Genomic DNA, 115343 nt, shown 5'->3' with positions numbered 1-115343 from the left:
GCGCCTGTGCTGGCATTGGAATAAGGATCGGTGGAGGGGTTGTAATAAATTACATTCGTGCTGGCAGCGATTAGATTCAGGTGGAGAGCGAGATCCTTTTCATACACGCCGTTACAACGTGTCAGTGTTGCATTAATAGCTGCCAGCACCAGGGCTACCTGTGAAGAACTGGTGGCGCCAAAGTAATTGGAGTATTCAGCGGTGACAGATTGTGCTAACCGTAAAGTTTTCAGGTCACCGGTAGAGCGGGCATTGGGCAACTGATTACCAATGGCGGTGGCCAGCTTTTCCTCCGGGGTAGAGCATTTCCAGGGCAAAGCGGCTTTGGCTTGTTTCCTGAAAACAGTGTAGACGGTGTGGTCGGCAGAATAAGGCTCGATAAATTCTGTTTCTTTTTCAGTACGGAATACAACGGTTTGAATTCCCTGGGGAGAGATACTCAATTTAAGGGTGGCATATTTATCGGTGATGCCCTTTCCTGAGAATGCCCTGATCTCCGGGAATTTTGCCTGTAAGGCGGGTTCGAAGTTGGATGCTTCGGTGATTTCAAATTGTTCCATTTGCCCGTCGGCATTGGGCAGGCTGATAATAGTTGAATGTTTACCTGTGTTAGCGACGGTACGGAATGCCTCTGTTTGAAATGGGGTGATGTCCAGGTCGAACAGTTTGTAGTCTGTCGGAAATGCGAGGCGGGACACAGATTTGTCTGTAATAATTCTGGCGCTGGTGGCGTGAGGGCGCCAGTAATTTTGGGCAAATGATAGGGTGCTGCATAGCAATGCAGTGACAAAGAGTAAAACTTGTCTCATGCGTAGGGTTTTTAGGTCAATAAATGCTCTCCTATGAATGTAGATCAAGTTACTGCAGTGGTAGGTACAGTGAGGCTATTTCAGTTTGCCTTTTTGGAGGGCGTCTTTATAGAAGTCTTCTACTTTGGTACGGGCCCAGGGTGTTTTGCGGAGGAATTTGAGGCTGGATTGGATGGAAGGGTTGCTGATGAAGCAGTTGATGCGGATCTGGTAGCCGAGTTCGTCCCAGCCGAAGGAGTCGACAAGATGAGTGAGGATTTTTTCGAGTGTGATGCCGTGAAGCGGATCTTTTGATTGCATGGTTTGTTGTTTATCCGGCAAATATACAGCTCTTAAATTTTTATATCTTTGCGTCTTACCTAAGATTCTACTGCTATGGCAAACCCATATGTCTCCCTGTTACAAACCGCCTGGCACTACGCGCGAAAGGAAAAGAAAAAATATGTACTGGTTTATGCCATGTTCACCATCTCCGCTATTATCTACGCCTTATACCCCATGCTCCTCGGCTGGTTTATAAATAAAATCCAGCAGGATACCCGGCAGGTCCTGCATTACGCTTTCCTATACGCTGCCTGCTATTTCGGGCTCAAAGTATTGGAATGGTGCTTTCACGGTCCCGCGCGTATACTGGAACGTGAACTTGCTTTTAACCTCAGTCGCAACTTCCTGCATGAACGCTACCACCAGGTCCTCCACCTCCCGGTAAAATGGCACCAGGACCATCACAGCGGCGCCACCATCAACCGCATCCGTAAAGCGTATGAAGCATTAAAAACCTTTTTTGACCATGGCTTTATGTACCTGCGGGCAGTCGGTAAACTCATTTTTTCTGTCATCGCCATTGTCTATTTCTCTCCGCTGTTCGGTTCCATCGGCGTCGCGCTCGGTATCATTACCATATGGGTCATCTTTAAATTCGATAAGCCTTTTATCCGCACCCTGGACGAAGTTAATGAAAAGGAACACGTGGTCTCGTCCACGCTTTTCGACAGTCTCTCCAACATTATGACAGTAATTACCTTACGGCTTGAAAAGAGCATGGAAACCGGCTTATTAGGTAAAGTCCACCACATACTACCTCCTTTTAAGAAGAATATCCGCATCAACGAATGGAAGTGGTTCGTCGCAGATATCCTGATCACCGTTATTTATTGTGTAGTAGCCGTGGGCTATGTAATACAGTACTGGGAACCCGGCAAAATATTTTATGTAGCAGGACTCGTCACCTTACTGGGATATGTGAACCAGTTCACCAGCGTATTCTATGATTTTGCCTGGCAGTATACTGATATCACGCAATACAACACTTCTGTACAAACTGCTGCCAATATCGACGAGGCATTTAAACAACACCATCGTCCGGACGCTCCTACAGATCTGCCGGCTACCTGGCAGTCAATCTCATTAAAGAACCTGAACTTTTCCCACAGAGAGCAATATGATGCCGAACACGGACCGCAAAGTTTACATCAGTTAAATATCACCATTCCCCGTGGTAAGCGCATTGCATTGATTGGAGAAAGTGGTAGTGGCAAGAGTACACTTTTGTCACTATTGAGAGGACTGTATGATCCTCACCCCGGTATGGAACTCACCGTAGATGGAGAGACGTATGACCTGGATACGCTCAATGAAACTGTGACCCTCTTTCCGCAGGAGCCCGAAATTTTCGAGAATACCATCGCTTACAACGTCACCCTCGGATTACCTTTCAGCGAAGCCGATATCATCGCGGTATGCGAAAGTGCGCATTTTACAGACGTGATCCGGCAACTGCCGTTAGGCCTGGAATCAGACATTCGTGAAAAAGGCGTAAACCTTTCCGGTGGGCAAAAGCAACGCCTCGCACTGGCAAGAGGTATCCTGGCCGCAAGAGAAAGTGAAGTGGTACTACTCGATGAACCGACCAGCAGCGTAGATCCGAAAACGGAGGCAATGATCTATCACAAATTGTTTGAAACATTTTCCGATAAGGCGGTGATATCGTCTATCCATCGCCTCCACCTGCTGCCACAATTCGATTACGTGTACGTGCTTCATCAGGGAAGAATAGTAGATGAAGGTAGTTTTGAACAGCTGCTTCATCACAGTCCGGTTTTCCAGGAACTATGGAAACACCAGAAAGACACAATGGGTAAACATTTTCAATGATCCTGCATGAAACGTACATTTTTCTTATTGCTGTTGCTTGTAACCTATCATCCTGTATTGTATGCACAATTATCCGTTGGGATGGAATATGCTATTCCTGTTGGTAATTTCAGGAATAACAGCAATCCTTATGGTAACTCACTGGTCAGGTATCGCTATGGCATCGGGGGGGCGGTCAAATACCTGTATAATATTAACCGGACATTTGGATTGACAGCCCAGGGAGGATTAACCCGGTACCATGCAATCGGCGATAAAGCGTGGAGCTTTATGGCTGTCCCAATCAAGGTAGGCGCAAACCTTCGGTTTCATCTACTCTTTGTGGAACCCCAGGTCGGCCTTACTTATTTTGCAGATAACGCAACCTATTACCAAAATGGTTCCACCACCTATGGCCTGAATGTCGGCGCTTACTTAACCAACCGTATTCAATTGTCTGCTAACTATGAAAAATGGAATAAAGGAGGTTTTAAGGCTGCTCATTTCGGTGTCCGGCTCGCTTATACATTTGGTCCGGTCGATAGCATTGTACGAAGTGTGGCATACGATAAAACCGGCGACAACTGGAAAAAACATAAGACCTTCCGGGCATTAGGCTGGACATCCCTGGGCGTGGGAGTGCCACTGACATTAGTAGGACTCGCGAGTGCAATTGCGAGTGCTTACAATGGAAATAATAATCCTCCGATTTATCAATGGATGTTAGGATCCGGAGCCGTCTTGACTACTTCAGGTATCCCATTATTTATCTTATCTCATAAGTATAAAAAGAAAGCCGCCTTATTTGTTAGCTACAACGGATGACTGCATGCGCCATTCGCAGCTATATCCACGCTTCTGACCAGTATTTTAATATCGTCAGGTTTAACTGGCATTTTTTATGTGCTGTTACTGTTCGTAATGGGGGCAACCTATTATGCAGGCTTTCATTCGGCTGGGTACCTTCCGCCTTTGTGGTAACCGACAGTAATTAGTGTTAAATAAAAGAAGGAGTCACCCCGTGAGGGGCGACTCCTTCTTTTTGCCGGTGCGACTATATATCCAATAGTACATCAAAAGGTCACCAAAAGGTCACTTGAATATCGATTTGATATACAAGCGACCTTTTAATGATGTATTAGTACTCATTTAGTGTAATAATAGTATCGAAAAACCGCTAACATCAGTATATTGTTATTGTATCCCAAAAATGTTTATTATGGCACTTGTACACGACAACATGCTCCTGCAACTCGTCCGTGGCACCCTGGGTCGCCAGTTCACTATCTATGAACGGAATGGACAGATCATCATGGCCAAAAAACGAGGTAAATCAAAGAAGAAACCAACAAAGAAACAGCTCGAAGCCAGGTATAAAATGCAAATCGCATCCGCACTGGCAGTCGCTCTTTTAGAAGACCCCGAGCTTAAAGCTTATTACAAGTCCAAAGCAGGACCGGGGCAGAACGCTTATAACATGGCCGTAAAAGATGCTTATCACTCACCCGAAATTCAGCAAATCAGGCTCGAAGAAGAATCGGTAATAGTTACCGCAGCTAATGAATTCAGGGTTGCAGAAGTAGAAGTACGCGTACTTGACGCAGCAGGTAAAATGCAGGAAAGAGGACCAGCCGTTTTAGCAAGAAATGGCGTGGATTGGTATTATAAGGTAAACAGTCTGCCTGCTGGTGGAAAGATCATAGTGTTGGCAGTGGATCTGCCCGGGAATGGAACGGAGAAGGTCGTGAAACTGGAATAAACAATACAGCCAAACTCCCGCGATCATCAAAACTGTTTAAACCCTGAATCGACAACAGTTTTTCAACCTTACATGAATATGCATCTGCGTATCTATATAGATACGCATGCAATCGTTTTGTGAAAATTCTACAAAGCCTCCCTTCTAAATATTTTCAGATCCTTCGTAAACAATCCCCGGTAACCCGTTGTTGTAAATCCTGGTAATAGTGAATGAACGTCTCGTTTAAATCCCAACACCACATAAAACACCAGAAAATAGGTTCCACAACAAACATCCTTTGAACAACCAGACACTCCAAAACACCATGATATGACAACACAACAAATGGCGCAGGCTAAGCGCCAGACCAGTGAAGACGTGATCGAACATGCGTTCGGTCAGACTACCCGATGGACTCGCGACTATGTTTTCGATATCCTGAAAGACCTGGGTATCCATTACATTTTCGGCGTACCTGGTACCAACGAAATCCCTATCATCGATGGTACTTCCTACCCCGAAAATGAAGTCCGCTACATTGAATGCCTTCATGAAAACATTGCCATTGGTGCCGCCATGGGATCTGCCCGGATGACCGGTAAACCCGGTGTACTCGTCGTGCATGTTACACCCGGTATTGCACACAGTATCGGCAATCTGTTCAATGCCTGCCGTTCCCAGGTGCCACTGGTGATCTTATGCTGCCAGCAACAAAATGAATTGGTGACCCAGGAACCACTCCTGGCATCTAACCTTGTAGATCTTGCTAAACAGTATACCAAGTGGGCGCATGAAGTACGTACTCCTCAGGAAATTCCAATGGTTTTACAACGTGCTTTTAAAGAAGCAATGGCACCACCTAATGGCCCTGTATTCGTATCCATTCCGTGGGATTTTACGATGGTCGCCATTGAAGATGAAGATAAAATTAAAGGCGTGACCAGGATCTCCCCACATTTTACAGGAGATGATGCGTCTATCAGGCAAGCTGCTGATATGCTTGCGGCTGCTAAAAATCCTGTGATCGTAGCTGGTGATGCTGTTGGATACGCAGATGCCTGGCCTGAATTACAGGAACTGGCTGAACTGATCGGCGCACCTGTGGTGTTACAATGCTTTAGTAGTCTCGCTAATTATCCTAACAATGACTACCACTGGCAGGGAGAATTACCCGGTAGTCAGGCCGGTGTGCAGGGGGTGTTCAAAGATCATGACGTGGCTTTCCTGGTTGGATTTGGTGCACAGGCACAACTGGCCGTTTATAAATATGCGGATGGTCCGCTCTTTCCTCCTGAACTGAAACAGATATATCTTACTAATAATACCTGGGATATTGCGAAGAATTATTATGGCGAAGCCGCCATCTTTGGTGATATTAAAGCAACACTACCTATCCTGAACGGTTATATTAAACCTAATCCTCCTGCAGGCGCTGCCGAAAGAAATGAACATATGCGGTTGTTGTCCGTAAAGAGAACCGCTGACTGGGATGCTTATCTCCTGGAGGCCATGCAGCAGGAAGAGATATGGTCTGTTGTCATTGCGAAAGCATTGAAAGAAGAGATTGAATCAAGAAAACTGAACAACAACTTTGTATATGTACATGAAGCTGTATCCGATGGCGCTCCTTTTCAATACTACCTGCCATTCGGTACCGATGGTGCTAAACCTGTGAGCTACTACTGTGTAGCCGGCGGTTCGCTGGGCTGGTCTATGCCTGCTTCGCTGGGCATTAAACTGGAGAATGCCTCTACACAGGGTACCGGTACAAAATTGGTGATCAACGCTGTCGGGGATGGTTCTTCGCTATTCTATCCACAGACTTACTGGACAGCTGCACATGAACAACTACCTATCCTGTATATCATTACGAACAACCAGGAGTATCATACATTGCAACTCGGGCTGCAGCAGGTAATCGGTGCTTATGGCAATGCACCTGGTTATGGCTGGAAGCCTAAAACAGATGATCCCCCATACCTGCGTCTTGAACGACCCAAGCTCGACTTTGTTTCACTGGCGAAAGCTTTTGGCGGTGAGCACGGAGAAGTGGTAACATCACCGGCAGCGGTGAAAGATGCGATCAAACGGGGGATTGAACACGTATTGACGCAGACCACCTCTTATTTACTCGATATGAGAATCGCAGGTAATACCCCAACAGCCCCCTCCACATCAGATTCTATTACTGCACACTACAGCCAGCAACCGGTATTGGATTACTTCCACCAGGAGACAGTAAAGGCTAACCTGTTGGCTGCAGACAATGGATTTTTACCTTCCAATATCCCCTCCATATTCTAAAATATTGTCATTATGAAAAACACACAAATCGATATCGCCATCGTTGGTGGCGGTGTTTCCGGGGTATATAGCGCCTGGAAATTAAAGCAGAGTTTCCCTGATCAGCACATCGTTGTATTTGAAGGCAGCGATCATATAGGCGGACGTTTACTCTCCGTGAAACCACCCGAAATTCCCAACATGACGGCTGAACTGGGCGGTATGCGCATACTGGAAAATACCCAGAAACTAATTGTAGATCTGATTAAGACGCTCAATAATGAATTACCGCCTGATGAACAGATCACATTGTATGATTTCCCGGTAGATGAGCCACAGAACCTGGCATATCTGCGGGGCGAATACCTGCGGCTGGTTGATTTTGTAACCAACCCCAATAAAGTACCATACAATATGTCATTCCTGGAAAAAGGCAATGGACCTGGTACAATTATCGTAAATGCCATTGAACAGATCGTACCCGGTATTACAAATCCGGAACTGACAGAAGATCAACGGCGTGAAATGACCCGCGAAGCCTCTTTTGACGGCATCCCTTTGTACAAATGGGGCTTCTGGAATCTACTGTACAGGGTAATCAGCAGTGAAGGCTACCAGTTCAGTATGGATGCCGGCGGATATGATTCCACGCTGGTGAACTGGAATGCAAGCGATGCGATTCCATGGTACCTGTCAGACTTTGGAATGACCCCCAAGTACAAAGGGTTTACCAACGGTTTTCAGCAGGTGCCTATTGCGCTGGCAGAGCTGTTTGAAAAGGCCGGGGGAGAAGTTCGCCTCGAACGTCAACTCCAGGGATTTGATTATACCGATAATCAGTTTACGCTTCACTTTAAGGATGGCGAGACGATTACCGCTGGAAAACTGATCCTGGCTATGCCCCGCCGTGCCCTTGACCTGATTACGCCTGATAGTCCGCAATTAAAGCAGATACAGCCGTTGATCAGTAGTGTTACACCAAGGCCCCTGTTCAAACTCTTTACTACCTATGCAAATCCATGGTGGAGAATATCAGGTTTTACGGGTGCAGACGGAAAGTTTGTTCCGGTACAATCGGGTCGTTCTGTCACTGATCTGCCTGTGCGGCAAACCTATTACTGGCCTAACAGTGACGGTACACCGGCAGTAACTGGCAGAGCGATGTTGCTGGCCAGCTATGATGATGGTAATAACATCGGGTTCTGGGATGGATTAAGACCTCAGCGTTCCAAAGCCTGGAAGACCGGGCGCTCGCATGCAGAGATTGCAGATCCGTTTGTAGGAGATGATGATAAAATAGTAAGTGGAAAGGAAGAAGTCATTCAAAGTAACCTGAACCAGACCTGGGATGAATACCAGGCACCCCGCCGCATGGTGGATGAGGTAGCCCGGCAATTGCAACAGATGCATGGCCTGGATTATACACCACTGGTAAAGAGCGCTGCATTCCGCGATTGGGGTGAAGATCCATATGGTGGCGGCTGGAATAGCTGGAATATTGGTGTGAAAAGCTGGGAAGTAAGAGACCAGATTACAAACCCGATAGCTGGTACACATCTGTATATTTGTGGAGAAGCATATTCTGATGCACAGGGATGGGTAGAAGGTGCTTTGCAGACAGCGGAGATCATGCTGGGCAAATTGATTGTATCGTCAGGTGCGAATCTAAGGCAAAATACACAGGTGAGTGAGCTGCAGCTAGACTGATCACTACAATTACTTTATTCTGATGGCAAGGCAGTTTCATCGCTGCCTTGCCGTTTTTGTTTATATTCAGTTTCATAAACTTTATGCTATGCGCAAGCTCATCTATGGTATTAATATTAGTCTGGATGGTTGTTGTGACCATACAAAATTTGGTGGCGGAGCGGATGTGCACGACTATTTCAGAGAGCGACTGGAAGAGGTTGATCTCATTATTTATGGGAGGAAGACCTATGAACTGATGGTGCCCTTCTGGCCGGAGGTAGCTGTCACCCAGTCCCTGGATGAAACGGGAAATGCCTTTGCAAAGGTATTTGCGGAATTAAAGCGGGTGGTAGTTTCGAGAACAATAGAAAGTACAGACCAGGTGATCCGGGATCATGTGAAAGCCGAAGTGCTGCGATTAAAACAGCAACCCGGAAAAGGCATTTCTACGGGTGGCGTTGAGCTGCCTGCCCGGTTAATAGAATGGGGACTGGTGGATGAATTTCATATGGTCGTGCATCCGGTGATAGTTGGGGAGGGGCGTCGCCTTTTTACTGAAATGTCTTTGCCGGAGAATCTGGGGTTAAAACTGGTGGAATCGAAGGTGTTTGGTAGCGGATGTGTGGCGCTGAAGTATGAGAAGGTATAGGACTTAGAAAAGAGCCGAATAAGCAGGCCATGATCTACAGTAATTTCCAGAATGTATTTAACCAGCATGGAATTGCGATGATGTCTCCCGGTTACCATATGGTGAGAGATGGTGAGAAGGAGAAATAGTTACATCCATCCCGGGAGATCACCTTTCAGATCTACCTGGCATCTATAAAGATCAACAGGCGTTGAATTTTACCATTTTCCAGCACAAAGATGTCCTCGCCGGTTTCCTGGTCCGGTATAGCCGCGGTGCCAAACTGCCAGTGTAAGCGAGCCACGTTATGGTGCCCTTCAATAGGTGCACGCAGCCTGAATGTACGTTCGGGAAATTTGGCTTGCAGGTTGGTGATCAGCACCTGCAATTCCCCATGGCCCTTTGCAACGAAATGTGGATCTATGATCTCTACATCTTCTGCATATACCTCCGCTATAAAGGTCGCTCTTTTGGCAGTATCTCTTTCACTCCAGATAGAGAAGTGCTTTTCAATAAGGCGTTGATCCTGTGATTCCATTGTTGTAAGTTTTTTTCAATGCAAAGATTCCAACTATATAACAAATGTCAATTGACAATTGCCAGAAAATTTCATTGATAAATGTCAAGTGTTTTTTTTGGCTTTTGTCATTTGGGAAGCGTCCCATGCGGGATAGTTTTGTGGCATGAAAGCACTCAAAATTCTTATCTCCATTGGGTTTCTCTTTTCTTTACTGTTAATGGCGCCTGTTCATGCTTTGGCGCAAGATCCGACGCTGCCGCCTACTAATCTGGGGCTTTCCAACACCTTTGATGGTGTTGCCGGCAAACCCGGTTTTTTATACCAAAGCTATGTACAGATCTTCCAGACAAGGGGCATCTATGACCAGCATGGCAATAAAGCGTTTACTTCGCTGAAAGTAAATTCGGTTGTTACCTTGCAACAGCTGATTTATCTTTCCAAAGTCAGGGCATTCGGGGGGAACCTGGGCTTTACCGTCATTGTTCCCATTGCGCAGGTGAATGCGTCTGATGCAGTAGCTGTAACTCCTTCGGCTAATCCTAAGCCATGGGGCGATCCGATACTGGGCATGGCAGTACAATGGTCCGACAGGAAGCTTTGGGGGCGGACATTTTCTCATCGTACCGAATTGGACGTCAGTTTGCCGCTGGGGAATTACGATACTGCTTATGCCATTAATCCTTCTGCACATCTTTTTTCCTTTGGTCTCTATCATGCCTTCACACTGATATTAAATCGTCAATTCAGCATCAGCGCCCGTAACCAGGTCAATTATAACACCCATGTCCCTGACACGAAGGCAAAACCCGGAGGTTTCTACAATGGCAACTTTTCTATAGATTTTGCTGTATTACCTTCTCTCAGGATAGCAGTAGCGACTTATTTACTGGCACAGTTCAATGAGGACCGTTTCGATGGGCATAGCGATTACTATGCTACGCAATATGGCATCAGTAATACAAAGGAACGGGTACTGGGCTACGGACCCGGACTGGCTTATATGTTTCCACGCGGTGGATTGATTGAAGTAAAAGGGTTCCTGGAAACAGCTGCGCAGAACCGGCCTGCTGGCTTCAGGCCTACCTTGCGCATCGCCATCCCGCTCAGTCAATAGCAAAAACCTTAAGAGCGCTTTGCCGCTGATGACTGGACGTTGTCACTGAGGAAAGTGAGGAGCCGGATAGAAGACCTGATCACTTATTTGTAAACAACAACAAACGATAAAATGATGAAACAAAAGACATTTCTTAAGACGGTAAGCTTTGTGCTGTTAGCCATTCTCTTAACCAGCAATACCCGTTCACAAAACAAAGTCAGCTTATTGGGGGTTGACCATGTCGGTATCAATGTGCCTGATCTGCAACAGGCAGTTCACTTCTTTACAGATGTACTGGACTTTCACGTAATAACACAGATTGGCCCTGTACCGCTGGATAGCAATTGGAAGAAAGCAAATCATATGCACCAGGCTACCGGTCCGGTTACGATAAAAATGAGCCGCGCAGGTGATGGTGCCAACATCGAACTTTTCTATTACGATAAAGGAAAGGGAAGTACAATACAGCCCGGCGGAGATGATATTGGTGCTACACACATTGCTTTTTACACATCAGATATAAAAGCGAGTATCGCTTACCTGAAATCAAAAGGTGTGACATTCCTCGGCGAACCGTTCACCATGCCGGCCGGCGATACCGAAGGCGAGACTTGGGTATACTTCCTTACGCCATGGGGGGCCAAAATGGAGCTGGTGACTTATCCTGATGGTAAAGGCTATGAGAAAAATAATCCTGGTATTAAACTCTGGTCACCCAAAGAAGTGGCAGTGGCTCCTTCTGTAGCAGATACGCTCAGTGGGCAGCAACTTGCGGAGCTTGCAACCAGGCACCTGGAAAACTGGAACAATACTGATGCTGCTTCCCGTCTTAAAGGATTGACGGCCCTTTATACTACCAACGTAATTTTTGCAGATGCATCCTATGTATCTACCGGCCTGGATGGTCTTAATACATTTATTGGCCATCTGCAGCAGGAGCACCCGGGCTTCCGGTTTTCTCTTGACCGGATAGATGCCAATCACCATTTGGTGCGCCTGTTCTGGAACTACGGAGACAAGAACCACCCAGCACTTGTAACGGGGATGGACATGATTACCGTTGAGCAGGGTAAAATTAAATCCCTGTATGCTTTCCTGAATACTGAGCACAAATAATCATTCATCAATATAAATTTTACAACCGATGGCTACACAAATGAGCAACGAACAAATTATACGCAACCTTTACCAGGCCGCAGAAGTGCAGGATTCAAAATTATTTGCTTCTATGTTTACTCCCGACGGTTATTTTTGGGACGTTTCTGCAGGAAAGAAATATTACGGTGACGACATCGGCCTGACTGTTGATATTTATGCAAAAGCATTTCCTGATATGCACCGCGAGCTGCTTCGCGTATATGTAAAAGACGAAGAGAATATGGTAATGGTTGAGCTGACCTTAAATGGTACACATAATGGTCCCCTGGATCTACCGATAGGTACAATACCTCCTACGGGAAAGACGATCAACACACCGTGTGCAGACTTCTTTTACCTGGAAAATGGCAAGATCAGGTTTTTCCATTGCTATACAGCAGCAACTATTCTGTTTGGACAAATTGGGTTATTGGATAAATTAAAATGAGTCCAGCCTATCCTGCCACACTCACCATCTGAAATGCCACATTCAGGCATTTTGTTGGTGAGTGGCTGTCGCCTGATACTTATCTTTGATCTCATGAAAAGGAAACTTATCTACGGAATTGTTATCTGCTTTGCCGGTTTGCAGTTTTTCCGTCCCACCATTCCCCATCCTCCTGTTACAGGAGACCTCCAGGCGCCAGCCGATGTGAAAAAGATCATTGAACGCGCCTGTTACGACTGTCATTCAAATACACCGAACCTGCGTTGGTATGACCAGGTTGTACCTGCCTGGTGGCTGGTTGCGGACCATATTAAGGATGGCCGGGCGGCCCTTAATTTTTCTAACTGGGATAGCCTTACTCCCGGTGACCAGAAGAATAACTTATGGCTGGCCGTTAACCAGGTCTTGCTTGGGGCAATGCCACCGGCCAGTTATACTGCCGTTCATGCTGCCGCAAAACTGAATGACAAGGATATACAGGTCCTGAAAGACTACCTGCTTACACAACAGGCACCACCCTCCAAAGCACCTGCTACGGTTTTAACCAGGGTGTCCGATATACAACCTGCGCTGAACGGTATTGCATATATCCCCGGCTATACGGACTGGCAGGTGGTCAATACCACCGACCGCTTTGACAATGGGACCCTCCGTGTCATTTATGGCAATGATATCGCCATCAAAGCTATTCAGGCAAATCATACCAATCCATGGCCGGATGGTACCGTCTTTGCCAAAGTGGCCTGGAAAGAAGATACTGACAGTAACGGTATTACAAATCCCGGCGCTTTCTTCCAGGTGGAGTTTATGATGAAAAATAGTCAACAGTACCGCGATACAAAAGGATGGGGATGGGCCCGGTGGAGAGGCAATGACCTGAAGCCTTACGGTAAAACAGCCACTTTTTCCAAAGAGTGCATCAGTTGTCATCAGCCCATGAAGGACAAAGACTATGTATTCACCATTCCTGATACCCTCCCTCCGGGCAAGCTGATTACAACCAGCTTTGACAGGAACAAAAAACAGACTACTGCCATCGTAAAGCGTGCGGATAGCACTTATGCGCATATCCTGCGGCAGATCCGCCCTGACCCTAACTGGTTTGGTGCCAACATTCCCGGTGCAGCAGTATCTGTCAATTTCAGTACATTTACCAGTGCACAACCGGCACTTGCCGTACCGTGAGCGCATGCAACAGAAGATAAAGCAAATATTCGGTATATCGCACCCATTGATATGGTTCAGTGCGCTTTGCATCGGCATACTGGCATCTATTCCCAAATTCCTGCGCCTGCATATAGCCACCTGGGAAATGCTCATAGATGTCAGTGTCGCCGGTACCTACTCTTTATTCGTCTGGTATTACAATTTATACTTTTTACCCCGCCAACATCGGTATCGCTTTGCCCGGAGCCTTGTATTAGGCATAGGGGTGATGACGGTGCTTGTACTGATTCATCAACTCATATTTCCGCATTACAACATGCCTTCTATGATGTTGATGTTCCAGTTCAGAGGCCTGATCATAAATTTTACGATTTACCTGTTCCTTTTCCTGCTGTACCAGCAATATCAGAACCGGCAGATCAACATGGAGCTACTGGAAGCGCAGTTTGATCTGCTTAAACAACAGGTGAACCCTCATTTTATATTCAATAGTCTCAATACACTCAAGTCCATGGTAGACCTGCAGGACAAGCATGCTTCGGAATTTATCGTCATGTTGTCTGAATTTTACCGTGCATCCCTCGACAAAAAACAGGCAGCCCTCATTCCGCTGGCGACAGAACTGCATACCTTGCATGCATATGTGTTCCTGCTGCAGGCCCGGTTTGAGGAGGGCCTGCAACTTGATATCGACCTGCCCGGAGAACAGCTGCTTATTCCGCCATTTACCCTGCAAATGCTGGTTGAGAATTGTATTAAACATAACATTGTATCTCTGGAAGAGCCGCTGCATATCCGTATTTATACCACATCACAACATATTGTTGTGGAAAATAACCTGCAGCTTAAAAGATCATCCGGTACTTCCACCCATACAGGTTTGAATAATATCAACAAGCGTTATCAGCACCTGGGCAAAGGTAATATTGATACCATTTGTACCGCTAGCCGTTTTACAGTTAAACTACCATTGATATATGCAGATAGTGATCGTTGAAGACGAAGTGAAAACAGCAAAAGCGCTGGCTGCAATGATCCGGATTTTATCACCCGATGCTGATATTGTGGCTACCTTACAGAGTGTAAAAAGCGCTGTGGCATGGTTCGCCAGTCATGATCAACCTGAACTGATATTCATGGATATACAACTTGCAGATGGAATTTGCTTTGATATCTTTAAAGAAACAGCAATTCGTGCCCCGGTAATTTTTTGTACTGCCTATGATGAATATGCATTGGAAAGCTTCCGGGCCAATGGAGTAGATTATATATTAAAGCCATTTACCCAGGATACACTGGCCGCTTCGTTGCACAAGGTCAGGCAGTTGAAAAAATTCTTCAGTGCGCCGGTCGCCGGCAAAAGTAGTTTTCTGGTGTTTACTGACAACAGGTATACGGCTATTCCCATAGATAACATTGCATACTTTTATATCAGGCTGGAGATGCCCGCTATCTGCACCTTTGATGGTAAGGAGTACTTTGTGCAGCAATCGCTGGATCATATAAGCACTGTGGTACCGCCAGGCCAGTTTTATCGTATAAACCGGCAATACCTGATCAACTTTAATGCAGTAAAAGAAGTAGAACATTATTATGGAAGGAAATTACTGATACACTTAAAAGTCCCCACATCAGATCAGATCATTTTGAATAAGAATAATACGACTGCTTTTTTAAAGTGGATGAATGATCATTGAGGCGAAGCTAAAAGCCAGCCATATTTTTATAAAACAGACCACCTTGTTTGGTTCATCAAATGCTACTTTTTATTAGTCTTACAAGGATTGAACATCTATACAGTGGATTGTGCAAATACCCCACTTAGGTCATTCGTGTGGGAAATTATATACAATTACTTTCATTCATTCCGAATTATCCTGATCAGCAGAAATTAATTGGCTAAGCGGCAGGCTACGTAAATAGTTGATAGGGAAAGTATGGCATTTTTTTAGTTAGTATACACAGTAAACCCCACATTGTGTATGCTGTCTGTAAACCATCTTAATGAACTGCAATTGATGAACGCAAAGAAAATACTGGTATCCGGAGGAAGTATTGCCGGGCTAACACTCGCGTACTGGCTGATCCGTCATGGATTTGAGGTGACCGTTATGGAACGAAGTCCTGAATTGCGGTTAGGGGGGCAGAACATTGATGTCAAAGGACCTGCCTGGGAAATTATTAAAAAGATGGGACTTGCGGAGAAGATCAGGGCTGCAAATACTACAGAAGTAGGCATTCGGTTCGTTGATACGAAAGACAACATACTGGCAGCATTTCCCAAAGACAATGCTATCAGCATGACGCAGGAAATAGAGATACTGCGTGGGGATATGGTCAATATCCTGTATGAAGAGGTGAAGGATCGCGCAACTTTTATATTTGGAGAGCAAATTAAAAGTATCGTTGAGCAGAAAGATGGAGTTGAAGTCAAATTCAATAGCGGGGCTGACGAAAAGTATGCGTTAGTTATCATCGCAGAAGGCATTGGTTCAGGTACCAGGCACCTTGTTTTCGGCAATGAGATAAAGTATCACTACCTGGGGCTTTATAGTGCGTACTTAACAATGGAAAAGTCTCACACAGATAGCCGCTGGGCAAGATGGTGCAATGCCCCCGGTGCAATTGTTTTTCTGTTGCGCCCCGACAACCACGGTACAACGCGTACCTGCATCTTTTTCAGGTCTCCGGAGCGTGGATATGAAAAGCTGCCACTGGCGGAGCAAAAAGCGCTTTTGCTGGAGAAGATAAAGCATGTTGGCTGGGAGGCACCGCGTATTGCAGCGGCGATACAGCAGACGGATGATCTGTATTTTGAACGGGTTAGCCAGATTAAGGCACCGCACTGGCATAAAGGAAGGGTGGCCATGATTGGTGACGCGGCGTATTGTGCAACACCAATTGCCGGCAAGGGAACGGATCTGGCGGTTACAGGGGCTTACATATTGGCAGGAGAGCTGGCGCGCAATAAAGCATATAAGGACGCTTTCAACGCTTATGAACGCCTGATGCGTCCTTATGCTACCAGGGTACAGAAATTACCACCAGGCGTGCCAAGATTGGCTTATCCTGATTCAAAATTAGGACTGAATATCCTCAACTTATTTTTTTCGCTGGCAGGTAGTAAGTTCGCCAGGTCTGTTGTGAAACTTTTCAGCAGCGGTAAAAAACAACCCAAAGAAGAAATACAGCTGCCTGATTACAAATTTTAACGGCTTTCTACCCGGTTTTACCGGTTGATAAGTACGTGGAATCTGCCAGTGCATATAGCCCGGAAAATGTATACATACAGTTGATACATCCACCTGCAGTATGAATAAGTACGGCTATAAAAATTGGCGTTGGGTAAACATATTGCATGATTTTGTTGTAGAGTTAAATAAAACGGAATGAGAATATTGTTGACTGGCGCCACAGGGTATATTGCACAACGCCTGCTTCCTGTCTTACTTGAACAGGGGCACCAGGTAGTGTGTGTGGTGAGAGATTTGAGCCGGTTTGATCTGGGAAAGTTCCAGCATACAGATAGTTTGTCCGCCATTGAGGCAGACCTGCTTGACAAAGGTGCCGGGCAGAAGCTGCCGGCAGAAATTGATATTGCATTTTACCTGGTACATTCTATGAACGTATCGGGAAAGTTTGAATCACTGGAGGAAGAGGTGGCACAAAACTTTGTGAAGTATGTTAATAAAAGTACCATAAAACAGGTCATCTACCTGGGTGGGATTACCAATGCAGACATACTATCAAGACATCTTAATTCCAGGAACAACGTTGAAAAGATACTTAGTACCGCCAATAAGCCATTAACGACTTTAAGAGCCGGTATCATTGTTGGTTCCGGAAGTTCATCTTTTGAGATTATCCGGGATTTGGTTGAAAAGCTCCCGGTAATGATTACACCAAAATGGCTCAAAACAAGGACACAACCCATCGCTGTTAAAAATGTAATAGAATTTCTGACAGCAGTGATGTCCGACGAATACTGCTATGGCAAAAGCTTTGATATATATGGTCCCGATATATTAACATATAAGCAGATGTTGCTCTCCTTTGCCGAGGTGAGAAAGCTGAAAAGAACGATCATTACACTACCGGTCATGACGCCGAGGTTGTCATCCTACTGGTTGTATTTCGTGACTTCAACTTCTTATACGTTGGCACAGAACCTGGTTGATAGTATGAAAGTCGATGTAGTGGCCAGGGAGAATTCACTCTCACAAAGGTATCATATTCATTTATTGTCTTACAAGGAGGCCATCAGTATTGCATTTGACAGGATAGAGCAAAATCTGGTATTGTCAACCTGGAAGGATGCACTGGGCCCTGCCAGGGAGAGGTTGAGCAATGCAAAGCTCATACAAGTGCCCAAATATGGTGTGTTCAACGATAAGAAATGTCGTAAAACGGCGAACCAGGAACAGGCTTTAGAAAGGATTTTCTCTATCGGGGGCTTTACAGGATGGTACTATGCAAACTGGTTGTGGGAATTCCGTGGGCTGTTGGATAAACTTTTTGGAGGCGTAGGATTAAAAAGGGGACGCAAAAACCAGGTACAATTAAACGTAGGGGATCCCGTCGATTTCTGGCGAGTGATTTACTCCAGTCGAAAGGAGCGGCGCTTATTGTTGTACGCCGAAATGAAACTACCCGGGGAAGCCTGGTTGGAATTCCGGATTCAAGATGGGATGGTGCGGCAAACGGCCACTTTTCGCCCTCACGGGTTAGCAGGCAGGCTGTATTGGTATGCTGTCTTACCCTTTCATTATTTTATCTTCAACGGAATGATAAAGAAAATAGCCGGGTAAACGATTTGTTGTGTCATCCATTGTCGCTTGTAACCATCTTCCCTGACCCGGCCAATTTCCGCTAATTTACCAATCAACCCTAAAAATGACCACTTGTAATGCAACTGTGTTGCATATGTGTGATCGCTCTATATTTGCAACGGTATTGCAAAATACAATGCTAAATTAAGAGCGTTTTTATGACACAAAAGAATTGGCTGGTACCTGTGATACTGTTGTTGTGTGTTGCCAGCCAGGCATCCGGGCAGGCATGTAACTATGACATCAGCGGTTATATAAAGGATCATCAGCAGAAACCAGTTATTCATGCAGCTGTCAGGATTAGTAACGGCCCCGCCACTTATACGGACACTGCCGGGTATTATCATCTGGGTGGGTTATGTGCCGGGAACTATACGATCAATTGTTCGGTCGACTCTTTCATGATTGCGCAAAAGACATTTGTACTTAATAGCAATATCACGTTAAACTTCACGCCATTCGAGCCCTCTACTGATCTTAAAGAAGTGGTTGTCAGTGGTACCAGGGTACATGAACTATCTACCTTACATGCTGTGGAGCTGGACAATAAACAGCTTTTTCAAACCACGGGCAGATCGCTTGGGGAAAGTTTGAAGAACATCCCTGGAATAAACACTATTCAAACTGGTCCCGGCATTTCAAAGCCTGTGATTCACGGTTTGCATAGTAACAGGGTACTCATCCTCAATAATGGTATCCGTCAGGAAGGGCAGCAGTGGGGAAGCGAGCATGCGCCTGAAATAGACCCGTTCATTGCGGGTAGTATGACAATCATCGAAGGTGCGGCAAGCCTGCGCTATGGCTCTGATGCGATTGCGGGTGTCATATTACTCAATCCACCGGCACTGATTGATGAAAGACTGAAAGGTGAGGTGAACCTGGTAGGCGCATCTAACGGTAGAATGGGCGCTGTATCAGGATTATTAAACGGCGCAGGTGATAAGAAATGGGAAGGATTTCAATGGCGTGTGCAGGGAACGCTGAAAAGGGCGGGGAATTTTAAAACTGCCAACTACTATCTTAATAATTCAGGAATTGATGAACGGGACTTTTCAGGCACAATGGGCTATCACAGGGAGCATTTTGGTTTGTATGGTTACTATAGCAGTTACCATACAAAAATGGGAATATTTGATGGCTCTCATGTCGGTAACCTGAATGATTTATACGCTGCTTTTGCAAGAACAAAACCCATTACACCCTCGTATTTTTCATATAAAATAAATCGCAGTTATCAGGAGGTAACCCATGACCTTTTGAAATTAAACAGCTATTACAATTTTAATAACAACGGTCGTGCAGAAATAGTTTTCGCACGTCAGTCCGACCTGCGAAATGAATATGATGTAGACCTTCCTTATAGCAGTGATCCGGCTGTACTGAATGCACCACAAGTGAGCTTTAAGATCAAGACGCATACCCTGGACCTGACTTATCATACGCCGGAGAGAAATCATTTTTCAGGTACATATGGTGTAAGTGGTATTACCCAGGGTAATGTGTTCAGGGGCATCCGGTACCTGGTTCCCAATTTCAGAAACTATGGTAGTGGTGTTTTTGCAATTGAAAAATATACCCGGAACAAATGGACGCTGGAAGGGGGGCTTCGATATGATTATCGCTGGCTAAAAGTGTATAGACGGAACGACAACTCATTGACGGTGTATACACAAACCCACACTTACAATAACCTGACGGCGGCTGTTGGTGCTACCTGGCAGGCCACGCCGGAGCTATCCATCAGTGGTAATTCAGGTACTGCATGGAGAGCGCCCAGTGTAAGCGAGTTATATATCAGGGGCATCCATCTAAGTGCAGCCTCCTATGAAATAGGTGACTCAACGCTGCAGGCAGAACGTTCTATTAATAATAGTATCAGCTTTAAATACAATGGTCAGAAGTTGTTTGTACAACTCAACTTCTATGATAATGAAATCAATAACTATATATATGCCAAACCCTCCCTCACGGGTATCACACTGGTAAGTGGTACGTATCCTGTATTTCAGTACACACAGGCCAACGTAAGGCTGAGAGGATTAGACGCTGAAGTTAACTACCATGTATTGCCTGCTTTGGCTATTATTTCAAAAGCTGCTATTGTACGTGGATACAATAAAAGCATTCACGATTACCTGGTATTCATGCCGGCAGACAAATTTGATAATAGTGTGAAATTCGGGTTACCCGATCACGGGCATTTCAAACAAAGTTATGTCAGCCTGCAATATGTATACACGGCTAAACAAACAAGAGTGCCACCTAACAGTGATTATGTGGCGCCGCCGCCGGGGTATGGCCTGTTAAATTACAGTATGGGTACGGATCTTCATCTTCACAACAATCCGTTGAACATCAGTCTCTCGATTGAGAATCTGACGAATGTAGCCTACCGGGATTACCTGAACAGGTTCAGGTATTATGCTGATGACTTAGGGATCAATTTTATACTGCGGACGAAACTAACCTTTTAATTAAATCTAAATTCAATAAGTATGAAAAAAATCCTAACCACCGCATCACTGCTGGTTGTATTGGCTACCATCATGAATTCCTGTAAGAAAGATGAGACAGCTGTAGCGCCACCGGTTCCGGGAAATGAGTTTTTAACTACCGTTGGTTTAAAAGTGACCAATGCCAATAATGCAAGTGACGTTCAATATGCATATTGGACAGATACAACACTCATCTCAAATCCTCCTGATAGTATTAATACACCTGTATTAAACCTGCAGGCGAATCAAAAATATAATGTGGAGGTATTATTCCAGGACAGAACCACTAACCCGATCGGAGATGTAACTGCCGAAATAAAAGAGCGGCAGAATTATCACCTGATATGCTTTACAGCCTCTCCCAGTCTTAATCTGACTGTAACGCGTACGGATAAAGATACGAATGTGCCCGCGCTGGAAGTTGGTCTGACAGATCTGTTCACGACCGGCGCTGCAGGAACCGGGCAGCTAAACGTACAGTTAAGACACCAGCCCAATGTAAAAGATGGTACCTGTGCACCAGGTTCAACAGATGCTGATGTAAACTTCACTATCCGGATTAAATGATTTTAAAATTTACGTGTAACTATGAAAAAGATAATTTATGCCTGCTCGGTTTTGAGCCTTTTAGCTATATCAACTGTATTGCCTGCGCAGGATAAAAAGCCGGTGAAGCCAACTGGTAAAAGTTTTATCGCCATAACAGGAGGGGTGTCGACAGTAAGCGGCAACTATTCAAAAGGCGACTATTATAATAGTCAATCTGGTTTTGCAAAAGATGGTTTTAACCTGGGTATTACCGGCGCCTATTTTTTCAAAAATTCCAACTGGGGTATCGGCGGGCATTTCTTTTATACGCATTATGGCTTTAACAATTCGAAAGGGATGGCTGAAGGATATAAAGAAGACTTTGATCTGGATAGTACAACCGTTTACATCAAGGGACAAAACCAGACATTGAATTTTTTAGTGGGCCCTTATTATAATTTTTCGTTTGGAAAGTTACAACTGGATATCCATGCTTTGGTGGGGTTAACACATGCCACACTACCCGGTAATGAAGTATACCTGGAAGATGGTATTGGCAATCAGCTGATTCAAAGGAAAGCAACTGCAGGTGCGTTAGGACTTGAAGGCGGTTTCAATCTAAGGTATTCTTTGACAAATCATTTTGGCGTACTGATAGGTGCGAATTATAATTATGCTAAACCTGATTTTGACATCGTGAATGAAAACCGGAAAGTGGTAGCCGGTAGAAAGGTTGATAAGTATAACGAGCCTATAGCCGGGATCCAGGGGAACATCGGGGTGTTTTATCAGCTGTAAACCAGTCTTACAATTTATACTTTAAAAATAGAACACGCAGACTGTATCTAAAGAGCATAACAGTAATTTTCCGTCATATAGATACAGTGAAGGTAATAAAGCCGGGTAGTCTTGCCCGGCTTTTTGGGCTATAGCTTCGATCCTCATGAAATACAGGGCAATGTGCAGGCATCACCCGGTAGTTGTTTTTTCTATATGTACGAATTTTCCCTTTTCGCGGCAATACTTATATTTACGGGTATATTAACAGATGCTTGTAAAATAAAATTAATGTGAAAGTCCTGGTTATTGAAGATGAACATCGGGTAGCCGACCTTATAAAAAGGGGATTGGAAGAGCAGCAATTCTCTGTAGAATTGGCCTTTGATGGTGCCATTGGCAAGAAAATGGCGTTACAGTACGAGTATGACATCATCATAATGGATGTTATTTTACCACAGATAAATGGGCTGGATCTGTGCAGGCAGATCAGGACCGCCAAACCCCACCTCCCGATAATTATGCTTACTGCCCTGGGCACTACCGATGATAAGGTGGAAGGACTGGACGCAGGTGCTGACGACTACCTGGTAAAACCTTTTGATTTCAGGGAACTGCTGGCTCGTATCAGGAATGTTACCAAACGCCACAACATGGTATCTTTCAGCAATAGCTCTATTTTGAAAATAGCGGACCTGGAGCTGAATTTGCAAACGATGGGTGCATTACGTAATGGCAAAGAAATCAGTCTCACCCCTAAAGAGTTTAAGCTACTGGAGTATATGATGCGAAACAGCGGGCGGGTATTGACAAGGGTGGAAATTGCGGAAAAAGTATGGGACACGACATTTGATACCGGTACAAATTTTATTGATGTGTATATTAACTACCTCCGGAAGAAAATTGACAAAGATTACGAAGTAAAGTTAATACATACCAAACCCGGAGTTGGTTTCATACTTAAAGAAGGATGATCATGAAGATCAGGCTTAAACTTACATTACTGTTCACTGTGTTGTTTGCTGCATTACTGCTGGCATTTGCATCTGTGCTTTACATTGCCTATGCTGAGAACCGGGAAGATGAGTACTTTAAGCGTTTGCGGCAGCAGGCCATTACCAAAGCAAATCTTTTGCTGGATGCCAGAATAGCGCCGGATGTGCTGCAACTGATCTATAAAAATGCGCCGAATGCACTATCAGAAGAGGAGGTGGCAATTTACGATACGACCTTCCACCTGTTGTACCACGATGCCGTAGGTATTGACAGAGTGAAGGAAACTGCAAAGATGATCAACCGTATTGTCCGGGTAAAGGAAATACAATTTTATATGGGGCAGGTACAGGCAGTAGGTTTCCTGTACGCCCACAATGGCTCAAATTATGTCATTACTGCTGCTGCATTGGATGTATACGGATTAAAGAAGCTCAACAACCTTAAATACACGTTGATTATATGTTTTGCTATGGCTATCATACTGACGTTGGTAGCCGGGAGCTTCTTTTCAAAAAAAGCATTACGACCGGTATCTAAAATGGTGAAGAACGTTGAAGAAATTACGGCTACCAACCTGCACCTTCGTGTAGATGAAGGGAATCGAAAGGATGAAATCGCAGAATTGGCCGTTACTTTCAACCAGATGTTGGACCGGTTGGAAAATTCTTTTGACGCACAGAAACACTTTGTATCAAACATTGCGCATGAGCTGCGGACACCATTGTCTACTATTATTGCAGAACTGGAGCTGTCACTTAATAAGGAACGCAATATTTATGAATATAAAGAAGTGATTCAACTCGCGCTCGCCGATGCAAAAAAAATGGCAAAGCTTTCCAATGGGTTGCTGGATCTCGCAAAAGCAAATTATGATCCTTCTAACATTGCCTTTAAAGAAATACGCGTAGATGAAATCCTGCTGGATGCCCGTAGGCAGGTATTAAAATCAAATGCAGATTACCATGTAAACGTTGTTTTCGAAGGAGAAATTGAGGATGACCATTATATCACAGTAAAAGGCAACGAATACCTGTTAGGCGTAGCATTTATCAACTTAATGGAGAACGGGTGTAAATTTTCAGATAATCACCAGTCTACAGTCGCTATTAGTTTCCACAATCAGCGTACTATTTTACGCTTTTCTGATACAGGCGTAGGCATTGCACCAGAAGACCTGCCGAATATCTTTACACCTTTTTACCGGGGTACCAACAAAAAATATGCAGACGGCAATGGTATAGGCATGTCCTTAACGCAAAAGATTATACGGCTGCACGGCGGCACCCTCAGCGTCGTATCTGACCTCGATGCCGGAACTATCTTTACGATTGAGTTACAGCATGTGTAGTTACTTCTAATGATTTTCTAATAATATTCTGTCTGTTCTCTAATGGCGCCCTAAGAAGGGTGTGTTTACTTTTGCCCCGGAAAAAACCAGGGGACAATGATCAATGCCGCTTTTTGTTAAGGAACGGTCAGTTCTCTCTGAGGCCATGCCACTTTTGCAGTGTTGTATTTTGTACTGAAGGCCCATACACCTGTACATCAAAGCCTTTTTCTATCGGGTTGGTTGGTGCCTTCTTTTTTGCACTTTTTGCCGGTGTATCGAAAATGCAGCCATTACAGTGGACATCCTTTTCCTGGTTAGCGCATTTTTTTGACCAGCTATTGTATCATAGCACAGCTGGCAAAGGGCTGGCTTATCCAACGATTCGAAAAATAGCTATAAGAAGTACCTACAAATTACATTTTATAAAAGATAACAGCAATGAAAAAGGTTATTGTATGCATCAGCACAATGGTGGTGTTAGCCGCATGCGCCCGTAAGCAGACGGAACATGAGACCGATAATTTTACAGTACATGGAGATACTGTGATCGTCCCTGAAAGTTCAAATTTGAAAGGCAGGCTAAAAGTGTCTGTTATACAAAGCGAACCATATCGTTTGCAAATGCTCACTGCCGGTACCGTAAAGGCCATCCCGACACAGTTTGCTGAAATAGCCCCGCCTTTTTCCGGAAGGGTCACACAGTCTTATATGAAGCTCGGAATGATCGTATCCGCAGGTACGCCACTTTTTGAAATTAGTTCTCCTGATTTCATGACAGCACAAAAAATATTCTTTCAACAGAAATCCCAGATGCAGTTGGCCGAAAAAACGTTGAAACGCCAGCAGGACCTGATTGATCATGGTGTAGGTACACAGAAGGACCTGGAGGAAGCGCAAACGGCGTATGAAGTAGCCCGGCGGGAATACGAGAATGCGGTAGTGGGCATCAAGATATTCAAGGCAGATCCTGATAACCTGGCACTGGGACAACCCCTGGTAGTACGATCCCCTATAGCGGGAGAGATCCTGGATAATAAGATAGTAGTTGGAAAGTTCATTAATGATAATTCTTCCAGCGTGGCGATTGTTGCCGAGTTATCAAAAGTATGGGTAGCAGGGCAGATAAAGGAGAAGGATATCCGGTATATACATGCACTGGATGAGTGTAATATCGAAGTAGCTGCATTACCGGAGAAACATATCAAAGGGAAAGTGTTTCATGTAAGTGAGCTGGTAGATGAAGACACCCGCAGTGTGCAGGTGTTAATAGAATGTGATAATAAAGACCATACCCTTAAACCAGGTATGTACGTGACTGCAAATTTTATCAATGCACCTGCTGCGGCCATTGTAATTCCTGCCAAAGCGGTATTACAGGGCGATGACCAGAGTTATGTATTCAGGGAAGTGCAGCCGGGAAAATATGTCAGAAGCAAGATAACATCGTCGGAATCAACAGCAGATAAGATCATTGTGAAATCCGGATTGAAGGATGGGGACAGGGTCGTAACAGAAGGCGAGTTTTATCTCAGCGCAGCAAAATAAATAAATCAATTTACGCGGATCGGTCATGAAAAAAATGATATTTACTGCAATAGAAAAACGGTGGTTGTTTGTAGCACTGTTTGTTTTGTTGGGCTTGTTCGGGTACTATGCCTGGCAGCAACTTTCGATAGAAGCATATCCGGATATTGCTGATGTCACATCACAGGTGATTACCCAGGTGCCGGGGCTTGCAGCCGAGGAAATGGAACAGCAGATAACCATTCCCATCGAGCGGGCATTAAATGGTATGCCGGGGATGCATGTGATGCGTAGCAAGAGCACTTTTGGCCTTTCAGTGATAGTGATTGTATTTGATGATGGGATAGAGGATTACTGGAGCCGGCAGCGTATACAGGAGCGCCTGAATGATGTACAATTGCCATACGGCGCGCAACCGGGCCTGGACCCGCTTACTTCGCCTATTGGGGAAGTGTACCGTTATATTATAGAAAGCAACAACCATGACCTGCGGGAAATTACTGACCTGCAGAACTGGACGATAATACCACGCATCAAGCAGGTAGCAGGTGTAGCAGACGTTACTAATTTTGGAGGAATTACCACACAGTACCAGATTGAACTAGACCCCAGGAAACTGGAAGAATACAAGTTATCCCTGACAGATGTTCAGACAGCCATTAATAATAATAATGCCAATGCGGGAGGTAGTGTACTCACCAGAGGTGATCTGGGATATGTAGTACGTGGAATAGGATTGGTGAAATCATTGGACGGGTTGGGAAATGTAGTGGTGAAATCAGTAAACGGGGTGCCTGTCTTCCTGAAAGATGTGGGTACACTGAAACTGGGGAACCTGGAAAGAAAAGGGATATTGGGATATACTGACAGGCGGGTCAATTACAGCGAAGGGGATGAAGGTATTGTGCTGCTTTTAAAAGGACAGAATCCGTCTAAGGTGCTGGAGGGTGTACATCAGGCCGTGGAGGATCTTAACAATAATATCCTGCCTCCCGGTGTGAAGATCAGGCCTTATATGGACAGGACCAACCTGGTAGAGACCACCCTGCATACGGTATCACATACGCTGCTGGAGGGGATGACCCTGGTTATTATCGTATTGATCGTATTCCTTGGCAACTGGCGGGGTGCTTTGCTGGTTGCGATCACCATTCCGCTGGCATTGCTGATAGCTTTTATCCTGATGCATCTTACGCATATACCCGCCAACCTCTTATCACTCGGTGCGATTGATTTTGGGATCATAGTAGATGGTTCAATCGTCATGATGGAAAGCATCCTGAAAAGGAGGGAGCAGAACGAGCTTGAAGAGCTGGGGGAGATGACGATTGGTCAACTGGCAGCAGAGGTCGCGAAACCTGTATTTTTCTCGACTATTATCATCATTACAGCTTACCTGCCGTTGTTTTCCTTTGAACGGGTGGAAAAGAAGCTTTTCACGCCGATGGCTTTCACGGTTGGATATGCATTATTAGGTGCGCTGGCAGTGGCCCTGTTGCTGATACCCGGACTTGCCTATGCAGTGTATCGTAAGCCGAGGAAGATGTATCATAACAAATGGCTGGAAAGATTAACCGCTGCATACGACAGGGGAGGCAAACGGGCCATGAAGAACCCGGGGAGGGTGTTTGTACCCCTTGGGCTTGTACTGTTGGGGGCTGTTGTGTTGACTATTACAGTAGGTAAGGACTTCCTGCCACCGCTTGATGAAGGTTCCATCTGGCTGCAGGTGCAGTTACCTCCCGGCATTTCATTGAAGAAATCAAGAGAGATGAGTGATTCCCTGCGGCAACATACACTGAAGTATCCTGAAGTGACTTACATGATGGTGCAGGCGGGTCGGAACGACGATGGTACAGACCCCTGGACAGCTTCTCACTTTGAATGTTCTATTGGTTTGAAGCCATATAAAGACTGGCCAGCGGGAAAAACAAAATATGACCTGATCAATGAGCTATCGGCAGAATATGCAGCAATGCCTGGTTACACGGTAGGATTTAGTCAGCCAATGATTGATGGGGTAATGGACAAGATATCCGGCGCACACAGTGAGCTGGTAGTAAAGGTATATGGGGAAGATTTTAAAGAAACCAGGCGTATTGCGGAAGAGGTGCTCGCTACATTGAAACAGATACCTGGAGCTGCTGACCTGGCCATCGACCAGGAGCCACCGTTACCACAGTTACAAATACAGGTAGACAGAGATGCAGTGGCGCGATATGGGTTGAATGTGAGCGATGTATCGGAGCTGATAGAGGTGGCTATAGGTGGAAAGGCAGTATCACAGGTCTTTATAGGTAATAAGGTGTACGACATCAGTTGCCGCTACAATGAAGATAGCCGGAATACACCGGAAAAGATCGCTAATCTGATGTTGACATCACAAACGGGAGTGAAGATTCCCCTTTCCCAGGTAGCAACTGTTAAAACTGCGACAGGAGAAAGTACAATTACCCGGGAGATGAACAAGCGGCATTTGACGGTAAAACTCAACCTGAGAGGTACCGATCTGTCAACTTTCCTGAAGACGGCCCGTCAGAAAATTGAACAGCAGGTAAAGTATGACCACGAGAAGTATAAAATCAACTGGGGTGGTCAGTTTGAAAACCAGAACAGGGCTTATGCGAGATTGGCCGTGATTGTTCCCCTGGCACTGGCTATTATGTTTATCCTGCTTTATGGCGCATTCGGAAAATTCCGTCAGGCAGGATTGATCCTGACCGTAGTGCCGCTTGCGTTGTTTGGTGGTATGGCAGCTTTGAATATAAGAGGGATGACATTGAATGTATCATCAGCTGTTGGTTTTATAGCATTGTTTGGCGTGGCCGTTCAAAACGGTGTGATTATGATATCGCATATCAACAATCTCCGCAAGCAGGGAATGGAACTGTTGACAGCAGTATTGAAGGGGGCTGAAGACCGTTTCCGTCCGGTACTGATGACAGCTACAGTAGCAGCGCTCGGTTTACTGCCGGCATCGCTGGCTACGGGAATTGGGTCAGATGTACAGCGACCGTTGGCCACAGTGATAGTGTATGGTTTGTTTGTAGCTACGACCATCACGCTGTTTGTACTACCTCCGTTGTACTATCTCATGGAGAAGAAGTGGGGTAACAATGATTTTACACCTGAAAAGGACAATATTCAAAGTGTTTAAATAGAAATCAAATGAAAAGAAAGTTGAGTCATTTGAAGTGCGGGCTTTTACTATTGGTGTCGCAGTTGTTAGTAGGAAAATCCTTTTGCCAGGTGGATACGTCTTTTAATAAAAGAGGGTTGGAGGTGAATGAATATTTGTTCCTGGTAGGCAAAAATAACCTGGGTTATGTTGCGCAGAAGTATAATGTGAATATGGCAGAGGCGGATATTGAAACAGCGAAGATATTCCCCGATCCGCAATTAAGCGTGGGTGCATTTAACAACCAGAATGAATCACTCAAGTTAGGGTATGGTGCGACCGCGGGTGTGGGTAAGACGTTTGAACTGGGCGGTAAGCGAAAAGCGAGGGTGAACCTGGCGCAGAGTGAACTGGAGTTATCGAAAAACCTCCTTGAGGATTATTTTCGCAACCTGCGGGCGGATGCAGCAACGGCATATTTTCTCGCTTTAAAGCAGCGATCACTTTTCCAGGTGACACTGGATTCGTACAAAGCGATGAAGTCCCTGGCAGATGCAGATTCGATTCGGTTTAAAGCGGGGTCTATTATGGAAATTGATGCCAGACAATCGAAGCTCGAAGCCAATTCCCTGCTGAACGATGTATACCAGTCAGAAGCAGATTGGAAAACCAGTATTTCTCAACTGGCAATGATGGTGGGGAAACCACAGACGGATACATTGCTGATCCCTTCCGGGAATTTCGAGAAACTGGAAAGGGACTATGATCTTTATTCGCTTATTACCACAGCACAGAACAACCGGGCAGATTTAAAGGCTGCATTGCAAAACAGGAATGTATCTGAGCGGGCATTGAAACTGGCGAGGGCCAATCGGGCTTTAGATCTTGGCGTATCGCTGGGAGCGACGGTGAATGCAGAAGCGAAGAATATCATAGCGCCTACACCGGGATATACGAATACTTCGCTTGGGTTAACGATACCGTTGAAATTCTCTAATCGATATAAGGGGGAATTAAAGAGGGCAGAATATACCATTAAGCAGTCGGAGGTTCAGTATAGCGAGGTAGAGTTACAAATACAGGCGGAAGTGACGCAGGCATATCTGAATTATCAGGCGACGAGAAAGCAGGTGAATCAGTTTAAGATGGGTATGCTGGAAGAAGCTAAGAAAGTAATGGATGGAAAGATTTACAGTTACAGGAGGGGAGAGACGTCGTTGTTGGAGGTGTTGAATGCACAGCGGACATATAATGATGTACAGCAGAGTTATTACCAGACATTGTATAATTATGCGACTTCATTGATTGAATTGGAACGTGCAGGAGGGATTTGGGATATTCAGTAGTTTGGTGGGGCTGGTGATTGACATGCGTTTGTGTTTTTTTTATACCCGGTCGGCAGGCATTTAGCGCAGCTGGCCGGGGTTTTTTATTTTAGCAGGGGGTAGTACTTTTTATATAGACTTTTCCATGTAAGTTTTTTTGGGGAGCATACAATCCCTGATAACCCTGCCCCGTATGGTTGTCTTATGAGCAGCAGGTGGGAAAATTGCATCTTTAGTATATCATGAATGCAGCATTTCCTATATCCACCTATCTCAATTATTGCTGCAATCAGGTTGTAAATATAAAATTATAGCATTGATCTGAACTCACTGGGTCGCATGTTGATCATCTGTGCAAAGGTATTGCTGAATGCTGACATATTTGAATAACCCACCTCATATGCAATTTCACTTATGCTCAGATCTGTTCCTTTTAATAGTTCCATTGCACGAATAATCCGTAGCATTTTAACATACTGTAGAAACGAGATATGTAGTTTGTTTTGAAAAAGTCTTGTCAGGCTACGCACACTTATACAAAACCGGTTGGCAATATCTTCCATATTCACCCCTTCACTCAGGTTGCCCCGAAGATAATTGTTAATTTCATTTAGTTTTTTGTCGTCGGTGGTGGGTAACTGAATGGTAAATTTCTTCAGGTTTTCTTTTGGCAAAAGATGTTTAATGGTATTTAAATATTCGTATTCCCACGTCCCGTTTGAAAAGTTCCCCTGCCAGCGCTCTGTAAAAGCGAGCATTTCCGAAAGCAATTTACTTACAGGGTATATACCTAATTCATTATAAAATGGCGCATCTGCTTCAATCTTATCTGGGAAATAAATGTTGATGATAAAGAGGTCTTGTGTGTTGAACATGAGATTGTGAAGGTATCTTTTGGGTATCCACACGTAATGATGGGATGGAATGTAGTAGTCCCGCTCACTGGTCTGCAGGTAAGCGATACCCCCGAATACTAACAATAATTGCCCTTTATCATGTTTGTGGGCCGCCAGCTTTTGTTCAGTTTGTTGTCTGACCACAAGGATGGTCTCGGGGTATTCGTCAATAATCTTAATTAATTCTTCAATACGTTTCACCTGGCCAAAATAAGCAATTTTTAGGCTAATTATATAAAATGATCCCCAGCGAGGTGAAATAGTTTTGCATTGTGTCAGATAAAACACTTTGAAGATGAAAGAACAATTTACGCGCAAACGAATCATTCAATCAGCCGAAGACCTTTACGCAGCCGTTGATTTTTCCGACGTGTCGATGAGGGCTATTTCAGATAGCGCAAAGGTGAATATCCCGTCGATATATCATTATTATCAGTCTGAAGAAGAAATACTTGAACACATTCTGAAGGCAACCGAGCAGCTTATTATGCTGCATTTACCATGTAACCGGGAAACAGATAGCCCTATTGAACAGCTATTAGCTTTTATAGCTGATTTTCTGAGCAGACTACTCGGCAAAAACCATCTTATTTTAATTTTTTTGAAAGCCCGTAATGGCAATATAGCTATTGGTTTAAGAGGATACATTGAGCGAATAGAAACCAGGATAGCTTCGATCCTCGATGCGCTTTTGGATCAATGCCGGCGAGCAGGCACTTTTACACTTGATATTCCTAACCAGATCGTAATAAACGTGTTTTTTATTATGATGACCGAGGCAGGGCGCTACAAGCGCCGTTATCTACTTACTACGCCGGGCACAATCAATTGCACCGGACAAGAGGTGTTGCCGGCCGTTCAGCTCAATCAGTTACGCCAGCCGATCGAAGCTCTTTTCAGGTATATATTGATGTAGTACCTGATTGCACATCTTATAATCACCACACTTCAGTCAAGATTAGAATAACATGAACAGAGACCTATTTACTTATACGCTATTATTAATAGTGTTTTTGTTACCAGTGCCAGGGAAGTCGCGCGCACAGCATTTTAGTAAAGACTCATTAACACTTGAGCAGGTCTGGAACGTAGTGGACGCAGGTAACAGTCAGTTAAAGCTATCCAGCCTTGCATTCAACGAAAGTATTATCAATGTTGATATTTCCAGGGACAATCTGCTGCCTTCACTGGCAATCTCCGGGAGTGCTTTGCACAACACGAAGTTCAGAATATATCCGGATGGATTGTTTTCTTCTCCGGACTTTTTCCCGGTATCCAAATATGGATATGGATTTGGATATTCTTTTAGTTTAAATATCTATGAGGGGGGGAAGAACAGCAGGAACATCAGGATAAGTGAAGAAGAAAAACTTAAAATGCAAAATGAGTATGGCCTGCAGCGGAATAATGTACACTACCTGGCAGCCGTTGTATTCTATGATCTCTACAAGTTTCTTCATTTCCGGGATTTCCTGTCTATAGAAATAGCAACACAGAAAAAGCAATTACAAACCATTGAGAGTTTTTATAAAAATGGCACCGTGCTGGAAAGTGATGTTTTGAGAAGCAGGGTGAAATTATCTCAGTTGGAACTTAGCTTATCCCAATTGAATAAGCAAATTCAGATTGCATCCCAACGGTTAAATATCCTGATGGGACATGGTAGCGAAGATTCAGTGGTCATTTCATATGAAGACAGCATCAAACAGTCAGAACCGGATCAGCATAACAGCTACCAGGAGTACGTAGACATTTCACTTGCTCAATCTCCGGCCTATAAAATAGAAATAAACAAGTTAAAGTTAGCCAATCTCGGCATCAGGCAGGTGAGGTCCAATATACTTCCGACTGTGTCTCTTTTTTCTTATTACAATTATACATATCCCCAGGTATCATATTATCCATATTCCAATCAGCTTTGGTCATTTGGGCAGATGGGTGTGAAGATGACCTATTCGTTGGAGAACCTGTATAAAAATAAGCATCTGTTAGCGAGGGCAAAGAATGTCATTGCCCGGCAAACAGAGATGGTAAAGATGAAGCAGGATGAATTGTCTGCAGATATTAAAGAGGCATATTTACAATATCAACAAGCTGCTGAAGAGTTCAAGACTGCAGAGGAAAATATCAAACAAAACACGGAAAGTGTACGTGTAATTCGCAACAGTTATGTAAACCAGGAATCGCTGTTAACTGACTTACTCAATGCGGAGAATAGTTTGCTTGAGTCAAAATTTGCACTCACTGCTGCAACAGTTAATATCCGGCTGAGTTATATCAGGTTGTTAGCCAAAACAGGTATTCTATAAATTAAACAAAACATAAAAATGAGTAAACATAAATCGGACACTATTGTAATAAGTGTAACGCAGTGGTTCGGAATTGTATTATTGCTGGTACTTGTTTGCTGGGGTGGAAAATATTTAATCGATATCAGCCAATATGAGCAGACGAATGATGCCCAGATAGATGCCTATCTGGCTCCTATCAGTGCAAAGATCGGTGGATATATTGACAGGATCTATTTTAAAGATAATCAGGTAGTGCATAAAGGAGATACGCTTTTAAGAATTGTTGCAGATGAATTTCAGTTAAAAGGTGATGCAGCAGCAGCGGATCTATCGATTTCCCGCGCAAAGCTCGATGTGTTAAATGCTGGCGAAGAGACCCAGCAACGAAACATTGATGTTATCAGCGCCCGTATTCCTGGTGTACTTGCAAAATTGGAACATCAGCAACAGGAGTATAATCGTTATGTGAACCTTTTAAAGGAGGAATCAACGACCCGGCAAAAGTTTGAGGGGGTACAAGCTGCACTGTTGATTGATAAATCAGCGTATGAGGAAGCTGTTGCTTCCATGAAGGCCGCACAGGCGAAGTTGAACGACCTTCGTGCACAAAGGATAGCAATTGCAGCTGAAATAAAGGGCAAAGAGGCCATACTGGCAAGACAGGAGCTTGACATCCGTTATACAGTTGTTAAAGCCCCATTTGACGGCCAGCTAGGCAAGAAAACCATACAGGAGGGTCAGTTGGTGCAGCCAGGACAGACGCTTGCTTTTTTAATCAATAAGGATGAAGGGAAATGGGTGGTTGCTAATTTTAAAGAGACACAGGTGAGTCATTTTAGCCCAGGACAGGCAGCTAAAATTAAGGTGGATGCTTTTCCGAATGAAGTTTTTACAGGCACGATTGAATCGCTTTCTCCTACAACGGGGTCAAGGTATTCACTACTGCCACCGGATAATGCGACCGGCAATTTCGTAAAGGTAACACAGCGGATTCCTGTACGCATTAAGCTGAATAGTAATTATAATCAACTCGCGCCTGGTATGAATGCCAGCGTGTTCATCATAAAATAGTAGTATGCAGGTTGCTCATATACCGGTTTTTAGAGCGTGGGTGCCCGAATGGCTGGCGAGGCTGGTTATCTTCGCCATACTGCTCACATCATTATTGGGTTTTGGTTTATATTCTGGTAATGCAGAAAGTGCCATCGGCTATTACGGCATGGAGCCGACGGATGTCTTGTATTCAATAGTCCTGCTATATGCAGCAGGAGTAGGATTTTTTGGATTGGATTATCGTATAGTAAAGAATTTATCGCCGCGGAAATACATCCTGGCTGGCATTGCGCTTAATTTCATTACCTATGCCGTTTGTTTTTATACAAAGCATATTGGCGTATTCATGGTATGTAGGTTTGGGCAGGGGATCGCTTGTGCATTACTTTGCAGTGTTGTATTAAATCTGATATTTCCCCGTTTGCATGTAACACGGTCCAGGGCGATTGGCTACACGGTATTTTATGGTGGCTTACAAACGTCGTTGCCCATTGCAGCTATTTATTGTACTACCATGTTGCATTACTTTGATTTTCAATGGCTATTTTATGGTTTGTGCGTCATGATGGTGCCTACGCTTCTTTTGGTACTGGTGACAATGAATGCGCATGCCCGTTTTCATAAGAAAGTGCCGCTTTACCAGGTTGATTGGATGGGGTATTTATTTTATGCTGTTTTTTGTTGTGTATTTGGATTTGTATGTGTGTATGGACAACAGCTTAACTGGCTGGATAGTCCGCTGATACTAATTTTGTCTGGAACAGGAAGTGTGATATTGGTCTTGTTTGTCGTCAGGGAATTAAGCATTAAAAGACCGTTATTTGATTTGAAGGTTTTTAAATATCCATTCGTCACTATCGGATTTTTCCTGCTTATCGCGTTTTATGTGTTCAAGGGAACAAATAGTTTGGCTTATACCCATATTCAGATTGCTTTGGGAGTTGACCCACTCCATTTAATTCCTGTCTGGATAGCGAATATTGCTGGTATCGTGTTGGCTATGTTTGTAACTGCCAGGTTTGTGTTGAAGGGAAGATCACTGGTGGGTATTATTATTACTGGTTTTGTGGTGTTAGGGGGCTTTTATGTGTATATGTTAAACTTTGTTTCTGTTACAGGAACAACAGGTCAGTTCATACTGCCAATGATGATGCATGGTGCTGCGTGTGGTATTTTGTTTGTGCCAATTGTATTTTTTACAGTATCAGCAGCACCTCAAAAATTTGCTTATAATGTTTCCATGTTGGGAATATTTTTCAGATTTGTTGGGTTTTGTTTGAGTGTCGGCATTAATAATTATTTGCAGCTTTATAGCAGGTGCGTTGTTCGGGAAAAGCTTCGTGAATCTTTGAATGAAATGAATCCACATTTAGGGCAAACGGTTAGCCGGATTCAGGAAGGGTATAGTGTGTTTGGAAACGATCCTCATACCGGAAGTGGGGGGACATCTGCATATTTCGACCAGTTGGTGAGGACGCAGATTATAACACGTTCTATTAGGGATTATTATGACGTTATGTTGGTGGGTTTGGTAGTTTTGATGCTGGTAATATTAATGATGGCGGGTATTAGGTACCTGCTGATTAATAATGATGCGGTTATTCACAAAGACAATGGCTAAAGTAAAGTCGGCTGTATCTATGCAACGTTGGCTGCGTTATTGAGTAGATTTTCAAAAACTGTATAAAGATAAAAACCGGGGTTTACGACTCCGGTTTTTTAGCTTTAATTATACAAAACTTACACGCTTCCTGAAATAGTTTCATTTATCGTATTAAACAACCAATTTAATTTGTTTTATGCTTTTTTAACAGGTATTTACTCAATAGTAAATTTGTAACCCCTGCCGGGCACATTAATAAACTTAATGGTGGGATCGTCGCTTAATTTTTTACGTAATTTTGATACCAGGACATCCACATTTCTACTGATGACTACCAGGCCTTTGTCTTCCCAAATTTCTTTCATCAGTTTTTCTCTTTCTACGACCTGATTTATATTTTCGGCAAATATTTTTAGTGCGATTGTTTCTTTTTCTGAAAGTGTGATACCATTATCTTCAGTTTTCAGCATATTATTATCTGCGTAGAATTTAAAGCTTCCCAATTGCAGGTAATCATTATTATCGGGGATGGGTATTATCTCTTCTTCTTTCCGGGGCGTCTTATTTTTTACATAAAATCCACCGACACCCAAAGGGATAACTAATAGCAACAACAAAAAGTAATTAAATGGAGTTTTCTTCAGGAATTCAATTTCAATGATATAACAACCCACCTCAAGCTTACGCCCCCGGCAAGGTGTCAAATTGCCTGCCTGACTATTTATTTCAAATGCCAAGACAGTTTCCTTTGGTTTACAACTCTTTAAACTCACAATGTAATTGTTTGCCAGGGCATTATTTTGAAAGCTTCGTTGAACTAAATTGATGAGTGTATCCGAAATAACCCCGAGGTCATTTTGAAAGGAGATCTGGTAGGTATTTTCATTTAATTGCTTAACCGGCAGCACCCGGGACGAAGAATCTTTAGCTGAGAGCAAAAGTTGATGACCTATATCACGTAACACAACTTCTAAATGCTTCTCAGGAATTCCCTCTTTTTTATTGATAGAAGCAACAGCAGAGATTAAAATAAAAATTATTATGATGGAAGATCCGAATAGAGCAAATGGCTTCATGCGTGCAAAATACATCATTAGCTCCCGGTTATAGGCGGTTTACACATGTTTTACGCATCTTTTACAACTTTTTACGGCTAAAAATCTTTGGGTTAGATGGGACATGATAGCTTTGCGTTATTGCTTCACCAGATCAATTCCGGTGATGATATCATCTGTCATCTTGCTATTACCTTCACAGCATCCAATAAACAGGAGTAAAGAAATGTTTGTTTGCTGCTTCTTTAATGAGCTGCAAAGCGACAAACCTTTAACCTTCCTCTATGCAATCACAGATGCTGTCATGTGCGTTTGAAATTGTTGGCACGCGCCTGTTTGCCCAAAGACCATTTTGCCCGGGAGGTTTTCCATAACGCCGTTGCCTTATATCGCACCATTATCCGGTAGTAGAAAATTGACAGGCGTATGTCATATTTTACTATATTTGTTAGGTAAACTAATTAGTTAATCTAGTAAATAGAAAGGAAATCATGGACAGATCAGCACAAAACAAGCCAGCAAAACAGCCAGCCCCTGGTGGACTTTATACATTGGCCGGACAGCCAGTGGCCCGTATAGGTTACGGTGCCATGCAATTGAGGAGTTGGGGGGATGCGCCGGAGAAGGCCACCGCGGTGCTGGAACGCGCCATAGAACTGGGCGTGAACCATATCGATACCGCAGAATTCTATGGCAACCGCTTTGTCAACCGGGTGATTGCCCAGCTAATTAAACATGTTGATGGGATAGTGGTGGCGACCAAAGTAGGTGCCAATCCCAATCCGCAAGGCCCACACCCTCTCACGCTGGCACAGCGCCCCGAGCAGATACGAGCCACAGTGGAAGCAAATCTGGAGAGCCTGGGGGTAGCACATCTGCCACTTGTAAACCTCCGCCGGTTGGACGCAGGGCCTGGGGTGATCCCGGAAGCAGATCAACTGGTAAATGTTGATGACCAGCTTGCAGAACTGATTGCCTTACGTACTGCTGGTAAGATCGGCGCAATTGGCCTGAGTGGTGTAAATCTCGATGTCTTGAAGCATGCGGTGCCTGCAGGTATTGCCTGCGTGCAAAATGCCTACAGCCTGGTAAGCCGGGAGTTTGAAGATATGCTCGCTTTTTGCCTCGCCCATAATATTGCCTGGGTGCCATTTTTCCCCCTGGGTGGTGCAGCTCCGCACTGGCCCAAAGTGACGACGGAGCAGGCCGTGATTGATATTGCACAGCGACTGCAGGTTACGCCATCACAGGTAGGGCTGGCCTGGTTACTCCAACATTCCCCTAACACCTTACTCATACCCGGTACCGCCAGTATCGAACACCTGGAAGAAAATATGGCAACAGCGACCGTTGTACTGGATGACGCGGCTGTACAGGTGCTTGATGACATTTATCGTCCCGCATAAATTGGGGCGGCCGGCAAAAATATTATCTTCGCGATCGGATAGTGAAGGCTGATATAATGTGCTGTAAGATAAATTTTAAGTTGGTACCCATGCATCTGGACGAATTAAGCGTACAATTAAGATTGTTCAACTCTGCTTTTCATAAAGCTTTGCGAAAAGAAATGGCGGAAGCCAGTTCCTATTCCATGACGGAGATGGAAACACTTTTTCATATTTTCAAAACCGGGAAAACACTCCCAACAGACCTGGCCACCATCACGCGGATCAGCACTCCTTCCATGTCGCAGATCCTCAAAAAAATGGAAGCTGACGGGATCATTAAAAGAACACCGGCCGAAGATGATAAACGAAAAGTACATGTTTCTTTGACGACGAGCGGTAAAGAGCTGGTGGAGAATTTAAGAGATAGCAAAGATGAATACCTTAAGAAGCTGATCCCTGAGAAATTGTCTGCAAAAGAAATCGCCCTGCTAAAAAATGCCATTCCTGTGTTGAATAAGCTGATTTCTTGAAAATTTATTTACACGAACAGGGGGCGCAGGCTATAATACTCATGCCGGGCCAGTCGATAGTACTAAGTACCAGCTGGCATTGAGAATGGCAAGTGTCTATAATTTTAGAAAGGCTTGTAAGTTAGAGGCTTACAGGCCTTTTTTCATGGCAGGGCTATTGGTATAATAATGCTCCAGGAAAGCAGCGTCAGATGTATAATGTAACAGGTTGTAGAAGCAAGCAGGCCCCTTTTATCTTGCTGTTAAAAGGAATTTTTGTAAACTGGAGAAGATAAAGACTAATTAAACGAGTTGTAGCAATAAGCCAGTCAGATAATTTCACCCTCATCAATGCTCTTTGAGAAAAAACATCCATTCGTAATTTGGGCGTTTCTTCTTCATTAGTTTTTTTCCAACATTTCCGCTCCGTAAGATAGTTGTTTACTATCAGGTATGCTGTAGCACCCGACGAAGCTTAGTTGTCAATAGTTGCTATTTTTTTGATGTTGTCTGTTGAAATTTTATCGCCCATTCGTTCATTTGATCAAGCAAGGGTTTCATTGTTAAGCCGTCTGGTGTCAAACTATATTCAACTGTTATTGGAACAGTATTAAATGTTTGTCGGTTTACAATTCCTGCGGCTTCCAGTTCTTTCAATTCTTTGATGAGCATTTTAGCTGAAATGCCATCTATTTCCCGTTCCAATTCTTTAAAACGTTTCTTTCCGAAATATAATATTGAAAGAATATGCAATTTCCATTTTCCGCCCAAAACCTGCAAGAGAAATTGCAATGATTCTAAGTTATTCGCACATTTTTTCATTTTTATTTTCGTTTTATTGGTTTGATTATCAGCAACAATAACTTTTGGGTTATTAGTTTACTTTCTTGTAACTACTTGCAAAAATATATCGTTGAGTTTACATTGCAACTCAAAACGAAAATTTATGTTGAAAGGAAGAACGATTTTAATTACAGGTGGAGGTTCGGGAATTGGCGAAACACTTACAAACAAGTTGTCAAATGACAATAAAGTAATTATTTGCGGACGGAATGAAGATAAACTAAAAAAGGTGGCTGCTGCGAATAAAAATGTGTCGTATTACGTTGCCGATGTGTCTGTTCCCGATGAAATCGATGAACTTTTTCAAAGAATAAAAACAGACGGAATGGTTTTAGATGTTTTGTTCAATAACGCAGGTGTCGTTGAACAATGGGACATTACCAAATCGGCTTTGTCCTCTGCCCGGATTTTTGAAAAAATAAACACAAACTTGTCGGGTGCGATCGCTGTTACGCAACAGTTCGTCAGTCAGGCAAACAAGTTGGCAAATAATTTAATTGTCAATGTTACTTCGTCTATTGCAATTTTCCCTTTTCCTGTTTTGGGTTTATATTCAACGTCTAAGTCGGGTTTAAGCGTGTTTACAAAAATGATACGGCAACAACTGAAAGGAACAAATTTTAAAGTTGTTGAAATTCTGCCGTCTCAGGTTGATACTGAAATGCCCAAACAACTAGGGTTTACTTCAAAAGGTGCGAATGTTCAGGACTTTGCAGGCAAAGTAATTAACGCTATCAACAAAGGTAAAACAGAATTTTCGCCTGACCCGAATGCTTCTATGCTAAAACTGTTCAACAGACTTTTACCGGAAAGCAGTGTCTTGAATATGGCTGATAAGATCAGTAGAAAGATATTGAAAGGGCGGTAATTTTTGTCGTTTGTCAATGTTGTGAAGTATGTCGTCCGCAGAGTTGCCACTAACAATTAAGTTTCGTCGGGTGCGAAGTGCCTACAATGAAGCGTAATGTTGCACGGAGCCTTCGATAGCCGGATAAATATTATGGGGATTGCATGGGATATCAAGATGCCCTGGATTAGGGGACGAACTGTCTTAAAAGACGATACATGTCAATACCATTAAACATGCCATCTATCAGTTCGTGTTGTAAAACAACATCTTCCTTTAATCAACATTTCAAAAGATTACAGGTGTTACACCCAGCGAATATCTGAAAGAAATTAAGAACAATATTTAAGTGGCGATATTCTATGCGTTCGAAAGGTAACGTCATTTTTCTAGCTCTGCCGTTAATTTTTTAATAAAGAGATCTTTATCCTTTTTTGCTTCTTTCATTACCGCTTTGACATTCTCTGGTATCGGAAAGTAGTTCTCCGCCCAAAAATGGATTTCAATCAAAATGGGTAATAGACCAATCCCTTTGGAAGTAAGTCTGTATAAAACTTTTGCTTTGCTATCAGGGTGCTCAGACTTCTCTATAATGCCATTTTCTTCAAGACCTTGTAGTTTTGAAGCCAGTATGTTTGTTGCTATTCCTTCCTCCGACTTTAAAAAATCCCCATAAGTACACTTATTTGCAAACATTAAATCTCTGATTATCAACAGAGACCACTTATCTCCCCAAATATCTAGTGAACAGCTGACTGGGCAGTCTGACCTCTTATTTAATTTTTTTTTCATAAAGCTTACAAAAAATCACTTGCGTTTTGAAAGTGGTTTGTATGTTGCACTTGCAAAATGCAAGCAAATTTAGCGTAAAAAATTTAAAAATGGAACTGAAAGGTAAAACCATACTAATTACCGGTGGAGCATCTGGAATTGGTTTAGAAGCTGCAAAACGATTTTTGGGAATAGGTGCCAATGTGATTATCACAGGACGGAATGAAGAGAAATTAAAATCCGCCAAAGCAATACTACCTGCTTTGGTGGTAATTAAGAGCGATGTAGCAAATGAAGTCGATGCCTTGTCACTCCTTGATCAGGTGGAAAAACTGGGAGGAATAGATATCTTATACAACAATGCAGGTGTGAATAGCAAGCCAATAAATTTCGGGAAACCTAGTTCAGCACATTATGATAGAGCGGCATATGAAATGGATATTAATTACCTGGGAGTAATTCGCCTAAATAATTTATTTATGGAAATGTTGAACTCCCGAAATGAATCTGCTATCATTAATACCACATCCATCTTAAGTTATGTACCTGCAAATCTGGGAGCTACTTATTCTGCAAGCAAAGTAGCATTACGGTTTTATACTCAAACATTAAGAAGCCATTTAAAGATCTTGAAAAGTAAGGTAAAAGTATTTGAACTTTTACCACCACTTGTGGCAACTGAAATGGCAGATGGTTTTGAAGGACAGGCTATTTCAACTGAAAAATTAGTCGATGGATTAATCAATGGTCTGCATCGAAACCATTTTACTATTCGTGTAGGTGCTACAAAGATGTTGTATATGCTTAGTCGGATTTCACCTAAACTCGCTTTTGATGCGATAAATCAAAAGAAATTCTCCGAATTACTGAAGTAGGATTTGAAACAGTTGAATTATTAAATTTGTTATTAGCCTTCCCCGATGATTGAAACAGATTTAATTGTAATCCGGCTTTTAATGTAGAAAGTCCCTTTTGCAAAAGGAGTCTTTGAGCGAATTTTTTTTAACTGTGGCTTTAATGCACAATCTTCCACATGCACAGACCTTCTTTAGTGCATTAAAATTAGCCACAAGTTTAAAACACCGGGAGGGCGGAACTGATCACAATAAGTTCAATGATTCCTATCTAATGGGAAATCTGGCATCAGTTATGGTAGCCATGTTTTATTGTTATGCATACATTATTAAAAGTGGGATTCAATTATACTTACAGATAGTTATAAATCCTAACGATACAATGGGTAGAGGATGTTCTTCAAAAAATTTAGGGCTTGGAATTACTAGAGAAGTACCACAAATTTTGTGTGTCAATAATAATCCCTGATACGACACAATTACGACAAGCACAAAAGGAAAAAGGTTGATAATCTATCGACTATCAATCTTTCCAGATGCCCGGTAGCGGTAAGTTTTCAAACCGGTTAGGATTGATTATCAGTAAACTTATGTCAAAATGATTTAGCCTTTTCTATAGTGCCAGCGAATTCCAGTACAATGATGCCTCCTTATATTGATCCAGATCCAATTATTTGGTGGTTACAAAATTTACTGCCATATATACGATAGACGATCAGGGGATAATGGCAATTCCGGAATTTGTAGACACGCATATTAGTTATGCAGAAACTTGGGGAATTGGACAATTACATCTATTTTAGTTTTGGTAGTCATAAAATCCAAAAGGAAAATGGAAATAATAAAAAGCAAGTCATTCAGACCTCGAAAATGTGAGTATGGAGATTTTGAATTAAAGCCTGAAAAAGGTTGGGAATTATTACAAACATTTATTGACTACGAATCAAAGCTTTTAGTTGTTTCGGTATCATGTGAGGACAAATCAAAATGGAAGGACAATGGCTACAATGGGTGGTCAATTCCAACAAAGGAATTTAAAATCGACTTAGGTACTTTAGAAATTTTAGAATTTGAGGGTTGGAAAAAGTATTTTAATTATAACCAAACAGAATTGATAAGCGATGACAAAAGATATAAATTAGTCGCTCAACGTGTTTTTGAATCAGACAGGAACAGTGATGCCATAAAAGAAGAACTTTATGAAATTGAGTCTGGCAAATTGATCAGTTCAAGTGAAGCTATTGCATTTAGACAGGAAAAAAGAGAAAACTTACTTGAGAGCTTGTATCGCTCTATCCGGGAACGAGAAGAACAAAAGAAAATAGTTGATGCCAAACCTAATCTGACTGAATTCCATTTGAAAGAGCTTAGCAAGCTAAAGGAGAACGAAATTGTTATTGGTTACATTGACAATTCGTGTACTTATAAATTAGTTTTTTCCTCAAATACCTTCATACTTTTTAAGTGCGATAAAATACCAGCTGAATATGAAGCCTGGGAAACAATGAAATTTGTTGAATTCAAGGTGTATTCAAATATAGAAGAATATTGGGAAGACTTTGTAAAGAATGAAAAGTGGTTTATTCAATTTAAGATACATCGAGGTATATCTGAAAGATCTCTTGTATTAGCGAAACCCATAATATTCTATTTTAACAACTTGCGCAGGGAGCATAAATTTACTTACAACGAGTATAACCAAATCAATGAATGGCAGAACAGTGTTTGGAGTGAAGAATACAAAAAAACAGAATTAATACAATGGTGTGCGAATTGTTATAAAATAGTACATTACCAGGGACGATATCCTAAATATATTTGTAGAGACTGCGCATCAAAAGAAATATTCGACAAAAAAGGAAATTTGTTAACGTTCTCCAACCTGGGATTTACAGGTGGTTTTAAAATCATTAGAAAAGATAGAGATGGAAAAATTATTGAGGAAAATGACACCGAACAATTTTGCGAGTGTCTGATAGATGGAAAGGAATTCTTTGCACAAGAAGCAAGATTTGGTGGAATAGTAATACAGCGAAAAGAATAACAATGAACTGTCGGGAAAGTATTGCCCAAAGCAGGACTGAACGGATTCGATTTTCTTCCTGGATTTATAACTTGTGGGAGGTTATGTTTCTCCAAATGAATTTGAATTAAACAGCCAGAATTTGATTTTGAATTTACCTTTCTTCCTGTGAACTCATCGGTGCCGTGATAAGTATAGTAAGCGCAGCAGGAAACTGCGTATTAACTACTACGCTCGCCCAAATTAGCATTGATATATCTAAGCTTCAACCAGAGACTGGGATGTTGTCAGTGACGGGGCTCGTATTACCAAAGAGTTCAGTCTTTTTTTAAAAGAAACACTTGGACGAAAGTCCCGTTAGTCCTACAGTTTTAGACCATTTCTTCCAGATTGATGGCAAGCAGTTACAGCAACAATACAAACATCATCTCAGCGATTAGTGCACATGGGATCAAAAAGGACATGCCGGAGAGTGGATGCTTTTCGAACAAAATATGGGTCGTTATCTAAGTATAGACGAGACAGCTTTTGCCAGCGGAGAACTTTCTACCATTGTTACCAATAAGGAGGCCAAAGGGCGCAAAGGCTCGATTCTTCAACAACAGAGCTACCGATGCAGCCGCAGAGTCATTTAATGCGAAGATCAAAGCGTTTAGAAATGCGATGAGAGGGGGGAGAGATGTAGAATTTTTCCTGTTTAGGTTATCCAAAATTTATGCCTGACAGGATCAATCCCCCAAGAATTCAACTTGATCCCCGAACCTCATGTACTATGGCACAATTACGACAAGTACAAAAGAAAAAAGGTTGATAATCCATTGATTATCAACCTTTCCAAGTGCCCAGAACTGGATTCGAACCAGCACACCCTTGCGAGCGCTGCGACCTGAACACAGTGCGTCTACCAATTTCGCCATCTGGGCAACTGATTCCGTGTTAAGGGATTGCAAAGGTAGCCACTTTTTTCATTATTCCAAATTTTTATTAAAAATAATTCCAACCTACCTCCAACGCCTACACAAAAAAGGCTGACCCTATTACAAGGCCAGCCTTTTTTTCGAAGAGCAAAGCAGCTTATACAGCCACATTAAACTCTCTCAGCGTATCATTCAGACTCGTCTTCAAATCTGTAGACTCTTTACGTTGACCAATAATCAGCGCACAAGGTACCTGGTATTCACCAGCAGGGAACTTCTTGGTATATGTACCAGGAATCACCACACTACGTGCCGGTACACGACCCTTATACTCAATAGGCTCAGGACCACTTACGTCAATAATTTTAGTAGACTTGGTCAATACCACGTTTGCACCCAGTACCGCCTCTTTCTCTACAATTACTCCCTCTACCACGATACAACGGCTACCCAGGAAACAACCATCTTCAATGATCACCGGACTAGCCTGCAGGGGCTCCAATACACCGCCAATACCAACACCACCACTCAGGTGTACGTTCTTGCCAATCTGCGCGCAGGAACCTACCGTTGCCCATGTATCCACCATAGTGCACTCGTCTACGTACGCACCAATGTTTACATAAGAAGGCATCAGGATCGCACCCTTACCGATGAAAGCACCATAACGGGCAATCGCGTGAGGTACTACACGTACCCCCAGGTCTTTATAGTTGGATTTCAGCTTCATTTTATCATAGAACTCGAATGGTGCGAGATCTATGGTTTCCATTGGTTGGATAGTGAAGTACATCAGGATAGCCTGCTTTACCCATTCATTGACTTTCCAGCCTTCTCCTGTGGGCTCTGCTACCCTGAGCTTTCCTTTATCTACAGCTTCAATAACAGCTTTGACAGCATCGCTGTAAGTAGATTCCTGTAGCAGGCTGCGGTTTCCCCATGCAGCCTGGATGAGTTCTTGTAGCTCCATTGTTTATCGAAATTTTTTACAAACATAGTAAAAGAGGTGGGAATTTTCCACTGGATAGGGATATTGCCTTATTGTCGGGAAAATGCTCCAATTTTTTATTTCTTACCTTTATACCCCTTTAAACCACTCTATGAACATTGCTTTCGATGCCAAACGGGCTTTCCAGAATAATACAGGTCTCGGCAACTATAGCCGGACCCTGATTAGCTCTTTGGCCACCTATTACCCGGAGCACCATTACTACCTGTATGCACCAAAACTAACCGGTATGTACAATCCTGCTGCCTTCAGCAATATGACCACCATATTGCCACAGAAGCCCCTGCATCGCCTGCTGAAGGGCCTGTGGCGCAGCAAATACGTAGTGAGTGAACTGGCAGGGCAAGGTATAGATCTCTATCATGGTTTAAGTCACGAAATTCCCTTCGGCATCCATAAGAGTGGGGTCAGGAGCATCGTTACGATGCATGACCTGATCTTTGAACGCAATCCGGAACAGTATAATCCCATTGATGTGCAGACCTATCGCAAAAAAGCTAAGTATGCCTGCCAGTATGCTGATAAGGTGATTGCTATCAGTGAGCAAACTAAACAGGATCTGATTACGTATTATAACACACCGGCGGATAAAATTGCAGTCGCTTACCAAAGCTGTGATGAGTCATTCGGGGTGAAACACAGCAAGGCGGATATTGCGCAGATGCTGGCTAAATATAACTTCCCAGGGGAGTACTTCCTGTATGTAGGATCGCTGATCGAACGCAAGAATTTGTTAGGCATTCTGCAGGCAATGGTACAATTGAAAGGTAAGGTGGATATTCCTCTGCTGGTAGTAGGTGGGGGGAGCAGCTATAAAAAGAAGGTGATTGATTTTATTGCAGTAAATGGCCTTCAAAATAAGGTGATTCTTGTTAATGATACAGTGAAGTTTGCTTATAATGACCTGCCGGCCCTCTACCAGGGAGCTAAAGCGCTCATCTACCCCTCCTTTTTTGAAGGGTTTGGCATTCCCATTCTGGAAGCGATGTGGTCTCATATACCGGTCATCACATCCGCCGGCTCCTGTTTCGGGGAAACAGCCGGGGATGCCGCATTGTATATCGATCCTGCACAACCTGCAACGATTGCAGCTGCCATGGTAGCGGTGGTACAGGATCCCGGAGGGATGGAGGTACTGAAAGAAAAAGGGATCAGGCAGGCAGAGAAATTCACCAGAGATAAATGTGCTGCTGAAGTGATGAAGGTATATCAAAGCTTATAGCAGCAGGTGAAAGTCTTGTAATTCAGCCGACAGCCTGAGATATAAACCTGCCAAAAGTACCTCCTGTGCCCTTAAAATTTTAAAACGTCCAAGCCTACATACACTTATGACCACTGATTTCGAAAATGACGTAACGGCATCACTTGCTGCCCTGAGAACCGGAGGCCTTATTCTCTACCCTACAGACACGATCTGGGGCATAGGTTGCGATGCCACTGATGAAGAAGCGGTGAAAAAGGTCTTTGCCCTTAAGCAACGTCCTGAAAAGAAAAGCCTGGTCATTTTACTCGCAGATGTAAAAGACCTCCTGAAATACGTTGCCCACCCGGACCCGGCTATAGCCGATCTGATCGCCGGATTCGACAGACCTACCACCGTTATATATGAAGGCGCCCTCGACCTGGCTCCCAACGTGATCAACGAAGATGGCACCGTGGCCATCCGCCTGGTGCAGGACCCTTTCTGCCGGCACCTGGTAAAACGCCTTCGTAAGCCGCTGGTGTCCACGTCCGCCAACCTGAGCGGCCAACCTTCCCCTGCATTTTTTGCAGACATTGACCCGGCTGTGAAAAATGGCGTAGATTATGTAGTGTCCTACCGGCAGGAGGATAATACCCCCCGGCAACCCTCCCGGATTGTTAAGTTGCTGAAAGATGGCACCTTACAGGTAATCAGGGAGTAGTACTCATACCATGCAGGAGGCTATGGACTATCGGCTAAAAAAAACTACTTTTGCCGTTTTATTTAAATATGATCAGCAGAAAGCCTATTGACATACCCTGTACCTTACAGGAACGCAAAGTGTTGGAGCAGATAGCATTAGCAGCCCATGAGCTGGGTGTGCCCTGCTATCTGATAGGGGGCTTCGTGCGTGATAAACTGCTGAACCGCCGTACTAAAGATATGGATGTGGTGTGCGTAGGAGATGGCATTGCCCTTGCGCATAAGGTAGCTACCTACTTTGAGAACGCCAAAGTAAGCTTCTTTAAAACCTATGGCACCGCACAGGTGAAATGGAATGAATTCGAAGTGGAATTTGTAGGTGCCCGGAAAGAAAGTTACAGGGCGGAGTCCCGTAATCCGGAAGTGGAACCCGGTACCCTGCAGGATGACCAGTTACGCAGGGATTTCACCATCAATGCACTGGCTATCAGCCTGAATGAAGAAGATTATGGAAGTCTGATTGATCCCTTTAATGGTCTGGCAGATATGGATGCGAAGATTATCCGTACCCCGCTGGCACCTGCCCAGACCTTCAGCGATGATCCCCTGCGTATGATGCGGGCTATCCGCTTTGCTGCACAATTGCAGTTTGCAATCGCAGACGAAACCTTTCAGGCAATTAAGGAACAGGCAGAACGTATCAAAATAATCTCCCAGGAGCGTATTACAGACGAGTTGAATAAGATCATGCTGTCGGCCGTACCTTCTGTTGGCCTGAATCTGTTATACAAGAGTGGTCTGTTAAAGATCATCTTCCCGCAACTGGTAGATCTGGCCGGGGTGCAAACAGTAGATGGTAAGCGACATAAAGAGAACTTTTCGCATACCTTGCAGGTTGTAGATAATATTTCCCGGAATACCAAAGACCTTTGGTTACGTTGGGCAGCCCTGCTGCATGATATCGGAAAGCCTGCCACCAAGCGTTACGAACAGGGCCATGGATGGACTTTTCACGGACATGAGATGGTAGGTGCGAAAATGGTGCCCCGCATCTTTTCCCGACTGAAACTGCCTACCCATGAACCTATGCGCTTTGTTAAGAAACTGGTAGAATTGCACCAGCGGCCCATCAGTCTCACAAAAGAAAATATCACCGATTCTGCTATACGCCGCCTGCTCTTTGATGCGGGGGAAGATGTAGAGGCATTGATGATGCTATGTGAGGCAGATATCACCTCCAGGAATGTGGCGAAAGTGCGGAGATACCTGGATGATTATGAGATGGTAAGGCAGCGGATGAAGGAGATAGAAGAGAACGATCGCCTGCGTAACTGGCAGCCACCGGTAACAGGTGAGATGATCATGGAAACTTTTAACCTGACCCCGTGCAGAACCGTTGGTGATCTGAAAAATGCGATCCGCGAGGCCATTCTGGATGGGATCATACCCAATACCTACGATGCCGCTTATGCTTTTCTGCTGGAAAGAGCAAAAGAGATGGATTTGACACCAGTTAAATAAAAATGTTAATTTAGTAAAGTGGTGATGTTGCTGAAATAAGGATTGATGTTTGCTATATAATAGCAATTTATGTATCATTAGCATTAAACCGGAAACAGAAACATCCAATTATTCAATAAAATCCTTTATTGTCATGCCTGTTTTGAAATTCAGAGTTTATTGGGAAGAAGATGAAAGTGTGTACAGGGATATTTCCATTAAACCAGACCAGACATTTTTACAATTCCACCAAGTCATTTTGCAGTCATTCGAATTTGACAATAAACATAAAGCGACTTTTTTCCGTAGCAACGATAATTGGCAACGGGGAAGAGAGATCATTCTCGAAAAAGACAATGTAGTCCGCAAAGCAGAACCACTACTGATGGAGGAGACTGTGATCGCAGCTGCAGTGAAAACGCCTAATCAGAAGTTTATCTACCTGTATGATTTTGCGAAGAACTGGACATTCCTGGTGGAACTGATCGGGGTATCCAAAGATGAAAACTCGAGAGTTACATATCCGCTTTGTGTCAGAAAAGAAGGTTTAGCCCCTAGTCAATACGGTACAAAGGGACTGGTAGGGGATAAGCTGGTAGAAATGGAAGAAAAGTACGACCTGAATAAAGAGGGCATGAGTGAAGATGGATTTGGAGAAGAAGGAGAGGAAGATGACAACAATGAAAGTGAGGATGAAGGCATGGATGATGGTGGCAATGAAGACATGTATTAATATACATGAAGGATAAGAAGGTTATAGTAATCGCAGGTCCTACAGCTGCCGGTAAAACCGCGATGGCTGTCAAGGTGGCCCAATATTTCAATACCGCGGTTATATCAGCAGATTCCAGGCAGTGTTATCAGGAAATCAGTATTGGCACGGCTAAGCCCGGTCCTGCTGAATTAGCAGCTGTTCCCCATTATTTTATCAATTCTCACAGCATTCGCGAAGAAGTGAATGCTGGTATCTTTGAGAAGTTAGCATTGCAATATGCAGCGGAAGTATGGAAGAATAATGACGTCGTCGTATTATGCGGCGGCACAGGGTTGTATATGAAGGCATTTTGTGAAGGGATTGATGATATACCGGCCACACCGGCCGAAATCAGACAGGAAGTGATTGCCAGGTATGAACAGGAAGGATTGAGCTGGCTACAGGAAGAAGTGAAGGCGAAAGATCCCGGGTTCTATGCCGTCGGTGAAGTGCAAAACCCCCAAAGGTTGATGCGTGCGCTGGAGGTCTTCCTGGCTACCGGGAAATCAATATTGACTTTCAGAACCGGGAATGTGACTAAGCGGGATTTTGAGATTATCAAAATGGGAATTGAATTGGAGAAGCCCCTGTTGCATGCGAATATTGAGACGAGAGTAAAGCAGATGATGAAAGATGGGTTGGTGGATGAGGTAAGGGCAGTGAATGAATTTCGGTCACATAATGCGCTGCAGACAGTGGGATATACCGAAATCTTTGACTATCTGGATGGGAAAGTGAGTTTGAAAGAGGCGGAGGAGTTGGTGGTAATACATACCCGGCAATACGCAAAACGGCAGATGACCTGGTTTAAAAAAGATAAAGAAATTAGTTGGTATGAAAGAGGAGAGGGGGTACTGGAAGATATCAAAAAGCTTTGGCCGTAAGCCAAAGCTTTTTTCAATTTGAGGCATATCAGCCAGTTTACATTTTTTTCAGCAATACTTTCTGCTTTGTAAAATCAGACGCTGCATCCATAAATGCCATCATCTGATCCCAGTTGCCCACCGCCTCATAAGGATGATTGTAGATCTTCGTTATATTCAACACCAGCTTATTGCCGGCTATTTTAGCACTACTTACAAATTGTCCCGTAGAGTTGATCACAGATTTATTCAGATTTTCTGCGCCTTCCAGTGTATACCCGTCCGGGATATTCACATATACTTCGTAGGATACCGTACGTGCAAAAGGCATATACACATCATAGGTACGCTTTCTTTCTTCAGGTGCCAATTCTATCTGTCCGGTTATTAACTTCCCTATATCCAGCATGTAATTATTGCCTGCTTTCTTTACAAAACCATCCATGGTAAATGTCTGTTGCATGGTGAAAGGCTTATGCTGACTCTCCAGTCCCTGCTCCGCTATTTTGTAATAACTTACATTCGTTGGCTTCGTATTGTAATCACCAGCGATACTCTCATTCACCGTCTCATCCATATCTTTACGTGCTTTCTCAAATGCAGCCTGGTATTCAGCAAATCGCTTCCGGTTGCTGCCATCGGCATATAAATCCTGCTGGAGAGAAGTAGACATGCTCAATGTATGCCGCTCTTCCCGCAGCATATCTTCATACAGCAGCAATGCTACATATTGATAACGATATTGTCCTTTAGTCCGGATTATCCTGTCAATAATCAACTGTTGTGGATTCTCTGCATTAAAGGTGATATTCAGTTTCTCTGCATCCAGGTTTTGTGCCGCAGTGCTTACCGGCAGTGTAATCTTCTTAAAGCTTTCCCTCTTAGCACCCTTACTGCCGGTCACACTTACTGAATATGCTTCCTGCCCTTCCAGCCCGGTTGGCAATTCATCAGGATAACTGAACATAGAGCCGAGATAGCAATACATTGGTTTATCGTCCGGCTTAGCAATGATAAAATATTCCAGGTCATCCAGTGACACGGCATCCTGCAAGGTACCTACACTACGGGGTACGGCCGCTGCCAGATCTGTTTCTATATCATATTTCAATAACAACTGGCGAAATGCATTGGCCACAAAATGTGCCCTTGGAGAATAGAGCTTTCTATTCTGTCCCACTTCTATATCAGCCCCTGTTCCTGGCTGCTCGCGGTAAAGCGCCGCATAGCGGATGTAATAATAAGCCAGTTCCGCAATCTCCCGCTTAGACATATCAGGTTTATTATTCACCTTCCTGTAGTTATGTAGCACATCCGGAAACTCTTTCATGATCGTTGCCCCCGCAGCATATTGTGGCCCTTTACTGATGATCTGGAATGTCAGATATTCCTGTATATCTTCTTCATTCACTCCATTCACAAACTCCCTGGGCCCATTATAAGTAAGTCTTAAAGTAGGTAGACTCCGATTGGGATATAGCCAGCGCTCGTCCGTAATTTTGGGTACATCTTTTTTATGAATAGTAAATACATAATCTTCATCTTCCTTTGTATGCTTCAACATAGCTGAATCATCATTCAGGTATCTCCAGGATACGCCCATTTTCCTAAAGATCCTGACATCCAGCGAAAAATCAAGGATAGGATATTTTTCACCAATGCTGTAATCTAACGGATCAGGATTGGTAAACCAGTTTGCCGCGTCTTTGTTGATGCGTACATAGTAATCTATGATATCACCTACTTCCAGATCAGCAATCGCGATTTTTTGCTTCTTATCATTCTTCTCATCTTTTACACTTACGGCATCATTCATATCAATATTATGTTGCTGCCCATTGGGTTTGATCACCCGAATGCCCATAAAGGAGGCGAGTTTATAACCGCGGTACCAGCTGCTGCTCTTGAGTTTCTGGATGTTGAATTCGGAATATTCCTCCAGTGCTGCTTTGTCCTGAATTTTTACACGTTCGTGAAGTGTGGTTGTAATATGGTCCTTTCGACGGCTATGATCCGCATCCAGCGAGAACTTCAGGGCGAGGATAACAGCTGATTCATGCTGGTATTTCTCCGGAATGGCCGTCTGGGCAAATGCCGGATCTTTGACATCCTGGATCTCTTTTTTTACCTGATCAGCTTCTTCCTGATAGGCTCTTTCCTGTTTTGACTGTGCCTGCGCATACAGGCCGTAGGTAAATAGCAGGGCCGAAATGACGATGCTTTTATACATAGGTGGTTGTTATTTACTGTTGGGTAAGGGTTATTTGTTCCAGGTATTTTTTTGTTAATGCGGCTATCGCCTTATTCCAGTCCCCGAAAGCAGCCTTTGGTAAATAGGTATCATTTATTTGCAATTGCTTTCGATAAATGATATTGTTGCCAGCTGCTTTATAAGTGATGTCAAACTTATAATGAGGTGTAGCAATGTGCAGATCTTCCGGCAGGGAAGTCATTTTGTACCCCGTAGGAATGAGCAGCGTTGTCTCTGTAATGTAGTTGTTCTTGCTGTCGAAACGGATATCAGTTTTACGTTTGACGGTGTCGATAACAGCATTGTTGTATTCCTTGTTATAATCAATATCGATGTACATTTCTTTTCCAAAGGAGGAAACAGCATCCGGATAGAGCAGGTCGAAATTAACTTCGAGGTCACCATCCCGCTGATCAAGCCTTGTTGTGGTAACATTGGATATTTTATAGTGGCTGTTCTTGTTTGTAATATAGGCTTCAAGGGCCGTCTGTACCCTGTCTTTTTTTGTCATGTTGATGGTGTACAGCAGATCGGACTTGCTTTCTCCATTGTATATGTATTGAATCTTCCCGGTCATATTGTTGCCTTCTACAGCCAGCGATTCCTTAAAAATCCGCGCATTCTGTGCTGCCGAGGTAGCAGGAATATTTTCTAACAGGCATTTGTCACCATTTTCGATCATAACCTGCCTGCCTGCAATACGTTCAGCATAGATGCCGGGTTGCATATATTTTTCAGTAGCGTCGAGGAACCACCATTTATTGTTGTACTGAACAGCACAGATCATATGATTGTCGTCGCTCAGAGAAGGAATGCTGTGATCGTACAGGATGTAGTTCGTACCTATCCAGCAGAGTCGTGCATCCAGTCCGCAGCGGAGCAAGAGTTCTTTTGTAAGGTTGGCCATGCCTTTACAATCTCCATATTTCTTACGCATCACTTCGTGTGCTTCATCCGGACGAAAGCCGGCAAGACCATCTTCAAAAGCAATGTAGCGGATGTTCTCTTCTACCCAGTAGAAGATCGCTTTCAGCTGATCAAATTTATCCGGAATACCCGCTGTGATTTCCCGGGCTTTTACGCCTAAAGCAGCGGTATCCGGGTGGAGTTGGGTGGTCAGGTTATAACACCACTTATAGAGATCATCGGTCGTATCGAAGTAGGCAATCTTTTCCCCTTTGTAATCTGCACTTTTGCTACGGATCAGTAAGTGCGGGTAAATCCAGCTGGGCCCCGGGCTCATAGCACTCTTTTTCATCGCGGCCAGGTTGGTTGCGGTGTAGGTATAGATATCTGCATCACGTTCTTTATCGTACGATTTCTCCGTTTTTATCTTTTGATTCTCAAAATGGAAAGTATGAATGTCGACATTCATCCAGCGGGGTACAATGAGCGTGATCGTCTTTTGTCTGGCAGGAAATCGGTCTGTAAAATAGATGGTGGTGAGGTAGCGGGGATCGTGAATTACTTTTTCTATGTTTATTTCATTGCGGGCGCCTTGTTTTAAAAAGGGTAGATTGAAATAACAGATCTTTTGGTCAGAGTAGAAGTATTCGTCGATGTTGAGGTAGTCGTATGCAGGAACGATGTTTTTGTTTTTTTTTCCGTCGGTTAGAATAGTGAGGTCAGTAATTTCCTCCTGATTATTGAAGGGCTCGGAGAATGGGGTGGTAGCCCGGAAACTGTTGCATACAAAGTCTTTGTGAATGAGCTGTTTGATTGTGACCTGTTTTTGTTTGGTGTTGTATTGAAACTCGAAGGTCTCAGAAGATGAAGTCAGTTCAATGTTGTCAGGATCGTCTTGTGATTTGGCATAAACGGAGTGAAGCAACAATAAAAGCAGCACTGTATAGGTCTGAATATTGATCATGGATAAGGGGAATAAATATAAAACTAAAAATAGAGCATTTGGGCGAAAACAAAAAGCGCTTCTGTTATTAACAGAAGCGCTTTTTGAACTTTATAAGACTTTAGAATTTCCAGCCGAAGGTAGCGAGACCGGTATAAGAGCTCCGATCGATCTTGGCAGCATTAGGGGTTACATATCCCTGATTGTTTGCCAGCATGGTATATGGCTGAACATAATTGGTAGAAGAACCATAAATAAATGCCAGGTCGATATAGAAACCGTTATTACGGTAGCCTACACCACCGGAGTAGTAAGAACGTGACCCTTCCAGGCTGCTTAATTTGTAAGGGCTGCCATAATAGGAATAACCGGCACGTAAAGCAATGGTGTGGAGTTTCAACTCACCGCCTACGCGGAAGTTTGAAGTGGCCTGGTAGGTATCTTTAATACCATTATTTCTATCCGTTTCAGTTTCGCGGTCATAGCCGTCGTTGTTTTTGAAGCGGAAGTGCATGGAAGAATAATCTACATATTCATAATCAAAGGAGATAAAACCTGTAGGTTTACGGGTATCAGCTGATGGTGCGAACAGGTAGGTAGCACTCAGGATACCTTTCCATGGTGTACGCACGGTATATTTAGACTCATCATCCAGTCCGTCATAACGGCTATCGCGGGAAGAGAATGAGTAGATACCGTGTGACTTGGTGGAAGTGGTCATATCGGTAGAGTAGGAATCAGTCAGCCACAACCAGGATGGTGAGTGTACGGTAGCACCGATACTCAGGGAACGTACAGGTCTGTAGATGATACCCAGTTTAGCATTGATACCGGTACCGTATGTTCTCAGGAATTCAGTAACGGTGAAATAGTTAAGGTCTGTAGAAACGGTATTGATATTTGTTTCCTTCCAGGTCTGGTCTCTCCTGTACTGTATGTTGGGTACTCCCACACCACCACCGATATAGAACTTATCGTTGTAGTTAGCGCCGAAGTTACCGGCAAATTCTGTATTACCCCCTCTTTCAAAAGTGGTGCCTTCCTGGCGTACTTTCACACTGTTGTCGGTTGCTTCTGCAGCAGAATAGAAAGTCCCTGCAAAAGAACCATCTGCATTTTTGACAGGATTGATCAGGAAAGTCTGGTAAGCAAGAGAAGAGGAGTGTGCGAGAATAGTCTGGTCCGGATCACCGCCTAACTGGGCATTAGGATTGGTAATACCAGCTGCATCTGCGGCCAGGTAATAGTTTAAAGACAAAGAAGAGTTCGAGATATCGCCGGTGTAGTAAGTACGTTGGTTATAATTGTACGTACGGTTTACACCGATACCACCACTGAAGTTTTGCCATTTACTACCTGGTTTTTTCCTTCTGCCGCCCCAGATAATGGTCGCATTGGAAATATTGAAATTGGTCCGGGAGTCACTGGCTGACTCTTTCTGATAATTGCCCGTTGTGGATATAGAAGGAACACCTACTGTAAAGGAGAAGTCGCTGGTTCTGAAAAAACCTACTGTAGCAGGGTTTATATACATAGAGGAAGCTTCCCCACCCAATGCACCCTGGGCCCCACCTACGGCCTGTGCACGTGCTGTTCCCGAAGGAGCGCTGCTGCTGAATCTCAAAGCATCATCAATTTGCTGGGCTTGAACTGAAATGCAGGCTCCCGTCATAGCAATGGCTAACACCATTCTTTTCATCATATGGTAGAATTAAGGGTTAAAAAATACCCCGGCCTAGTTGACCAGGGTACATTTTTAAAGAATATCAATGATCAAATCATTTTTACTTAGTTACGGCCTCTGCCGCCAACTGCGCGACCACCACCGCCGCCGCCACCGAAGGAACCACCGCCACCGCCTACACGGCCTGGGCTATAGGATGGAGCTGGTGAGTAAGAGCGTTGTGGCTGGTAAGAAGGCTGAGACTGTTGTGGAGGTGAATAGGTTCTGGATGGAGTATAAGAACCACGGGAACCACCACCATTGTCTACTGTAGTACGCTCACCGGATGAAGGTGTAAAGGTACGTCTCGGCTGGTAGGAACCTGCTGAGTTATTACCGGTACGACCACCACTGTTGCCGGAATTATCAACGACTCTGCTTGGACGGAAATCGGTATTTCTGGTACGTCCACCTGTTGAACCATTGCCTATTACACGACCACCGGTAGCACCATTTGAAAATGCAGTGTTACGGGTGGTACGTCTGTAACCGGTATAGTAACCACCACCATGGCCATAATAGCCACCGTAGTAACCGCCATAGTAAGGATAACCGTAACCATAGCCATAACCATAGTATGGATAGAACCATGGATCATAAAAACCTCCGTAGTAAGGATAGCCGAAGCCAAGGCTGAATGCAGAACCATAATAAGGATATCCATATCCAAAGCCAAAACCTAAGCGGAAGGAACTACCATAACCATAGTATGGATTGGCATACATGCTGGAATATACACCAGGTGTGCCATAATAGTCATAAAAACCACCGGAATAAGAACTGTTGAACAGACTTAAGCGGCGAGCATAATCCCCCTGGTCATCGTCGTAATTAACGTATGTACCCCCATCTTCACTTTCCGTATATGAAACGTTATCATCCCGGTTGTTATTATTAGAAGAAGCATAAGTGGGTTTAACTCTCGGAGAATAATAGACATCATCCGGTGTTTGTGTGGTTTTATATGCTGACGAACAGCTACTTAATATTATTAGCGTTAGTACAGCAAGGTAAGGAGCTGATTTCATTGTCGGAATTTTTAGCCTGAATTACACCATAAATTTACACTATTTTAACGTCCAAATGTCGGCAAACGTTACAAGATTCCTAAACCGTTCATAATATTTTAGCAAACTATTTGCACGTTTCTGATTTTCATGTAGGTTTGTGACATTTTACCTTTTGGTAATATATCTAGCACAAATATTACGCCAAAATATTTAATTAAATATAATGTTTCGGATGTGTTTGTGTAATGTATTGTAAGTCAGTGAAATAATCGACAATTATATAATCAGATTTTAAATGAGTAAAGAGATCACGGCCCGTTCCGAAGACTATTCACAATGGTATAATGATTTGGTGCTGAAGGGCGGTTTAGCCGATTATTCTGCCGTAAGGGGATGTATGGTCATCAAACCTTATGGATTTGCGCTCTGGGAAGGAATGCGCGATGTATTAGATAAAAAATTCAAAGATACAGGGCATCAGAATGCCTACTTCCCGTTGTTCATTCCCAAAAGCTTCCTGAGCAAGGAAGAAGACCACGTTGAGGGCTTTGCCAAGGAATGTGCGGTGGTTACTCACCACAGGCTCATGAAGAATCCTGACGGCCCTGGTGTGGTTGTTGATCCCGCTGCAAAGCTGGAAGAAGAACTGATCGTTCGCCCAACCTCCGAAACAATTATCTGGAATACATATAAAGACTGGATCAAGTCTTATCGTGACCTGCCGTTGCTGATCAACCAGTGGGCCAATGTTGTACGCTGGGAAATGCGTACCCGTCTGTTCCTCCGTACCGCAGAATTCCTGTGGCAGGAAGGGCATACAGCCCATGCTACTGCTGATGAGGCGATTGCTGAAGCACAGCAGATGCTGGAGGTATATGCCGACTTTGCTGAAAATTATATGGCTTTGCCGGTAGTAAGAGGTGTAAAATCTCCTGCAGAGCGTTTTGCAGGTGCCCTGGATACTTATTGTATCGAAGCACTGATGCAGGATGGTAAAGCCCTGCAGGCAGGTACTTCCCACTTCCTTGGCCAGAATTTTGCCAAGGTGTTCGACGTAACTTTCACCAACAAGGAAAATAAGCTGGAACATGTATGGGCTACTTCATGGGGGGTATCTACCCGTCTGATCGGTGCCCTTGTAATGGCTCACAGTGATGATGATGGCCTGGTATTACCTCCGCGCATCGCCCCACTGCAGGTAGTGATCGTACCTATATATAAAGGTGCGGAACAGAAGGAAAAGATCGATGCGAAAGTATATGAGATCATGAGCGAACTGAAAGCCGCCGGCATCCGTGTGAAATACGATGACGCAGATAACAACCGTCCGGGTTGGAAATTTGCTGAGTATGAAATGAAAGGAGTGCCTGTACGTATTGCTATTGGTGCAAGAGACCTGGAAAACAATGTGGCTGAAGTGGCCCGCCGCGACTCCAGAGAGAAATCCAGCCAGTCATTGGATGGCCTGGGTCGTTACATTGCGGCATTGCTGGAAGATATCCAGACGCAGATGTACAATAAGGCAAAAGCGTACCGTGATGAGCACATCACTCCGGCTAACACAATGGAAGAGTTTGAAAAACTGCTGGACGAAAAAGGCGGTTTCATCTCTGCACACTGGGATGGTACTACTGAAACAGAAGAAAAGATCAAAGAGCGTACAAAGGCAACCATCCGCTGTATTCCTTTGAACAATCCTCAGGAAGCCGGTACCTGCATTCTGACTGGTAAACCTTCGACACAGCGTGTATTATTCGCGAGAGCTTATTAATTGACGAGTTGATAAGGCTGGATTACTGCCTGTTAACTCCTCTACTCAGAGATATTCCGGAAGCAGGGCTGATCGTTTGGTCAGTCCTGTTTTCCTTAGGATACATAATCCATAAAATCTGACCTTATTCATGCCTGCAGTCCGTTGCATATTATGTTGGATACTGTTGACGATGTGCTTATGCGACCACGTATCAGCACAGGGGCTTATGATCCGCAATTACAATGTGAAGGATGGCCTGGCCAACGCTACCGTGTATTCCGCTGTGCAGGATAAGGAAGGCTTTATCTGGTTTGCCACCCCTACAGGCGTCAGTAAGTTCGATGGAAAACGCTTCCGCAACTATGCCAAAAAAGATGGTCTGACTGACAACGATGTCATAAAACTATTTGCTGATTCCAAAGGAAGGGTATGGTTCTCTACCCTGAACGGATTGCCCTCTTTCTACAACAATTACAAAATTCACTCAGGTGCCAATGATTCTTCGTTGGTGATGGATCCCCACGGACAGTACATGCAATATATGTTTCAGGGGACTGCCGGGTATATCTGGTTCCTCAATACAGATAACCTGATTATAGGCTACAGTGGATATAAAATTGATGATAAAACACTGGGCCGCGCTGACCTCTTTTACTTCCTCCGGAATAATAATATTTTCACCCCCCTTCAGCATTACTTTAATCTCACGTCACTGAAGGATGTAAATAACAGTGACCAGAAGATTTTACTTTCTTCTCCTTACCCGATTAATGACGACGTATTCGTAGGCCGGATCCGCAGAAATCCGGTGATCATCCTGAAAAATACACTTTACACGTATAATCAAAAGGAAGCTACCTGCTTTTTTAAGGGCCCCGAATGGGGGATCAATGAGGAGATCAGTAATGTATGCCTGGATAATGATAACCTATGGATAGGTACACCAAGAGCCCTGTACTATGTAAAAGACTTTTTTAAAGGCGCCCACCATATTACCAAGCTACTGGACAATCATTACATCACCTCCGTGCTGAAAGACCGGGATGGTAATATCTGGATTACTACTTTCGGTGATGGTGTGTACAATATCCCTTATAAAAATTTTTACTTTAATTATCTTGATAATACTAACGGATTATACTCTCACTCCATTTTCAGTATCTGTAAAGACCGCAGATCCGGCATCCTGCTGGTAGGGCAAAATGCCGGTGTATTGAATACAATCGATAGCAACAATAATATCAGGCGCTTCAACCTGGATACTACCAGTGGGCGAAATAGCATCCTCAGTATTTTACCGTATAAGGAAAATGAGATCCTGATCGGGGCGGACAACGGGCTGTTTACCTACAACACCCAACAGCAGCGTGTGTCTGTATTACGGCCTATCAAGAATATGAAGGATATGGATGTAGGGCCGGATGGCAGGATCAGAGCTGTGTCAAAAGACCAGGTGATAGGAGAGAACTATTCGGTGGAAGTGCCGGATGTGCAGATCACTTCCATTGCCAGTGTAAGTGACACTTCTTACTATATTGGTACAGGCTCCGGATTATTCTATGGCAAAGACGGATCCGCCAAAGTGGTAATTCCCGGTACAGATGTAGAACTGCACCAACCTGTGAAAGACCTGAAATACATTGACGGGTATCTGTGGATCGGTACAGCTGACCAGGGTTTGTACGTATTGAAGGACAACCGGGTGGTGAAGCATATTGGCTCTGCCGATAAGCTGGTAAGTGATATCTGCCAGCAGTTGTATTATGATGGCGTCGGTAGATTGTATGTATCTACCAATAAAGGCGTGTCTGTGATCGATGTACATACCCAGACACTGATCAGGAATATTACAAGCAATGATGGCCTGATGAGTGATGATACCAGAGGGGTTTATTACCAGCATGGGATCCTATATGTCGCAACGTCCAACGGTCTCAGTTATTTCAACGACAACAATATGCCGGTCGATACCGTACCTCCGGCCGTATACCTGAGTCATATCAGGTACGGGGACAGCACCTTTCTGCCTGCGAAAAAGATCACGTTATTATACCAGCGCAAAGCTTCCTACGAAGTGGAGTTTGGCGCGATTGTATACGATTTGCCGGACCTGGTAGAGTACCAGTATAACTTTTCCAGCGATACAAGCAGTGGCTGGATCACTACCATGTCGAATATCGTTCCTTTCCCGGACCTGCAGCCAGATACTTATGAATTGCAGATCAGGGCCAGGAAATATAAGAGTGAATGGAGCCAGCCGGTGGCTATTACGGTGACCATCCTGCCGCGTTGGTATCAGCAATGGTGGGCGAGAGGTATCGTAATTTTGCTGGTATTGCTGCTGGTCTCGTTCATACTCCGGTATATCTTCCTGCGATTCAAAGATGGAGAACGGCGCAAGACAGAATACAACAGGAGGATTGCAGAACTGGAAGCCAAAGCATTGACCAATCAGATGAACCCACACTTTATATTCAACTCCCTGAATAGTGTACAGCACCTGATTATGGAGAAGGAAGAGAAGCAGGCGCTCAATTTCCTGGCAGATTTTGCTACCTTAATGCGGCAAATGCTGAATAACTCCAGGAAATCCTATATCTCACTGGATGAGGAAATTGCTTTCCTTACACGTTATATTGAGTTGGAGAAGATTAGATTTGCAAACGTATTTACTTACAATTTTTCATTACAGGACGCATTGAAAGATTATACGATCTATATACCCCCTATGATCATCCAGCCGATCGTGGAGAACGCAATCAAACATGGCCTGGCACCTAAGAATGGCAGCGGACACCTGGAGATGAAGCTGATGCTGATGGGAGACATGTTGTACTGTTCTGTAGATGATGATGGAATTGGTTGGGACAGGGCAAATGAACTAAAGAGCGGGCGGCTGATAAAGCACGAATCTACAGCACTGAGCGTGATCAGAGAGCGGTTGCAGATTATAAAATCTTTTAATGGAAATGTTGGAAAGTTAGAAATTATTGATAAATTTAAGTCAGGTTTCGGCAATAAAGAGGGTACGCTCGTTGAAATTCTGATTCCCATTGTTAAGATGTTATGAGTAATATAAAAGCTGCGATCGTAGACGATGAAGTCCGCAACATCCATATTTTGCGAAATATTCTTGAAAATTACTGTAAGGATGTTACGGTAGTCGGGGAGGCGCAGAACATTCATGACGCGGCGGAAATGATAAAAAATACCCAGATCGATGTACTGTTTCTGGATATTGAAATGCCGCCTCATAATGGATTCCAGTTATTGGAAATGTTTCCTGTGCTGAACTTCGAAGTTATCTTCATCACCGCGTTCCAAGAATATGCTTTGCAGGCAATTAAGTTTGCCGCATTAGATTATCTGCTCAAGCCTATTAAGGTGAGTGAGGTCGAAGATGCATTGGAAAAAGTCAAGAAGAGCAAGAAGGGAAGACTGAATGAGCTGGCGTCTATTCTGAAGGATTATGTAAAGAATAATGACAACGCTTTCTCCAAGATTGTGATTCCGGTGAATGATGGATATAACGTGATAGATCTGAAGGACATCATTTACTGCGAAGCCTTCGATAGTTATACAAAAATTCAGTTGATCAATAATGTGTCGCACCTGATCTCCAAGTCTCTGAAAGAATATGAGGAGATGCTGAGCGATAAAGGGTTTTATAGGGTGCATAAGTCCTTCCTGATTAATATCCATCATATCGTAAAGATCATAAAAGGATTAGGAACGGCAGTAGTCATGAGTGATCAGAAGAATATACCCATCAGCTCAAGAAAGAAGGATGAGTTCTTCGCACAATTAAAAGGAGTTATTAACTTATAATAGAGAAAGCCCGGCCAATCGCCGGGCTTTCTTATTTGTATAAAAAAGCTCCGGTCTTTCAACCAGAGCTTCTCTCCTTAACTTATAAACCTATATGAAAAACGATGATTAGAAATCCGTACTATTCGTCAAATCAATATTGTAATAGTACACGCCGTTCAGCTCAGGATATACACCTTCCAACTGCACCTTCTTCTGTTTTTCCAGTATTCCTCTCAGCTGTTCTACCGAAGTCACAGCCTGATCACCTGCTTTTAAAATAATAAAGGAAGGCTTCATATTCGTTTGTTTCTTCAGCGCACCACTACTGATATTATCTACATACACGCCTCCACGGATACCAATCTTCGCCGCATCACTCTTCTCCAATGTCACGAGATCCGCCCCCAGCGCATCGATAACAGTCGCTTTCACAATGTTGGTATTGCCATCTATATTCTTCAGCACTGCATTGGCGGTACGTGATTTATCGTCTCGGATATAACTGATGCTGATCTTATCACCTGGCTTATACCTTGCAATCTGTTCTGTCATCTGGGGAATAGAAGGCGTGTTGATCCCATTGATACCAGTGATCACATCTCCTTTCTGAATACCTGCATCGGCAGCTGCACCACTTGCTACTACATCTGTTACAACCACACCATTTATATCTCTTCTGATGCCGTAGTCTTTCCATTTCTCTTCAGGGATACTGTTGGGATCCTGGTACCTGATACCCAGGTAAGCACGTTGTACATTACCATACTTCATGATATCATTGACCACTTTCTTTACCAGGTTTACAGGAATCGCATAAGAGTAACCTGCATACGCACCGGTAGGGGAGGCAATGGCAGAGTTGATACCAATCAGTTCACCTGCGGTATTAATCAGTGCACCACCGCTGTTACCCTGGTTCACAGCCGCATCGGTCTGAATAAAAGACTCGATGGCATTTCTTTTTGCCTGTTTGTTGATACCGATAGAACGGGCTTTCGCACTCACAATACCTGCAGTCACGGTTGTTTCCAGGTTTAATGGATAGCCGATGGCAAGTACCCACTGACCAATTTCAACGTCGTCGGAGTTGCCATACAGAAGGTAAGGCAGGTTCTTCGCGTCTACTTTGATCACGGCGAGGTCTGTGTTTGGATCCGTACCGATCACTCTCGCTTTGTAAGTCTTATAGTCGTTCAGCGTCACGGTGATTTCGTCTGCGTCATCCACCACGTGATTGTTGGTCACGATATACCCATCGTCAGAAATGAGTACGCCGGAGCCGGATGCCATCTGGCCAGGCACGTAATATTTACGTCCGCCGCCACCACCCTGGAATTCGTCGCCAAAGAAGTCGTCACCAAAGAGGTCTTCAAGTACGCTTCTTCTTCTTTGCAGGTTGTTCGTTACCTGACGGGGATTAATTTTTGTCTTAATGTGAACTACACCCGGAACTGCAAGTTTCGCAGCGTGAGAAAAGTCAGTGGGCGGAGTGATGTTTCTGTTTTCTGTACCAGGCATGTAGCTGGTATAGTTGACTGGGATGTTGTCTGATCCATTTTGATAGGGACCTGCCTGCCGGGGCTGAAATTTGCTGTAAACAAATACGCTGGCAAAGGCAGTGGCCGCGCTGATTAGAACAGTTGCCGCAATTTGCCGGAATTTCATATTTCTTGTGTTTAAGTTTTTTGAAGTAAAAATATTGATATAAGGAATATAACAATTTTAGTGCCTCTGATACAAATTTAAGGGGGCGGGTGATTCATTCAGCCAGTGCGGTTGTTACTTTAACAGATTATTATATGAAAGGTTAATGCCATCTTAAAGAAAGGGTGACAAGGTAACAGCGGTACTGACAGAATAACGATGGAATCAGACAAAATGTTATTTAAAGGGGCATTGTTGGAAAAATCGGGGCATTAAAGACAATGAAAGCTTATACCCGGCTAAAACGTAAAAAAGGGGCAACTGATCAAGTTGCCCCTTTATACTTATAATTTACTCAGGAAATCAAGGGTGTCTACCCCATCTGCATAATCAGTCAGCGTGGGTTGCTGTGCTGTTCCAAACGGCGTAAAGCCTCTTCCTACCAGGCATTGCAGGTCTTCATTTGCCTGCAACTCATCCGCCAGCACGGTCTTGTCCGTGTAAAATCCGTAATTCAGCACACTCAGCGGAGAAAACAGCGGTGCCGCTTCCTGTAGTAGTATGCTCTCATTGGTCATAAACGGACTATTATTCAACAGGATCAATGCCAGGTTGTAGTCATAGTTATTTTTATACTTATGGTGATCCGCCAGGTAGCTATACTTGCGCAGGGCGTCGAGCAACCGGGTGAAATCGTATCCTTCAGGTACATATACCTTGGTCACGTTGCGGCAGCCCAGCCCAAAATAGATACTGATATCATCCGCCAGACCTTCCAGTTCCGCCGGGGTCTCTTCGCCTGTCAGGATGGCGACAGAAGTCCGGTTCCGGCGAATAATATGCGGATATTGCGCAAAGTAATACTGGAAATACCTGGAAGAGTTGTTACTGCCGGTGGCAATATAGGCGTCGCAGTTTTTCAGCATATCCTGCACCGTTGTCTGTTCTGCCCATTCAGGATGCCATTCCTTCATCTTATCCAGCACGTGTTGCATCAGTATCACATCTTTCGATGACAGCTTGAGGCGCACATGATGGCCGCTCACGAAACCGCAGAGCCAGTCGTGGAAGCCAACGAGGGGGATGTTACCTGCGGTAACAATGCCCACTGTGCGGGCAGGTTTGCCATTGCTCAATTCCGGGTAGGCATTGATCCAGCTGTTGAGGTGGGCGGCATCCAGGAAGTTTTCAGAGATCTGGCGCAAAGCCAGATTAATAAATTCCGGGGTAAACCAGCCATTTGCCTGAAAAGCTCTTTCCTTAACTGTTTCCAGCGCCGGATCATCGCTTGTCAGGTATTGACCTAAACGCACCAGGGCCGCTACTTTTTCTGTACTGCTCATGAATCTGTATAAATAATTAACTTTTTAAAGCGAGATATTCTATTTTTGTCTGCAAAATTAATGGCTTACTTCTTAAACAAAAAGTTTATAACATGGCAATCAAAATAACTGATGAATGTATTAATTGTGGAGCTTGTGAACCTGAGTGTCCAAATAACGCAATCTATGAAGGTGGCGTTGAGTGGGCAATGGCCGATGGCACTACAATTAAAGGTTCTTATGTGCTGATGGATGGATCTTCTATCGATGCCGACCAGCGTAACGCTCCTTTGGCTGTTGACAGTTACTATATTGTTCCAAATAAATGTACTGAATGTCAGGGATTTCATGAGGAGCCACAATGTGCTGCAGTTTGTCCGGTAGACTGTTGTGTACCAGACGAAATGTACCAGGAGTCTGAAGAAGAGCTGCTGGCTAAGAAGGAAAAATTGCATATTTAATCAGGAAGCATAAGGAATTACGGTAACTGGTCGCCAGACGCAAATTGCTGGCACGCATGCCGAACCTAAATGGGGAGAAAAGGTAGAAATTGCCTTTTCTCCCCTTCTTTTTGGGGTAAAAAAGTTTACATCCCCCTTTTTTCTATTAACTTTATCCGCTTATTATTAATTATCATATGAAAAAGAATATCGCCCTTGTTGCCGGCGGATACTCAGGAGAATACGTTATCTCCGTACAAAGTGCCGTAACAATTGAGAAAAACCTGGACAGCAGCAAATACAATGTGTATAAAATAGTTATTACAAAAGATGGCTGGAATTATACCGGGGCTGACGGACAGGTGATTGCGGTCGACAAGAATGATTTTTCATTGACTATCAAAGGGGAAAAGGTAACATTCGATGCTGTTTTCATCGGCATCCATGGTACACCGGGCGAAGATGGCCGCCTGCAGGGATACTTTGAAATGCTGGGTATTCCATTTACCAGTTGTGGTATGGTTACCTCCGCCCTGACCTTTAATAAAAGCTATTGTAATAAAGTTGTGGCTGCACTGAATGTGGTGAATGTATCCAAATCTGTGCATATCTTCAGTAACCAGCCCTACGATACCCAACAAATTCTTGCAACACTGAAATTGCCCGTATTTGTAAAGCCTGCTGAAGGTGGTAGCAGCATCGGTATGTCTAAAGTGAATACTGCTGAAGAACTACAACCCGCCATCGACAAAGCGTTTAAAGAAGATGTGCAGATCCTGATCGAAGAGTTTATCAAAGGACGGGAGATCACCTGTGGTTTATATAAAGTGAATGGCGAGATCACCGTACTGCCACTGACTGAGATCGTAAGCAGCAAAGAATTCTTTGACTACGAAGCGAAATATACGCCGGGCATTACCAAAGAAATTACACCTGCTCCAGCGCCTGAAGATGTATGTGAGCTGATCAGGAAGACCGCCACTGAACTATATAATAAGCTGAATTGCAGAGGTATCGTTCGGGCAGATTTCATCTATGATGAGGCAAACAACCGCCTGTTCTTCCTGGAAGTGAACACCATGCCAGGTCAGAGCGACAACAGCCTTGTACCTCAGCAGGTAAGAGCTGCCGGTAAGACCCTGCAGGAGTTTTACGGCACATTAATTGAAGAGTGCCTGAGGAAATAACAAAGCAGTATAAGATTACGCTATCTTTAAGTTAAAATATAATCTGTGTTCAATCAAATTACAAAACGCTCCTTTGGGTTCAACCTGGCCGTAGTGGTAGGATTGTTCCTGGTATTGGGGCTGATTTTCTTCATGCTACTGGGGGTAATCACAAAGCATGGGGACACCTTAACCGTGCCTGACGTATACCGTAAGAGTGTGAAAGACGCTACCAAACTGCTGGAAGATGCAGGATTTAACGTAGATGTAAGAGACTCTATTTTCATTGATAGCCTGCCTGCCCTGGCAGTGTGGGAACAGACGCCGGCAAAAGGTGCGGTCGTAAAAGTAGGAAGAACTATTTATCTGACTATCAACAAAGTAGTGCCACCAATGGTAGAGATGCCAGACCTGGTAGGCCTCACTTTCCGTAGTGCCGAAATGACCCTGCATAGCCGCAGACTGAATGTAGGCGATACAATTTATAAACCCGATTTTGCTACTAACACTGTATTACAACAGATGCTGGGTGGCAAACTGGTAAAAGCCGGTCGCCAGGTGCCCGAAGGTAGTAGCATCACCCTGGTACTCAGTAGCGGTACGGGGAGTGTGGAGAATCCTGTTCCTGACCTGATCGGCATGACTTTCCAGGAAGCAAAGGTGACCTTAAGCGGCAGAAACCTGAGCCTGGGTACCGTCATGGTAGATCCTTCTATCACCGATACAGCGAATGCCTATGTGATCAAACAGGATCCAATGCCCAGGAACGAGCTGAAAGAACTGAGCCTGGTAAGGGCCGGTGAAGTGGTAGACGTTTGGTTGTCCGCAAATCCGCCGGTAAAAAGCGGGAGCGATACAACAACAGAACACTGATAATTATACCCCATAATCGTTTAACATATAAAATTTACAGCAATGGAAAATATTACTGCTGAAGAACTGAAACAACGTATCGATGCAGGTGAAACCTTGCATATTGTCGATGTGAGAGAGCCACATGAGCACGCAGAGTTCAATATAGGTGGTATCCTGGTTCCACTGGGCGAAATAAGAGCCATGCAGGTGGATGAACTGGAAGATCTGAAGAATGAAGAGGTGATCGTATATTGCAGAAGCGGTGGCAGAAGTAGCCAGGCAGCAATGATCCTGGAGACAATGGGCTTTCAGAATGTAAAAAACCTGACTGGCGGAATGCTGAACTGGCAGGAAAAGTTCGTGAAATAAAAAGATTAAAGGCTGACCGTAAGGTCAGCCTTTTTTATTGCTCAAAGAAGGCGCAGGTGCCGCCTACCCAGGTATGTGACTTATCTTTTGTCACACCAATCATATTACTCTTACTCAGTCTGGCCAGGTTATGTACTAACTGCGGGCGGAGGGCTCCATCTTTCCACAGGTACATCATCCTGATCTCACAATACGCGGGTCCGTCAAGTGTAATAATGGCCGGCGCATATGCTACCTTGCGTTGTAGTATCCAGTTCTCTGGATCAGTGATACCGGCAATATCCTCAGGTTTCACATCAATCACCACCCCCTGTCCTGCAAATGAAAAGAGCGGCTTGAGTACATAGTTCTCAAGGTCAGCAGGTAATTCCTTTGTATGCAGGAACCAGCTCTCCGGTACAAACTCACTTTGAATAAATGGTAATGTAAACTTACTGATCCGGTAAAACCAGTTCGGATGCGTGATCCACTCTACATCAAAGTCCTGGAACAACGATACATGTGCCGGTAAGTAAGCCGATTGTTTCTGCAGATCATCAAAGATCACACGATTGTATATACGTTTGATCAAAGTATTCTTATAGTATAACTGGTTACCTCTCTGTTCCAGGTCTGTAATGCAAACGACAGGTATACCTAATACTTTTTGTGTATAGTAAAAGTCAATCCGGGTCTTCTGTTCATGTGGCTTCACCTCCAGCAACACCACTTCTTCCGGTTGCCAGGGACCTACAATGATCTCTTTCAGCAACTGTAAATAGCTGTTATCATCATGCCCATTGAAGTAATTATTGACCGTGCCGGGGATGTCGAAATGATGCCTGAACTCACGTGCCATCAGCTCCTGGAATGCATAAAGAGAAGGGAATCCCTGTAGCTCTATGAGTTGTGGTTGTAGCTCACCTGCTGCATTTTTACAAACCGCAAAATCAATGATCACAAAATGTGCGTGCTCATTTTCTCCCGGTACTTTCATACATGGAGGGAAAGAGGCTTCACTCATCGCTTTGAAGTCAGGTTGTGTGATGACGTCTATAATGGCTTCACTGGTTTCCACCAGTTGCTTTGTCAGTGCTGCAGGTACAAATACCGGTGTTTCTGCTACTTTGAATGCAGGTGCTTCACCGGCAGCAGTTGCCATTGATTGAATAAAGGCCGCGTATTTTTCTGCAGTAAATTGTTCATTGTAGGCTTTGCGTAAAGAAGGAATCATGGTTTGAAAGATAAGGCGTTGTCCAGAAATGCAGGAATAAAGGTATCGTATGTAAGCATAATCTTGTCAGGATCAGAAAGCTGCTCCAGCATGCTGTAATATTTTTCAGCACCATAGTTGGTGAGCACCTGGTCTTTCTTTTCCTTTTGCAGCAGATACATACGCATGCCTGTGGCATCCGCTTCCGGGTGGAATTGTGTACCGATCATATGAGGGCTGAAGCGAATCGCCATCGTAGCTCTCTCCAGTGGCACATGTGGTCGTTCTTTCTCAATAGCGAGCACAGAGGCACCGATGGCCGCCATGCGGTCATGGTCTAAACCAATTACCTGCCAGTTGCGGCTATCTACGATGTAGAAAGGATCGGGAAGATCTTTAAAGATGCTTTCAGCAACGGTTGTTTTATGTACGGGGAATACGCCGAAGGCAGGTGAGCGGCGCCTGCACACGTTGCCCAGCTGAAGATACCGGCACATCAGCTGAAAGGAATGACAAATCAGCAACACAGGCCTGGCTGCCGCCATCAGCGCTTCCATCACCCCGAAATAACGTTGTTCCCATTCACTCCCCTCACTCTCCAGCGGGGAGCCGGGACCACCACTTGAAATATAAATATCGTAAGAAAGATCAGGTACCTGTCCGGATATGCGTACTTCATACTCATCACATTGTAATGTCAGTGCGTTACGCTCAGCATAGGCTGCAAGTATTTCCCTGATACAACGCATCCCTTCATTGGGGACCCCTTCATACATGTCCAGTATAGCGACTTTCATGTGCTAGCAGTCTTTGAGGAATTCTTTAATGATGAAGTCAGCTACACTGTGCAGGTTCTTGTTCTCTTTGAATACAAGTAGCTGCTTATCGGCACCGGTACCGTTTTGCAATATCTCTTTTGTATAATCAATGTAAGCACGGCTACCCAGTTCATCGACCACATCATCTACGAATTCCAGCAGTTCAAAAATAAGCGCGCGGGTATTCACTTCCGCCTCTTTCCCAAAGTCGATCAGGTTGCCATCTATGCCATACCGGGAGGCTCTCCATTTATTTTCATTCACCAGTGCACGATTGTAAATGATGAAGTTCAGGTTCTGCATGCGCAGTTTATAGATCTTGACGCAGAGTGCCTGAAAGATGGCGGCAATGGTACAGGTTTCCTGTAGTGTGAGAGGTACATCACAGATCCTGAATTCTACAGTATCGTAGAAGGGATGTACACGCAGATCCCACCATACCTTGCGTGCATTGTCGATGCACTTGGTTTTGACCAGTAACTGGATGTAGCGGTCGTATTCTTCAATACTGGCAAAGTAATCAGGAATACCGGTGCGGGGAAATTTATCAAATACCTTCGTTCTGTAAGATTTAAAACCGGTATTCCGGCCTTCCCAGAAAGGAGAATTGGTACTGAGGGCAAATACATGTGGCAGGAAATAACGTACAGAATTGGCAATGTGAAGGGCCATTTCCCTGTTCTCCATGCCAACGTGTACATGCAGTCCAAATATCAGGTTGGAACGGGCAGCATCCTGCATTTCATTCACAATTTCGAAATACCGGGGATGGTCCGTGATGAGCTGGGCTTCCCATTTCGAAAAGGGATGTGTGCCCGCTGCGCCGATACTATAACCCAGGTCGCCGGCTATCTGTGCCACCGTCTTGCGCAGGTGGGCCACGTCTGCACGGGCTTCATCGATATTCCCGCAGATATGGGTACCGACTTCAACGACTGCCTGGTGAAATTCTGCTTTTACTTTTTCCGGGATGACTTTGTGGGCCTGTTCTACAATTTTTTGTTCATGGGAGCATAATTCGAGTGTGCTGGGGTCCATGACCATATATTCTTCTTCAATGCCGAGTGTGAAATTCCGGAGCATAGCTGGTAATTAGAAAGGCAAGATAAGAAGAATAAATAAAATGAACTGACCTGCTATAGCAGCGAAGAGACGGATATCAATAAAGAAAATATTAAAAAGCCTGCATACCGGCTGAGGGGAGTAAGCCGGAAATGCAGGCGCTTGCATAAACAAAAACCTATTCTTTTGCCTTTGCTTTTTTAGTTGTTGTTTTTTTAGTTGTTGTTTCTTTTTTCTCAGCAGCTTTCTTTTCAACCGGCTTCGCCGCCTTTTTCTCCACGGGTGTCGCTGATTTTTTGGCCGCTGTCTTCTTTGCACCAGGTACTATCGCCGTTTGGTTGCCAGGTACTGCATGTGTCATAAACTCACCCCAGGTCAGGTTATCTGTTCCGGGCAACTGACGCAGGGCTCTTTCAATGGCATAATTCGCCGCTGTTTCCACCACCCACTCAAAGTTCTCTGCACCAATAGTGGCTTCATCCGCTTCCGGGGCCGGGTTCCAGAAGTCAATCACATAAGGGATCCCACCCCGCACCGCTATTTCCACGGTATTGAAGTCATAGCCCAGGTAACGGTTCAGGTGAGCCACCTGTTCAATAATAACCCCTTCCAGGTCATCGTCGCCCTGTGTCTTATCCAGGTAACGCTGATAAGGGGCCTGGTACGGATCATAAGGAATAACACGTACATACTTACCGCCGATGCAATAACAACGATAATAGGAATCATATTCAATGGCTTCCTGCAGCATCATCACCAGCTGGCCGGTGTGTGCATGTTGTGCAAAGAATTCCTCAGGACTATTGACTTTGTAGACATGTTTCCAACCTCCGCCATTGTAAGGTTTCATATAAGCAGGGAAGCCAATGTGCGCAAAAATGCTTTCCCAGTCAAATGGGTATACGAGGTTACGGAACGATTGATCAGTAGTATTAACTGGCAGATTGCGGGAGGGAAGTAAAGCTGTTTTAGGAACATTGACACCCGTACGTGCAGCCAGTTCATTGTTCACAAATTTATCATCCGCACTCCACCAGAATGGGTTGTTGATCACCGCAGTTCCTTCCAGGGCCGCCTGTTTGAGCCATGTACGATAGAAAGGTACATCCTGCGAAATACGGTCCAGGATCACAGCATATTCATTTGGAATACCCTGTATCGCTTTGTCAATAGATACAAATTCAGCAGTGATGTTGTTGACGTTTTTAGCGTTCACGCGCTCAATAAATGCCTGGGGGAAACTGTTTTCCTGACCATACAAAAGGCCTATTTTTTTCATCCTAAAAAGGTTTTACGTTGAGTGTATCAATGATTCCGTTTGCAGTAGAAGCGGTTGAGGATCAATATTCGCGCCAATGGATTCGCCAGGTTATTTAATAAGAGAAATGTAATATGGTAACATTTCGTTCCATACAGGCCAGTCATGTTTCTGATTCGGTCTGATATCCAGCCAGTGGCTGATTCCTTTATGAGCGAGGATCCCTGACATCCGTTCATTCTGGTTACGGGCTATGTCTTCATCAGCTACGCCTAGTATAATCCCCATACGCCAGAGCGCTTCGTGCGGGTTGTCGCGCATGTAATCCATGGGATTATGGAAATAGACATTGTCGTCGTAATGGCCATCCAGGCGGGAAGTAATATCAAAAATGCCGCTGAGGCTAAAGAGGTAAGAAACCTGCTCCGGATAGCGAAAGGCAAAGTTGGCAGCATGATACCCTCCGAAACTACAGCCGGCCACAGCTATGCGGCGAACGCCTGTCTCGTGCATTACTCTTTCCAGTACCTCATGGCGCAACATGTTATCGTAAGCAATGTGATTAAGCGTGCGTTGGGCAGGGGAGACCTGGGTATTGTACCAGCTGCGGGCATCTATACTATCGGGACAATAAACCCGTATCAGCTGTTGGTCAATGAACCATTGCAATGCATGAATAAGGCCTCTTTCCTTGTGTTCATAATGACGGCCCATAGAAGTAGGGAAGAGGATGAGGGGATAGCCTTCCTCTCCGAACACCAGCATCTCGAATGCTCGCCCGAGATGAGGGGACTGCCATTTATAATATTGTTCATGCATTCATATAAATATAATAAAAAAACGCTTCGGCTGTTAGGCCGAAGCGTTTTTTGTAGCTGTGTATATTCAGATTAGAAGTTGTAGCGAACGCTCAACTGACCTCTCCAGCGGGACAGGTAGTCACTCACTGTGTATGGTCTCAGAATACCATTGATGTTGTTCATCTTTGTCTTATCAAAGTTGAAAGTTGGATTCTGAGTCTGAGATACGATGTTGAACAGGGACAGAGACTGGTTGCTCAGGTAGTAAGACCAACCCCAGTTACGGTTCAGGAGGTTCGCAACGTTCAGTACGTCGAAACCAACTTCCAGTCTGTGTGTATTTTTCAGGATAAAGTCCTGTGCGATTTTCAGGTCGAAGTGACTTTCCCATGGCATTCTGGCACCGTTACGAACGGTAGATTTGCCCAGGTTATCCTGCAGGTATTTGTTATGAGAAGCAAATTCCTTGAAGTCAGCCAGCTGCTGGTCAGGCGTTACTACAGTACCGTTTACAGTCAGGTTAGTGAACTGGCTGGCATCTGTAGGCAGATACGCCAGACTCGCAGAACCGGTTTTACCGGAAGCATCATCACCTGTCAGGTTGTAGTTATACAGGAATGAATAGCGCTGACCGGTGTAACCCTGGTAAACCAGACCGATGGTAGTAGACATATGGTTCTTGGCGTAACGGAAGGTTTTGCTGCCATAAGCAACTACACGGTGACCTGGATCGTAGTTAGCACGGGCTACATCTACATTGTTCAGACCCATATCGTTGTAAGCAAAACGCCAGTTTGAATATGCAGTAGAAGATGTACCGTCGTTTACAGAGGTAGATTTACCATAAGTATACGCGATGCTACCAGCCCATCCATGATCCAGTGGCTTCTGAATCTGGAAAGTGAAGTTATACGCATAACCCTTGCTGGTGTTAGTCAGGTAGATAACGTCGGTATAGTTGCTGTTTGCACGTGCAAAGTTATACCAGGGACGGGTAGAGTTACCTACAGTCACATTACCCTGCTGATCACCTACGTTCAGGTTTTTGTACAGGATATTGTTGATCGTCTTGGTGTACAGCGCTTCAACAGTACCAATCAGACCCCACCATGGCAGTTTCTGGTCGAGTGCCAGGTTACCACGCAGTACCTGAGGATATTTGAAGTTCTTGTCAGTTACGTCAACTTCTGTTGGCGCAGCTGCAGTCGTTGGGATATAAGCACCCAGGTGTACATCTGAAGGATTGTAATTGAAACGAACAGCAGCATTCGGAGTACCGGAGAATTTAGTAAATGCCACACCGGTATTGGAGTAAGCGTTAGAGATCCATACCAGTGGTACACGACCAGTGAACAGACCCACACCACCTCTCAGCTGGGTAGTACCATCGCCATTTACGTCATAGTTGAAGGCAACTCTTGGAGCGAACAGCAGTTTAGACTTAGGAACTACGTTGTTCTGAACGTTGTATTTAGCAGCCAGATCAGAAGCATTGAATCCGGTGTTTGCATCAGGTTTGTTGAAGAACACGGGCAGGTCGACACGAACACCATAGGTCAGTCTGAACCTGTCAGTAATATCCCATACATCCTGTCCATATAAGCTGAACTGACCTGCATGGATCTTACCAGGAGCTACGTCATCACCACCTTTGGCAGAGTAGCTGATACCATAAGAAGATGGAGCAGTAGTGTTAGCCAGGAAAGAGTTCAGGCTCTTGTAAGTATAGTAACCATAGTAGTACTGCAGGAACACGTTGTTCGTATTGAAGAACTGGTTGTCAGTACCAAAGGTCAGGGTATGTTTCTTCTTCTGGATAGTCAGGTTGTCTACGATAGTGAAGTTATCCTGACCCAGAGAGTTACGTGCGGAAGAATAATCAGAACCAACGTTGTAGTTCAGACCGCCCTCCTGGATATAGATAGAAGGGAATGCAGCAGTATTACGTCTGTCGCGGATGCGGTTGTAAGTAACACGCAGTACGTTAGAAGTAGTTGCATTGAAGTTACTGTTCAGCTCAGCTACAGAAGAGTTAGTTGTGCTGAGCATGTAGTAACCGCTGTTACCAAAAGTCATTGTAGTGGTGCTACGGGAAATTACATAGTTACTACCATCTACATAGCTATGACGCAGGGTCAGCTTATGCTTGTCGCTGATGTTCCAGTCGATACGTGCAAATACAGAAGTGGCAAAACCCTTGGAACTGATATCAGTGTAGCTACCCGGATCAAAACCGTAAGTGCTGTTAACATAGTTACGGATAGAATCCAGTCTTGCAGTGCTGAATTTAGAACCGGAACCGCCATCTGCCGGGTTGTAAGGCAGCGGGGTCTTATAATCGTTTCTTTCAGCATTTACAAAGAAGAATGCTTTATTTTTTACCAGCGGGCCACCTAAGCTGGCACCCCATGTAGTATTATTATAAGTAGGATATTTAACATCGCTCTGTACGTTATGACCTACAAAGCTCTGGTTCTGGGTCAGAAAGTAAGCAGAACCATGGAACTGGTTAGTACCTGATTTTGTTACAGCATTGATACCACCACCGGTAAAGTTACTCTGGGTAACGTCGTATGGAGACAATACAACCTGTACTTCCTGTACCGATTCCAGCGGCACTGCGTTTACGTTCGCCTGGCCACCATTGGTACCGGTTGCAGTCAGACCGAACGCATCGTTTGCGTTCGCACCATCTACAGTGAACTGGTTGAATTTATTGCTCTGACCTGCAAATGAGATACCCATCGGGCTACCATTCGAGCTGCTGTAACTTGCAACTGCCTGCGGAGTCAGGCGGGCAAAGTCCTGTATGCTACGGCCTACAGTTGGCAACTCAGTCAGCTGACGCTGGCTGATGTTGGTCTGTGTACCTGTACGGTTTGAACTGATGATGCTGTTCTTCTGACCGGTAATAGTTACTTCGTTCAGCGATTTGCTACCATCTTCGAGTTTTACGTTTTGAGTCAATGCAGTACCCAGGGTCAGATAAAGATCTTTGAAATTCTGTTCCTGGTAACCTACATAAGTAATAGTGATAGTGTAAGGACCCCCTACTTTCATGTTCGGGATAGTGTAACGTCCTCCTTCCTGTGTTGTGGTACCGTAAACAGTTCCGGTCGGAACGTGAACGGCTTTAACTGTGGCCCCGATCAGACCCTCTCCCTTTGCATCTTTCACCAGACCGGTAACAGCACTTGTGGTTACCTGCGCGAAAGAATAGCAAACGCTAAGCAAAACAATGAATGTTAACAGTAGTTTTTTACATCCCATATATCAGCAGTTTGATTTTAAGACCGCAAAGGTTAAAAAAAAATGGTTAGAAAATTTAACTTCAAATTAACAAATTGTTAAGGCGTGTTAAAAAGATGAGTATTATGCTACGTTAATTTGAAACTATATGGGAAAACAGCCTTTAAATCAAGTTTGTTCAACTAAACGGGCAAGAAATTCTAATATTTCGAATAATAAATTGTTGGAATACTTAATTCTTTGCCAGGCAAGGCCTATTTTTATATTAGTTTTAGAATAAATGTTTGTATGTATATTATATATATGTGTTGCCGGGACGGAGTGAACGAAAGGATGGCAGCGCGTTTGGCAGCAATTAGAAAATATATGCCATGTAATGACCTGCAAAGGTGACTTTTTCATGCTGTCAAAAGGGCGTAAAATCCGGGATTAGTCCAATGTTTAGTGCTTCTTTTTACCCTAACTTTGCTAATCAATATAACAACAGTGATATATGCTAGATACAATAGAATCAGCCATAGAAGATATAAAGAAGGGTAAACTGGTCATAGTAGTAGACGACGAGGACAGGGAGAATGAGGGCGATTTCATCACAGCTGCGAGAAATGTCACCCCGGAGATCATCAACTTTATGAGCCGTCATGGCCGTGGATTAATATGTGCACCATTAATTGAAGAGCGATGCGATGAGCTCGGACTCGAAATGATGGTACGCGATAATACAGCTTTACACCAAACTCCATTTACCGTCTCTGTCGATTTACTGGGGCACGGTTGTACCACCGGTATCTCTGCACATGACAGGGCGAAAACTGTTCAGGCCTTAATCGATCCAAATATCCATCCTGAAGAATTAGGTAAACCCGGACACATATTCCCCCTCAAAGCAAAGAAAGGTGGTGTTCTGCGTCGTACCGGTCATACCGAAGCAACGATAGATCTGGCCCGCTTAGCAGGATTTGAACCCGCTGGTGTTCTTGTGGAAATCATGAATGAAGATGGCTCCATGGCCCGACTCCCCGAATTGAAGGAAATTGCCATCAAGTTCGACCTGAAACTCATCTCCATCAAAGATCTGATCGAATACAGGCTGGCAAAGGAATCCCTTATCGAAGAGCAGGTCAGGGTACAGATGCCTACAGAATATGGTGACTTTGAATTGATTGCCTTCAAACAGCTGAATTCAGGAGAAACCCATATGGCTTTGAAAAAAGGTAACTGGGAGAAAGGTGAACCCGTACTGGTAAGAATTCACTCCTCCTGCGTAACCGGCGATATCCTCCATAGCCTCAGGTGCGATTGCGGTCCGCAATTACACAAAGCCATGGAAATGGTAGAGAAGGAAGGAAAAGGTCTTATATTATATATGAACCAGGAAGGCCGGGGTATCGGGTTGCTCAATAAGCTCAAAGCTTACAAACTGCAGGAAGAAGGAAGAGATACTGTCGAAGCCAACCTCGAACTGGGTTTTCAGATGGACGAACGCGATTATGGTGTAGGTGCACAGATCCTCAGACACCTGGATATTACTAAAATGAGACTCATCTCCAATAATCCTAAAAAGAGGGCAGGTATGAAAGGATACGGATTGGAAGTGGTTGAAAATGTGCCGATTGAGATCCATCCCAACCCACATAATGAAGTATACCTGAAAACTAAAAGAGATAAAATGGGTCATGAGATCCTGAAAGGATAACAAAAAAGGGCTGTTGCAATTCGCAACAGCCCTTTTTTAATGCGTTGTATCTTTGGGAAGCGGTTTCACCATTGTATCTTTTTCTCGTTCCTCCTGCCTGATCAGCTCCATCCGCCGGATACTATCGATCATCCGCCGCCGCGCCCGCTCATTAAATAGCTCCGTAAATTTATTATACTCACGTACATAAGAAATACCCAAACCCGCCTTATTCCTGTTCACTAAATTATATACGTCATAATCCGTTTTACTAAATGCATTGATACGCAGCCTGCCCTCAGGGGTCAACAGGTACTCTGCCCTGAAGTCGCCCGCAAACCGGTTCGTATTGGCCGAAGTAGATGCCTTCCCCCAGTCATAGTCACCTCCCACATACAGCCGTACCCTGTTATTATACAAGGTACTTGTAATACCCGCACTCACCTGGTTCCTGTCCATCGCTGTATTGTCCTGGTTACCAATATTATAAGCTCTATAGTTCACATTCACACCAATACCGCTGTTCTTGAGCAGCGCACCTGTAATGTTGTTCAGGATTGCCTGTGCCTGTGCACTCAATGCCTGTCCCACACTATTCTTACCGGTGATGGCCACATTCGCACCCGCAGCATTCGGATCTTCGGGTAAGAACTGGTTAAACAGCAGCAAACCCGCCATCTGTTGCAATGCCTTGTTCTGGTCCTGGTTAATCTCCTTCAGCTTTGCCGCTACACCACTTTCGTATGCCAGCGAACCTACCTCCGGAAGATTGATCTCATAAGATATATCAGGTTTCATCAATTCGCCACGCAGGTTGATGAGGATGTCTACTCTTTCTGTACGGGTAGCCAGTTTGTCCGTCGCGGTTGACGCAGTTCCTACCAGGTTGTACAGGCTTACCTTCGGCAGGGAGTATTTTGCATGTATATCTACTTTGGCTGCCTGCGGATCACCATTCCAGGTGATTGAGCTGCTCTTGTCAATATCAAACTTCCAGCTGGTCAGTCGCTGTAAGGTAAAATTATAGCTACCCAGGTTGATCTCATAGTTGCCAAACATGGTAAAGTCGCCATCCAGGTTCACATTGATCTGCAGGTTACCGGTACCATTGGCCGAGATCATATCTCCTGAAGCTGCATCCATGATCACGTCGATCTGTGCATCGGGTGTAGCAGAAATATCCAGTTTTACATTCAGCTTTACGTTGTCCTTCTTCTTCCGCTTCTCTTCCTTCATCTCTGTACCATATGTCTTAAAGGTGATGTAGTCCGATTTCCCGATGTCCTTACTATCCGACAATGGCAGGTAGAAGTGGGTGCCCCTGTCCGGCCTTGCCTGCACACGCAACAGCATATCCTCCAGCGGCCCCTGGAAATAGACCTTACCATCCGCTATCACGTCACCGTAAAAGAGGTCACTATCTGCAGGTCCCGTACCCAGGAAAACAAAGTTTCTGGCAGTGACGTCGAAGTCGAAATTCAGTTTATTGAAATGGTCGTGGGAGATATACCCGCTGCCGGTCGCCTTACTGTTATTCTTGTCAATGATGGTGAAGTTGCCAAACTCTATCAGGTTATCATCTATATTTATGTTCAGCTTCGGAATTGTATAATTGGTTCCCAGGTAGAGCACCTTCACTTTCGCACTGTCTACTTTCAGATTCCCTTTTACCGAAGGCAGGTCCGTCGTGCCACTTACATTGATCACACCACTCACCTGGCCTTTCAGGTCCGTTACATAGTCCTTCACAAACCGGTCTATCAGTAACAGGTCTACACCTTTCAGGTTAATTGTACCATCCAGGTTTTTATTATCCTGTGTCAGGCCTACACTTCCTTTTGCATCCAGGTTCTTACCGTCATTATCACTATGTACTTCAAACGTAGCTTCGCCGCTACCCTGGTTATATCCTCCGGCAAAAGATACCAGCCCGATTGAGTCATTATCCAGTCGGAGTTCCTTTGTAATAATATCAGCATCTATATCCAGGTTTCGCGTAGGGTCTGTGATGACGATCTTACCATCTGCCATCCCCTCAATACGCATCGGTGTTAGTTGCGCCGGAATTACATCTGCAAGATTCAGGTTTTTGAGCGTGATCATGAAGGTAGATTCATCCGGATTGTATTCATTCGTTTCTACTGATACACTCTGCTCATTTCGCGTGACCTTCAGGTTGTGCACCGTGAGGAAATCCTTACTCCAGTAAATCTCATTGCCAGGTGTCACATTCCATTGCCGCTCATTCACAGTAAATGCACTGTTCAGGAAATTGATCTTCACCCCGTCCTGTACTGTTACCACTCTTGCATAGAAGCCATCTAGTGACGAAGTATCCTGTGCCTGCAGATCCACTTTGAGGTAAGAAGTATCCCTGCCAGAGTTGGCCAGGATGAGCGGATGCTGTAAGATCACTTTATCTCCGCTTGTTACGCTGCCTATGCTGGTGCTTATGTCTATCTTGTTGAAGTTGCCGGAGCTCTTTAATTGCAGGTCATTCACTTTATACCCGCCATAGCCTGCCTGTGGCACAAATACATTTAGCGAGAGGTTACCATTCAGGGTATTTAATGACCCATCTATTTTCGACTGGTCGAAGCCTGTTATCTTATCTGTAAAGCCCCTGATCAACTTATCGACTTCCCCCATCTGGAAAGCGAAGGAGAAATCCTGCCTGATCTCCTTGGTCGGGGCTGTCGGGAAATAACTAGGGTAGTATTTGTTGAGCAACAGTTTAAATGCATCCGGAAGGTCCATAAAACTGTAGTTCCCTTTCACATATCCGCTGATCTCGCTGCCCTGAATTGCCAGCACCTTGGTATTGTTTTCAAGATGGGTGGATACATTCAGTGAGTCAAATTCAAGTCTGTGGAGTTTGCGGTACAGCGATACATCGTACACACGGGCCGAACCGTCAAAGTTATCAATATTGCTACCTGCAAAATTCAGGTCCAGCTTTGCCTGGAAAGTGAGCGAGTCATCTGTAAGCCGCATCGCCTTCAGGTTACTATGCCGGATATCAGCGTCAAAACGGAATACCGGTACCGGCGTATTGAAGTCTATTGTACCGGCAAAGTCCATATCCAGGTTAGGATCATTCACATTGAGTGATCCGTTGAAGAACTTCCTGTTCATTTCCCCTTTCGTCTGGATATTGGTGTAACTGTAGTCGTAAAGTGTTATTTTCTGTACATCCGCATCTACGGTGGCATTCAGTGTTTTAAAGTTGAAGCCGGCACCATTCACCTTAGCGCTGAGGGATACAGTGGAAAGCTGCGGTACATCGAGCAGGGATCCTACATTGAAATCGTTGGTGGTCAGACTACCGGAATATACCGGTACATCCTTGCTGGTCTTGAAGTTCAGGTCAGAATTCAGGTTGCCCAGGTTCGTCTGGAATTTACCATAGGCCACAAAGTCATTGATAAACCCGGTAAAGCTACCCTGGAACAGGATGTTGCTCAGCCTGTCGAGGCGTAAAGGCGCTACACCACGCAGGGAAGGGGTGATGCTCAGGATTTCCTGTCCATTTGTCGTCAGCTCATCTGCACGGAAGTCAATGAACGTTTCCGCAATATCTGGCAGCCCACGCATTTCAACACCTCCTTTCAGGTGGGTACCTCCATTGTCCGACAGTTCGATATTATTGGCTTTCAGGTTGGAGACAGGTCCACGTGCATCACCGGAGATGGTGACTACCTTTTTCCAGTCCTTTAGTTCTGGTGCAAAAAAAGCAATATCGTCAGAAGAGAGTTTACTGTTTACAATATGTGCACGCATAAATACCAGGTTGATATAATCGTTCATATCACCGATATCAGCATATTGCATGGTGTAATAGTCGCGAAGGTGGCTGTTGGGAGTCAGCAGGTCCATATGAGAGAACTCCATTTCCACCGGCGACATTTTGAAGCGGGCAGAGAGTTTCTTTACTTCAAATCCACTTCGCTCCCTGGTACTGAATGTCAGGTCGCCGAGAATACTATCTTTTACTAGTGTTGTATTGGTTAACTGCAGGTTTATTTGTTGAAAGCGGATGTGATTAGGTGCAAAAGAACCAGCTGTTACAGCAGTAGTGTCGTCCGGGTTATCTACTCCAAAGAGACCATCCCTGATCGACACTTCTTTTACCAGCAGTCTCCAGTTAGCACTATTCCAGCGAAGTTCAGGTATAGCGGAGGTATCTGCCAGTACCTCCTTTTCTGCCTTCGGATGTTTATGGCGGAGGGGGGAGGACTTATAACTGGAAATGATAAACGATGGCTTATCCATTTTCAGCTCCTGTATATCAATATTGTGTTGTTGCAGGTCCAGGTTTTTTGCATCCAGGTAGATCTGTTTGGCAGATACATAGTAATCTTCACCAACCCACTGGTCTATCTGGTTGATCTTTACATTCGTCAGGTCGATCTTGCGAAGGTCCAGCGATACGCCGCCTGAAGGTTGCTTTGCCCTGGATGTATCCGGTGCACTGCTAAAGGCATCGACGATGAAAGAGTAGTTCCAGAGAGAATCTTTGGGGCTACGGATTAGATTGATGGTAGCATGATCGAGTCCAATGTATTTGAGTACAGGTTTATCCTGAAAGAAAAACCAGTCAGTGATCTTCACCTGCGCGGTACCTGCATACAACAGGGTATCTTTATGCCTGTCTTCGATGTAGAGTCCTTCCAGGCGAAGGCTGTTGAAGAGGCGAATGTCTATATGATTGAGGTCCACCCTTGTTTTCAGCCGGTGTGAAAGGCGGGTAATGGCCTGCTGAACCAGGAAATTCTGCACTGCAGGGATGTTGACAAGGATACCCAGGAGGATAGCCAAACCCAATATACTCAGGAGAACGATCGAGATTATTTTACGTACCTTTTTCAGCGCAGCAATGTTTAAGCGGCAAATTTAATCGAATAAGTTGAAAATACCGGGCTCCCGGGACTATCAGGTTAGCAATTTTTCTCAAGCGACAGCCCCGGTTTACAAGTTTAATTAATAGTAAGTTAATACAGTTGTTAAAGTTTTTGGATGAGAAATTGATATCTTATCAGTATGAAGTATTTTTTCATTCCACTGACTATTTTATTGTTTGCCTGTTCAGACAATAAAACTGTGAAAGTGAAGGGATCAGATACTGAAGTCAATCTTGCAGTACAGTTAGCAGAGTCATTCCATCGCTACAAACCATCCCTGTTCATATCTGTATCCGGTGGCGGTTCAGGGCTTGGAATTGCTTCCCTGCTTAATGGAAACGCAGATATTGCGAATGCCAGCAGAAGGATTAATGAAAAAGAGATGGCTCTTTTCAGGGAAAAGGGGATCGTGCTTGATTCCTTCATCTTTGCACAGGATGCGATTGCTTTTATTGTAGCAGATGATCTTCCGCTGGCATCCATCAGTACCCGGCAGCTGGCTGACCTGCTTAGTGGAAAGGTCCGCAATTGGGAGCCAATAGCCGGAAAGCGCCTGCCGGTAAATATCTACGGACGTCAAAGCAATTCCGGAACCCACGACTTTGTAAAAAATCGTTTACATATTTCTTTTTCACCTGCTGCCAAACAAATGAACGGCAATGCGCAAATCCTGGAAGCAATTCGTGCAGATCACTCCGGTATCGGCTATGTTGGCGCCGGCTATGTGATACACGGTGTCACCAAAGGGATCAAAGTCCTGCCTGTTTATACTACAGACAGGAACGCGGCAGTATCCCCCCTTGATGCTGCAAAAATCGCTGAAGGAGCCTACTTTTTTCAGCGCCCCTTATTTCAATACTTCAGGGCAAAAGATTCCCTGCAGGTAAGACCTTTTATCGCCTTTGAGAAAAGCCCTGAAGGGCAAAAAATAATCAATGTAGGAGGGTATTATCCGGCTAAAAAATAACTTCTATGGGTATCAGAAAGCGGGAACGGATTGACTGGCTGATGAAGCTGGTCTTTAAATCAACTGGCTTACTTACCATTGCCCTGCTGGCAGGGATTTTCTTTATGTTGTTGTACAACAGTATGAGTTTCTTTTTTGATGTGCCTCCCATCGATTTCTTTACAGGTTCACAGTGGGATCCTGACAACTCAAAAAATGCCTACAGCATCCTGCCATTACTGGTAAGCACTGGTTTGGTCGCACTGGGGTCAATGATGATCGCTGTGCCACTGGGTATACTATCTGCCGCATTCCTCTCAGAACTGGCCCCGGGGAAATTACAGGCAGTATTAAAACCTGTTATTGAAATGCTGGCTGCGATTCCTTCTGTTGCAATTGGCTTTCTCGGCATCACATTGGTAGGACCGGGCATTGCCCGGATATTTGGCATTGAGAATGGACTAAATGCGCTGAATGGCTCTATCTTATTGGCGGTCATGTCTTTACCCACTATCATCACAATCAGTGAAGATGCCATTCATGCGATTCCGAAAAGTTACCGCGAAGCCTCACTGGCATTGGGGGCCAACCAATGGCAAACCCTTTATAGAGTGGTGATACCTGCCGCTTATCCGGGTCTGATTGCTGCTGTATTGTTAGGTTTGGGCAGAGCACTCGGCGAAACGATGACAGTATTGATGGCCACTGGCAATACGGCCGAAATGCCCAGCGGTTTCCTGGATTCTATCAGGACTATCACCGCCACCATTGCCATAGAAATGGGTGAGGTCCCTTACCGCACTACCCATTATTTTGCCCTGTTTGCCATCGCAGCTGTATTGTTCCTCATTACTTTACTGATTAACCTTGTTGGGGAATATGCGGCCAACAGGTTAAGAAAATTTCAGGCATGAGAAAATGGTTTAACTGGATTATATTAACAGGTAGTACCTTGCTGGTCTGCCTTTTCCTGGGCATCATTATATTTGACATCTTTTCAAAAGGCCTTTCAGTGTTATCCTGGCAATTCATCAGCAAGCCACCGGAAGCTGCTATGACAAAAGGAGGAATCCTCCCGGCGATTACTGGTACTTTGCTGCTGACCTTTATTACAACATTATTTTCCGTACCATTTGGCGTAGCATGTGCTGTATACCTAAACGAGTACGCAGGAAACTCCATCCTTACAAATGTGATCAGGGGCTCTATCCGCAACCTTTCAGGTATTCCTTCTATTATCTACGGATTGTTCGGACTGGCACTTTTCGTCCAGACATTCAGGCTGGGTACCTCCGTACTTGCAGCAGGATTAACGCTGGGGTTATTGTCCTTACCTTATATTATTACTACTACTGAAGAAGCGCTGAAACGGGTTCCTGCCAGTATGCGCGAAGCTACACTCGCGATGGGAATCACACAATTTGAAACTATCAGGGACGTGGTGCTGCCCAAGGCATTACCGGGCATCCTGACCGGTATCATTCTCACCTTGTCAAGGGCTGCCGGCGAAACAGCCCCTATATTATTCACTGGAGTCGCTTTTTATATCAATGGTATGACCACCGCATTGGATCAGGAGTTCATGGCATTACCCTACCACCTGTATATGCTGTGCACACAGCACCAATCTATCGAAGAGGTCCGGCCATTAGCATATGGGACAGCAGTTGTGCTGATTATTCTTGTGTTTCTCCTCAACATCATTGCTTTTTATTTCAGGTTTAAACAAAGAACGCAGGATTGATTATGGATAAGATCAAATTGTCAGTACACCATATGGATATGTATTTCGGTAGTAAGCAGATACTGAAGCAGATTAATATCGACTTTCCTGAACACAAGGTCACAGCGCTGATCGGACCTTCAGGATGTGGGAAATCCACCTTGCTGCGCTCGCTTAATCGTATGCATGACCTGTCGCCCGAGGCAAAGATTAAAGGAGAGATCCAACTCGATGGGCAGGATATTTATGACCGCCGGATTTCGGTCAATGATGTAAGAAGACGGATCGGTATGGTGTTTCAGAAAGCCAATCCGCTACCCAAAAGTATTTTTGATAACCTTGCATATCCCCTTCGCATACATAGATTTCCAAAACATGAGATCCCCGGTATGGTGCAGCATGCGCTGGAAGAAAGTTACCTTTGGGATGAAGTAAAAGATGAGTTGAAAAAGCCGGCTGTAAAATTGTCCGGCGGACAGCAGCAAAGATTATGTATCGCCCGTGCAGTGGTACTGAGGCCGGAAGTGATCCTGATGGATGAACCCTGTTCTGCATTGGATCCTATCAGTACTAATAAAATCGAAGAGCTGATCCTGCGCCTGAAACGGGATTATACCATTGTGATCGTTACCCACAATATGCAACAGGCCCAGCGTATATCTGACAAGGTCGCCTTTATGTATTTAGGCGAATTAATTGAATTTGGAGATACCGACCAGCTATTCCGCCGTCCCTCGCAGGAGCTGACAAAGAATTATGTAAACGGTCATTTTGGATAAACTTACATCACAGGGGCTACTGTATAACCTGCTTTTCTGAGCAGCGCAATCACACCGTTCTGTCCTCCCAGATGCCCCGCCCCACAGGCAATGAATGAAGGAACATGCTGTATCTGCCCCGAGATCACAGGTATCCAGTTACGGTTACGATTATCCAGCATGAGCGTTTTGTAACGGGCAATGTCTTCTTCCCGGATGATCAGTTCATAAAGTTGGTTAATGTCTGCTGCATAATAAGCAGCTAGTAATTGCTGGTACTCCTTCCTGGAGGTGGCAAGGTCTTTCACCGTCTTTACGAGACTTTCTGCCTCTTCTTTATCAGGTATGCTATCAAAGATCGCCAGCTGGTCTTCTGCTGTTTCCAGGCCATGAATGCTCATGCCATTTTCCCTGGCAAGCAGCAATAGCATACTCTCGCAGGATACCGGATGAGGACACGTCACTGTCTTCTCCATAAGCATCGACATCATGACTAAGGGTTTCATCCTGTCCAGTGTCAGCAGGGGAACACCGATCGAGTCTTTGAAGTATTTGCTCAGCAAAGTATAGTCGGGGGCAGATAACAGGGATTTAAATGAATAACCGGCAGGCATCATCATTTCGCGGGCAACCTTCGTCATCGCCAGCGTATCATCCATATTGAACTCCATATAAAAGGCCTGTGTTTCCTTCATTGCTTCAATAATGGAAACAGAAAAGGGGAGGTCCTCACTGCAGATCATGTGAATTGTACCAAAAAGATAAGATGGCTTTGCTAACCCATTGCCGGATACCTTCCATAATAATGAAGAAGAAGAGTCTTTCGGGGTAAGTGGCATGAAACCGGTCAGCATACAAAGTAAGGTCGTCAACATAATCACACAGTTTTATCAGAAGAAAACGCCTGCTTCAATTGCTGTTGCAATTTTTCCAGCGCTGGTGTCTGGTGCAGTGCCGTAATTACAATCCTGTTAACAGGCGGGCTATCCGGGTTCGGATAGCCAAAGGAAGAAATGATTGTTCCCTGCGCTTCAAGGGTTTTTTCAATACCCGCATTCAATAGAAATACCGGTAGCTGAAAAGGGTTATGGAGCTGGGGCATTTGCTGCGTTAATGCTGAAAACTCGGCAATCCTTTGATGCATCAGTTCCCGCTGGTACCGGAACAATGTTTTACTTTGCAGAAATGCCCATGCACTGGCAGGCATCAGTGAGGTACCTGCCGTAAAAGCCGGAGTTTTTTTTATGGCTATAATATCTTCCAGTCTGCCGGCCACTACACCACCCTGTATACTAAATGCCTTTGCCAGCGACGCAGATAGCAGGTAGCGCAGTGGCGGATGCCGGGGAAGGGAATGAACGATACCTCCACCATCATTACCCAGTACACCAAAGCCATGTGAGTCATCTATGACTACCATCACTTCCCTGTTAATCTCATTTAACCACTTGAAATCATGGATGGTACTGGTCAATGGATTCACCCCGTCTGCAACGATCACAAAGGTATTGTCGGGCCATGCATTCACCCTGGCAATTGTTTCCGCAGTCCATTCCTGCCAGCCCATGTTGGGCAAAACTACTTTGCCCAGGCGAAGCGAGGGATGTGTCGATGGAGCGTATAGTATTTCTCCCTGCGTGGCCGCATATTGAATGGCTGCCTGCGAGGCAAGATACCCGGAAGAGAAGGAAGCCGCAGCCTGTTGTCGGAGCATGTCCGCCAGCGTATCATCTAATTCTTCGTATAGATCCAGGCGCAAATTAGCAATGCGGGAAGACACAAATACGGTGCCGTAAAGATCGATGCCGTTACGGAGCGCTTCTTTATAGTGAGGATGCGCATGCAGGCCCAGATACGAAAAGCCAGAGAAAAAGAGATACTCCTTTCCGCTGACGTGGGTGACTGTATCCGGGGTCGAATTTGTGTGCAAATGCATCTATTCAGCCTTGGTTTTGAGAATAAAATAGTAGTCGCCTGATTTCACTTTCATATCAAAGTGTGTATCATCGAGGGTTACAACCGTAACAAGATTTTCGTACGCACGATCCCCATTGTTTGCAGTAATGGAGATCACTTTTCCATTACTCAGCATCTTGTATTTACCTGAGTCGGGTTTATTGGTGTTAGTGGCTATAAAGAGATTGTTGTCGAGGAACTGGTAATAAACGTCTGTGTAATAACCTCGTTTCAATTCTGCCGCCTGGTTGATCTGGGCGATATCAAAACCGGAACCGGGTGGAACGACCACGTCGTAGACCCTCCATTTTTTGTGCAGGAGTTGTTTGTCGCCATTGCTGCAGGAACAACAAAACAGGATGGCAAATAGAGTGATATATCTCACGGGTGATTATTTTAAGCAGACAAGTTACTGCAATTTGCGTTACTGGCAACTGCCAGTAACGCAAAGCATTTATTTCATCATACTATCGTTGAAAGCCTGCGAACCACCTTTCGGTATACTCAGACTCATCCACTTATCACCCTTTAAAACCTTACCTAAATACACAATCTGCCCTACATGATAAGGTACATGCATCAGTTGTCTGTTGATGGCGTCTATTACTATATGTGGCTCGCTCCTGATCAGCACCTTCTTTTCCAGGTCTTCCGGCGTCAGACTGCCAATCGAATCCAGGATCACCTTCCAGCCACTATTCCATAACCCGATGATCTCTTCTTTTGTGGCCACGCCGTTCACAAACTCCTCATCCCTGTTCCGCCAGGCCTTTTCCCCATCCGACGTCAGAAAGTCCGTCCAACGGGAACGCATATTGCCACTCAGGTGTTTGACGATCAGGTAAATGCTGTTGGGCTCTCCTGCTGGTTGCCACAGTAGCTGCTCATCATCTAACTGTGCGATTGTTTTGTCGCCCAGTGACTTGTAGTAAGACAGTCTTTCCAGTGCACTGTCCAGGTAAATCTTTCCAAGCATAATCGTAAATATTAAAAACCGGCTGCACTGTCGTCTCCCCGTTTATCACCAACTGCATGCAGCTGGCCATTTACGTTTTTGATAACTTCAGTACGACCAATCTGTCCTCTTTTTGTAATAGTATACCCCATTTTTTTCAATCCTTCCAGGGGGGCCTGCTCAAAATCGTCCTCTACCATGATTTCGTCCGGCAGCCACTGATGATGGAATTTAGGCGCATCTACGGCTTCTTTTGGAGACATGTTAAACTCCAGCATATTGATCAGCGTCTGGAATACAGACGTGATAATGGTCGAACCACCCGGCGTACCTGTTACGATGTACGGCGTTTGATTTTTTAATACAATCGTCGGCGTCATTGAACTCAGCATCCTTTTGCCAGGTGCAATGGCATTCTTTTCATTGCCTACCAGTCCATACATGTTAGGAACACCAGGTTTTACGCTAAAGTCATCCATTTCATTGTTCAGCAGGAAACCGGCACTGCCTACTACCACCTTACAGCCATAACCGCCATTCAATGTGGTGGTTACAGCTACTGCGTTACCTTCTTCATCCATTACTGAAAGGTGAGTGGTTTCATCACTTTCGTGCATATCGCCCGCCTTTACCACCTGGCTGGAACCTGCTTTGGTGGAATCAAAATCATTCATGCGGGACCTGATGTACGAAGCATCTGTCAATTGCTTTACTGGTACCTTCACATAGTCTGGATCTCCCAGGAACTCTGCCCTGTCTGCGTAAGCACGCCTTTCTGCTTCAACCATCAGTTGGATGGACTTAACCGAATGGAAGCCCCATGATGATAAGCGATAGGGCGCTACCATTCCCATCATTTGCTGTAAAGCCACACCACCACTGCTTGGCAATGGCATGGTGACGATCCTGTAGTCTTTATAATTAAATACAACCGGCGTTCTGTCTACTGCACGATAAGCTTTTAAATCATCCAGTGTGATCAGTCCATTTGCACGCTCCATTTCATCTACGATCAACTGTGCGGTTTCTCCTTCATAAAAGCCTGCCTGCCCCTTATCGCGTATTCTTTTCAGGGTATTGGCCAGGTCTTCCTGGACCAGGATGTCTCCTTCTTTCCAGGGCTTGTCACGCATCAATGCATTGTTTTCAGTGTTGTGTTTCCTGAACTGTTCCTGTGCTGCATTCAGGCTGTTGGCTTCTGCAGCAGTAATGGCAAAGCCCTTTTCTGCCAGCCTGATAGCAGGAGCAATCAGTTTTTTCATAGGCAGTTTAGCATAAGGTAAAGAGGCAAATAAGCCTGCCACCGTACCGGGAACACCACAAGCCAGGTGGCCCGAGATACTGAGAGATCTGATCGGGTTGCGCATACTATCCAGGTACATATCCCTGGAAGCGGCTTTCGGCGCTGCCTCACGGTAGTCCAGCGTAACATTTTTACCATCTTTCAGGTGGGCGACCATAAAACCGCCGCCACCCAGATTCCCGGCAGCAGGATATACAACTGCCAGCGCCAGCTGCGTGGCAATTGCAGCATCTACAGCATTCCCTCCCTGCTTCATTACTTCAATCCCCGCCAGACTAGCCAGGGGATGGGCCGAGACTACAGCACCATGAGCAGCCTTTGTTTCTTTTTCAATTTTGTAGTGGATTGCATCGTCCTGCGCATAAGTATAACTGCAGGAGAATAACATAAACGTGAGTAGTGCTGTGCGCATCGGAATCGTATTTTAATCTTGTGTATCTGTTTTGTATTCTGGTTAACTGCCTATAGTCTGGTCGCCATATTAGCCAACTTCTGAGAACAAATCTAAATATAAAACCCAGAATCCAGGTCTTAAGATTCACCCGGTTACCCATTTAGGTGGCTACCGATTCTTTTTTCGTTGTTAATCCTCTCAGCACAAATCACTTATTCGAAAACTGCCCGCTTCATTTCCGGTACCTGCCTCCTCCTTACGTGTTATTTTGGGTTAATTGTTTTTTATATATGTTTGTAGAGGACAACATAACCTATGACAACAGCTTTGAAATGCACGGGCACTTTATTGCTGTTTATTATTGCAGTACACTGTAACAATCAGCGACCCGACAATGCGACCTTGAAACAGATCATGAGGAATGAAGATGGCACCATTTACAAACGCGTATTCACATTATCAATGGACCCCAGCAGGGAACGGGTGGAGATTTACTTCAGATCCGGCAGCCTGAAAGAACGCTATTTTCGTAAAGCAGGGATGCTGGACGGCCCCCGTGAACTTTTTTACAGCACGGGTATGCTGTCTGAATCCGGCAACTGGCGGAACGATCACCGTATAGGAGAATTCCGTTATTACCGCGAAGATGGTCAGCTGGACTGTACGCAGTACTACGGATTGTTAGGAGATGGTAGCAGGTGACACTTATATTTCCTATCTTCAGGTAGTAATTCTACAACAGATGACATACCGCTTGCTGACACTGATTTTTGCAGTCCTTACCACAACGTTTTCCCTTTCTGCTCAAACACTGCCTTCGCCGGATCAGTTTCTTGGATATCCTCTAGGAACACAGTTTACCCCACACTACAAGGTGTTGGATTATTTCAGGGCCGTAGCTGCTGTTACGCCCAATATGCAGTTAGAACAATACGGAACAACTTATGAAGGAAGGCCGCTTATGCTGGCGACCATTACTTCGCCTGCAAACTTTACCCGGCTCGGCCAGATCAGGGAACATAACCTGCAGCTGGTCAATGGCGATGGTCAGGTAGCCGATAACGATCCGGTGATCGTATGGCTCAGTTACAATGTACATGGCAACGAAGCCGTTTCTACCGAAGCTGCTATGAAAACCCTGTATACATTAGCGAACAAGAGCAATACACAACAGCAGCAATGGCTGGAAAATACGGTGGTGATCATTGATCCCTGCCTGAACCCGGACGGCCGTGAGCGTTATGTGAATTTCTACAATCAGGTACATACCCTACTTCCGAACCCGGTATTATCCGGCAGAGAACATAAAGAACCCTGGCCAGGAGGCAGGGCAAACCATTATTACTTTGACCTGAACCGCGACTGGGCATGGCAATCACAGGCGGAATCACAGGCCAGGATGACACAATACAACCGCTGGATGCCACAGGTACACGTCGATTTCCACGAGCAGAATATTGACGCGCCTTATTACTTTGCACCCGCAGCAGAACCATTGCATGATATCATCAAACCATGGCAGAGAAAAATGCTCACCATGGTGGGAAAAAACAATGCAAAATATTTTGATAAAGAAGGTTGGTTATACTTTACTAAAGAGACTTTCGATATGTTTTATCCAAGCTATGGAGATACATATCCTACCTATAATGGCGCCATCGGTATGACCTACGAACAGGGGGGCGGCGGCCGTGCAGGTATCATGGCATTAAAGCAGGACGGCGATACCCTTACACTTACACAACGTATTGCCCATCATTATACAACCGGACTGTCGACTATAGAAGTCGCTGCCAGCCAGGGTAAAGAGCTGTTGAAGGATTTTACTGACTACTTCTACCAGGCAAGTCACAACCCGGATGGACCCTATAAATCCTATGTGATCAAATCTGGTGGCAATACTGAAAAATTAGCGGCGCTGGCCACATTGCTGAAACGGAATCATATTAGATTCGGTTATGGCGCAACCGGTACAAAAGCCACTGGCTTCAACTATTTCAATGGTAAAACAGAAAGTTTTGCGATCGATAAAGAAGACATGGTGATCAATGCCCTGCAATCCCGCTCTAACCTGTTGAAAGTATTGTTTGAGCCCGATAGCAGACTTACAGATTCTGTGACCTACGATATCACAGCCTGGGCTTTGCCTTATGCTTATGGATTGCAATCATACGCTGTAAAAGAGTCCCTGACTGCTGAGCGTGATACCTTACTGATCCCGGTTGCTACACCCGCGAATGCAGCGCGCAGCTATGCCTATCTGGCTAAGTGGAATAGTATAAGAGATGTACGTTTCCTGGCTGCATTATTAAAAAGAAAAGTAAGAGTAAGGTTTGCAGAAGGACCATTTACTGCCGGAGGAAAATCTTATCCTGCAGGCACCCTGATCATTACAAGAGCTGGCAATGAAGGAGCAGGAGAGGGCTTCGATGGCATGGTAACTGGACTGGCAAAAACAGTAGGCGTAACATTGGATATAGCCAATACCGGCTTCGTGGATAAAGGCGTTGACTTCGGCTCTGAAAAAGTACATTACATCAAACCAATGAGAGTAGTGCTGGCTATGGGCAACGGTATTTCGTCCCTGGCAGCCGGAGAGGTCTGGTATTATTTTGAACAGCAGATCGGCTACCCATTGACCATCGTCGATGAAAGTAACCTGGAGCAGGTGAACTGGAGAGATGTGGATGTACTGATCCTGCCGGATGGTAATTATAAATTCCTGAACGATAAAGAGAATGCCGGCAAACTGAAAGACTGGGTGAGCAATGGGGGAAAACTGATTGCCATGCAGGAAGCTTTATACCAGTTGTCGCAGCAGGACTGGGGGATCAAAGTAAAGAAGGATGCCATGCCGGGACTGGATGATAAGAAGAATGAATATGCCATGCTGAAGAGCTACGCAAACCGGGAAAGAGATGGCGTGCGACAAATGATTCCGGGAGCAATTTACAAGGTACAGCTGGATAACACGCACCCGTTGGCTTTTGGCTTCCCTGACACCTATTATAGCCTGAAACAGGACGATAAATTATACGAGTTTATGGATGGTGAGGGATGGAATGTAGGAGTGCTGAAAAAAGATAATTACCTGAGCGGATTTGTTGGTACAGAAACCCGCAAAAAACTGAAGGACGGCGTGCTATTTGGCGTGAAGGAAGTGGGGAGCGGAAAGGTGGTGATGCTGGCAGATGATCCCCTTTTCCGCAGTTTCTGGGAAAACGGCAAGCTATTGTTTGGCAACGCGTTGTTTATGGTATTCTAAAACCGCCTGATATTACACCCGAGCACCTGTGTAGAACTTACTTTCGGCGATTTCTTTGCCAGCAGGTCATTGATGGCATTGTTCAGATGCCTGTTTTTTACAGCATCGGCATTACCCGGACTGTCGTCAATGGCGCCTTTGTATACAAGTGTTCCTCCCTGGTTAAAGAGATAGCATTCGGGCATATGTGTGGCCTGAAATGCCTCAGCAAAGGCAGCCCCGGGATCGGCTACATAATACCAGGTGTATTGCTGGGTAGCCGCATAGGCTTTCATTACTTCCAGCGTAGCATTTTCATTTGAATTGATCAGCACTACCCCGATCTGGTTATTGAGAGCATACCTGCAGATCTCGACAGTTCTCGCCTTGTTTCTTTCAATGTAAGGGCAGTCGTTGCCTGAAAACATGACTAATAACCCGTTTGCCTGTCTGGCTTTGTTAAGCGTGATTTCTTTCCCGGAAATATCTTTTAATGCCTGATCTGCTTTTGGTATAGGTGCACCTATCTCCAACGAGAGTTCTGCCACCCGCATGGCGACAAGAGCAAGGCAAAGCGCTAGGTAGTGAGACTTTATCATAAATATAGGTTTACCGGGATAACAGGTTAAAGATAAGACTTAAATGTTAAATTAGTCTAATGCCTCACTTCCTTCAGGTATTTAATACTTGCATTTAATTCAAAACCAATTAATAAGGTCAGAGAATTCAGGTAAACCGCAATCATCAGGATCAACAGCGTACCCACGGAACCATAGATCTTGTTGTAGTTACTAAAGTTATTAACAAACACTGAAAAGCCAAGGGTCACCAGGATCATTAAAACCGTTGCCAACGTACTACCCGCTGTAATGAATTTCCATCGCTTATTCGTAGCTGGCACAAACCGGTACAGGACTGACAGAATAGAATAGAACAGGAAGATGATCAGTACCCATCGCGTCATCTCCGCCAGTGAAATAACGGTCTTATTTTTAATGCCTAACGTCTCAAAAATATAATGCAGTACGGTACCCTGCGCGATAATGAGGATCACTGTCAACAATAATAAAAATACCAGGATGGCGGTCAGCTGTAAGGCCAGTAACCGTTTCTGCCACCATTTTCTTTTCCTGAAGCCAGGTTGCCGCCTGTTGAAGGAACGGGCTACGCCCATCACCGCATTGGACGATGCGAAGAAACTCATGCCAAATGAGATAGACAACAATCCATTGTGGTGTGTGTACAGGAAATCATGGATCATGTCCCGCACGATGATATAGGTATTGTAATTCGGGGTCACATCCTCCGCCAGTTCGTACAGGGTGGCTTCCACATTGTTCATGGGAATATACGGCACGAGTGTAAACAGGAAAATGAAAAACGGCGGTATCGCCAGCAGGAAGTTAAATGAAATGGCAGCAGCCCGCTCTCCCAGACTCTTATTTTTAATTTCTCTGAAGAAGTAATGGATCACATCATACAATGGTAATCCCTCAAATCCGGGCAATACGATATGCTTGCTCCTGTGGATAAGGAAACTGATGGGTTTGATGGCCAGTATGATAGACTCTATTCTTCTCATAGCTAAGTAGGTACGCCACTATATACCTCTTGCATTCAGGGCTGCCTGATATAAATGGGCATTTTTCATATGCTCTGCGTAGGTGGCCGCAAAAGCATGATAACCAGAAAAATCAGATTTAGCACAAAAATACAGGTAATCTGTGTCAGGTGTATTGAGCACGGCATCCAGTGTTTTTACAGAAGGTGTACAGATCGGGCCCGGAGGCAAACCTTCATACCTGTAAGTATTATAAGGGGAATCGAATTGCAGGTGTCCTTCCCTGATCCTGCGGAGGGCAAAATCCTGCAGGGCAAACTTCACAGTCGGATCGGCCTGCAGTCGCATGCCTTTTCTGAACCTGTTCAGGTATACACTGGAAATTAATGGCTTTTCGTCGTTCTTGTTTGATTCTTCTTCTACAATAGAAGCCAGGATAGTCACCTGGTTAATGGAAAGGTTCAAACGTTGTGCCTTCTGTTTTCTTTCTGTTGTCCAGAAATCCTCTCTTCCTTTCTCTATTTTCTTGAATGCATTCTCGGCAGAGGTGTTCCAGTAAAACTGGTAAGAATTTGGCATGATGGCACACATCACCGTGTTGGTATCCAGGCCATATTGCCTCAGGTACACATTATCATTGATCAGCGCCAGGAAGGTGGCAGAATCTGCCTCCAGGTTTGAACAGATCTTATGTATGAGGTCTTTCTTTGTTCTGAGTTTGGTGATGGTTAGGTTCACAGGTGTCTGACGGCCGGAGCGGAGCATTTTTACAATGTCGAAATTGCTCATACCCCTGGTTATTTTATACTTACCGGCCTTTACACGTTCGGGATACCCCAGTTCCCGCGCCACCCAGTCAAAGCTATTGCGGCTGCGGATGATCTCCTGGTCTGTCAGACCATTGAGTACATCGTCATAGGTACTACCGGTGCGGACATAAAAGAATTTGTTATCGCCAAAGGCCCGGGTATTCGGACCAAACAGGCGGTATCCAAAATAAACGAGCGTACCGGCGGCCAATGCAATCACGACCACAATGGCACGTTTGATCCACAGGCTTTTTTGTTGCGTTTGCTTTGATTTGCTTCTCTTTGTCTTTGCCATAAAAGGATAGGTAACAAAAAACCTCGCTTGCGGCGAGGTTCTATAATAGCTTTGTAGTCCAGATTATTTAGCTGGCTGAGTATTAGGTAAACTAGCTGGTGCCTGCTGTGGTTGTTGGATAGGAGCAGCAGAAGCATTACGTTCCATTACTGATTTATCCTGCTTTACAGTACCTTTTGAAATAAACATGGAAGAGGTCATGCAGAGCACAGCAATGATAGCAGCGAGGATCCAGGTGCCTTTTTCCAGCACATCGGTAGTCTGGCGCACACCCATTACCTGGTTACCGAAACCACCAAAAGAGCCGCTTAAACCGCCGCCTTTAGGGTTTTGTACCAGCACGAAAAAGCCTAACAGCACGCAGGCCAGGAGGATTAAAATACCGAAAATCAATAACATAATATATGTGTTAATTTTTGTCTGTTAGAATTTGTAATTCTTTGATCTTTTGCGCAAAATAAGCGCTTTTGGCGGGATTAAGCAAACTTAATTTCTGATAGATCAGGATCGCTGTATTGTACTGGCGTTGCTTTGCCCATATCTCTGCCAGCGTCTCAGTCACCATATCATTATTAAGTGTGATCGAATTCATCGCCATTTTCTCTACTACTTCAGAAACTTCAGGATCTGCATCCTGGTAGCTTATATTGATCTGCTGACGATACCAGTCTTTGCTGGCCTTATCAGCAAAGCTGCTCTTCATTTCTTTTAGCCAGGAGGTAAAACTTTTCATTTCAGCCTTCCCTTTTTCATTCAGTTCATCCGCTTTCCCGGGATCCTTCAGGCGCTTATAGGCAAAATAGTCGTCTGAATACAGTGGCTGGAATGTCAGGGTGGTGTTATCATCCATTGCTGGCATTTCCAGCGGGAAAATCTTGATTGGCTCTTCTACTTCTTCAGCTGTGATGGCTACCAGAAGGTCGGACGCTACAATAATCGGTTCAGGTACCATCTCTTGCGCTTCTTCTTTTATTTGCTCTTGTATAGTTACTGGTTCAGGTTCGGCTGGCGCAACTGTCACATTATCAGGTGTAACCGTCAGCTCATCGCCGGCGGTGAAGGTAGTTATTTCCGCTGATTTTTCTGCTGCCGGTGCGTCATATGCTGGCACTTCACTAACGACCACTTCCTCTACAGGTGCTTCATATGCAGACGCTGCTTCTACAGGGGCTTCGTACGCAGGAGCTTCATTAACAACCGCTTCCTGTACAGGTGCCTCATATGCAGCAGCTGGCGCTTCGTACACAGGAGCTTCATTAACGACCGCTTCCTGTACAGGGGCTTCATATGCAGATGCTGCTTCCACAGGGGCTTCGTACGCAGGAGCTTCATTAACAACCGCTTCCTGCACAGGCTCCTCATATGCCGCTACCTCTTCCTCAGGTGCTGCAAGCACCACTTCCGGTTCAGCAGCTACTGCCACCACTTCATCTGTCGTGATAAAGCGATAGAAATAGTGCATGTTATTGCTGAACTGCTGTGCCTTCTTTACAGCCGGCGCCAGCAGATTCTTTTGTTCGCTATATTGTTTCCGGGCTAATAATAGCCTGGCCGCCGTAAAGTACGGATATTGTGAAATAATCCGATCTATACTGTGCTCTTCTACCTGCTTAATATCAGGCAGTTGGAAAATATGCTGAATGATCCTGTTTGCGGTCATATAGCTGCTAAAGTATGAAAAAAAATTAAATACGAGGGCTACATTTTACCAGTTTGCAAACGCCTTATTGAAAATATCATCCACAATCTGAGGTAGAATATTATTTTCTAACAGGTTGTTTTCCACTGCACTGGGCAATTGCGTGGCAGAAAAGTCGGCCGAGCGTGTAAACGCCTGCGTCCATCCTTTTTTGTCACCCACCCTCTTTATAAATGTAATATTAATGGTCACTGTCAAACGGGACGTCGCTGCTTTATCCACATTCGTTACGGCAGCATTGCTGAAAGCATACCCCGTCACACTTCCCCTGAACTCGTAGTCCGTATTGTCTTCATTGACCTGTACCAGCCTGGTTTGCGAAGTCACTTTTGTTCTCAGTTTCTCAGTCACGTTCTGGCTCAGGGTTGGGTTATTGATCGGCGCCCTGTTCTCAATGAATCGTACATTCACGGTTTTTGCCCCCTGGTCAATACTGGCCCCGTTGGCGGAGTATTTAACAGAGCAGCCACCTATCATCAGCAACAGCCCGATGGCCATTATCCCCTGAAATAATCTGGTCATTGCCATACTTTATTCGTTAATGTTGTATTCCTTCAGTTTTCTATACAGTGTTCTCTCTGAAATGCCCAGATCCAGTGCAGCATCTTTTCTCTTGCCCTTGTGTTTCTTCAGCGCTTTTACAATCAGTTCCTTCTCTTTGTCGGCAATGGATAGTGTTTCTTCCACTTCTTCGTGGTGGTCTATCTTATTGTTGTCCTGAATGATGATAGGCTGTTGTGGCGCTGAAATGGCCGTGGGTGTTACGGTCGAATTTACCTCTGGCTGGGAGTGAAAGCTGTGCAGCACATGGCTATCCTGGAAACCAGCCGGTGTCGAATGCGCCAGGTTAGGATTCTGCAGTACTTCGAAGAACATTTTCTTCAGTTCTGTCACATCCTTTTTCATATCGAAGAACAACTTGTAAAGGATATCCCGCTCATTGGAGAAGTCTCCGTTCGGCTTGGCCTGTGGCGCTGCCAGCATAGGCAGGCGGGACGTTTCAGGTTGTTCCGGCAGGAATCTGCGCAGCTCCTGGGCTGTGATCAGTTTATCATGTGCCAGTACGGAGATCTGCTCCGCCATATTCTTCAGCTCACGCACATTACCTCTCCACTGGTAGTTGACAAGTATATTACGTGCCTCATCATCCAGCTGTATAGAAGTGGTCTTATATCTTTCTGCAAAGTCAAGACAGAACTTGCGGAACAGCAGGGGAATATCCTCTTTCCTGTCGCGGAGCGACGGTACCCGGATAGGCACTGTATTCAAACGGTAGTACAGGTCTTCCCTGAACTTTCCCTGTTGTGTATGATCCAGCAGATCACGGTTGGTAGCCGTTATCACGCGTACATCTGTCTTTTGCACTTTGGAAGACCCCACCCTGATAAACTCTCCTGTTTCCAGTACCCGGAGCAGGCGGGCCTGCGTACCCAGTGGCATTTCACCAATTTCATCGAGGAAAATGGTACCGCCATTCACCGTCTCGAAATAACCTTTACGGCTATCAACCGCACCGGTAAAGGATCCTTTTTCATGTCCGAACAATTCGGAATCGATTGTTCCTTCCGGTATAGCTCCACAGTTGACTGCTATGAAAGGGTTATGTTTACGGGCACTTAATGAATGAATGATATTGGAAAACACTTCTTTACCAACGCCGCTTTCCCCGACTATCAATACCGTCAGATCTGTATTAGCCACCTGGGCGGCCACCTGCAGGGCATAGTTGAGTACCGGTGAATTTCCTATAATGCCAAACCTGTTTTTAATGGACTGTATGTTATCCATATCCTTAATTTACGAGGCTGACTGTGTCAGTCCCGGCTGTGATCCAATTTATTTTTTCTTATGCTTTGCCTGTCGGCGTACCTATCAAGGTGCCGGAGGTACAACTATCTACTTTCACCCAAACGTAGTCACATTTCTGGTAATTCTCCTTAGGAAAAACAATTACCTTGTTATGGCCGGTTCTTCCGAACAGGTGGTCTTCTGACCGCTTTGAAGTACCTTCTACCAGCACTTTGAAGGTCTTACCCACATCCTGCTGCATACTTGCCAGTGATTGACCCCTGTGCAGTTCTACTACTTCTGCCAGTCTCCTCTTCTTTACCTCTTCAGGTACATCATCCTGGTAACGGCGGGCTGCCAGGGTACCCGGACGCTCAGAATAGAAGAACATATAAGCCAGGTCATAACGGGAATACGCCATTACTTCCATGGTGTCCTGATGATCTTCTTCCGTTTCAGTGCAGAAGCCGGTGATCACATCTGTCGAAATACCACAATCAGGGAGTATTTCACGGATGCGGTCTACTTTTTTCATATACCACTCACGGGTATAGGTACGGTTCATGAGCTGCAGTATCCTGTTGCTGCCGCTTTGAACCGGCAGATGGATATAGTTGCAGATGTTCTCATACTTCGCCATAACATGCAGCACTTCGTCCGTAATATCTTTCGGATGACTGGTGCTGAAGCGCACCCTGAGGAGAGGACTGATCAGCGCTACCTTTTCCATCAGATTGGCAAAGGTGACAGTTTCAGTTGCATCCATCGGGTTCACCCAATAGTAGGAGTCTACGTTCTGGCCCAGCAGGGTCACTTCACGATAGCCTCTCTGGAAGAGGTCAGTGGCTTCCTGTAAAATCGAACGGTAGTCACGGCTGCGTTCACGACCACGGGTAAAAGGTACTACGCAGAAGGAACACATATTATTACAACCACGCATAATGGATACGAAAGCAGTTACGCCATTCGAATCCAGTCTTACAGGGCTGATGTCATCGTAAGTTTCCTCACGGCTCAGCAGCACATTTACTGCTTTCTGGCCGGTTTCGGCTTCTTCTATAAGGGCAGGGAGGGTACGGTAGGCATCCGGTCCTACGACCATGTCTACCAGCTTTTCTTCTTCTAACAGTTTGGCTTTCAGTCTTTCTGCCATGCAGCCAAGAACACCTACAAGCAGTTCCGGATTGCGCTGCTTTACCTTTTGGAACTCAGTGAGTCTTTTACGCACAGTCGTTTCCGCCTTTTCCCTGATGGAACAGGTATTGAGCAGTACCAGGCTGGCTTCCTCCACATTACGGGTAGGGCCAAAACCTTCTTCTTTCAGGATGGAAGCCACGATCTCACTATCGTTAAAGTTCATCTGGCAACCATAACTTTCTATGTAGAATTTCTTGGTATAAGTCTGAATATCTGCAGCCTCAGGAGCGTAAGCCTCGCCCTGCCGGTTTTCGTCATGCACTTTTGTTACCTGATCCAGCATTCTTTTCTTATCATTTTAGGAAAGCAAAACTAAGCAATAAAATGCAAAAATGACAGAATGGCATGGATGAGTCAATATAAACTTCATGAGAGCCGCCGGGGTCTTGAGTTGAAGTTTTTTCATAATATTTTTTCGGTGGGTTTCAATGGTGTATATACTCAGGTGCAGTTGGTCGGCCACCTGTTGGTTGGTGTGCTGACTACTGATCAGCTGGAGAATTTCTTTTTCCCTTCGGGTGAGGTTAAATTGCTGGAGAAAGGCATTGTCGGTATCGAAGTTCTGTACCGGCAGGTGAGGGCGGAAAGGGAAGCTGGTCTGCCCGGAGTGAACCAGGTGAATGGTATGATACAGGTCCTGTGCATTGCAATCTTTCAACAGGTAGCCCCGGGCACCGGCCTGCATTGCTTCGGCTATCAGGTGCGCATCGTTGTATCCACTCAGGATAATGACCTTGACCCGGGGATACTGATCCCTGATCTGGCGGGTAGCTTCCAGCCCGTTCATGATAGGCATATTAATGTCTATAAGAACAATGTCGGGAAGCCGGGCATGAAGTTGGTCCAGCAGTTCGAGGCCATTGGTGGCGATGTGGGTGACGCTGAGGGCCGGGTCAGCGCTGAGAAGATGGCGGATTCCGGTAGTGAAAAGCCGGTGATCGTCCGCCAGCATGATGTTAACAGGCATGTTCGCAGCTTACGGGTACATGAATGATAAAGGTAGTACCACACCTTCCTGTGTCTATATGGATCTTTCCTTTCAGCGACTGTACCCGGGTCTGTACACTGGCCAGGCCAATGCCTTGCTGAACACCGGGAGGGAGGCCTATACCATTATCTTCCACCAGCACTTCAAGGTAGGTCGGGCAGAAGAGAATTTGTATAGTGGCTTCTGATGCCTTTGCATGCCTGATAATGTTGTGCGTCAGTTCCATGACAATGCGGTAGAGCAATAGCTCCTGTCTGGCGGTAAAATGTTGCTGGTAGGCATTACAATAATAGTGAAAGGCAATAGCACCCTGGGAATCGAGGGAGGAAAAGTAGGATTGTAATATAGATGTGAAGGGAGTGGTTTCGAAGTGAGGCGGAATGAGATTGTGCGTAGCACGGCGAACATTCTGACTGGTTTGGTCTACCAGCGCAAGCAGGGAAGTGGCACGTTGTGCATCGTGAACCGAACTGTATTGAAGGCTTTGCAGGTTAATTTTGATGGCAGCGAGGCTGCTGCCTATTTCATCGTGGAGATCAGCGGCTATACGGCGGCGTTCTGCTTCCTGTATATCCAGTTCATGCTCCTGTTGCTCGTGAATACGGTTGAGTAAAATGAATTCTTTCTTTTTATAACGCTCGATCTTATAAAGCATGAAGATTAATACCGCAATAATACTCCAGATACCGAGTAAGGGTAGCATGCTGACGGCGTCCCCCGACTTATACTCAAAAACATGCATAGCTGCCTGCAGCAGCGAAGTTGAGGGGATAAAGTGCGTAAACAGATGAGTGCTCATAGTTACAGAGAATAAGGGGTCAGATCCTGTTAATATGAGAGAAGTAGAAAAGTTTGTCCCAATTTCTCTACAATTCTAAGAAAAAAAAGGGTTGCAAGATTAATTTGGATAAAAAATAATTTTCAGGAAGGCAAGCTATGGAGGAATGTTTATATTTATTGTAATAATCAATTATGGAATAAATGATAATGGAACAGCGTCCTGTTCAGATGGAGAAAGGTACTTACGTGGGCCGCACGGTCCGGGAGCATATCTTTGGCCATATCATAACTACTGAAACGAGTTATGCCGAAGGGTTTACATCTGACTGGCATTATCATGCAAATCCCCACTTTTCCCACATACTTCATGGCGGTAGCAAAGAGATGATTCAGGGACAATCCGATCTCAATGTAGTAGGAGACGGCCTGTATTATTTCCCGGGTATTGCCCATCAGAATATAGGTTACCAGGCGGGAACAAGGATTTTTAACCTGGAACTGGAGCCTGGATTTTTCAAACTGTACGATCTTGAAATCCCCTCCGCGGATCTGATGTTCGATGAAAACGCCTACCTCAATGCAAAAGGATTGATCAGGGCTATGAAAGAACATTACCTGCATGATGCAGAAAGCCAGATGGGTATGGACCAGATTTGTATCAGCCTGATCCGGCCGGATGAAAAACTATACCCGGAATGGGTGCCTAAGATAAAGGCCGTGATGCAGGAATGCTGGGATCAGCCTTTATCCCTGCCGCAGCTGGCAAATGAATTAGGTTTGCACCCGGTCACTATCTCGAAGTATTTCTCCAGGTATTTCAACTGTTCGGCCGGGGAATTTTTACGGCGTATAAAAGTAGAACGCGCAGCAGGCCTTATCCGCAACAGCCATCACTCCCTCACCGAAATTGCCTATTTATGTGGGTTTGCCGATCAGGCACATTTTACAAAGACCTTTCAGCGCATTACCGGTATGCTGCCCCGGCAGTACGAACGCCTGTAGGCTAATTTCATACAATTTTCTCCCAGGTTAAGAACGTAGCTTTGCCTTATGGCAATCAGAAAAATACAACCCGCAGACAACCACCCGCTTGGTACAGTGATTCAACAGGTCCTGAAGGAATTCGGCATTGACAGACCGGGAACCGCCTATTACGATGCGCAGTTATTTTCTCTCTACGAACTTTTTCAGGCCCCCGGTTCTGCTTACTGGGTCGCTGAAATTGATGGCCAAATCGCAGGTGGTGGAGGTATTTTCCCTACCAGCGGGTTAGATAAAGATTGCGTGGAACTGGTGAAATTTCATTTATTACCCATAGCCAGGGGCAAGGGCATTGGAAAGGAATTATTGTTACAATGTTTTGCCGCCGCCAAAGAAATGGGCTACCGGTCTATGTACCTGGAAACAATGCCTGAATTGACCACTGCCGTTCCCATGTACGAAAGAAACGGGTTCCGGCATTTAAATACACCATTAGGAGACACCGGCCATTTTGCATGCACCATCTGGATGCAAAAACCGCTACACTAAAAACTCATCTTTTATGAACCTGAAAAGAATTGCATTGTCACTGCTGATGATGTTGCCCTTTTTTTGCACGTATGGACAGATACAGCGTCTGTTTGAACAATACTACGTTACCTCCATGTCTTTGTTCCGTGAAGCCGCACTCTATAATGGTGATCACCGTTTCGATGATCAACTCGACATCGAAGGGGCCAATACTATCGAACAGAGAAAGCAGTTTTTTCTCTCGTATCAGCAACAACTGCAGGCGATCGATCGCACAACTTTAAGCGAGGCAGACAGGATCTCCTACGATGTACTCGCGTATAACCTGCACGATATGCTGGAAGGAATCCGGCTGCATACCAACTATTTTCCCATGACGCAGTTCTACAGCACGGCACTGAACATGGGTCAATATGGAGCCGGCAGCAGTGTGCAACCGTTCAGAACGATCAGGGATTATGAGAACTGGGCAAAGCGTATGTCCGCTTTTGTGGAATGGACTGATACCACCATCGCGAATTTTAACCATGGTATCGCTGTCAAAATGGTCCTGCCTAAAGCACTGGTACTGAAAATGATTCCACAAATGGAAGCACTGGCAGTAAGAGACACCGCGAAAAGCGTGTTTTATAATCCACTCCATCATTTCCCCGCTTCTTTTTCAGCAGCAGACAGAAAGCGCCTGAAAAAATTGTATGTGAAAGTGATCAATACCCAATTACTACCCGCTTACGATAAACTGGCTGCTTATCTGAAGAATACCTACCTGCCAGCGGCACAGGACCATGATGGCCTCAGTGCATTACCAGGTGGCAGGGAACTATATGAGTATTACTTCAATCAGTTTACCACTACCAAAGGCTTGACACCTGAACAATTATACCAGACAGGTTTGAGAGAAGTTGACCGCATCACAGCAGAAATGGAAGTAGTGAAAAAACAGGTGGGTTTTAAAGGAACCTTATCCGAATTCTTTCACTTCCTGAAAACAGATCCGCAGTTGATGCCATTTAAAACGCCGGAAGAAGTATTACAGGCCTACCGGGATATCTACACAAAAATAAAACCTCACGTAGATGAGTTGTTCGGTCACCAACCCGCTACAGCCTTTGAAATAAAAAGGGTAGAGGCTTTCCGCGAGGCATCGCAGGCAGGCCCCTCTTATGTGCCCGGCAACCTGAATGAGAAAAGGCCGGCTATCTTCTATGTGCCCGTCAGAGATGCTACAAAGATCAATGTTACGTTTTATGGGCTGGAGGCAACCTTTATACATGAAGCCATTCCCGGGCATCATTTCCAGATTTCCCTGCAGCAGGAAAATGACCACCTGCCCCGGTTCCGTAAGCAACCCAGCTTCAGCGTATTCGCAGAAGGATACGCTTTGTACTGTGAATCACTGGGCAACAAATTAGGCTGCTACACAGACCCATACCAAAAAATGGGCGCTTTGAACAACGAAATTCACCGGGCCATCAGAATAGTCACCGATATCGGGATCCATACAGGGAAAATGACAAGAGAGGAAGCCATACAATACATGCTCTCGCACGAATCCGTGAGCGAAGACATTGCTGTAGCAGAGGCCGAGCGATACATGGCCATGCCCGGACAGGCCCTCTCTTATAAAACGGGAGAGCTGAAAATAAAAGCACTGCGTGATAAATATGCCCGGCAACTCGGTCCTCAATTCAGCCTGAAAGCATTTCACGACGCGCTTCTTGCCAATGGCGATATGCCACTGTATGTGCTGGAAGACTACCTGGACAACTGGGCTGCACAAGGCGGAAAATAGCCCATTCTATTCCTGATATAAAAGGCCGGGGGTAAAAGCCCGGCTTTATTTTTTTATGCTGCATTGAAAAACCAGCCGGCAGGTCGTTGCAGCAATGTGTAGGTGAATCATTGGACAATATCTCCAATCAATGCTCCCATCCCCGGGTTCTTGAATATTGTATATATTTTGTATATCTTTAATGTGAAAATACTTATACCAATGAATTTAGGAGATAAAGGAGTAACGCTCATAAAGCATTATGAAAAATGCCGCTTATCGGCATACCAGGATAGCAAGGGGGTGTGGACAATCGGATGGGGCAATACCCGGTATATCGACGACTCCCCTGTATTAAAAGGCGATGTACTGACACAGGATGGAGCAGATGAATTATTCTTAGTAATTGTAAAAGGGTTCGTAAACGACGTAAACAAACTCACCAAAGGCGTAGTGCTGAAACAAAATCAATTCGATGCGTTGGTTTCATTTGCTTACAATGTAGGTAGTGATATGAACAACAACGGCATTGCAGAAGGGCTGGGTGACAGTACCCTGCTGAAGCTGGTAAAAGCCAATCCCCAGGATCCTAAGATCCCCGCTGAGTTCCTGAAATGGAATTCCAGTGGTGGTAAAGTATTGGATGGCCTGACCAGGAGAAGGAAGTCTGAAGCAAACTTATATACAAATAATACATTGGAGTATTACGAAAAATAGTACGCAAAAGAGAACCTGTATCATTCTTTGATACAGGTTCTCTTTTATGACAAGGCCTGTACTACGGCATGACTGTCTTCCAGTAAGTGATATTTTACAATACGTCCGTTTTCCACGGTGATCCTGACAAAGAAGAGCGACTCGCAGATCTTATCCGTTCGTAGCATACCAGTTTTAAAATCCCCGGCAATCACCGCCTTTTTCCCATCGATAAAAATATGATCAATATCCGCGGCAATCGGGATTGTTTCCTGCCATAACAGGCGAAAGAAATCCATGATTTCTGCTTTTGTTTTTCTACGTCCCAGCCAGGGTGCTACCGCCTGATTACCGGGTATATACCAGTCTACTTCGTCTGCAAACAGGGTGTGCATGACGTGTAAGTTACGTGCGGTAAGTGCCTGTAAATAGTTGTTGACAACATTGCGTGTTTCCATACTGCAAAAGTGGAGTGAGGAAGTGACAACAGTATGTCAGCAGTTGCTGCAGGAATAAAATAAAAACCTCCCTCACATAGCAGCAAGGGAGGCCGGGTTAATTTATTTAGTGATTTTTCCTTTATACACATGCGGCGTCACCAGCTTTACATTCCATAACACTGAGTTGGCAGCTCTGGCAATTGAATAGGCCGTGCCACTCTTGGTATATGGGCCATAAAAATAGCCGGCTTCTACTTCATCGGCAGTAAAGTTGTAAGTATCTTCATACACAGTGTTGCCGGATGCCCTGCTCGATAAAGAATAGTCCACAGCTCTGCTGCCATCTGCATAATATACAAGTAAATAATATTCCCCATCATCGAGATCATTGCTGAGCAGGTAAGATTCAAAGCCTGTACTGTTTGTACTGCCGGCTAAGATCGTGTAATCAGTGACCGTGTTATCGGAGATCGTTACATTGTTTGCCAGGTAAAGGTCCAGATCCACCATGGATCCGGCGTCCCATGTAAGATCAGATACCAGGCCGGATGATGACTGGTCGGTATCATTGTCTGTGATAGTAATGGTAGCTGTACTGTTGCTGAGTGTTGCATGGCTGCTGCTGAAAGATACAAGTATTGTCTTGTTACCATCTACAACTTCATCATCAAAGATGCCGAAAGTCAAAGTTGCGGAAGTACTACCCGCAGCAATAGTAAGTGTTGTGTCTGTGGTTACCTGGTAGTCACCGTTTAGAATAGCCGTGCCGCCCAGGGTAGCCTTGACTGTTACATCAGCAGACTGGGTGGATGGCAGGGTGATAGTGATACTTGCCGTACCGGCTCCTTCGCTTACGGTCTGCGAAGTGGCACTGAGTGATACTGTTGGCTTAGTCGCAGTGGCGTCGTCTTTTTTACAGGAGATAGCGGATAGCATGATACATGCAATCATTGAGTCGCATATAAGGTTTCTTTGCATTACTTAGTTTTTAAGATGGAAATTATCAGGGATATTTTCGGGAGTTAAACGGGGAGTAAAAAATTTTGTTGCGCCGATAATTTGGGTAATCGTTGAATGCTAAACTTTTATCGATGAGTATGACTACTCAGCATATGCAGCCAGATCGGCCAATGCAGCAGCTACCTGCGCGTTCCATAATTTTTGTTGGTCGGCATTAAGCCCGTGGTGAGTTTCCTGGTCATATATGATTTGCCTTTGCTTATAGGCATCATAGTATTTCAAAAAAGCGTCTCTGGAAATGGCTGCTACGTTGGCAGTAGTAAGGGGCGCTTTGGCTAATTCTTTTCTCAGCAGTCTGGCGTATACCTCGCAGAGGTCAAAATGGAGTTGTTCATGCGCCAGGAGGGAAGGCGTTTGTTGTCCTGGTCGTACACTACTCCTTGTGCTGATAAATTCACTGGTTACCTGCACCTGGGCACCATTTATCTTTATACCGAACCGGCAGTTGGTCCGGGCGGCAACATGGTCTTCCTGGTCCCGGGAAGGGGTCCCTTTATAATCTGCCCAGCTCAGCTTATAGTTAGGACTCCATGGAATGGCGCCCGCGCTTGCTGTTGTTACTGAATGCTTCCCGGGGGAGCATGCTAGCAGAAAGATAAACGAAATGTTAAATATGAACCGCCTCATGTTTTTTTTTCAAGTGCAAAAGCCCTGCCACGTTGAATTTATAAAAAATGCGTACATGAGTTTGTTAATAATGAGTTAAACAAATGGTAATATTTGCCTATATTACAATACATTTTTAACATAATTATCAACCTACGACAACTTAACGAGTGTTTATGAGTGAGAACAATGGAGGCCTACTGACTGTGTCATTTTTCACAAATTGTTATGAGAACGACTGGGAAAGAGTGTTGAAAGGCGATCGACTGGAACAAATGATAGATAGATGCGAACTAACGTTTTATGAGAAGATTCTGATCATCAACAATGTAAAAGACCGGACCACAGTAGAACAATACGCGATAAATGCAGTAAACCGTAAGGTTATTGATGCCTATTATTTTGCTGAAGATCACATGGATGCTATCCTGACCAAATATAAGATGACGAGGGAAAGCTTTAAGCTCGACTTCTTCGACGGTTACTATTACAGCGTGGGTCCGCTTGCAGCGGCTTACTTCTGTAAAGGGCAGTATTTACTTTACTTCACCTGCGATTGTATGATGCAGGAGGGGGCAGGAGGATCATGGGTATATGCTGCGATTGAAGAGATGAAGCGCAACCGTTATATTTTTGTGGCCAACCCGATGTGGACAGATTTCACCTACGAAGCGGAATTGAAAATTATCAAAACCAGCAATCACTTTATTCATTCAACCGGTTTCTCTGACCAGTGTTTCCTGGTAGAGGCCGAGAGGTTGCAGGGAGATATATATAATTTTTACAATTATGGTTCTGAAAAGTATCCTTACTATGCAGGGGAGCTGTTTGAGAAACGTATGTATAGTTATATGGCCACCCATGGCCTGATCAGGATCACCCGCGACGACATCTTCTACGATCATGTTAAGTTGCTGAATGAAGGTCTGACAGATATGCAGAAAAGTAAGACCCTGAAAGTGATCCTGAAGCGCACGGCAGCGACCTGGAAGAGATGGTGCAGAAAGGCAGTGCTGAGACGCATCTTAGGGCATACGAAACAACTGGATTACACTCACTTTGAAAGTGGATATACCAATGCTGTGATTGTACCGATGGCGAAAGTGCCACTGGCGCAATCAGGGAGTTGAGTCATAGCTTGCACCTGGCCAGTGTATCAATGGCGAAAGTACCACTGGCACAATCAGGGAGTTAAGTCATAGCCGGTGTCTGGCCGGACTCAGGTGCTTATGCCTGATGGTACAGGGAGGCGAATTACGATGTCGCTACCTGCAATGAATGATACTGAAAGAGGCTGTAGCGATACAGTCTCTTTTTTTTACCTTTGTGTTATGAGCGAGCAATTGGAGACATTAAGTGATTTTTACCGGGAACGGTCTTATATTCAATTCCCATTCAGTACTGTGGATGTAGGAAAAGGGAAATCTCATTTTAACGTCAATGCGCGTAAGTACTGCAATTTCAAAACGCCTTATAACAGAAGAGACTTTTATAAGATCACGCTGATCCTCGGGGTCGGCGAGATCAATTACGGGGGCAATTCAATCCTGGTGGACCGCCCCGCATTATTAATTCCGTGTCCCTCTGTTCCTTATTCCTGGACAAGTATTTCCGACGAGCAGGATGGGTACTATTGCCTCTTTAACCAGGAGTTCTTCAACGAACATTACCAGTTTGATATCTTTAAACGCTCTCCATTATTTAAGGCATGGAGTGAACCGGTGATTTTCCTCGACGATAAGCAACTGGCATTGATGAAGACCTACTTCGGACAAATGCTGGAAATGGCCCATGGGGATTATACATTCAAGTTCGAAGCCATTCGCAATCTTCTCTGCCTGATGATGCATGCCCTGTTGGTAGATAAACCGGCCGACACACTGGCTACCAGTGAAATGCCTGCATCGTCCCGCCTGCTCAGGAATTTCGATGAGTTGTTGCATCAGCAATTCCCACTGGATTCTCCTGAAAATCCACTGACCATGCGCTCAGCGGCTGACTTTGCCAGGGCCCTTAATGTGCATGTGAATCATTTGAATTATGTAATTAAGAGTATTACGGGTAATACAACCACTTCCATCATCAAAAGCCGCATACTGGAGGAGGCCAAGACGCTGTTGCTGAATACGCAATGGGATATTTCCGAAGTAGGCTATTGTCTTGGGTTTGAGGAACCCGCCCATTTTAATAATTTCTTCAAGAAGTCCACGGGTACCACACCTTTACATTACAGGCAGGCTACGCGGGTTGCCCATATTTGATTTTTGTAATTATTGCTTTGATTCTTCCAACAGCAGATTTTCCCAACTGCTATAATTTTGTTGTCAAATTTAGGATATGTTACAAAGTGCATCGGCAGCCAGGAAGCGGTTTGCGACGATATTAGCGTTCATTTGCATCCCTTTGTCGGGATTTATTACAGATATTTACCTGCCTTCATTTCCTGCTATGGCAAAGGATCTGGGGGTATCTGCAGATAAAATTCAGTTGACGCTGACGTGTTTCTTCATGAGTTATGGTTTTTCCCAGATGTTCGTAGGTAGCCTGCTCGACAGCCTTGGCAGGTACCGGCCGGCTTTATTCTCTTTAGGGGTATTGGTCGTGTCTTCATTACTGATCGGGGTTACACACAACATCACATTGATCTGTTTCCTGCGCATTGTACAGGGGATAGCCACCGCATTTGTGATAGTGGGCAAGCGTGCGTTTTTTGTGGACCTGTACGAAGGAGAGGAGCGCAAGCACTACCTGAGTTATCTTACGATCACATGGTCTTTAGGACCGATTGTAGCACCGTTTTTAGGTGGGTTCTTACAACAGTTGTTTAACTGGCAATCCAACTTTTACTTCCTTGCCATTTATGCGTGTATGGTGTTTTTCCTTGAGCTGTTTTTCAGTGGTGAAACATTGGTACATAAAAAGCCATTGGAGCTGAAAAAGATCAGGGACAATTATGCGCACATGCTGAGTAATAGCACATTCCTGTTGGGTATCGTGATACTGGGATTGAGTTATTCAGTTGTGATGGTATTCAACATTGCAGGACCTTTCGTCATTGAAAATCATTTCCATTTCAATTCAGTGGTGATCGGTTATTGCACATTGATCTTAGGTTTCTCCTGGATGATCGGAGGCATTGTGAGCAAACGAATGGTCAATGCTGCGTTCAACAGGAAGCTGATGATCGCGGGGTTTACACAATTGTTCCTCACGGTGATGTTGTTCGCAACAGGTATGGTCATGCATGAGTTGTGGTGGTTTGTACTATTTGCATTTGTGATCCACATCTGTTCCGGCTTTTTATTTACCAACCTGTTTACACATAGTATGCTGGTGTTTCCACAAAATGCAGGACTGGCGAGTGGCTTGATGGGGGGGGTGGTGTATGTGGTGACATCGTTGTCCAGTTATATATTGTCACAGACGGGTAAGATGGCTACAGCACAGGATATGTCAATACGCTATGTGGTGATGTCAGCGATCCTGACGTGTGCGGTGCTGGCAGTAGTGAGAATGCGTACAGCGAAGACGGTGGCGATGGCGTAGGTGCAAGTATCAATCGGCCCTTGTTTCGGATAGTTGTATCTTTTGTCTTCATTGTTATTTCCAGGGTAGCAGGTTTTATTCTAGTATGAAAGATAAAATAATCACTTATTCGTTTATCATTATATTTTTAGCCGGCGTGCTATATACCATGTACCTTTTCGCAGGTTGGATGGTATTAAGATTCAGCCATAAATACACAATTGGTGTCACTACTGGTGCAGGTACGTCTAAAGGGAGTACGACGATCAGTTTTAACTTCCGGGCAAATGGGAAAACATATAGTGGTTTCAGTGATGGATCAATTGATCCGAAACTTTGGAAAGGTACACATTACCTCGTACGTTATGTACCCTGGTGTCCGCGTTGGAGTGAGATGTATTTTTATACAGTAAAAGGGCCGGTGGATACTTCAAAGATGAGTATACCACCCGGTGGCTGGGAGAATATAGGATCAAGTTGAATTCTTGGGGGATTGATCCTGTCAAGCATAAATTTTGGATAACCTAAACAGGAAAAATTCTACATCTCTTACTCCTCTCATCGCATTTCTAAACGCTTTGATTTTCGCATTAAAT

General features: G+C 44.7%; 97 protein-coding genes and 1 tRNA gene (1 of these 98 running past the window's edge). 58 read left to right on the top strand and 40 right to left on the bottom strand.

All coding sequences use genetic code 11. From position 1 onward, the window contains the following. A protein-coding gene (locus ABDW33_RS06630) for a reprolysin-like metallopeptidase (RefSeq protein WP_343689279.1) crosses the window boundary here: on the bottom strand, nucleotides 1-809 show its 5' portion. It extends 2380 nt beyond the left edge of the window; 809 of the gene's 3189 nt are visible here — the first part of the coding sequence; it begins with the start codon at nucleotides 807-809; the stop codon falls past the left edge of the window. Between the two features lie 75 nt (nucleotides 810-884). After that, nucleotides 885-1109, bottom strand: a complete 225-nt coding sequence (locus ABDW33_RS06625) for a VF530 family protein (RefSeq protein ID WP_343689278.1) — start codon at nucleotides 1107-1109, stop codon at nucleotides 885-887. 75 nt (nucleotides 1110-1184) lie between these two features. On the opposite strand from ABDW33_RS06625, the gene ABDW33_RS06620 reads away from it, so the two are divergent. From ABDW33_RS06620 to ABDW33_RS06595, 6 genes are all read left to right on the top strand, one after another. Beyond that, nucleotides 1185-2963: an ABC transporter ATP-binding protein gene (locus tag ABDW33_RS06620; protein WP_343689277.1), complete on the top strand. Its 1779-nt coding sequence runs from the start codon at nucleotides 1185-1187 to the stop codon at nucleotides 2961-2963. 6 nt (nucleotides 2964-2969) lie between these two features. Further along, entirely contained in the window at nucleotides 2970-3767 is a 798-nt protein-coding gene (locus tag ABDW33_RS06615; RefSeq protein ID WP_343689276.1) for a hypothetical protein, read from the top strand. 394 nt (nucleotides 3768-4161) lie between these two features. Continuing rightward, entirely contained in the window at nucleotides 4162-4701 is a 540-nt protein-coding gene (locus ABDW33_RS06610; RefSeq protein WP_343689275.1) for a hypothetical protein, read from the top strand. A 312-nt stretch (nucleotides 4702-5013) separates the two neighbouring features. Beyond that, the gene (locus tag ABDW33_RS06605) at nucleotides 5014-6987 is read left to right on the top strand and encodes a thiamine pyrophosphate-binding protein (protein WP_343689274.1); all 1974 of its coding nucleotides are present in this window, start codon (nucleotides 5014-5016) and stop codon (nucleotides 6985-6987) included. 12 nt (nucleotides 6988-6999) lie between these two features. Continuing rightward, on the top strand, nucleotides 7000-8673 hold the full coding sequence (locus ABDW33_RS06600) for an FAD-dependent oxidoreductase (protein WP_343689273.1): 1674 nt from the start codon (nucleotides 7000-7002) through the stop codon (nucleotides 8671-8673). A gap of 88 nt (nucleotides 8674-8761) precedes the next feature. Further along, a complete protein-coding gene (locus ABDW33_RS06595) occupies nucleotides 8762-9304 on the top strand; it encodes a dihydrofolate reductase family protein (protein WP_343689272.1) in 543 nt (180 codons plus the stop codon). A 160-nt stretch (nucleotides 9305-9464) separates the two neighbouring features. Here ABDW33_RS06595 and ABDW33_RS06590 read toward each other — a convergent pair whose 3' ends face one another. Next, nucleotides 9465-9821 (bottom strand): nuclear transport factor 2 family protein, encoded by a 357-nt coding sequence (locus ABDW33_RS06590; RefSeq protein ID WP_343689271.1) that lies wholly within the window; start codon nucleotides 9819-9821, stop codon nucleotides 9465-9467. 145 nt (nucleotides 9822-9966) lie between these two features. Here ABDW33_RS06590 and ABDW33_RS06585 point away from each other — a divergent pair, with 145 nt between their 5' ends. The 16 genes from ABDW33_RS06585 to ABDW33_RS06510 all read left to right on the top strand — a co-directional run bounded on the left by ABDW33_RS06585 (nucleotide 9967) and on the right by ABDW33_RS06510 (nucleotide 30594). Further along, the gene (locus tag ABDW33_RS06585) at nucleotides 9967-10917 is read left to right on the top strand and encodes a transporter (protein WP_343689270.1); all 951 of its coding nucleotides are present in this window, start codon (nucleotides 9967-9969) and stop codon (nucleotides 10915-10917) included. Between the two features lie 111 nt (nucleotides 10918-11028). Continuing rightward, complete coding sequence (locus tag ABDW33_RS06580) at nucleotides 11029-12015, top strand: VOC family protein (protein WP_343689269.1); 987 nt, start codon at nucleotides 11029-11031, stop codon at nucleotides 12013-12015. A gap of 28 nt (nucleotides 12016-12043) precedes the next feature. Continuing rightward, entirely contained in the window at nucleotides 12044-12484 is a 441-nt protein-coding gene (locus tag ABDW33_RS06575; protein ID WP_343689268.1) for a nuclear transport factor 2 family protein, read from the top strand. A 93-nt stretch (nucleotides 12485-12577) separates the two neighbouring features. Then, nucleotides 12578-13669, top strand: a complete 1092-nt coding sequence (locus ABDW33_RS06570; protein ID WP_343689267.1) for a cytochrome P460 family protein — start codon at nucleotides 12578-12580, stop codon at nucleotides 13667-13669. A gap of 4 nt (nucleotides 13670-13673) precedes the next feature. Further along, on the top strand, nucleotides 13674-14648 hold the full coding sequence (locus ABDW33_RS06565; protein ID WP_343689266.1) for a histidine kinase: 975 nt from the start codon (nucleotides 13674-13676) through the stop codon (nucleotides 14646-14648). Continuing rightward, nucleotides 14629-15348, top strand: coding sequence for a LytTR family DNA-binding domain-containing protein (locus ABDW33_RS06560; protein ID WP_343689265.1), 720 nt, complete (start codon nucleotides 14629-14631; stop codon nucleotides 15346-15348). Before ABDW33_RS06565 ends, ABDW33_RS06560 begins: the two co-directional genes overlap by 20 nt. A gap of 285 nt (nucleotides 15349-15633) precedes the next feature. Beyond that, nucleotides 15634-16863 (top strand): FAD-dependent monooxygenase, encoded by a 1230-nt coding sequence (locus ABDW33_RS06555; RefSeq protein ID WP_343689264.1) that lies wholly within the window; start codon nucleotides 15634-15636, stop codon nucleotides 16861-16863. 177 nt (nucleotides 16864-17040) lie between these two features. Further along, complete coding sequence (locus ABDW33_RS06550) at nucleotides 17041-18459, top strand: SDR family oxidoreductase (protein ID WP_343689263.1); 1419 nt, start codon at nucleotides 17041-17043, stop codon at nucleotides 18457-18459. Between the two features lie 179 nt (nucleotides 18460-18638). Continuing rightward, entirely contained in the window at nucleotides 18639-20954 is a 2316-nt protein-coding gene (locus ABDW33_RS06545; protein ID WP_343689262.1) for a TonB-dependent receptor, read from the top strand. A gap of 21 nt (nucleotides 20955-20975) precedes the next feature. After that, nucleotides 20976-21542 carry a hypothetical protein gene (locus ABDW33_RS06540; protein WP_343689261.1) on the top strand — a complete coding sequence of 189 codons (567 nt, stop codon included), beginning with the start codon at nucleotides 20976-20978 and terminating at the stop codon, nucleotides 21540-21542. Between the two features lie 21 nt (nucleotides 21543-21563). Further along, nucleotides 21564-22301, top strand: coding sequence for a hypothetical protein (locus tag ABDW33_RS06535; protein WP_343689260.1), 738 nt, complete (start codon nucleotides 21564-21566; stop codon nucleotides 22299-22301). Nucleotides 22302-22573: 272 nt separating this feature from the next. Beyond that, nucleotides 22574-23254: a response regulator transcription factor gene (locus ABDW33_RS06530; protein WP_343689259.1), complete on the top strand. Its 681-nt coding sequence runs from the start codon at nucleotides 22574-22576 to the stop codon at nucleotides 23252-23254. Between the two features lie 2 nt (nucleotides 23255-23256). Next, nucleotides 23257-24624 carry a HAMP domain-containing sensor histidine kinase gene (locus tag ABDW33_RS06525; protein ID WP_343689258.1) on the top strand — a complete coding sequence of 456 codons (1368 nt, stop codon included), beginning with the start codon at nucleotides 23257-23259 and terminating at the stop codon, nucleotides 24622-24624. 420 nt (nucleotides 24625-25044) lie between these two features. Further along, on the top strand, nucleotides 25045-26151 hold the full coding sequence (locus ABDW33_RS06520) for an efflux RND transporter periplasmic adaptor subunit (RefSeq protein WP_343689257.1): 1107 nt from the start codon (nucleotides 25045-25047) through the stop codon (nucleotides 26149-26151). Between the two features lie 25 nt (nucleotides 26152-26176). Then, complete coding sequence (locus ABDW33_RS06515; protein ID WP_343689256.1) at nucleotides 26177-29287, top strand: CusA/CzcA family heavy metal efflux RND transporter; 3111 nt, start codon at nucleotides 26177-26179, stop codon at nucleotides 29285-29287. 11 nt (nucleotides 29288-29298) lie between these two features. Further along, on the top strand, nucleotides 29299-30594 hold the full coding sequence (locus tag ABDW33_RS06510) for a TolC family protein (RefSeq protein WP_343689255.1): 1296 nt from the start codon (nucleotides 29299-29301) through the stop codon (nucleotides 30592-30594). Between the two features lie 287 nt (nucleotides 30595-30881). Here the strand turns inward: ABDW33_RS06510 and ABDW33_RS06505 are convergent, their stop codons facing one another. Next, nucleotides 30882-31670 (bottom strand): AraC family transcriptional regulator, encoded by a 789-nt coding sequence (locus ABDW33_RS06505; protein ID WP_343689254.1) that lies wholly within the window; start codon nucleotides 31668-31670, stop codon nucleotides 30882-30884. Nucleotides 31671-31764: 94 nt separating this feature from the next. Here ABDW33_RS06505 and ABDW33_RS06500 point away from each other — a divergent pair, with 94 nt between their 5' ends. Genes ABDW33_RS06500 through ABDW33_RS06485 form a run of 4 tightly spaced genes read left to right on the top strand, consistent with a single transcriptional unit; the run spans nucleotide 31765 to nucleotide 36434 of the window. Next, a complete protein-coding gene (locus ABDW33_RS06500) occupies nucleotides 31765-32385 on the top strand; it encodes a TetR/AcrR family transcriptional regulator (RefSeq protein WP_343689253.1) in 621 nt (206 codons plus the stop codon). Between the two features lie 52 nt (nucleotides 32386-32437). Next, nucleotides 32438-33778: a TolC family protein gene (locus tag ABDW33_RS06495; protein WP_343689252.1), complete on the top strand. Its 1341-nt coding sequence runs from the start codon at nucleotides 32438-32440 to the stop codon at nucleotides 33776-33778. Between the two features lie 18 nt (nucleotides 33779-33796). Beyond that, nucleotides 33797-34831, top strand: coding sequence for an HlyD family secretion protein (locus tag ABDW33_RS06490; RefSeq protein ID WP_343689251.1), 1035 nt, complete (start codon nucleotides 33797-33799; stop codon nucleotides 34829-34831). Between the two features lie 4 nt (nucleotides 34832-34835). Continuing rightward, nucleotides 34836-36434: an MFS transporter gene (locus tag ABDW33_RS06485; RefSeq protein ID WP_343689250.1), complete on the top strand. Its 1599-nt coding sequence runs from the start codon at nucleotides 34836-34838 to the stop codon at nucleotides 36432-36434. A gap of 197 nt (nucleotides 36435-36631) precedes the next feature. Here ABDW33_RS06485 and ABDW33_RS06480 read toward each other — a convergent pair whose 3' ends face one another. Then, nucleotides 36632-37510 carry a helix-turn-helix domain-containing protein gene (locus ABDW33_RS06480; protein WP_343689249.1) on the bottom strand — a complete coding sequence of 293 codons (879 nt, stop codon included), beginning with the start codon at nucleotides 37508-37510 and terminating at the stop codon, nucleotides 36632-36634. 452 nt (nucleotides 37511-37962) lie between these two features. On the opposite strand from ABDW33_RS06480, the gene ABDW33_RS06475 reads away from it, so the two are divergent. Both ABDW33_RS06475 and ABDW33_RS06470 read left to right on the top strand, forming a co-directional pair. After that, complete coding sequence (locus tag ABDW33_RS06475; protein ID WP_343689248.1) at nucleotides 37963-38877, top strand: aldo/keto reductase; 915 nt, start codon at nucleotides 37963-37965, stop codon at nucleotides 38875-38877. Between the two features lie 89 nt (nucleotides 38878-38966). Continuing rightward, the gene (locus ABDW33_RS06470; RefSeq protein WP_343689247.1) at nucleotides 38967-39389 is read left to right on the top strand and encodes a MarR family transcriptional regulator; all 423 of its coding nucleotides are present in this window, start codon (nucleotides 38967-38969) and stop codon (nucleotides 39387-39389) included. A gap of 471 nt (nucleotides 39390-39860) precedes the next feature. On the opposite strand, the gene ABDW33_RS06465 is transcribed toward ABDW33_RS06470, so the two are convergent. Continuing rightward, entirely contained in the window at nucleotides 39861-40190 is a 330-nt protein-coding gene (locus ABDW33_RS06465; RefSeq protein ID WP_343689246.1) for a helix-turn-helix domain-containing protein, read from the bottom strand. A gap of 124 nt (nucleotides 40191-40314) precedes the next feature. Here ABDW33_RS06465 and ABDW33_RS06460 point away from each other — a divergent pair, with 124 nt between their 5' ends. Continuing rightward, a complete protein-coding gene (locus ABDW33_RS06460) occupies nucleotides 40315-41079 on the top strand; it encodes an SDR family NAD(P)-dependent oxidoreductase (protein WP_343689245.1) in 765 nt (254 codons plus the stop codon). Between the two features lie 360 nt (nucleotides 41080-41439). On the opposite strand, the gene ABDW33_RS06455 is transcribed toward ABDW33_RS06460, so the two are convergent. Continuing rightward, nucleotides 41440-41850 (bottom strand): helix-turn-helix domain-containing protein, encoded by a 411-nt coding sequence (locus ABDW33_RS06455; protein ID WP_343689244.1) that lies wholly within the window; start codon nucleotides 41848-41850, stop codon nucleotides 41440-41442. A 41-nt stretch (nucleotides 41851-41891) separates the two neighbouring features. On the opposite strand from ABDW33_RS06455, the gene ABDW33_RS06450 reads away from it, so the two are divergent. Both ABDW33_RS06450 and ABDW33_RS06445 read left to right on the top strand, forming a co-directional pair. Next, nucleotides 41892-42704 (top strand): SDR family NAD(P)-dependent oxidoreductase, encoded by an 813-nt coding sequence (locus tag ABDW33_RS06450; RefSeq protein ID WP_343689243.1) that lies wholly within the window; start codon nucleotides 41892-41894, stop codon nucleotides 42702-42704. An 811-nt stretch (nucleotides 42705-43515) separates the two neighbouring features. Then, on the top strand, nucleotides 43516-44727 hold the full coding sequence (locus tag ABDW33_RS06445) for a hypothetical protein (protein ID WP_343689242.1): 1212 nt from the start codon (nucleotides 43516-43518) through the stop codon (nucleotides 44725-44727). Between the two features lie 818 nt (nucleotides 44728-45545). Here the strand turns inward: ABDW33_RS06445 and ABDW33_RS06440 are convergent. Both ABDW33_RS06440 and ABDW33_RS06435 read right to left on the bottom strand, forming a co-directional pair. Next, nucleotides 45546-45629: transfer RNA gene (locus tag ABDW33_RS06440), tRNA-Leu, on the bottom strand. A gap of 151 nt (nucleotides 45630-45780) precedes the next feature. Then, on the bottom strand, nucleotides 45781-46593 hold the full coding sequence (locus ABDW33_RS06435; RefSeq protein WP_343689241.1) for a 2,3,4,5-tetrahydropyridine-2,6-dicarboxylate N-succinyltransferase: 813 nt from the start codon (nucleotides 46591-46593) through the stop codon (nucleotides 45781-45783). A gap of 130 nt (nucleotides 46594-46723) precedes the next feature. Here ABDW33_RS06435 and ABDW33_RS06430 point away from each other — a divergent pair, with 130 nt between their 5' ends. The 5 genes from ABDW33_RS06430 to miaA all read left to right on the top strand — a co-directional run bounded on the left by ABDW33_RS06430 (nucleotide 46724) and on the right by miaA (nucleotide 51655). Then, nucleotides 46724-47854: a glycosyltransferase family 1 protein gene (locus tag ABDW33_RS06430; protein ID WP_343689240.1), complete on the top strand. Its 1131-nt coding sequence runs from the start codon at nucleotides 46724-46726 to the stop codon at nucleotides 47852-47854. Nucleotides 47855-47960: 106 nt separating this feature from the next. Further along, nucleotides 47961-48536: an L-threonylcarbamoyladenylate synthase gene (locus tag ABDW33_RS06425; protein ID WP_343689239.1), complete on the top strand. Its 576-nt coding sequence runs from the start codon at nucleotides 47961-47963 to the stop codon at nucleotides 48534-48536. Nucleotides 48537-48604: 68 nt separating this feature from the next. After that, nucleotides 48605-50038 (top strand): HD domain-containing protein, encoded by a 1434-nt coding sequence (locus ABDW33_RS06420; RefSeq protein WP_343689238.1) that lies wholly within the window; start codon nucleotides 48605-48607, stop codon nucleotides 50036-50038. A 133-nt stretch (nucleotides 50039-50171) separates the two neighbouring features. Further along, complete coding sequence (locus tag ABDW33_RS06415; protein ID WP_343689237.1) at nucleotides 50172-50750, top strand: hypothetical protein; 579 nt, start codon at nucleotides 50172-50174, stop codon at nucleotides 50748-50750. Nucleotides 50751-50755: 5 nt separating this feature from the next. Next, on the top strand, nucleotides 50756-51655 hold the full coding sequence (miaA, locus tag ABDW33_RS06410) for a tRNA (adenosine(37)-N6)-dimethylallyltransferase MiaA (protein WP_343689236.1): 900 nt from the start codon (nucleotides 50756-50758) through the stop codon (nucleotides 51653-51655). A gap of 37 nt (nucleotides 51656-51692) precedes the next feature. On the opposite strand, the gene ABDW33_RS06405 is transcribed toward miaA, so the two are convergent. The 4 genes from ABDW33_RS06405 to ABDW33_RS06390 form a co-directional block, all read right to left on the bottom strand. After that, nucleotides 51693-53864 carry a DUF3857 domain-containing protein gene (locus tag ABDW33_RS06405; protein WP_343689235.1) on the bottom strand — a complete coding sequence of 724 codons (2172 nt, stop codon included), beginning with the start codon at nucleotides 53862-53864 and terminating at the stop codon, nucleotides 51693-51695. Nucleotides 53865-53877: 13 nt separating this feature from the next. Further along, nucleotides 53878-55755 carry a transglutaminase domain-containing protein gene (locus tag ABDW33_RS06400; RefSeq protein ID WP_343689234.1) on the bottom strand — a complete coding sequence of 626 codons (1878 nt, stop codon included), beginning with the start codon at nucleotides 55753-55755 and terminating at the stop codon, nucleotides 53878-53880. Nucleotides 55756-55855: 100 nt separating this feature from the next. After that, nucleotides 55856-57436, bottom strand: coding sequence for a hypothetical protein (locus ABDW33_RS06395; protein WP_343689233.1), 1581 nt, complete (start codon nucleotides 57434-57436; stop codon nucleotides 55856-55858). Nucleotides 57437-57522: 86 nt separating this feature from the next. Continuing rightward, on the bottom strand, nucleotides 57523-58485 hold the full coding sequence (locus ABDW33_RS06390; RefSeq protein ID WP_343689232.1) for a hypothetical protein: 963 nt from the start codon (nucleotides 58483-58485) through the stop codon (nucleotides 57523-57525). Nucleotides 58486-58762: 277 nt separating this feature from the next. On the opposite strand from ABDW33_RS06390, the gene proS reads away from it, so the two are divergent. The 3 genes from proS to ABDW33_RS06375 all read left to right on the top strand — a co-directional run bounded on the left by proS (nucleotide 58763) and on the right by ABDW33_RS06375 (nucleotide 64048). Further along, the gene (gene proS / locus ABDW33_RS06385; protein ID WP_343689231.1) at nucleotides 58763-60238 is read left to right on the top strand and encodes a proline--tRNA ligase; all 1476 of its coding nucleotides are present in this window, start codon (nucleotides 58763-58765) and stop codon (nucleotides 60236-60238) included. A gap of 208 nt (nucleotides 60239-60446) precedes the next feature. Beyond that, on the top strand, nucleotides 60447-63290 hold the full coding sequence (locus ABDW33_RS06380) for a two-component regulator propeller domain-containing protein (RefSeq protein WP_343689230.1): 2844 nt from the start codon (nucleotides 60447-60449) through the stop codon (nucleotides 63288-63290). Next, nucleotides 63287-64048, top strand: coding sequence for a LytTR family DNA-binding domain-containing protein (locus tag ABDW33_RS06375; protein WP_146967894.1), 762 nt, complete (start codon nucleotides 63287-63289; stop codon nucleotides 64046-64048). Before ABDW33_RS06380 ends, ABDW33_RS06375 begins: the two co-directional genes overlap by 4 nt. Before the next feature lie 108 nt (nucleotides 64049-64156). Here ABDW33_RS06375 and ABDW33_RS06370 read toward each other — a convergent pair whose 3' ends face one another. Both ABDW33_RS06370 and ABDW33_RS06365 read right to left on the bottom strand, forming a co-directional pair. Then, the gene (locus tag ABDW33_RS06370) at nucleotides 64157-65695 is read right to left on the bottom strand and encodes a trypsin-like peptidase domain-containing protein (RefSeq protein ID WP_343689229.1); all 1539 of its coding nucleotides are present in this window, start codon (nucleotides 65693-65695) and stop codon (nucleotides 64157-64159) included. 323 nt (nucleotides 65696-66018) lie between these two features. After that, on the bottom strand, nucleotides 66019-67017 hold the full coding sequence (locus ABDW33_RS06365; protein ID WP_343689228.1) for an acyl-CoA reductase: 999 nt from the start codon (nucleotides 67015-67017) through the stop codon (nucleotides 66019-66021). A 92-nt stretch (nucleotides 67018-67109) separates the two neighbouring features. On the opposite strand from ABDW33_RS06365, the gene ABDW33_RS06360 reads away from it, so the two are divergent. The 4 genes from ABDW33_RS06360 (at nucleotide 67110) to ABDW33_RS06345 (ending at nucleotide 69826) form a co-directional block, all read left to right on the top strand. Next, the gene (locus ABDW33_RS06360) at nucleotides 67110-67457 is read left to right on the top strand and encodes a 4Fe-4S dicluster domain-containing protein (RefSeq protein ID WP_116857434.1); all 348 of its coding nucleotides are present in this window, start codon (nucleotides 67110-67112) and stop codon (nucleotides 67455-67457) included. A gap of 176 nt (nucleotides 67458-67633) precedes the next feature. Next, entirely contained in the window at nucleotides 67634-68623 is a 990-nt protein-coding gene (locus ABDW33_RS06355; RefSeq protein ID WP_343689227.1) for a D-alanine--D-alanine ligase, read from the top strand. 45 nt (nucleotides 68624-68668) lie between these two features. Continuing rightward, entirely contained in the window at nucleotides 68669-69475 is an 807-nt protein-coding gene (locus tag ABDW33_RS06350) for a PASTA domain-containing protein (protein WP_343689226.1), read from the top strand. A 42-nt stretch (nucleotides 69476-69517) separates the two neighbouring features. Continuing rightward, nucleotides 69518-69826 (top strand): rhodanese-like domain-containing protein, encoded by a 309-nt coding sequence (locus tag ABDW33_RS06345; RefSeq protein WP_343689225.1) that lies wholly within the window; start codon nucleotides 69518-69520, stop codon nucleotides 69824-69826. A gap of 34 nt (nucleotides 69827-69860) precedes the next feature. Here the strand turns inward: ABDW33_RS06345 and ABDW33_RS06340 are convergent, their stop codons facing one another. From ABDW33_RS06340 to ABDW33_RS06315, 6 genes are all read right to left on the bottom strand, one after another. Then, the gene (locus ABDW33_RS06340) at nucleotides 69861-71039 is read right to left on the bottom strand and encodes a hypothetical protein (protein ID WP_343689224.1); all 1179 of its coding nucleotides are present in this window, start codon (nucleotides 71037-71039) and stop codon (nucleotides 69861-69863) included. Then, complete coding sequence (locus ABDW33_RS06335; protein ID WP_343689223.1) at nucleotides 71036-71815, bottom strand: GMP synthase; 780 nt, start codon at nucleotides 71813-71815, stop codon at nucleotides 71036-71038. Before ABDW33_RS06335 ends, ABDW33_RS06340 begins: the two co-directional genes overlap by 4 nt. 3 nt (nucleotides 71816-71818) lie before the next feature. Continuing rightward, on the bottom strand, nucleotides 71819-72919 hold the full coding sequence (locus ABDW33_RS06330) for a carboxylate-amine ligase (RefSeq protein WP_343689222.1): 1101 nt from the start codon (nucleotides 72917-72919) through the stop codon (nucleotides 71819-71821). A 157-nt stretch (nucleotides 72920-73076) separates the two neighbouring features. Continuing rightward, nucleotides 73077-74177 (bottom strand): hypothetical protein, encoded by a 1101-nt coding sequence (locus ABDW33_RS06325; protein WP_343689221.1) that lies wholly within the window; start codon nucleotides 74175-74177, stop codon nucleotides 73077-73079. Between the two features lie 90 nt (nucleotides 74178-74267). Next, entirely contained in the window at nucleotides 74268-74975 is a 708-nt protein-coding gene (locus ABDW33_RS06320; protein WP_343689220.1) for an alpha/beta hydrolase-fold protein, read from the bottom strand. Nucleotides 74976-75046: 71 nt separating this feature from the next. Next, entirely contained in the window at nucleotides 75047-78226 is a 3180-nt protein-coding gene (locus ABDW33_RS06315; protein ID WP_343689219.1) for a carboxypeptidase regulatory-like domain-containing protein, read from the bottom strand. 472 nt (nucleotides 78227-78698) lie between these two features. Between ABDW33_RS06315 and ABDW33_RS06310 the strand changes: the two genes are divergently transcribed. Then, nucleotides 78699-79901: a bifunctional 3,4-dihydroxy-2-butanone-4-phosphate synthase/GTP cyclohydrolase II gene (locus ABDW33_RS06310; RefSeq protein ID WP_343689218.1), complete on the top strand. Its 1203-nt coding sequence runs from the start codon at nucleotides 78699-78701 to the stop codon at nucleotides 79899-79901. Nucleotides 79902-79937: 36 nt separating this feature from the next. On the opposite strand, the gene ABDW33_RS06305 is transcribed toward ABDW33_RS06310, so the two are convergent. After that, entirely contained in the window at nucleotides 79938-84698 is a 4761-nt protein-coding gene (locus tag ABDW33_RS06305; RefSeq protein ID WP_343689217.1) for a translocation/assembly module TamB domain-containing protein, read from the bottom strand. Nucleotides 84699-84920: 222 nt separating this feature from the next. Between ABDW33_RS06305 and ABDW33_RS06300 the strand changes: the two genes are divergently transcribed. From ABDW33_RS06300 to pstB, 4 genes are read left to right on the top strand one after another with little or no spacing between them, the layout of a single operon-like run. Further along, nucleotides 84921-85748 (top strand): substrate-binding domain-containing protein, encoded by an 828-nt coding sequence (locus ABDW33_RS06300; RefSeq protein WP_343689216.1) that lies wholly within the window; start codon nucleotides 84921-84923, stop codon nucleotides 85746-85748. A gap of 5 nt (nucleotides 85749-85753) precedes the next feature. Continuing rightward, entirely contained in the window at nucleotides 85754-86641 is an 888-nt protein-coding gene (gene pstC, locus ABDW33_RS06295; RefSeq protein ID WP_343689215.1) for a phosphate ABC transporter permease subunit PstC, read from the top strand. Then, complete coding sequence (gene pstA / locus ABDW33_RS06290) at nucleotides 86638-87471, top strand: phosphate ABC transporter permease PstA (protein WP_343689214.1); 834 nt, start codon at nucleotides 86638-86640, stop codon at nucleotides 87469-87471. The genes pstC and pstA overlap by 4 nt, the downstream gene beginning before the upstream one ends. Nucleotides 87472-87473: 2 nt before the next feature. Further along, nucleotides 87474-88229: a phosphate ABC transporter ATP-binding protein PstB gene (gene pstB, locus ABDW33_RS06285; protein WP_343689213.1), complete on the top strand. Its 756-nt coding sequence runs from the start codon at nucleotides 87474-87476 to the stop codon at nucleotides 88227-88229. 2 nt (nucleotides 88230-88231) lie between these two features. Here the strand turns inward: pstB and ABDW33_RS06280 are convergent, their stop codons facing one another. From ABDW33_RS06280 to ggt, 5 genes are all read right to left on the bottom strand, one after another. Continuing rightward, a complete protein-coding gene (locus ABDW33_RS06280) occupies nucleotides 88232-89083 on the bottom strand; it encodes a TraB/GumN family protein (protein WP_343689212.1) in 852 nt (283 codons plus the stop codon). A gap of 2 nt (nucleotides 89084-89085) precedes the next feature. Then, nucleotides 89086-90144, bottom strand: coding sequence for a hypothetical protein (locus tag ABDW33_RS06275; RefSeq protein WP_343689211.1), 1059 nt, complete (start codon nucleotides 90142-90144; stop codon nucleotides 89086-89088). Further along, on the bottom strand, nucleotides 90145-90549 hold the full coding sequence (locus tag ABDW33_RS06270; protein ID WP_343689210.1) for a hypothetical protein: 405 nt from the start codon (nucleotides 90547-90549) through the stop codon (nucleotides 90145-90147). A gap of 69 nt (nucleotides 90550-90618) precedes the next feature. Next, nucleotides 90619-91140, bottom strand: a complete 522-nt coding sequence (locus ABDW33_RS06265) for a DUF1572 family protein (protein WP_343689209.1) — start codon at nucleotides 91138-91140, stop codon at nucleotides 90619-90621. 11 nt (nucleotides 91141-91151) lie between these two features. Then, a complete protein-coding gene (gene ggt / locus ABDW33_RS06260) occupies nucleotides 91152-92834 on the bottom strand; it encodes a gamma-glutamyltransferase (RefSeq protein ID WP_343689208.1) in 1683 nt (560 codons plus the stop codon). Between the two features lie 297 nt (nucleotides 92835-93131). On the opposite strand from ggt, the gene ABDW33_RS06255 reads away from it, so the two are divergent. Next, nucleotides 93132-93518: a hypothetical protein gene (locus ABDW33_RS06255; protein WP_343689207.1), complete on the top strand. Its 387-nt coding sequence runs from the start codon at nucleotides 93132-93134 to the stop codon at nucleotides 93516-93518. A 40-nt stretch (nucleotides 93519-93558) separates the two neighbouring features. After that, nucleotides 93559-96081: a M14 metallopeptidase family protein gene (locus ABDW33_RS06250; RefSeq protein ID WP_343689206.1), complete on the top strand. Its 2523-nt coding sequence runs from the start codon at nucleotides 93559-93561 to the stop codon at nucleotides 96079-96081. Here ABDW33_RS06250 and ABDW33_RS06245 read toward each other — a convergent pair. The 10 genes from ABDW33_RS06245 to ABDW33_RS06200 all read right to left on the bottom strand — a co-directional run bounded on the left by ABDW33_RS06245 (nucleotide 96078) and on the right by ABDW33_RS06200 (nucleotide 105196). Beyond that, complete coding sequence (locus ABDW33_RS06245) at nucleotides 96078-96659, bottom strand: redoxin family protein (RefSeq protein ID WP_343689205.1); 582 nt, start codon at nucleotides 96657-96659, stop codon at nucleotides 96078-96080. The two genes, ABDW33_RS06250 and ABDW33_RS06245, sit on opposite strands and share 4 nt — an antisense overlap. A 56-nt stretch (nucleotides 96660-96715) precedes the next feature. After that, nucleotides 96716-97642, bottom strand: coding sequence for a YihY/virulence factor BrkB family protein (locus ABDW33_RS06240; RefSeq protein ID WP_343689204.1), 927 nt, complete (start codon nucleotides 97640-97642; stop codon nucleotides 96716-96718). Between the two features lie 18 nt (nucleotides 97643-97660). After that, entirely contained in the window at nucleotides 97661-98725 is a 1065-nt protein-coding gene (mltG, locus tag ABDW33_RS06235; protein WP_343689203.1) for an endolytic transglycosylase MltG, read from the bottom strand. 63 nt (nucleotides 98726-98788) lie between these two features. Continuing rightward, a complete protein-coding gene (secG, locus tag ABDW33_RS06230; RefSeq protein ID WP_343689202.1) occupies nucleotides 98789-99124 on the bottom strand; it encodes a preprotein translocase subunit SecG in 336 nt (111 codons plus the stop codon). A 10-nt stretch (nucleotides 99125-99134) separates the two neighbouring features. After that, a complete protein-coding gene (locus ABDW33_RS06225) occupies nucleotides 99135-100385 on the bottom strand; it encodes a hypothetical protein (RefSeq protein ID WP_343689201.1) in 1251 nt (416 codons plus the stop codon). A 45-nt stretch (nucleotides 100386-100430) separates the two neighbouring features. Further along, on the bottom strand, nucleotides 100431-100946 hold the full coding sequence (lptE, locus tag ABDW33_RS06220; protein ID WP_343689200.1) for an LPS assembly lipoprotein LptE: 516 nt from the start codon (nucleotides 100944-100946) through the stop codon (nucleotides 100431-100433). A 9-nt stretch (nucleotides 100947-100955) separates the two neighbouring features. Then, nucleotides 100956-102212, bottom strand: a complete 1257-nt coding sequence (locus tag ABDW33_RS06215) for a sigma-54 dependent transcriptional regulator (RefSeq protein WP_343689199.1) — start codon at nucleotides 102210-102212, stop codon at nucleotides 100956-100958. Between the two features lie 58 nt (nucleotides 102213-102270). Beyond that, complete coding sequence (miaB, locus tag ABDW33_RS06210) at nucleotides 102271-103692, bottom strand: tRNA (N6-isopentenyl adenosine(37)-C2)-methylthiotransferase MiaB (RefSeq protein ID WP_343689198.1); 1422 nt, start codon at nucleotides 103690-103692, stop codon at nucleotides 102271-102273. 15 nt (nucleotides 103693-103707) lie between these two features. Further along, complete coding sequence (locus ABDW33_RS06205) at nucleotides 103708-104376, bottom strand: response regulator transcription factor (protein ID WP_343689197.1); 669 nt, start codon at nucleotides 104374-104376, stop codon at nucleotides 103708-103710. Further along, on the bottom strand, nucleotides 104366-105196 hold the full coding sequence (locus ABDW33_RS06200) for an ATP-binding protein (RefSeq protein ID WP_343689196.1): 831 nt from the start codon (nucleotides 105194-105196) through the stop codon (nucleotides 104366-104368). Before ABDW33_RS06200 ends, ABDW33_RS06205 begins: the two co-directional genes overlap by 11 nt. Before the next feature lie 182 nt (nucleotides 105197-105378). On the opposite strand from ABDW33_RS06200, the gene ABDW33_RS06195 reads away from it, so the two are divergent. From ABDW33_RS06195 to ABDW33_RS06180, 4 genes are all read left to right on the top strand, one after another. Beyond that, nucleotides 105379-106179 (top strand): helix-turn-helix domain-containing protein, encoded by an 801-nt coding sequence (locus ABDW33_RS06195; protein WP_343689195.1) that lies wholly within the window; start codon nucleotides 105379-105381, stop codon nucleotides 106177-106179. Between the two features lie 48 nt (nucleotides 106180-106227). Next, nucleotides 106228-106707, top strand: a complete 480-nt coding sequence (locus tag ABDW33_RS06190) for a GNAT family N-acetyltransferase (protein WP_343689194.1) — start codon at nucleotides 106228-106230, stop codon at nucleotides 106705-106707. Between the two features lie 13 nt (nucleotides 106708-106720). Next, complete coding sequence (locus tag ABDW33_RS06185) at nucleotides 106721-108481, top strand: DUF885 domain-containing protein (RefSeq protein WP_343689193.1); 1761 nt, start codon at nucleotides 106721-106723, stop codon at nucleotides 108479-108481. Between the two features lie 201 nt (nucleotides 108482-108682). Beyond that, on the top strand, nucleotides 108683-109177 hold the full coding sequence (locus tag ABDW33_RS06180) for a lysozyme (protein ID WP_343689192.1): 495 nt from the start codon (nucleotides 108683-108685) through the stop codon (nucleotides 109175-109177). A 44-nt stretch (nucleotides 109178-109221) separates the two neighbouring features. Here the strand turns inward: ABDW33_RS06180 and ABDW33_RS06175 are convergent, their stop codons facing one another. The 3 genes from ABDW33_RS06175 to ABDW33_RS06165 form a co-directional block, all read right to left on the bottom strand. Further along, nucleotides 109222-109614, bottom strand: coding sequence for a nuclear transport factor 2 family protein (locus tag ABDW33_RS06175; RefSeq protein WP_343689191.1), 393 nt, complete (start codon nucleotides 109612-109614; stop codon nucleotides 109222-109224). 102 nt (nucleotides 109615-109716) lie between these two features. Next, a complete protein-coding gene (locus ABDW33_RS06170) occupies nucleotides 109717-110574 on the bottom strand; it encodes a Calx-beta domain-containing protein (protein WP_343689190.1) in 858 nt (285 codons plus the stop codon). Between the two features lie 123 nt (nucleotides 110575-110697). Continuing rightward, nucleotides 110698-111243, bottom strand: coding sequence for a hypothetical protein (locus tag ABDW33_RS06165; RefSeq protein WP_343689189.1), 546 nt, complete (start codon nucleotides 111241-111243; stop codon nucleotides 110698-110700). A gap of 155 nt (nucleotides 111244-111398) precedes the next feature. On the opposite strand from ABDW33_RS06165, the gene ABDW33_RS06160 reads away from it, so the two are divergent. The 4 genes from ABDW33_RS06160 (at nucleotide 111399) to ABDW33_RS06145 (ending at nucleotide 115228) form a co-directional block, all read left to right on the top strand. Then, nucleotides 111399-112352, top strand: coding sequence for a hypothetical protein (locus ABDW33_RS06160; RefSeq protein ID WP_343689188.1), 954 nt, complete (start codon nucleotides 111399-111401; stop codon nucleotides 112350-112352). Nucleotides 112353-112553: 201 nt separating this feature from the next. Next, nucleotides 112554-113483, top strand: a complete 930-nt coding sequence (locus ABDW33_RS06155) for an AraC family transcriptional regulator (protein WP_343689187.1) — start codon at nucleotides 112554-112556, stop codon at nucleotides 113481-113483. Nucleotides 113484-113559: 76 nt separating this feature from the next. Beyond that, on the top strand, nucleotides 113560-114768 hold the full coding sequence (locus tag ABDW33_RS06150; RefSeq protein WP_343689186.1) for an MFS transporter: 1209 nt from the start codon (nucleotides 113560-113562) through the stop codon (nucleotides 114766-114768). 85 nt (nucleotides 114769-114853) lie between these two features. After that, complete coding sequence (locus ABDW33_RS06145) at nucleotides 114854-115228, top strand: hypothetical protein (RefSeq protein WP_343689185.1); 375 nt, start codon at nucleotides 114854-114856, stop codon at nucleotides 115226-115228. Nucleotides 115229-115343: the final 115 nt, after the last annotated feature.

The organism is Chitinophaga sp., from assembly GCF_039596155.1.
GTDB lineage: Bacteria > Bacteroidota > Bacteroidia > Chitinophagales > Chitinophagaceae > Chitinophaga.
The sequence above is the reverse complement of the archived record's forward strand: the minus strand, read 5'-3'. Positions and strand labels throughout refer to the sequence as shown.

Bases quoted from the DNA above. Each gene is read 5' to 3' on its own strand.
- lptE (WP_343689200.1), bottom strand. From the start codon at position 100,946: ATGACCAGATTATTTCAGGGGATAATGGCCATCGGGCTGTTGCTGATG.
- pstB (WP_343689213.1), top strand. From the start codon at position 87,474: ATGGATAAGATCAAATTGTCAGTACACCATATGGATATGTATTTCGGT.
- ABDW33_RS06400 (WP_343689234.1), bottom strand. From the start codon at position 55,755: ATGATCAATATTCAGACCTATACAGTGCTGCTTTTATTGTTGCTTCAC.
- ABDW33_RS06620 (WP_343689277.1), top strand. From the start codon at position 1,185: ATGGCAAACCCATATGTCTCCCTGTTACAAACCGCCTGGCACTACGCG.
- ABDW33_RS06585 (WP_343689270.1), top strand. From the start codon at position 9,967: ATGAAAGCACTCAAAATTCTTATCTCCATTGGGTTTCTCTTTTCTTTA.
- ABDW33_RS06560 (WP_343689265.1), top strand. From the start codon at position 14,629: ATGCAGATAGTGATCGTTGAAGACGAAGTGAAAACAGCAAAAGCGCTG.
- proS (WP_343689231.1), top strand. From the start codon at position 58,763: ATGAGTAAAGAGATCACGGCCCGTTCCGAAGACTATTCACAATGGTAT.
- ABDW33_RS06425 (WP_343689239.1), top strand. From the start codon at position 47,961: ATGACCACTGATTTCGAAAATGACGTAACGGCATCACTTGCTGCCCTG.
- ABDW33_RS06225 (WP_343689201.1), bottom strand. From the start codon at position 100,385: ATGACCGCAAACAGGATCATTCAGCATATTTTCCAACTGCCTGATATT.
- ggt (WP_343689208.1), bottom strand. From the start codon at position 92,834: ATGCGCACAGCACTACTCACGTTTATGTTATTCTCCTGCAGTTATACT.
- ABDW33_RS06320 (WP_343689220.1), bottom strand. From the start codon at position 74,975: ATGCATGAACAATATTATAAATGGCAGTCCCCTCATCTCGGGCGAGCA.
- ABDW33_RS06510 (WP_343689255.1), top strand. From the start codon at position 29,299: ATGAAAAGAAAGTTGAGTCATTTGAAGTGCGGGCTTTTACTATTGGTG.
- ABDW33_RS06610 (WP_343689275.1), top strand. From the start codon at position 4,162: ATGGCACTTGTACACGACAACATGCTCCTGCAACTCGTCCGTGGCACC.
- ABDW33_RS06430 (WP_343689240.1), top strand. From the start codon at position 46,724: ATGAACATTGCTTTCGATGCCAAACGGGCTTTCCAGAATAATACAGGT.
- ABDW33_RS06180 (WP_343689192.1), top strand. From the start codon at position 108,683: ATGAATTTAGGAGATAAAGGAGTAACGCTCATAAAGCATTATGAAAAA.
- ABDW33_RS06405 (WP_343689235.1), bottom strand. From the start codon at position 53,864: ATGTATAAAAGCATCGTCATTTCGGCCCTGCTATTTACCTACGGCCTG.
- ABDW33_RS06355 (WP_343689227.1), top strand. From the start codon at position 67,634: ATGAAAAAGAATATCGCCCTTGTTGCCGGCGGATACTCAGGAGAATAC.
- pstA (WP_343689214.1), top strand. From the start codon at position 86,638: ATGAGAAAATGGTTTAACTGGATTATATTAACAGGTAGTACCTTGCTG.
- ABDW33_RS06550 (WP_343689263.1), top strand. From the start codon at position 17,041: ATGAGAATATTGTTGACTGGCGCCACAGGGTATATTGCACAACGCCTG.
- ABDW33_RS06200 (WP_343689196.1), bottom strand. From the start codon at position 105,196: ATGAGCACTCATCTGTTTACGCACTTTATCCCCTCAACTTCGCTGCTG.
- ABDW33_RS06330 (WP_343689222.1), bottom strand. From the start codon at position 72,919: ATGCTCCGGAATTTCACACTCGGCATTGAAGAAGAATATATGGTCATG.
- ABDW33_RS06545 (WP_343689262.1), top strand. From the start codon at position 18,639: ATGACACAAAAGAATTGGCTGGTACCTGTGATACTGTTGTTGTGTGTT.
- ABDW33_RS06520 (WP_343689257.1), top strand. From the start codon at position 25,045: ATGAAAAAGGTTATTGTATGCATCAGCACAATGGTGGTGTTAGCCGCA.
- ABDW33_RS06370 (WP_343689229.1), bottom strand. From the start codon at position 65,695: ATGAAATTCCGGCAAATTGCGGCAACTGTTCTAATCAGCGCGGCCACT.
- ABDW33_RS06345 (WP_343689225.1), top strand. From the start codon at position 69,518: ATGGAAAATATTACTGCTGAAGAACTGAAACAACGTATCGATGCAGGT.
- ABDW33_RS06535 (WP_343689260.1), top strand. From the start codon at position 21,564: ATGAAAAAGATAATTTATGCCTGCTCGGTTTTGAGCCTTTTAGCTATA.
- ABDW33_RS06145 (WP_343689185.1), top strand. From the start codon at position 114,854: ATGAAAGATAAAATAATCACTTATTCGTTTATCATTATATTTTTAGCC.
- ABDW33_RS06495 (WP_343689252.1), top strand. From the start codon at position 32,438: ATGAACAGAGACCTATTTACTTATACGCTATTATTAATAGTGTTTTTG.
- ABDW33_RS06150 (WP_343689186.1), top strand. From the start codon at position 113,560: ATGTTACAAAGTGCATCGGCAGCCAGGAAGCGGTTTGCGACGATATTA.
- ABDW33_RS06190 (WP_343689194.1), top strand. From the start codon at position 106,228: ATGGCAATCAGAAAAATACAACCCGCAGACAACCACCCGCTTGGTACA.
- ABDW33_RS06580 (WP_343689269.1), top strand. From the start codon at position 11,029: ATGATGAAACAAAAGACATTTCTTAAGACGGTAAGCTTTGTGCTGTTA.
- ABDW33_RS06565 (WP_343689266.1), top strand. From the start codon at position 13,674: ATGCAACAGAAGATAAAGCAAATATTCGGTATATCGCACCCATTGATA.
- ABDW33_RS06455 (WP_343689244.1), bottom strand. From the start codon at position 41,850: ATGAAAAAAAAATTAAATAAGAGGTCAGACTGCCCAGTCAGCTGTTCA.
- ABDW33_RS06595 (WP_343689272.1), top strand. From the start codon at position 8,762: ATGCGCAAGCTCATCTATGGTATTAATATTAGTCTGGATGGTTGTTGT.
- ABDW33_RS06575 (WP_343689268.1), top strand. From the start codon at position 12,044: ATGGCTACACAAATGAGCAACGAACAAATTATACGCAACCTTTACCAG.
- ABDW33_RS06625 (WP_343689278.1), bottom strand. From the start codon at position 1,109: ATGCAATCAAAAGATCCGCTTCACGGCATCACACTCGAAAAAATCCTC.
- ABDW33_RS06475 (WP_343689248.1), top strand. From the start codon at position 37,963: ATGGACAGATCAGCACAAAACAAGCCAGCAAAACAGCCAGCCCCTGGT.
- ABDW33_RS06445 (WP_343689242.1), top strand. From the start codon at position 43,516: ATGGAAATAATAAAAAGCAAGTCATTCAGACCTCGAAAATGTGAGTAT.
- ABDW33_RS06365 (WP_343689228.1), bottom strand. From the start codon at position 67,017: ATGAGCAGTACAGAAAAAGTAGCGGCCCTGGTGCGTTTAGGTCAATAC.
- ABDW33_RS06215 (WP_343689199.1), bottom strand. From the start codon at position 102,212: ATGGATAACATACAGTCCATTAAAAACAGGTTTGGCATTATAGGAAAT.
- ABDW33_RS06460 (WP_343689245.1), top strand. From the start codon at position 40,315: ATGTTGAAAGGAAGAACGATTTTAATTACAGGTGGAGGTTCGGGAATT.
- ABDW33_RS06395 (WP_343689233.1), bottom strand. From the start codon at position 57,436: ATGATGAAAAGAATGGTGTTAGCCATTGCTATGACGGGAGCCTGCATT.
- ABDW33_RS06420 (WP_343689238.1), top strand. From the start codon at position 48,605: ATGATCAGCAGAAAGCCTATTGACATACCCTGTACCTTACAGGAACGC.
- ABDW33_RS06275 (WP_343689211.1), bottom strand. From the start codon at position 90,144: ATGCATTTGCACACAAATTCGACCCCGGATACAGTCACCCACGTCAGC.
- ABDW33_RS06605 (WP_343689274.1), top strand. From the start codon at position 5,014: ATGACAACACAACAAATGGCGCAGGCTAAGCGCCAGACCAGTGAAGAC.
- ABDW33_RS06375 (WP_146967894.1), top strand. From the start codon at position 63,287: ATGAGTAATATAAAAGCTGCGATCGTAGACGATGAAGTCCGCAACATC.
- ABDW33_RS06615 (WP_343689276.1), top strand. From the start codon at position 2,970: ATGAAACGTACATTTTTCTTATTGCTGTTGCTTGTAACCTATCATCCT.
- miaA (WP_343689236.1), top strand. From the start codon at position 50,756: ATGAAGGATAAGAAGGTTATAGTAATCGCAGGTCCTACAGCTGCCGGT.
- ABDW33_RS06325 (WP_343689221.1), bottom strand. From the start codon at position 74,177: ATGAAAAAAATAGGCCTTTTGTATGGTCAGGAAAACAGTTTCCCCCAG.
- ABDW33_RS06435 (WP_343689241.1), bottom strand. From the start codon at position 46,593: ATGGAGCTACAAGAACTCATCCAGGCTGCATGGGGAAACCGCAGCCTG.
- ABDW33_RS06600 (WP_343689273.1), top strand. From the start codon at position 7,000: ATGAAAAACACACAAATCGATATCGCCATCGTTGGTGGCGGTGTTTCC.
- ABDW33_RS06315 (WP_343689219.1), bottom strand. From the start codon at position 78,226: ATGGGATGTAAAAAACTACTGTTAACATTCATTGTTTTGCTTAGCGTT.
- ABDW33_RS06485 (WP_343689250.1), top strand. From the start codon at position 34,836: ATGCAGGTTGCTCATATACCGGTTTTTAGAGCGTGGGTGCCCGAATGG.
- ABDW33_RS06500 (WP_343689253.1), top strand. From the start codon at position 31,765: ATGAAAGAACAATTTACGCGCAAACGAATCATTCAATCAGCCGAAGAC.
- ABDW33_RS06490 (WP_343689251.1), top strand. From the start codon at position 33,797: ATGAGTAAACATAAATCGGACACTATTGTAATAAGTGTAACGCAGTGG.
- ABDW33_RS06175 (WP_343689191.1), bottom strand. From the start codon at position 109,614: ATGGAAACACGCAATGTTGTCAACAACTATTTACAGGCACTTACCGCA.
- mltG (WP_343689203.1), bottom strand. From the start codon at position 98,725: ATGGCAAAGACAAAGAGAAGCAAATCAAAGCAAACGCAACAAAAAAGC.
- ABDW33_RS06335 (WP_343689223.1), bottom strand. From the start codon at position 71,815: ATGAAAGTCGCTATACTGGACATGTATGAAGGGGTCCCCAATGAAGGG.
- ABDW33_RS06185 (WP_343689193.1), top strand. From the start codon at position 106,721: ATGAACCTGAAAAGAATTGCATTGTCACTGCTGATGATGTTGCCCTTT.
- ABDW33_RS06265 (WP_343689209.1), bottom strand. From the start codon at position 91,140: ATGCTTGGAAAGATTTACCTGGACAGTGCACTGGAAAGACTGTCTTAC.
- ABDW33_RS06240 (WP_343689204.1), bottom strand. From the start codon at position 97,642: ATGAGAAGAATAGAGTCTATCATACTGGCCATCAAACCCATCAGTTTC.
- ABDW33_RS06155 (WP_343689187.1), top strand. From the start codon at position 112,554: ATGAGCGAGCAATTGGAGACATTAAGTGATTTTTACCGGGAACGGTCT.
- ABDW33_RS06390 (WP_343689232.1), bottom strand. From the start codon at position 58,485: ATGAAATCAGCTCCTTACCTTGCTGTACTAACGCTAATAATATTAAGT.
- ABDW33_RS06310 (WP_343689218.1), top strand. From the start codon at position 78,699: ATGCTAGATACAATAGAATCAGCCATAGAAGATATAAAGAAGGGTAAA.
- ABDW33_RS06160 (WP_343689188.1), top strand. From the start codon at position 111,399: ATGAGTGAGAACAATGGAGGCCTACTGACTGTGTCATTTTTCACAAAT.
- ABDW33_RS06570 (WP_343689267.1), top strand. From the start codon at position 12,578: ATGAAAAGGAAACTTATCTACGGAATTGTTATCTGCTTTGCCGGTTTG.
- pstC (WP_343689215.1), top strand. From the start codon at position 85,754: ATGGGTATCAGAAAGCGGGAACGGATTGACTGGCTGATGAAGCTGGTC.
- ABDW33_RS06590 (WP_343689271.1), bottom strand. From the start codon at position 9,821: ATGGAATCACAGGATCAACGCCTTATTGAAAAGCACTTCTCTATCTGG.
- ABDW33_RS06465 (WP_343689246.1), bottom strand. From the start codon at position 40,190: ATGAAAAAATGTGCGAATAACTTAGAATCATTGCAATTTCTCTTGCAG.
- miaB (WP_343689198.1), bottom strand. From the start codon at position 103,692: ATGCTGGATCAGGTAACAAAAGTGCATGACGAAAACCGGCAGGGCGAG.
- ABDW33_RS06540 (WP_343689261.1), top strand. From the start codon at position 20,976: ATGAAAAAAATCCTAACCACCGCATCACTGCTGGTTGTATTGGCTACC.
- ABDW33_RS06415 (WP_343689237.1), top strand. From the start codon at position 50,172: ATGCCTGTTTTGAAATTCAGAGTTTATTGGGAAGAAGATGAAAGTGTG.
- ABDW33_RS06195 (WP_343689195.1), top strand. From the start codon at position 105,379: ATGATAATGGAACAGCGTCCTGTTCAGATGGAGAAAGGTACTTACGTG.
- ABDW33_RS06470 (WP_343689247.1), top strand. From the start codon at position 38,967: ATGCATCTGGACGAATTAAGCGTACAATTAAGATTGTTCAACTCTGCT.
- ABDW33_RS06205 (WP_343689197.1), bottom strand. From the start codon at position 104,376: ATGCCTGTTAACATCATGCTGGCGGACGATCACCGGCTTTTCACTACC.
- ABDW33_RS06380 (WP_343689230.1), top strand. From the start codon at position 60,447: ATGATCCGCAATTACAATGTGAAGGATGGCCTGGCCAACGCTACCGTG.
- ABDW33_RS06165 (WP_343689189.1), bottom strand. From the start codon at position 111,243: ATGAGGCGGTTCATATTTAACATTTCGTTTATCTTTCTGCTAGCATGC.
- ABDW33_RS06245 (WP_343689205.1), bottom strand. From the start codon at position 96,659: ATGATAAAGTCTCACTACCTAGCGCTTTGCCTTGCTCTTGTCGCCATG.
- ABDW33_RS06450 (WP_343689243.1), top strand. From the start codon at position 41,892: ATGTTGCACTTGCAAAATGCAAGCAAATTTAGCGTAAAAAATTTAAAA.
- ABDW33_RS06515 (WP_343689256.1), top strand. From the start codon at position 26,177: ATGAAAAAAATGATATTTACTGCAATAGAAAAACGGTGGTTGTTTGTA.
- ABDW33_RS06340 (WP_343689224.1), bottom strand. From the start codon at position 71,039: ATGATTCCTTCTTTACGCAAAGCCTACAATGAACAATTTACTGCAGAA.
- secG (WP_343689202.1), bottom strand. From the start codon at position 99,124: ATGTTATTGATTTTCGGTATTTTAATCCTCCTGGCCTGCGTGCTGTTA.
- ABDW33_RS06360 (WP_116857434.1), top strand. From the start codon at position 67,110: ATGGCAATCAAAATAACTGATGAATGTATTAATTGTGGAGCTTGTGAA.
- ABDW33_RS06170 (WP_343689190.1), bottom strand. From the start codon at position 110,574: ATGCAAAGAAACCTTATATGCGACTCAATGATTGCATGTATCATGCTA.
- ABDW33_RS06300 (WP_343689216.1), top strand. From the start codon at position 84,921: ATGAAGTATTTTTTCATTCCACTGACTATTTTATTGTTTGCCTGTTCA.
- ABDW33_RS06280 (WP_343689212.1), bottom strand. From the start codon at position 89,083: ATGTTGACGACCTTACTTTGTATGCTGACCGGTTTCATGCCACTTACC.
- ABDW33_RS06525 (WP_343689258.1), top strand. From the start codon at position 23,257: ATGAAGATCAGGCTTAAACTTACATTACTGTTCACTGTGTTGTTTGCT.
- ABDW33_RS06480 (WP_343689249.1), bottom strand. From the start codon at position 37,510: ATGATGTATTTTGCACGCATGAAGCCATTTGCTCTATTCGGATCTTCC.
- ABDW33_RS06255 (WP_343689207.1), top strand. From the start codon at position 93,132: ATGACAACAGCTTTGAAATGCACGGGCACTTTATTGCTGTTTATTATT.
- ABDW33_RS06555 (WP_343689264.1), top strand. From the start codon at position 15,634: ATGCTGTCTGTAAACCATCTTAATGAACTGCAATTGATGAACGCAAAG.
- ABDW33_RS06250 (WP_343689206.1), top strand. From the start codon at position 93,559: ATGACATACCGCTTGCTGACACTGATTTTTGCAGTCCTTACCACAACG.